Annotated in this window: 87 protein-coding genes; 34 read left to right on the forward strand and 53 right to left on the reverse strand. The window is 67.7% G+C overall.

All coding sequences use genetic code 11. From position 1 onward, the window contains the following. Positions 1-683 precede the first annotated feature (683 nt). Positions 684-1,262 (forward strand): GNAT family N-acetyltransferase, encoded by a 579-nt coding sequence (locus BM199_RS08005; protein WP_091671658.1) that lies wholly within the window; start codon positions 684-686, stop codon positions 1,260-1,262. 26 nt (positions 1,263-1,288) lie between these two features. On the opposite strand, the gene BM199_RS08010 is transcribed toward BM199_RS08005, so the two are convergent. From BM199_RS08010 to BM199_RS08055, 10 genes are all read right to left on the reverse strand, one after another. Continuing rightward, positions 1,289-2,173 carry an oxygenase MpaB family protein gene (locus tag BM199_RS08010; RefSeq protein ID WP_177242517.1) on the reverse strand — a complete coding sequence of 295 codons (885 nt, stop codon included), beginning with the start codon at positions 2,171-2,173 and terminating at the stop codon, positions 1,289-1,291. Positions 2,174-2,178: 5 nt separating this feature from the next. Then, positions 2,179-3,111, reverse strand: coding sequence for an alpha/beta hydrolase (locus BM199_RS08015; protein ID WP_091671661.1), 933 nt, complete (start codon positions 3,109-3,111; stop codon positions 2,179-2,181). Next, positions 3,108-3,443: a hypothetical protein gene (locus BM199_RS33790; protein ID WP_091671663.1), complete on the reverse strand. Its 336-nt coding sequence runs from the start codon at positions 3,441-3,443 to the stop codon at positions 3,108-3,110. The genes BM199_RS08015 and BM199_RS33790 overlap by 4 nt, the downstream gene beginning before the upstream one ends. Next, positions 3,440-4,804, reverse strand: a complete 1,365-nt coding sequence (locus tag BM199_RS08025; RefSeq protein ID WP_091671664.1) for a hypothetical protein — start codon at positions 4,802-4,804, stop codon at positions 3,440-3,442. Before BM199_RS08025 ends, BM199_RS33790 begins: the two co-directional genes overlap by 4 nt. Further along, positions 4,801-5,871, reverse strand: a complete 1,071-nt coding sequence (locus BM199_RS08030) for a UbiA family prenyltransferase (RefSeq protein WP_091671666.1) — start codon at positions 5,869-5,871, stop codon at positions 4,801-4,803. The genes BM199_RS08025 and BM199_RS08030 overlap by 4 nt, the downstream gene beginning before the upstream one ends. Continuing rightward, positions 5,868-6,287: a hypothetical protein gene (locus tag BM199_RS08035; RefSeq protein ID WP_091671668.1), complete on the reverse strand. Its 420-nt coding sequence runs from the start codon at positions 6,285-6,287 to the stop codon at positions 5,868-5,870. The genes BM199_RS08030 and BM199_RS08035 overlap by 4 nt, the downstream gene beginning before the upstream one ends. Continuing rightward, entirely contained in the window at positions 6,280-7,188 is a 909-nt protein-coding gene (locus BM199_RS08040; RefSeq protein WP_091671670.1) for a hypothetical protein, read from the reverse strand. Before BM199_RS08040 ends, BM199_RS08035 begins: the two co-directional genes overlap by 8 nt. Then, a complete protein-coding gene (locus BM199_RS08045) occupies positions 7,172-7,390 on the reverse strand; it encodes a hypothetical protein (RefSeq protein ID WP_091671672.1) in 219 nt (72 codons plus the stop codon). Before BM199_RS08045 ends, BM199_RS08040 begins: the two co-directional genes overlap by 17 nt. Further along, positions 7,377-9,482 (reverse strand): nitroreductase family protein, encoded by a 2,106-nt coding sequence (locus BM199_RS08050; protein WP_091671674.1) that lies wholly within the window; start codon positions 9,480-9,482, stop codon positions 7,377-7,379. The genes BM199_RS08045 and BM199_RS08050 overlap by 14 nt, the downstream gene beginning before the upstream one ends. Positions 9,483-9,606: 124 nt before the next feature. After that, complete coding sequence (locus BM199_RS08055) at positions 9,607-9,816, reverse strand: hypothetical protein (protein WP_091671675.1); 210 nt, start codon at positions 9,814-9,816, stop codon at positions 9,607-9,609. A 302-nt stretch (positions 9,817-10,118) separates the two neighbouring features. Between BM199_RS08055 and BM199_RS08060 the strand changes: the two genes are divergently transcribed. Further along, the gene (locus BM199_RS08060) at positions 10,119-10,958 is read left to right on the forward strand and encodes a class I SAM-dependent methyltransferase (RefSeq protein WP_218160308.1); all 840 of its coding nucleotides are present in this window, start codon (positions 10,119-10,121) and stop codon (positions 10,956-10,958) included. Between the two features lie 45 nt (positions 10,959-11,003). Here the strand turns inward: BM199_RS08060 and metH are convergent, their stop codons facing one another. The 3 genes from metH to BM199_RS08075 all read right to left on the reverse strand — a co-directional run bounded on the left by metH (position 11,004) and on the right by BM199_RS08075 (position 16,823). Then, positions 11,004-14,615: a methionine synthase gene (gene metH, locus BM199_RS08065; protein ID WP_091671677.1), complete on the reverse strand. Its 3,612-nt coding sequence runs from the start codon at positions 14,613-14,615 to the stop codon at positions 11,004-11,006. A 354-nt stretch (positions 14,616-14,969) separates the two neighbouring features. Further along, complete coding sequence (locus BM199_RS08070) at positions 14,970-16,010, reverse strand: TauD/TfdA family dioxygenase (protein ID WP_218160309.1); 1,041 nt, start codon at positions 16,008-16,010, stop codon at positions 14,970-14,972. Between the two features lie 18 nt (positions 16,011-16,028). After that, positions 16,029-16,823 (reverse strand): alpha/beta fold hydrolase, encoded by a 795-nt coding sequence (locus tag BM199_RS08075; protein WP_091671680.1) that lies wholly within the window; start codon positions 16,821-16,823, stop codon positions 16,029-16,031. Positions 16,824-16,998: 175 nt separating this feature from the next. On the opposite strand from BM199_RS08075, the gene BM199_RS08080 reads away from it, so the two are divergent. The 5 genes from BM199_RS08080 to BM199_RS08100 all read left to right on the forward strand — a co-directional run bounded on the left by BM199_RS08080 (position 16,999) and on the right by BM199_RS08100 (position 23,615). Beyond that, entirely contained in the window at positions 16,999-17,709 is a 711-nt protein-coding gene (locus tag BM199_RS08080; RefSeq protein ID WP_218160310.1) for a thioesterase II family protein, read from the forward strand. Then, complete coding sequence (locus BM199_RS08085) at positions 17,706-18,530, forward strand: SDR family oxidoreductase (RefSeq protein ID WP_091671684.1); 825 nt, start codon at positions 17,706-17,708, stop codon at positions 18,528-18,530. The genes BM199_RS08080 and BM199_RS08085 overlap by 4 nt, the downstream gene beginning before the upstream one ends. A gap of 24 nt (positions 18,531-18,554) precedes the next feature. After that, the gene (locus tag BM199_RS08090; protein ID WP_091671686.1) at positions 18,555-21,212 is read left to right on the forward strand and encodes an amino acid adenylation domain-containing protein; all 2,658 of its coding nucleotides are present in this window, start codon (positions 18,555-18,557) and stop codon (positions 21,210-21,212) included. Positions 21,213-21,400: 188 nt separating this feature from the next. Next, positions 21,401-22,408: a class I SAM-dependent methyltransferase gene (locus BM199_RS08095; protein WP_091671688.1), complete on the forward strand. Its 1,008-nt coding sequence runs from the start codon at positions 21,401-21,403 to the stop codon at positions 22,406-22,408. Between the two features lie 4 nt (positions 22,409-22,412). Then, positions 22,413-23,615 (forward strand): cytochrome P450, encoded by a 1,203-nt coding sequence (locus BM199_RS08100; protein WP_091671689.1) that lies wholly within the window; start codon positions 22,413-22,415, stop codon positions 23,613-23,615. A gap of 70 nt (positions 23,616-23,685) precedes the next feature. Here the strand turns inward: BM199_RS08100 and BM199_RS08105 are convergent, their stop codons facing one another. The 13 genes from BM199_RS08105 to BM199_RS08165 all read right to left on the reverse strand — a co-directional run bounded on the left by BM199_RS08105 (position 23,686) and on the right by BM199_RS08165 (position 58,363). Continuing rightward, a complete protein-coding gene (locus BM199_RS08105; RefSeq protein ID WP_177242519.1) occupies positions 23,686-24,945 on the reverse strand; it encodes an MFS transporter in 1,260 nt (419 codons plus the stop codon). Next, positions 24,923-36,727, reverse strand: coding sequence for a non-ribosomal peptide synthetase (locus tag BM199_RS08110; RefSeq protein WP_091671692.1), 11,805 nt, complete (start codon positions 36,725-36,727; stop codon positions 24,923-24,925). Before BM199_RS08110 ends, BM199_RS08105 begins: the two co-directional genes overlap by 23 nt. A gap of 5 nt (positions 36,728-36,732) precedes the next feature. Further along, positions 36,733-46,089 carry a non-ribosomal peptide synthetase gene (locus BM199_RS08115; RefSeq protein ID WP_091671694.1) on the reverse strand — a complete coding sequence of 3,119 codons (9,357 nt, stop codon included), beginning with the start codon at positions 46,087-46,089 and terminating at the stop codon, positions 36,733-36,735. A gap of 20 nt (positions 46,090-46,109) precedes the next feature. Beyond that, positions 46,110-47,312 carry a cytochrome P450 gene (locus BM199_RS08120; RefSeq protein WP_091671696.1) on the reverse strand — a complete coding sequence of 401 codons (1,203 nt, stop codon included), beginning with the start codon at positions 47,310-47,312 and terminating at the stop codon, positions 46,110-46,112. Further along, entirely contained in the window at positions 47,309-48,337 is a 1,029-nt protein-coding gene (locus tag BM199_RS08125; RefSeq protein ID WP_091671698.1) for an isocitrate/isopropylmalate dehydrogenase family protein, read from the reverse strand. Before BM199_RS08125 ends, BM199_RS08120 begins: the two co-directional genes overlap by 4 nt. Next, complete coding sequence (locus BM199_RS08130) at positions 48,334-49,491, reverse strand: pyridoxal phosphate-dependent aminotransferase (protein WP_091671700.1); 1,158 nt, start codon at positions 49,489-49,491, stop codon at positions 48,334-48,336. Before BM199_RS08130 ends, BM199_RS08125 begins: the two co-directional genes overlap by 4 nt. Further along, positions 49,488-50,126 carry a 3-isopropylmalate dehydratase small subunit gene (leuD, locus tag BM199_RS08135; RefSeq protein WP_091671702.1) on the reverse strand — a complete coding sequence of 213 codons (639 nt, stop codon included), beginning with the start codon at positions 50,124-50,126 and terminating at the stop codon, positions 49,488-49,490. The genes BM199_RS08130 and leuD overlap by 4 nt, the downstream gene beginning before the upstream one ends. Positions 50,127-50,147: 21 nt before the next feature. Further along, a complete protein-coding gene (gene leuC, locus BM199_RS08140; RefSeq protein ID WP_091671704.1) occupies positions 50,148-51,548 on the reverse strand; it encodes a 3-isopropylmalate dehydratase large subunit in 1,401 nt (466 codons plus the stop codon). After that, positions 51,545-52,738: a LeuA family protein gene (locus tag BM199_RS08145; RefSeq protein ID WP_091671706.1), complete on the reverse strand. Its 1,194-nt coding sequence runs from the start codon at positions 52,736-52,738 to the stop codon at positions 51,545-51,547. Before BM199_RS08145 ends, leuC begins: the two co-directional genes overlap by 4 nt. A 146-nt stretch (positions 52,739-52,884) precedes the next feature. Beyond that, on the reverse strand, positions 52,885-53,754 hold the full coding sequence (locus BM199_RS08150) for an ArsR/SmtB family transcription factor (protein WP_091671707.1): 870 nt from the start codon (positions 53,752-53,754) through the stop codon (positions 52,885-52,887). 32 nt (positions 53,755-53,786) lie between these two features. Then, complete coding sequence (locus BM199_RS08155) at positions 53,787-55,082, reverse strand: serine hydrolase domain-containing protein (RefSeq protein WP_281245679.1); 1,296 nt, start codon at positions 55,080-55,082, stop codon at positions 53,787-53,789. Between the two features lie 688 nt (positions 55,083-55,770). Continuing rightward, positions 55,771-57,624 (reverse strand): FtsX-like permease family protein, encoded by a 1,854-nt coding sequence (locus BM199_RS08160; RefSeq protein WP_177242520.1) that lies wholly within the window; start codon positions 57,622-57,624, stop codon positions 55,771-55,773. Between the two features lies 1 nt (position 57,625). Then, the gene (locus BM199_RS08165) at positions 57,626-58,363 is read right to left on the reverse strand and encodes an ABC transporter ATP-binding protein (protein WP_091671712.1); all 738 of its coding nucleotides are present in this window, start codon (positions 58,361-58,363) and stop codon (positions 57,626-57,628) included. Between the two features lie 134 nt (positions 58,364-58,497). Here BM199_RS08165 and BM199_RS08170 point away from each other — a divergent pair, with 134 nt between their 5' ends. Further along, positions 58,498-59,769: a sensor histidine kinase gene (locus BM199_RS08170; protein WP_091671714.1), complete on the forward strand. Its 1,272-nt coding sequence runs from the start codon at positions 58,498-58,500 to the stop codon at positions 59,767-59,769. Next, on the forward strand, positions 59,745-60,425 hold the full coding sequence (locus tag BM199_RS08175) for a response regulator (protein ID WP_091671716.1): 681 nt from the start codon (positions 59,745-59,747) through the stop codon (positions 60,423-60,425). Before BM199_RS08170 ends, BM199_RS08175 begins: the two co-directional genes overlap by 25 nt. On the opposite strand, the gene BM199_RS08180 is transcribed toward BM199_RS08175, so the two are convergent. After that, positions 60,407-61,630 carry an alpha/beta hydrolase gene (locus BM199_RS08180; protein ID WP_177242521.1) on the reverse strand — a complete coding sequence of 408 codons (1,224 nt, stop codon included), beginning with the start codon at positions 61,628-61,630 and terminating at the stop codon, positions 60,407-60,409. The two genes, BM199_RS08175 and BM199_RS08180, sit on opposite strands and share 19 nt — an antisense overlap. 451 nt (positions 61,631-62,081) lie before the next feature. On the opposite strand from BM199_RS08180, the gene BM199_RS08185 reads away from it, so the two are divergent. The 5 genes from BM199_RS08185 (at position 62,082) to BM199_RS08205 (ending at position 68,757) form a co-directional block, all read left to right on the forward strand. Beyond that, positions 62,082-62,747, forward strand: coding sequence for a response regulator (locus BM199_RS08185; protein WP_091672079.1), 666 nt, complete (start codon positions 62,082-62,084; stop codon positions 62,745-62,747). Between the two features lie 214 nt (positions 62,748-62,961). Beyond that, positions 62,962-63,714 carry an FkbM family methyltransferase gene (locus BM199_RS08190; protein ID WP_143101796.1) on the forward strand — a complete coding sequence of 251 codons (753 nt, stop codon included), beginning with the start codon at positions 62,962-62,964 and terminating at the stop codon, positions 63,712-63,714. Between the two features lie 225 nt (positions 63,715-63,939). Continuing rightward, positions 63,940-66,921 (forward strand): AfsR/SARP family transcriptional regulator, encoded by a 2,982-nt coding sequence (locus BM199_RS08195; protein ID WP_177242522.1) that lies wholly within the window; start codon positions 63,940-63,942, stop codon positions 66,919-66,921. A 105-nt stretch (positions 66,922-67,026) separates the two neighbouring features. Further along, on the forward strand, positions 67,027-67,662 hold the full coding sequence (locus BM199_RS08200; RefSeq protein WP_218160311.1) for a hypothetical protein: 636 nt from the start codon (positions 67,027-67,029) through the stop codon (positions 67,660-67,662). A 204-nt stretch (positions 67,663-67,866) separates the two neighbouring features. Then, positions 67,867-68,757, forward strand: coding sequence for a hypothetical protein (locus tag BM199_RS08205; protein ID WP_091671723.1), 891 nt, complete (start codon positions 67,867-67,869; stop codon positions 68,755-68,757). Positions 68,758-68,814: 57 nt separating this feature from the next. On the opposite strand, the gene BM199_RS33795 is transcribed toward BM199_RS08205, so the two are convergent. From BM199_RS33795 to BM199_RS08260, 12 genes are all read right to left on the reverse strand, one after another. Beyond that, a complete protein-coding gene (locus BM199_RS33795) occupies positions 68,815-68,958 on the reverse strand; it encodes a hypothetical protein (protein ID WP_177242523.1) in 144 nt (47 codons plus the stop codon). A 257-nt stretch (positions 68,959-69,215) separates the two neighbouring features. Further along, positions 69,216-69,674, reverse strand: a complete 459-nt coding sequence (locus tag BM199_RS08210) for a nuclear transport factor 2 family protein (RefSeq protein WP_091671725.1) — start codon at positions 69,672-69,674, stop codon at positions 69,216-69,218. 89 nt (positions 69,675-69,763) lie between these two features. Then, a complete protein-coding gene (locus BM199_RS08215; protein ID WP_091671726.1) occupies positions 69,764-72,640 on the reverse strand; it encodes an FAD-binding and (Fe-S)-binding domain-containing protein in 2,877 nt (958 codons plus the stop codon). 141 nt (positions 72,641-72,781) lie between these two features. Further along, entirely contained in the window at positions 72,782-73,432 is a 651-nt protein-coding gene (locus tag BM199_RS08220; protein ID WP_245788226.1) for a GntR family transcriptional regulator, read from the reverse strand. A gap of 23 nt (positions 73,433-73,455) precedes the next feature. Then, positions 73,456-74,490: a D-2-hydroxyacid dehydrogenase gene (locus BM199_RS08225; protein ID WP_091671730.1), complete on the reverse strand. Its 1,035-nt coding sequence runs from the start codon at positions 74,488-74,490 to the stop codon at positions 73,456-73,458. A gap of 2 nt (positions 74,491-74,492) precedes the next feature. Next, entirely contained in the window at positions 74,493-75,164 is a 672-nt protein-coding gene (locus BM199_RS08230; protein ID WP_091671732.1) for a haloacid dehalogenase type II, read from the reverse strand. 57 nt (positions 75,165-75,221) lie between these two features. Beyond that, a complete protein-coding gene (locus tag BM199_RS08235) occupies positions 75,222-76,316 on the reverse strand; it encodes an ABC transporter ATP-binding protein (protein ID WP_091671733.1) in 1,095 nt (364 codons plus the stop codon). Then, positions 76,313-77,101: an ABC transporter permease gene (locus tag BM199_RS08240; RefSeq protein ID WP_177242524.1), complete on the reverse strand. Its 789-nt coding sequence runs from the start codon at positions 77,099-77,101 to the stop codon at positions 76,313-76,315. Before BM199_RS08240 ends, BM199_RS08235 begins: the two co-directional genes overlap by 4 nt. Continuing rightward, on the reverse strand, positions 77,101-77,961 hold the full coding sequence (locus BM199_RS08245) for an ABC transporter permease (RefSeq protein WP_091671737.1): 861 nt from the start codon (positions 77,959-77,961) through the stop codon (positions 77,101-77,103). Before BM199_RS08245 ends, BM199_RS08240 begins: the two co-directional genes overlap by 1 nt. Next, positions 77,937-79,037, reverse strand: a complete 1,101-nt coding sequence (locus BM199_RS08250) for an ABC transporter substrate-binding protein (RefSeq protein WP_177242525.1) — start codon at positions 79,035-79,037, stop codon at positions 77,937-77,939. The genes BM199_RS08245 and BM199_RS08250 overlap by 25 nt, the downstream gene beginning before the upstream one ends. Before the next feature lie 85 nt (positions 79,038-79,122). Next, positions 79,123-80,310: an N-methyl-L-tryptophan oxidase gene (gene solA, locus BM199_RS08255; RefSeq protein WP_091671740.1), complete on the reverse strand. Its 1,188-nt coding sequence runs from the start codon at positions 80,308-80,310 to the stop codon at positions 79,123-79,125. A 154-nt stretch (positions 80,311-80,464) separates the two neighbouring features. Then, complete coding sequence (locus tag BM199_RS08260; RefSeq protein ID WP_091671742.1) at positions 80,465-81,619, reverse strand: GyrI-like domain-containing protein; 1,155 nt, start codon at positions 81,617-81,619, stop codon at positions 80,465-80,467. 135 nt (positions 81,620-81,754) lie between these two features. On the opposite strand from BM199_RS08260, the gene BM199_RS08265 reads away from it, so the two are divergent. Continuing rightward, positions 81,755-82,195, forward strand: coding sequence for a MarR family winged helix-turn-helix transcriptional regulator (locus tag BM199_RS08265; protein ID WP_091672083.1), 441 nt, complete (start codon positions 81,755-81,757; stop codon positions 82,193-82,195). A 38-nt stretch (positions 82,196-82,233) separates the two neighbouring features. Here BM199_RS08265 and BM199_RS08270 read toward each other — a convergent pair whose 3' ends face one another. Both BM199_RS08270 and BM199_RS08275 read right to left on the reverse strand, forming a co-directional pair. Then, positions 82,234-82,593: a hypothetical protein gene (locus BM199_RS08270; protein ID WP_091671743.1), complete on the reverse strand. Its 360-nt coding sequence runs from the start codon at positions 82,591-82,593 to the stop codon at positions 82,234-82,236. 7 nt (positions 82,594-82,600) lie between these two features. After that, positions 82,601-83,032: a hypothetical protein gene (locus tag BM199_RS08275; RefSeq protein WP_091672085.1), complete on the reverse strand. Its 432-nt coding sequence runs from the start codon at positions 83,030-83,032 to the stop codon at positions 82,601-82,603. Positions 83,033-83,115: 83 nt separating this feature from the next. Between BM199_RS08275 and BM199_RS08280 the strand changes: the two genes are divergently transcribed. The 4 genes from BM199_RS08280 to lexA all read left to right on the forward strand — a co-directional run bounded on the left by BM199_RS08280 (position 83,116) and on the right by lexA (position 86,231). Further along, on the forward strand, positions 83,116-83,559 hold the full coding sequence (locus tag BM199_RS08280) for a MarR family winged helix-turn-helix transcriptional regulator (protein ID WP_177242526.1): 444 nt from the start codon (positions 83,116-83,118) through the stop codon (positions 83,557-83,559). 81 nt (positions 83,560-83,640) lie between these two features. Further along, complete coding sequence (locus BM199_RS08285; protein ID WP_091671746.1) at positions 83,641-84,588, forward strand: AraC family transcriptional regulator; 948 nt, start codon at positions 83,641-83,643, stop codon at positions 84,586-84,588. Positions 84,589-84,675: 87 nt separating this feature from the next. Next, positions 84,676-85,425 carry an enoyl-CoA hydratase/isomerase family protein gene (locus BM199_RS08290; RefSeq protein ID WP_091671748.1) on the forward strand — a complete coding sequence of 250 codons (750 nt, stop codon included), beginning with the start codon at positions 84,676-84,678 and terminating at the stop codon, positions 85,423-85,425. 146 nt (positions 85,426-85,571) lie between these two features. Further along, positions 85,572-86,231 carry a transcriptional repressor LexA gene (gene lexA, locus BM199_RS08295; protein WP_091672087.1) on the forward strand — a complete coding sequence of 220 codons (660 nt, stop codon included), beginning with the start codon at positions 85,572-85,574 and terminating at the stop codon, positions 86,229-86,231. 60 nt (positions 86,232-86,291) lie between these two features. Here the strand turns inward: lexA and BM199_RS08300 are convergent, their stop codons facing one another. Both BM199_RS08300 and BM199_RS08305 read right to left on the reverse strand, forming a co-directional pair. Then, complete coding sequence (locus tag BM199_RS08300; RefSeq protein ID WP_091671749.1) at positions 86,292-87,293, reverse strand: Gfo/Idh/MocA family protein; 1,002 nt, start codon at positions 87,291-87,293, stop codon at positions 86,292-86,294. 67 nt (positions 87,294-87,360) lie between these two features. Then, positions 87,361-88,359 (reverse strand): LacI family DNA-binding transcriptional regulator, encoded by a 999-nt coding sequence (locus BM199_RS08305; protein WP_091672089.1) that lies wholly within the window; start codon positions 88,357-88,359, stop codon positions 87,361-87,363. 112 nt (positions 88,360-88,471) lie between these two features. On the opposite strand from BM199_RS08305, the gene BM199_RS08310 reads away from it, so the two are divergent. The 9 genes from BM199_RS08310 to BM199_RS08350 all read left to right on the forward strand — a co-directional run bounded on the left by BM199_RS08310 (position 88,472) and on the right by BM199_RS08350 (position 97,452). Then, positions 88,472-89,362: a sugar phosphate isomerase/epimerase family protein gene (locus BM199_RS08310; RefSeq protein WP_091671751.1), complete on the forward strand. Its 891-nt coding sequence runs from the start codon at positions 88,472-88,474 to the stop codon at positions 89,360-89,362. 25 nt (positions 89,363-89,387) lie between these two features. Next, entirely contained in the window at positions 89,388-90,413 is a 1,026-nt protein-coding gene (locus tag BM199_RS08315; RefSeq protein ID WP_091671752.1) for a sugar ABC transporter substrate-binding protein, read from the forward strand. Continuing rightward, positions 90,410-91,453: an ABC transporter permease gene (locus BM199_RS08320; RefSeq protein WP_091671754.1), complete on the forward strand. Its 1,044-nt coding sequence runs from the start codon at positions 90,410-90,412 to the stop codon at positions 91,451-91,453. The genes BM199_RS08315 and BM199_RS08320 overlap by 4 nt, the downstream gene beginning before the upstream one ends. Further along, positions 91,450-92,235: an ATP-binding cassette domain-containing protein gene (locus BM199_RS08325; RefSeq protein ID WP_091671756.1), complete on the forward strand. Its 786-nt coding sequence runs from the start codon at positions 91,450-91,452 to the stop codon at positions 92,233-92,235. The genes BM199_RS08320 and BM199_RS08325 overlap by 4 nt, the downstream gene beginning before the upstream one ends. Further along, a complete protein-coding gene (gene iolC / locus BM199_RS08330) occupies positions 92,232-93,167 on the forward strand; it encodes a 5-dehydro-2-deoxygluconokinase (RefSeq protein ID WP_091671758.1) in 936 nt (311 codons plus the stop codon). Before BM199_RS08325 ends, iolC begins: the two co-directional genes overlap by 4 nt. Then, positions 93,164-94,057, forward strand: coding sequence for a Cgl0159 family (beta/alpha)8-fold protein (locus BM199_RS08335; RefSeq protein ID WP_091671759.1), 894 nt, complete (start codon positions 93,164-93,166; stop codon positions 94,055-94,057). The genes iolC and BM199_RS08335 overlap by 4 nt, the downstream gene beginning before the upstream one ends. Continuing rightward, the gene (iolB, locus tag BM199_RS08340) at positions 94,050-94,919 is read left to right on the forward strand and encodes a 5-deoxy-glucuronate isomerase (RefSeq protein WP_091671761.1); all 870 of its coding nucleotides are present in this window, start codon (positions 94,050-94,052) and stop codon (positions 94,917-94,919) included. The genes BM199_RS08335 and iolB overlap by 8 nt, the downstream gene beginning before the upstream one ends. Then, on the forward strand, positions 94,916-96,754 hold the full coding sequence (gene iolD, locus BM199_RS08345; protein WP_091672090.1) for a 3D-(3,5/4)-trihydroxycyclohexane-1,2-dione acylhydrolase (decyclizing): 1,839 nt from the start codon (positions 94,916-94,918) through the stop codon (positions 96,752-96,754). The genes iolB and iolD overlap by 4 nt, the downstream gene beginning before the upstream one ends. 83 nt (positions 96,755-96,837) lie before the next feature. Then, positions 96,838-97,452: a TetR/AcrR family transcriptional regulator gene (locus BM199_RS08350; protein ID WP_091671762.1), complete on the forward strand. Its 615-nt coding sequence runs from the start codon at positions 96,838-96,840 to the stop codon at positions 97,450-97,452. Positions 97,453-97,461: 9 nt separating this feature from the next. Here BM199_RS08350 and BM199_RS08355 read toward each other — a convergent pair whose 3' ends face one another. The 4 genes from BM199_RS08355 to mdlC form a co-directional block, all read right to left on the reverse strand. After that, positions 97,462-98,097, reverse strand: a complete 636-nt coding sequence (locus tag BM199_RS08355; protein ID WP_091671764.1) for a LysE family translocator — start codon at positions 98,095-98,097, stop codon at positions 97,462-97,464. 67 nt (positions 98,098-98,164) lie between these two features. After that, positions 98,165-99,625 (reverse strand): aldehyde dehydrogenase family protein, encoded by a 1,461-nt coding sequence (locus tag BM199_RS08360; protein WP_091671766.1) that lies wholly within the window; start codon positions 99,623-99,625, stop codon positions 98,165-98,167. A 28-nt stretch (positions 99,626-99,653) separates the two neighbouring features. Beyond that, positions 99,654-100,991, reverse strand: a complete 1,338-nt coding sequence (locus BM199_RS08365; protein WP_091671768.1) for an MFS transporter — start codon at positions 100,989-100,991, stop codon at positions 99,654-99,656. Between the two features lie 15 nt (positions 100,992-101,006). Continuing rightward, positions 101,007-102,593 (reverse strand): benzoylformate decarboxylase, encoded by a 1,587-nt coding sequence (gene mdlC / locus BM199_RS08370; RefSeq protein ID WP_091671770.1) that lies wholly within the window; start codon positions 102,591-102,593, stop codon positions 101,007-101,009. A 114-nt stretch (positions 102,594-102,707) separates the two neighbouring features. Here mdlC and BM199_RS08375 point away from each other — a divergent pair, with 114 nt between their 5' ends. From BM199_RS08375 to BM199_RS08385, 4 genes are all read left to right on the forward strand, one after another. After that, on the forward strand, positions 102,708-103,613 hold the full coding sequence (locus BM199_RS08375) for a LysR family transcriptional regulator (RefSeq protein WP_091671772.1): 906 nt from the start codon (positions 102,708-102,710) through the stop codon (positions 103,611-103,613). Positions 103,614-103,709: 96 nt separating this feature from the next. Next, positions 103,710-103,970, forward strand: a complete 261-nt coding sequence (locus BM199_RS33225; RefSeq protein ID WP_143101797.1) for a hypothetical protein — start codon at positions 103,710-103,712, stop codon at positions 103,968-103,970. A gap of 225 nt (positions 103,971-104,195) precedes the next feature. Next, a complete protein-coding gene (locus BM199_RS08380; RefSeq protein ID WP_091671773.1) occupies positions 104,196-104,573 on the forward strand; it encodes a DUF4282 domain-containing protein in 378 nt (125 codons plus the stop codon). A 114-nt stretch (positions 104,574-104,687) separates the two neighbouring features. Further along, positions 104,688-105,314 (forward strand): TetR/AcrR family transcriptional regulator, encoded by a 627-nt coding sequence (locus BM199_RS08385; protein ID WP_091671775.1) that lies wholly within the window; start codon positions 104,688-104,690, stop codon positions 105,312-105,314. Between the two features lie 335 nt (positions 105,315-105,649). On the opposite strand, the gene BM199_RS08390 is transcribed toward BM199_RS08385, so the two are convergent. The 5 genes from BM199_RS08390 to BM199_RS08410 all read right to left on the reverse strand — a co-directional run bounded on the left by BM199_RS08390 (position 105,650) and on the right by BM199_RS08410 (position 111,420). Further along, on the reverse strand, positions 105,650-106,660 hold the full coding sequence (locus BM199_RS08390) for a hypothetical protein (RefSeq protein ID WP_091671776.1): 1,011 nt from the start codon (positions 106,658-106,660) through the stop codon (positions 105,650-105,652). A gap of 60 nt (positions 106,661-106,720) precedes the next feature. After that, a complete protein-coding gene (locus BM199_RS08395) occupies positions 106,721-109,432 on the reverse strand; it encodes a glycosyl hydrolase 2 galactose-binding domain-containing protein (protein WP_177242527.1) in 2,712 nt (903 codons plus the stop codon). A 162-nt stretch (positions 109,433-109,594) separates the two neighbouring features. After that, complete coding sequence (locus tag BM199_RS08400) at positions 109,595-110,167, reverse strand: DUF4232 domain-containing protein (RefSeq protein ID WP_091671779.1); 573 nt, start codon at positions 110,165-110,167, stop codon at positions 109,595-109,597. Positions 110,168-110,207: 40 nt separating this feature from the next. Next, positions 110,208-110,813 carry a DedA family protein gene (locus tag BM199_RS08405; RefSeq protein WP_091671781.1) on the reverse strand — a complete coding sequence of 202 codons (606 nt, stop codon included), beginning with the start codon at positions 110,811-110,813 and terminating at the stop codon, positions 110,208-110,210. Beyond that, the gene (locus BM199_RS08410; RefSeq protein WP_342741697.1) at positions 110,806-111,420 is read right to left on the reverse strand and encodes a class I SAM-dependent methyltransferase; all 615 of its coding nucleotides are present in this window, start codon (positions 111,418-111,420) and stop codon (positions 110,806-110,808) included. Before BM199_RS08410 ends, BM199_RS08405 begins: the two co-directional genes overlap by 8 nt. A 130-nt stretch (positions 111,421-111,550) precedes the next feature. Between BM199_RS08410 and BM199_RS08415 the strand changes: the two genes are divergently transcribed. Both BM199_RS08415 and BM199_RS08420 read left to right on the forward strand, forming a co-directional pair. After that, complete coding sequence (locus BM199_RS08415; RefSeq protein ID WP_177242528.1) at positions 111,551-112,744, forward strand: sensor histidine kinase; 1,194 nt, start codon at positions 111,551-111,553, stop codon at positions 112,742-112,744. Further along, complete coding sequence (locus BM199_RS08420; protein ID WP_091671785.1) at positions 112,741-113,379, forward strand: response regulator; 639 nt, start codon at positions 112,741-112,743, stop codon at positions 113,377-113,379. Before BM199_RS08415 ends, BM199_RS08420 begins: the two co-directional genes overlap by 4 nt. Before the next feature lie 197 nt (positions 113,380-113,576). Here the strand turns inward: BM199_RS08420 and BM199_RS34235 are convergent, their stop codons facing one another. Continuing rightward, entirely contained in the window at positions 113,577-114,584 is a 1,008-nt protein-coding gene (locus BM199_RS34235) for a DUF6801 domain-containing protein (protein WP_218160313.1), read from the reverse strand. Positions 114,585-115,343 lie beyond the last annotated feature (759 nt).

A 115,343-nucleotide genomic window follows, 5' to 3' on the forward strand; every position in this document is an offset into this window, starting at 1 on the left:
CGCCACCTGGTACCGCTGCGCCTTCTCAGCGAACCCCCGCGCCCAGCTGTCGACACGGGCCATCGCCTCATCCGGATCACCACTGAGCGCGCCGAAACCCCCTGGCATGCTCACGATTTCACCCCCACAGTGCGAAGCGGCACAACACGCGCCTCGTCAACATCCGATACGCCGCCGTGGCGCGCATATTGTCAGCAGTCACCCCAACACTACCGAGCGTGCACTCGGCCCGATGCGCCATACCGCTCCCCGTCCGAAGACCGCATCGCGCTCGTTTGCGCTACTACAGCCGTTGGGCGTACTGCGTTTACACCAGGAACTTGCCGACAATGGGCGCGTTGTTCTGTGCTCTTGACGGTGCGACGCACCGATGTTCGCGTACGGCCAGCCGGGGGATCGGACTCTAGCACGGGATAAGCGCTCGATGATCTCGTCCTCCCCGTGGGGATTCTCGTTCCGTGCGACGTCGGACAGATTGGCTCAACCACATAGGCCATCCGCTCGTAAGAGCGGCATGGCCGATCGGCGGACGCAACTGCTGGTGTCCGAGATGCAGGGGTGATCCTGAACCTGACCCCGGCCGGGTGAGTCGGCGGGCTTCTCCTCAAACAGCGTCTGGACGTACTCTCCGAGCAAGCTTTCCGGCGCAACTGCAGCACACGGCCGAGGAGACCGACTGACGGGTGGAACGAGTGCGCCTGCGGACCGAGGACGAGGGATCGACGCGGTGGATGATCCGTCCCGCGCGGGAGGCCGACGCCGAGGCGCTGGCCCAGGTCAACGTGCGAGCGTGGCGCCGAGCCTACCGCGGCATCATGGACGAGGGATACCTCGCCGCGATGGACCCGCGACAGCGGGCCGAGCGCTGGCGCGAACGGCTGCGCCAGCCGGACCCGGCCGATCTCGTCCTCGCCGCCGAGGGGACCGACGGCCGACCGGGCGTTGTGGGCTACTGCCTGGTCCGCGCCCCGGCGGGTCTGCCCGAGCCGCCTCGGGTCGGCGCCGTCGTGGCCCTCTACGTCGACCCGAGCCGGTGGGGTGACGGCGCCGGTGGGCAGTTGCACCGCGCCGCTCTCCGGCACCTGGAAATCCGCGAATGCGTCGAGGCCATCCTGTGGGTCGCCACGGCCAACGTGCGTTCGCGGGCCTTCTACGAGCGCCACCGGTGGCTGGACGACAGCGAGTCGACTGGCGGCCGGGGCTCGCACCGAGTGGGTGGGATGGCTATACCGGTGGTTCGGTATCGCCGCCCCGTTTCCTGAGCGCCGTAACGGCAGCCGGCCCTGGGTCAGGCGCCGAGTGACTTGGTGAACCGGTCGGCCATGCTCTCGTTCCCGTCGGATCGTCCGGGCTCGACGGACTCGTCCACCGCGCCCCGCGCGTCCGGAGCGATCCGGATGGTTTCCGGCAAAACGGGGCGCACCGACCGGATCGTGCGGCTCAGCACGGTCAGCAGAGTTGAACGGATCGGGCGGGGCATCCGATCGAGGCCGTACTCCGCGCGGATGCGTGGCGGGAGCAGGCTGACCGCGGTGAACCGGTGCACCGCCAACAGCGGTCTGTACACCATCGGGGCCGGGAACTCCAGGACCGCCGGGGGTATCCAGCGCCGCGCGGCATCGGTGACGTGGAGCCGGTCGCCGTCGAGCATGTCGCGCCGGTAGTCGTGGAAGTCGGCGATCGTATCCGGCAGGTCCGTTCGACGCAGACCGAACAGGAGTCCGATCCGCTTCCAGTCGTCCCAGAACGCCTGCTGCTCGGCCGGTTCGAGCGGGCGCACGAACAACGTGTGCGCCAGCATCGCCGAGTCCGCCATGGTGAAGAGCACCCACAGCTGGAGCTCGGGGGCCAGCGCGCCGTACCGGGTCCCTTCGGGAAAGCGCCCGGCGTCCCGGTCCAGGTTGCCGCGGACCTTCGCGTGCATTCCGTGAATGGTGCGCAGCAGTTCATCGGCACGCCTCCGCGATCCGAAGCCGATCACTTCCATGATCCGTGCCGTCCGGATGAGCCGGGCCCGGAACTTGTCCAGATCGTCGGAATGACCGACCAGACCCGCCATGACGAGCGGATGTGCTCCCTGCAGCAGCACCGCACGGGGACCGCCGAAGGCGACGAACCGCTCCCGGTGCACCCTGCGGAACGCCGAGGTGTCGGTGAAGTAGGAGTCAGCCACGGAAATCACTCCACGGTGCCGGGGATCGGCCGGCAGGTTCCCGCCGGTACGGAACCGACAAAGACCCAGAACAGCCCACGCATGAGCGCGTCCGGGACGGCAGTCAGGTGGTGGTGGCCCGCCAGGGTCAGCTGGCGCAGCCGCAACCCGGGGTAGCCGCGCGCTGCCAACCGGCCGGCCAACGTCTCGACCGTGCTGACGATGTGGGCCCGCCTCAACTCCTCGGCGGTGGCCATACTCGGTGGCCAGTAGCGCTCCGGATCCTCCTCCAGTTCGCCCACCCCGACGAAGACGCGGGCGGGAAGGTCGTCGTGCCGTTCGGCCCACGCCCGTTCGTAGCGCAGCACCAACCCGTCGTCCCACCACGTCGCCGGGCTGGACAGGACGTAACCGGCGAAGGCACGAGGCCGGTGGAACAGGGTGTAGAGGCCGAACAGGCCACCGAGCGAGGCACCGAACAGCGTGCGCCGCATGGGATCGACGGGGTATTCGGCCTCCACCCACGGAATGACGTCGCCGGTGAGGAAGTCGAGGAACCGCGCCGCCCCACCGGACTCGGTCGACCCCTGTCTCCGGGGATTGGGTTGCCGCCACACCGTGGGGGTCAGATCGCGGCCGCGGATCCGCATGGCGGCGCCGAAGTCATCGGTAGCGGGTCCCACTCCCACCACGCAGACCTGGGGACAGTCCGGCAGGGTGCCGAAGCTGCCTAGCAGCCGGGCCGCACCGACGGCCGTCTCGAGAAAGGCGTGCGCGTCGAGCACGTACAGCACGGGTGTCGCGGGCCTCCACTGTCGCGGGGGCACCACGGTGACCCGGTAGTCCTCCCGCAGGCCGCTCGAGAACATGTGGTGCACCGTGCTCCCGGCGATCGACGCCGCACCGGGTGGGTGGGCGGGAGGCGGTCCGGGATGGCGTTGGGCTGTCGTCACGTTCATGCCCTCCTTTGAGGTCGAACCGTCGCGTCGTGGGAGCCGTCGGCCGGAGCCGACCGACGACAGATTCCGAACACCACCAGCCCCGCGAGGCAGGTTCGGGCGAGCCCGAAGACATCGCCCCACCGCCCGCCGAGCAGGAGCAGTCCCCCGAACGCCACGGTGTACGCGTTCACCACCCCGGTCAGCGCCCCCCGCGCGGCACCGAGTTCGGTAGCGATCGGTGCCAACGCGAGGTTGACCAAGGTCATGTCCAGCACGAGCACGAACTGGCAGGCCGCCAGCACGGTCAGCAGACCCCAACGGCCACGCCACGGCCCGGTGGCGGCACTCACCATTCCGCCGGCGCCCCATGCCGTACGAACGACCGGGCACGCGCGGTGAGCTCCGCCGGCGGGAACCGCAGCGGGAACCTCCGGTGCAGCGCGGACTCGGTGTATGCCGTTCCGAGGGCGGCGACGACCGTGGGGTAGCAGAAGCACCTGTCGGGCCACAGCCCGCGCAGCACGGCGTCGCCGTCGGGGGCGTCGCGGATCTCCTGCCGCCGCCTATAGAGCTGCTCGTACCGGCCGAACACGTGGTCGAGGAACGCGTCCAGTATCGCCGGCGGCAGGGCGGCGGCACCGAAGTAGCCGTCGAGCAGCCGCTGGAAGTGTCCGGTCGCGGCCAGCTCGTCGGGTGGGAACCGCTCGGCGATCGAGGGCTCGAAGAAGATCAGCCCGAGGCTGAACACGGCACCCGCGACATCGCGAAGGATCTCCATGGCCCGGCGCGGCTCCGGGAACTCGGCCAGCGGCAGTGAGGAGTCGAGGTCCAGCAGGCAGATGCGCCGGGTCCTCGGGTCCAACAGGTAGTTGGTCGGGTAGCCGTTGTGGCGGAACAGTCCGGCTTCGTGGAACTGGCGCAGGGTGCGGCCGACCTCGAACGCCACCGCACGGAGGGCGCTACCCCGGTCGGGGCCCCAGAGCCGGAGTATCTCCGCGCACGCCCTTCCGTAGATCGTCGGATCGCCGGGGTCGGCGACCATCAGCCCGCACGCCCGCAGCGGCTCTTCGGTGGGCCCTCCGGAGACGACGACGCCGAGCGGCCGGCCCGGCTGCCAGGGGCACTCCAACGACTCGTATCGGAACAGGGCGACCGGAACCGTGCTCGGGCAGCCGGCCCGCTGGAGGAGCGCGGCGTTGTCGTACTCCATCCGGGCGCGGTCCAGGAACATCCCGCCGAGCGGGGCGCGCTCCGAGTAGCGGAGGCAGAAGTCGCCGTCGTCGGTGATGCCGACGTGGGCGTGGCGGAGGGCGTCGTTGTACGGCTCGGCGGCCGGCTGGGTGGGGCCTCCGGTGGTGCCGAGACCGATGCCTTTGAGCTTGAGCGACCGGATGGGCGAGGCCGGACCGGACCGGACCGGGACGGGGGGATCGACCGGGACCCAGGCGCTGCGTTCGCGGGGGTCCAGTGGCGGTAGCCGGTTCCACCGGACGAGGTCGGCGGCCACCCGGCGCAACTCGGCCGCGCCGTCCCCCGGGATCGGGCCGGTTGCGACGAGTTCGGCCGGGAGCTGTGACCACCGCTCCGGGTCGGTCTGCCACGTATCGGCGCGGGCACGCAGCTCGGCAGTGGCCACCGCCCACAGGCTGCTCGCCTTCTTGGGGGCGGCGGAGGTGGCGGCCGCGGGGTCGGGCTCGGAAACGCTCGTCATCGGCTCTCCCCGGTTCGGATCATCGGTGCGGTTGGCGACGCGGTCGCCGTGCGGGCCAGTTCGCCTCGCACGATCCGGCGCGCGTAAACGGAGTCAAGGCGGGACAGCGGCCAGATCGCGGCCGCGACGGCGACCGCGAGAGGGACCGACAGCACCGCGTACAGGGCGAGCTGGGTGGCGATCCTGGACAGCGACGCGTTCTTCAGGCTCGTCAACCGCTCGGCGCGGTCCTGGCCGTGCCGGGTCGCCAGGGGCAGCACGCGGGTCAGCGCGACCACGCGCCACCCGACGGCACCGGCGACCAGCGGCAGAACAATCCACAAAGGACTATTCAGTGCCACGGCGAGGACCACGACGAGGACGAGGCACAGGAGGTCCACCGCGGCGACGAGGAGCAGGGTGGGGCCGGGCCCACACAGCACCGCGACCGTCCGCTCGGTCGCGCCACCCTGGTCCACGTCGCGGAGCCCCGAGTTCAGGTTGCCTGCCATTCCGAACAGGAAGGTGGTCGCGAGCACCGCCGCGGCGAGGTGGGGTCGGCCGGCACCGGCGCACAGCCAACAGCCCGCCGACAGCACCGTGGTCATCGCCGCATGGGTGACCGGGCCGAGCACCGGGCGCTTCTTCAGCCGCGAGTAGGCCACCAACATGCCGGTCACGGCCAGTAGCGCGCCGGTCCCGCCGACGAACCGGAGCGGCGATGTGCTGGCCAGGGCGACACCGATGAGGGCGACCGCACCGGCGACCGCGGCGACCGCTCCTGCCTGCCGCACACTGACCAGCCGGGCCGGCAGTGGCAGGTAGGCCGCTGTGACAGCGTCGTCGGTTCGGTCGAGCAGGTCGTTGACGACCTGAACGAACCCACCGAACGCGGCGACCGCGACCACAAGTGCGAGCAGATGCGGTGTCCCGGGCGGCGTCGCGGCGATCAGCCAGGGCGGCACCGCCAGTACCGCGAGCATGAACGAGCTCGACCGGAACAACCAGAGGGCCGCCTCGAGCCGGTGCCGTGTGGACAGCGGAACGACCGGTGGCGGTGCCGCCGCGAGCGGGCCGGCGTCGCTCATGGTTCACCAAGCTCCGGCAGCGCCCGGCCGAGCGCCGTTTCGCCGGACCAGGCCGGCAGCGGAACCAACCCGTGGACCGCGAGAACCCGCGACGACGGGAAGGACAGGACCGCGCGCTCGCGCTCTTCCAGCGGGCGCACCTGGACGTAGAGGTACCAGGCCAGGAGCCAGTCGGCGTTCTGGTCGGTGACCGACCGGGAGCGGACGTAGTCGACCAGGGGGAAGGACGCGATCAGCGGCCAGTCCCTCGCCGGCTCCGGCTTGACCGCCGGATAGTCGCGGACGTGTCGCTGGCGCACCCACCACCAGAGTTCACGGCGGCGCGGCTCGTCGAGTGCGGGCACGATCTCCGCACGCAGGTGGATGTCGCGATCCGGCGTGAGCGGTTCGAGCGACCAGGACACGGCCTCAACCATGAGCGGTCACCTCCGCCGGCATGGCCAAACCGGTCCCGGCACCCATTCCGACCAGCGTCCCCGCCACGGTCCGCAACGCCTCGTACCCGGAGTAGCGCACGACGACGGCGTCCACCGAACGCGCCAGCTCCAGCAGCGTCACCAACCCCTCGTGGGCCGAGACGCCCACGGCGAACTGGTGCGGCAGCATCAGGCAGAAGGCGTCGGACGGCGAGACGGCCTCGACACGCACCCCGGCAATGTCCGGCGCGGGCAGGAGGAAGACCAGCCGGGAGAGCAGGACCGGCTGCTCGGCCACCGCACGGCACACCTGGTCGGCGGGGCGGTGGCGCTTCACCGGCCGGCCACGGTCGTAACGGTCGGCCACCCCCACCGCACGGGGGAACGGTTCGGCGATGCGGGTCCGCCGGTGCACGAAGGTCGCTTCGTCGGTGAGCAACGCGCAACCGTGGTCGTTCACCAGGTCCACAGTGGTCGTGGTCTTACCGGCGCCCTTGTCCCCGACGACGCACAGTCCCGCGCCCTCCGGGGTGCGGACCGTGCCGGCGTGCAGTCCGACGAACCGGTCGCGGAAAGGGGGCACGGACATCGGTGGCAGGGGCGCGTCCCTGCTCGGCCATTCCGTGCCCGCCAGCTGCTGGTACGCGTGCACCCAGACGCCGGCCAGCACCGGGTCGGGATGGTCGTCAGGGCGGGCCCGGAACAGGTAGCGGTCGGCGGTCCGCCAGGTGCAGTCCACGACGACATCGGGCGTCCGCCAGGGTTGTTCCTCAACGGCGGACGAGAAGTACTCGGCGATCCCGTCGCGGCAGTCGGCGAACTGGCAGCGCACCAGCACGTGAGCGCCCAACATGCGGATTGTGAGCCGGTGGGGCAGCGAGTCGTCACCGGGTGCGGGCACGGTTCACCACCTCCCGGAGCGACTCGTCCCGCAGCGGTCCGGCATCCTGCGCGCGTGCGGCGAGCTCGGCAGGAACAAACGCGAGCCAGTCCCGCTGTCCGTCCCACGCGACGACCCGCGGTTCTCCCGCAGCGAGCTGTGCGAGCACGACGCCGTCGACCACGAAGCCGGGGGGCGTGCCGGTGAAGTCAACGGTCGCCACGGCGGTTCCCCATTCCAAGCGCGTAGGTCAGAGTTCGCTCCCCGTCGGGGATCCGCAGCTTGGCGAACGTCGCGGCGTCGCACACGGCGGGCGTCATGAACACCCCAAGGCCACGATCGGTCGCCAGGATGCACATCCGCTGCCCCAGCCGGCCGAGGCTCAGCAGGGTGAGCTCGTAGCCTGCCGGTCGGTCGAGCGGTACCCGGGCCATGAACCAGGTCACCACCGCCGCTGTCGACATCGGCTCCTGCCCTATGGTCAGGGCCCTGGCTACGTCCCGGCCGACGGTGATGTCCAGCGGGTCCAGCGTCCCCCGCTCGACATTCCACTCGTGGACGGCGCCGGTGGGCAGGCCCGCCACGGCCAGCGGTGCCACGACGACCCGCAGGGCGGCGCCGAGGGGGATGAGCTCCTCGGCCGCACCCCTGGTTGTCTCGCCGAGCACGGACTCGACGTCCTCCCTGGCGACCGGGACAGAGGAGAACGCGCGACAGGTACGGCGGGCGAGCAGGCTGTCCACCAGCCGCTCGGGAGCCAGCCCGGTCAGCCGGACAGGTCGGGACTGGCTGGCCAACTCCCGCCCCGACTGGCGGTGGCCGGCCCGGATGTCGAGGTGAGCGAGCAGAGACAGGTACCAGCCGTACTTCGCCCAAAGCCCGACCCCGCGGTCGAGCCGGTGGCCCACCTCACGGGGCAGCAGCGTTTGCCGTGTGCGCAGGTGCTCCAGCCGTTCGGGCGGCACCTCCGGCACGGCCGCGCGGACACCTGTAGGCGAGGTGTCCCGGTCACCGTGGCGGGAGGGCAGGCAGTGGCCCAGCACCTGCAGCTCCGACAGGGAAACGCGAGTGCTGGTCCGCTCCGGCCAGCCCACATGTGCCGTGAGGCCACCCCGGTCGAATGTGAGGTGGAGGGTCGGGTTGGTGCAGAACGCGCCGTCGTCGGCCGGCGCCGGCGCCGGCGGCGTGGAGGTGGCGTGACCGGACACGACGAGCAGCGCCAGGGCGGGCTCGGTGACGGCGTCGTGGTCGACGGGCTCGGCGCACAGCGGGGGGCCGACGGTGACCTCGTGGCCGAGTTGTCCGAGTAACAGGGCCAGGGTCTCCACGACGTGGCCGGCGTCGATCGAGATCGGGCGGAAGGACCGGATCTCGCGGTACCGCCACATCGCCCGCTCGACGTGCGAGATCACCAGCAGGCCGCACGGCCCGGCGATGGTGTTCAGCTGGTCGGCGTAGGCAGGTGCCGGGGTCAGCGCGTGTCGCCCGCTGTCGTAGTGGTACGCGCCGGGAGGCACATGGCCGAGCGCTCGGGAGAGCAGCACCACCACCTCAGTGGGATGACGTCCACCGCCGGACGGGCTGGTCCGGTGGGCCAGCGGGCCAACGACCGGAGCGGTCCGCCAGCCCGTCGGAGCCAGGGCCAGGTGGAGCACGGCGGCCAGCGTGCGCGGCGTGAGGTCCCCACCCGGGGGGTGGGAAACCGCGTCGTGCGGGCTGACCTCCGGCAGCGCGATCGGCTCACCTGCCCGCTCCGTCAGCGGTGGCGGTGGGGCCCACGCCGACTGATACTCCGCCATGGTGGCGACGTCTTTGGCGTGCCACTCCTTGTCGTAGTAGTCGTGGAACGGGTAGTCGAACACCGCCCGGTGGTAGCGCTCCAGGTAGCTGGTGGGAGCACGCTCCACCGTCCCGGTGCGGAGGAGGCCAGCTGCGAGGAGCCGGTCGAGGTGGCCGTGGTCCTCGACGTTCGCGGCGGCCAGCAGTTCAGCGGTGGCTACCGGGCCGTCACTGGCGGCAGCCAGGACGCGCAGCACGTCGGAGACGACGTCCTGGTGCCGGCGCCCCTGCATCCAAGTTGGCCAAGTACTGCCGCCACCGCCGATGTTCGACACGCCGTCCGTGTCGGCGGTCCCGGTGTGTCGCCGACCGCCGACCGCCACGAACGCCCGTCGCGTGGTCGGATCCACGATGATCCACCGTCCAGACGCCTGGTAGTGCGGGTCGTAAAGACGTCGTTGCACCACGATGAGGTGGGGATTTGTGTGCACGGGAAGGGTGCGGGACGCGAGTGGTTGCGCGGAAAGTGCCGTCATACGAATGAACTCCGAAGCTGGCCGCTCGACTGTCGGAAGTCGGCGGGAAGGGCGGGTTCGGCAGTGGCGCCGACGAGCCTCGGGACGACGGTGCATCGCCCCGAGGTCCGTCGCGGTGCTTCGGTCAGCTACCGGTCTGCAGCATGGCTCGCCGCATGGTGGGAAGCTCCTCGATGACGTCGTCGCCAGGGAGAACAAGAGTCGTGACGCCAGAGCTCGGCTGGACCTCGCCCTCCACCGCGAACTCCTCCAGCCGCTCAGCGGGCACCCGGTAGGCACGCCCGGTGGCTGGGTCCTGAATAAGTACGCCACTACTGGTGGACAATGCGCTCACCTCCTTCCTTTCCGTTCGTCGAATGACTCAGGAAGATTAGCGAAATGAATGCAAACAATGCAAGATCGACTTATTGATGTGTCATTTTTATAGGATAATTTTTGGTCGGGTTTGAAAATTTTTATGAATGCGGTTTGCTGCGCACTGCCTTGCACTCGTCTCGATCTTGAATGAGGCCAAGTGGCACCCCCGCAAACCACCTCCTACCTGCGGCTTCCACGATTGAAGGTCGTAAAGCGACAGGGCACTCACATACACTGACCGTCGCAGTTACCGCTACGGTGGCGACAGAAGGAGCTCGGGTGGACTTCGACAGCGCAACCGAGAAGCAGATGCAGGTGAACCAGGCCAACTGGGATGCTCGGACACCGATACACGTAGCCAGCCGCTTCTACGGGTTGGACGGGCGCCGGTCGCCGGAAAGCTGGTTCGGCCCGTTCGAGTGGGACGATCTCGGCGAACTACGTGACCGGGACCTCATACACCTGCAATGCCACCTCGGAACCGAAACCATCGCCTTCGCCCGACGAGGAGCACGGACAACGGGACTCGACTTCTCCGGCGAATCCATCACTCAGGCACGACGGATCGCGCAGCGCGAAGGTGTCGACATCGACTACGTGCACGCCAACGTCTACGACTCGGTCAATGCCCTGGGTGAACACCGTTTCGACATCGTCTACACGGGCAAAGGCGCCCTCTGCTACCTACCGGACCTCTCGCGCTGGGCGTCAGTCATCGCAGACTTGCTCCGGACCGGCGGACTGATCTACGTAGTGGAGTTCCACCCGGTACTCCAGTCACTCGCACCCAAACCCGCACCCGGCGAGGGCCCCGAACTCCTGCTGCGCCACGACTATCTTGGCGGACGCGGAGCCATCGAGCACACAGCCACGTCGACCTACACGGACGGCCCGGCACTCGATACCGCGACGTGTGCGTACGAATGGATGCACGGCCTCGGCGAGGTCATTACGGCACTCGTCGAAGCCGGCCTGCGAATCGAGCACCTTCGTGAAACTGACCTACTGCCCTGGCCCCGATGGGACCGCATGGTGCGCGACGAGTGCGGCTGGTGGCGCCTGCCGCCGAACGAGCCGCGCATCCCACTGCTCTACTCCCTGCGGGCGCGTAAACCCTGATGCGCGTGATCGGCGCCCGCCGGGCACGGTCACCTGGTCGGCGCACTACTCCGGGTCGTAGGCCAGGTTCGGCCGCAGCCAACGCTCCACCTCGGACAGGCCGAGGCCGCGTCGGGCCGAGTAGTCCTCGATCTGGTCGCGATTCACCCGGCCGACGGTGAAGTACCGGGACTTCGGGTGGGCGAAGATCAGGCCGCTGACGCTCGCCGCCGGGGTCATCGCAAAGGACTCGGTCAGTTCGAGATCGAGCTCCTTGGCCCGCAGCAGGTCGAACAGCAGCTCCTTCTCGCTGTGGTCCGGGCTCGCCGGGTAGCCGAGCGCAGGCCGGATGCCACGGAACCGCTCCGCGTGCAGGTCCGCGAGGTCCGGCTGCGCGTCCGGCTCGAACCACGCCCGCCGCGCCTCCAGGTGGATGTACTCCGCGAACGCCTCCGCCAGCCGGTCGGCCAGCGCCTTCACCATGATCGAGCGGTAGTCGTCGTTCTGCGCCTCGTAGCCGGCGGCCAGTTCCTCGGCGCCGTGGATCGCCACCGCGAAGCCGCCGAGATGGTCGCCCTCCGGCGCGACGTAGTCCGCGAGGCAGCGGTTCGGCCTGCCCGTCGGCTTCTGCGTCTGCTGGCGCAGCATGGCGAATCGGGTGCCGTCCTCCAGCACGATGTCGTCGCCCTCGCTGTGCGCCGGCCAGAAGCCGAACACGCCGTGGGCCGCGAAACTCTCGTTGGCCACGATCTCGTCGAGCATCGTGTTCGCGTCGTCGAACAGCTCGCGGGCCACCGGCTGGTCGAGGATCGCCGGATACTTGCCGCGCAGCTGCCACGCCAGGAACAGGAACTGCCAGTCGATCATCCCGCGCAGCCGCGACAGCGACGGCGTGACCGTGCGCAGCCCGGTGAACTCCGGGGTCGGAAGGTCCGAGAAGGACACCTGCTCGCGATTCGCCCGCGCCTGCTCGACGGTCAGCAGCGGGCGGCGCTGCTTGCGCTCGTGCGCCTCGCGAAGCTCCGCCTGCTCGGCCCGGTTGGACACCGCCAGCTCCGCGGCTCGGTCGCTGTCCAGCAGGTTCGACACCACCCCGACGACCCGCGACGCGTCGAGCACGTGCACCGTGGTGTTGTCGTAGGCGGGCGCGATCCGCACGGCCGTGTGCTGGCGGGAGGTCGTCGCGCCCCCGATCAGTAGCGGCAGCTTCAGCCCGCGCCGCTGCATCTCGGTCGCGACCGTCACCATTTCGTCGAGCGACGGCGTGATCAGCCCGGAAAGTCCGACGACGTCCGCACCCTCGGCTACCGCCGTGTCCAGGACGACCGACGCCGGCACCATCACGCCGAGGTCGATCACCTTGTAGTTGTTGCAGCCGAGCACCACGCCGACGATGTTCTTGCCGATGTCGTGCACGTCGCCCTTGACCGTCGCCAGCACGACCTTTCCCTGCTCGCGCACGGAAGCCGCGTTGCCGGCCGCCCGCGCGGCCTCCTTCGCCGCCTCCATGAACGGCTCCAGGTAGGCGACCGAGCGCTTCATCACCCGCGCGCTCTTCACCACCTGCGGCAGGAACATCTTGCCCGCGCCGAACAGGTCGCCGACGATCTTCATACCGTCCATCAGCGGGCCCTCGATGACCTCGAGCGGCTGCGGGTACTGAAGGCGGGCCTCCTCGGTGTCGTCCTCGACGAAGTCCACGATCCCGTGCACCAGCGCGTGGGAGAGCCGCTCCTGAACCGTCCCCTCGCGCCAGGTCAGGTCGACGATCCGCTTCGTGCCGGAGCCCTTCACGTTCTCCGCGAACGAGACCAGCCGGTCGGTCGCGTCCTCCCGCCGGTCGAACAGCACGTCCTCGACCAGTTCGAGCAGGTCCTTCGGGATGTCCTCGTAAACCGCGAGCTGACCGGCGTTGACGATGCCCATGTCCAGGCCGGCACGCACCGCGTGGAACAGGAACGCCGAGTGGATCGCCTCGCGCACCACATTGTTGCCGCGGAAGGAGAACGACAGGTTCGAGATGCCGCCGGAGATGTGCACGCCGGGGCAGCGTTCCTTGATCCGCGGTAGTGCGTCGATGAACGCCTTCGCGTACCCGTTGTGCTCGGACATGCCGGTGGCGACCGCGAGTACGTTCGGGTCGAAGATGATGTCCTCTGCGGGGAAGCCGATCTGCTGGGTCAGCAGGTCATAGGCGCGGGCGCAGATCTCCACCTTGCGCTCGGCCGTGTCGGCCTGGCCCTGCTCGTCGAAGGCCATCACGACGACACCCGCACCGTAGTCGCGGACAGTGCGCGCCTGGGCGAGGAACTGGTCCTCACCCTCCTTCAGGCTGATCGAGTTGACCACCCCTTTGCCCTGCACGCACTTCAGCCCGGCCCTGAGGACCGTCCACTTGGAACTGTCGATCATGATCGGGATGCGGGCGACCTCGGGCTCGGTCGCGACCAGGTTCAGGAACGTGGTCATCGCCTGTTCGCTGTCGAGCAGGTCGGCGTCCATGTTGACGTCCAGCAGGTTTGCGCCGCCGCGCACCTGCTCCAGCGCGACGTCGAGCGCGGCCTGATGGTCGCCGGCCTCGATGAGCCTGCGGAACTTCGCCGAGCCGGTCACGTTGGTCCGCTCACCGATCATGACGAACCCGGTGTCGGCGCCGATCTCGAACGGCTCCAGTCCGGAGAAGCGAGTCGCCTGCTCCGGCGCGGGCACCGGGCGCGGCGACAGGCCCCGCACCGCCTCGGCGATCCTCGCGATGTGCGCCGGAGTGGTGCCACAGCAGCCGCCGACGATATTGACCATGTTCGCGTCGGCGAAGTCGCCGAGTAGCGCGCCGGTCTCCTCGGGCGTCTGGTCGTAGCCGCCGAACGCGTTGGGCAACCCTGCGTTGGGGTAACAGGCGATGTAGGTGTCGGCCTGGCGCGCCAGTTCGGCGACGTGGGGGCGCATCTCCTCGGCGCCGAGGGAACAGTTCACGCCGACGACCATCGGCTCGGCGTGCGCGATCGAACGCCAGAACGCCTCGACCGTCTGCCCGGACAGCGTCCGGCCGGACAGGTCGACGATGGTCACCGAGATCCACAGCGGCAGGTCGGGCGCCACGTCGCGGGCCGCGGCGATGGCGGCCTTCGCGTTCAGCGTGTCGAAGATCGTCTCGACCAGCAGCAGGTCGACGCCCCCTTCGGCCAGCGCGCTGATCTGCTCGGCGTAGGCGTCCCGGACCTGGTCGAACGACACCGCGCGGTAAGCGGGGTCCTCCACCTTCGGCGACAGCGACAACGTCACGTTCAGCGGGCCTATCGAGCCGGCGACGTACCTGCCGCCGATCTCGTCGGCTGCCTGTCGGGCCAGCCGCGCGCCCTCCACGTTCATCTCGCGCACGAGGCTCTGCAGCCCGTAGTCGGATTGGCCGATCGAGGTCGCGGTGAACGTGTTGGTCGTCGTGATGTCCGCGCCTGCCTCGAGGTACTGGCGGTGGACATCGAGGATGACGTCCGGGCGCGTGAGGTTCAGCAGGTCGGGGTCGCCGGTGACGTCGTGGGTGTGGTTCGCGAACCGGTCGCCGCGGTAGTCCTCGGACGTGAGTCCCGCCCCCTGGAGCATCGTGCCCCAGGCTCCATCGACCACGCCGATCCGCCGGTCAAGCAGTTCCCGCAGAGTCTGGTGACGATCGCTGTCCATGCGGTACCTCCCAAGAGTCACATCTGGGAGGCGCCCTTACAGCCGTGGTAGAACTCGGATCGAGCGTGGCGAACCTCTGAAGTCCGTTGCAGCGCCTCTCGATCCACCCTGAAGGATATCGGAACGCGACAGGTCGCGGTCACGGTGCTCACATTCCGGGACAGTGTCACATTTTCGCTGGTCGGAGCGGTGGACGGGGAGAGGCACAGCGGAATCGAGCACATTTGCCGGGCTCGGAGCCCGACGAAGACCAGGATCATCGCGATCCTCGGCGAGCCGCTTGGCCGGGCCGCCGACAGCTTCCGGTGACCGGTTCGCGGCTCGCCGTCAGCGGCGCGGTATGCAACGGTGCGGTCAGCCAAGGATTATGCGGGACCGGCTTGCGCTCATCGTGTAGATGCGCCGGACATCCCTGATCAGATTCACCCGCTTGAGCCACCGGTCCGTGCCGTCGAAGCGGGCGGTAAAGGGCTCCCTGCCGTGCACCACGCGGTAGTTGTCGATGAAAACCGCGTCTCCCGGAGAGAGCACCACTCGCTCGACGCGCGAGGCCATCTGCCGTTGCACCTCGCGCATCGCCTCGGCCGCATCGCCTTCCGCTTCCATGAAGTCGATGTCGAAACGGAAGTAGGGGCGTTCCTTTGGTCCGAAAAGGACGGTTCCGGTCGTCGAAGGGCGCACCGGGGTGGCGCTGTTGTCGCCGTCCAGGGCATTGAGGGTCATGCCCACATGGGAGTCGTCGGGGTAGAACGTGAACACCTCCTTCGACAACAGCTCGCGCATGTCCGGGCTGAACGGCAGCGAGGCGCCGCGCACGAACGTCGTGCCTATCGCGTCCGGATTACGCAGGCAGTACAGCGATACGTAGTCGCCTCGGCAGGCGTGAAACACGTCCTCCGTGTGCAGGGAGAGGCCTGCGGAGCTGCTCGCACTCGTCAGTGACTGCTCCATGCCCGGGACGGGGACGACGTCGTGCACCAATCGGCCGTCCTGCTGATTGCACCAACCGAAGGGCTCGCCGAGGATCGACCCGCACAGCAGCAGCACCAACTCCTCCCGGGAGCCGGCTCCGGTCTTCGCCGCCGCGTCCCAGCCGATGGGGGTCGGGGCGAGATCCTCGTCGACCGGCAGGTTGGACACCACGGTGACGTCCACTTCGTTCACCCGAGCCTCGACGAGGAAACGCCGCAAACGGGCCGGCAGTTCCTGCGCCAGCGGGACCGAATCGTCGACGAACGCCAGCGGATCCCACGAGTCGCAGCGGCCCAGCACCCCGTTCACCAGCTCTGCGACCTCGGCGCGCTCGCCAGCCGTCAACACACATCTATCAACCATACCGCTCCGTCCATCACCCCGCCGCAAATCACCTGACAATTCCAATTCTTCGCGGCGCATCGTCGAGCGGCAATGCTTTTAATCGTGCGTCGAAACTCCGAGATAATCCACGACCAGCTTGTTCACTTCTTCCGGGCGTTCCAAATACCCGAAGTGACCACAGTCGGGCACTTCGTGATATTCCGCGTTACGAATCGCCGCCGCCACTTCCCGGGTGAGATTCGGCGGGGTCACCACGTCGTCACCGAATCCCACCACCAGGCACGGCACACCGATCGCGGCATACGCGGGCAGCCGGTCCGCCAGTAGCTCCTCCAGCGCCACCTGCTCGTGCAGTCCTGGTGGCGCGACGTCGGCCGTCAGCTCGAACAGCTCCAGCCAGTCCCTCGCCGCCCGCTCGTCCCGCAGTGTTCTCGGCGAGAGATTCTGCATGGCGCGCACTACGGCATCGAACTCCGGCGTAGTGGTCCTGCCAGTCTGCTCCGCGGTCACCATCGCCCTCGTCCACCTGTCTACCCGTCCCCTGGTGGCCAGCAACACGGCCCGCACCACCAGGTCGGGGCGGCTCAGCAGAAGTTCCTGCACGATGCGGGCGCCAAGCGAGAACCCGACGAGACGGCACGGTGCCAGCCCCAACCTCTCGATCAGGGCGACCGTGTCGGACACCAGCGAGGAGAGACCGAAAAATCCGCCCGGTCCACCAGCCCGGTTGTCGAACGTGATCACCCGGTAGCCGGCCGACACCAGTGCGGGCACCTGGTGCAGGTGCCACACGCGGCCCCGGCTTCCGGTCCCGGCTACCAGCACCACCGGCGCCCCGGCCCCGTTGTCGTCATAGTGCAGCGGGTAACCGTCAACCATGAGTTCCGGCACGACGATGCTCCCATTCTGGCCGGTTGGCGACCATATCCTGCTTTGATCTACCAGCCCGCCCCGCCGGCAGGCAATTTGTTTCAGGGAGAAATGAAACATCTACCGCACTCCCCGACTCGTGGTCAATTCGTTGATAAGTTCGACCGGTCAATTCCTGTATATGGGGGAGAGTGTCTTGCCCACTGCCGCTGTCCTGTGTTTTCCACCGGCCGGTGCCGGGGCTACTTTCTATCGCACATGGCAGGTGTCCGACGCCCTGCGCGTACTACCGGTGGACCTGCCTGGGCGGGAGAAGCGGTACGCCGATCCGGTACCGCCCGATGTCGGCACCCTGGCTCGCGATTTGGCACCGGACCTGGTCAAAGCCGTTACGGACGTCCGCAAGGTCGCCGTCTTCGGGCACAGCTTCGGTGCCATCGTCGCTTACGAGGCCGTGCGCGCCATGCTCGACCTCTCCCCCGGGCTCGACGCGGTTCTGGTGGTGAGCGGGTCCCCTGGACCGAAAACGTTGCGTGGCACCCGGATATCCGGCCGTGACGACGACGGATTCGTCGCGGCCGTCCAGGCCATCGCCGGCTACCGGCATCCCGCGCTGGACGACCCCGAACTGCGCGAACTCTTCCTGCCTACCCTCCGGGCAGACGTGCTCATGCACGAGAACTACCAACCGGGTCACCGGCAGCCACTGTCCATCCCGGTGGTCTCCATGCGGGGGACCGCGGACGACGTCGTGCCCAGCGTCAACGCCAGTGAGTGGCGGGACGTCACCACCGCCGGGTTCCGCCTGGTCGAGGTTCCCGGCGGGCACATGTACCTGACCGACTCGCCTGCGGCCGTCCTGGACACGGTCGGCGAAGTGCTGCACTCGACGGAAACCGGGAAATGACCGGTCGACTGAACGGCAAGGTCGCACTCGTCACCGGTGCCGCCCGGGGCATCGGCCGGGCCTGTGCCGTCGCGTTTGCCCAGGAGGGCGCCGACCTCGTACTGACCGACATCGCCTCGGATGTCGACGGGGTGCCGTATCCGATGGGCTCACGCAGCCAGCTGGACCACACCGCGCGGCTGTGCCGTGAGCAGGACGTCGCCGTGCTCACAACCGTGGCTGACGTGCGGGACATGACATCCGTACGTGCCGTGGCCGCGGACGCGGTGGACCGCTTCGACCGCATCGACGTGCTGGTCAACAATGCGGGAATCGCCGCACCTGCCGGGAAGATCGTGCACCGGATCACCGAGGACGAGTGGCAGCTGATGATCGACGTAGATCTCAACGGCGCATGGCGGATGACGGCGGCGGTCGCCGAGCCGATGATGAAACGCAGGTCCGGCAGCATCATCAACATCGCTTCCACCGCGGGCACCGTCGGCTACCGCAACTTCGCGGCCTATGTGGCGGCGAAACACGGCATCATCGGCCTGAGCAAGGCCTCTGCCCTCGACTACGCCCCGCACGGAATGCGGGTCAACGCACTGTGTCCCGGCTCGGTACGCGATTCCGCAGAGTTGGAGGGGCGCATGCTGGCCGAGATCGCGCGCGCGCTCGAAGTAGCCGACCACGAGAACGAGTTCATCCGGCAGCAGCCAACCAACACTCTGGTCGAGGCGCCAGACGTCGCCATGGCCGCGGTGTGGCTGGCATCGGACGAGTCACGGCACGCGACAGGATCGGTGGTCACAGTGGACGGTGCGTTCAGCGCCCGCTGAGCGTCGTTTGAACAAGGGGGCTCCATGTCGCAGGAGGTCAGCTGTCATGTCGCGGTGTACCGGGGGGTAGGTGCCGCTGACCTTGACACCTATCAGCGCCGTCTCCGCGAAGGCGCCGATCTGCTCGGTGGCCGGGTACACCGGCTCTGGCGCGAACCAGTCGCCGGGCCGTCGACCGGGTCGTCCGCAGCCTCACTCCGGGACCGGGAATCTCGCCGGAATCTGAGCTCCATATTGCGGTTCGTCCTCCTGGAATACGAGGACAACCTGCACGACCTGGTGATAACCGCGGATCGGTCCGCGGTGGACCGGAGCGGGCTCGACGCGATCGCCCGTATGGTCCTCACCGGTAACGCCGGCGAGCGAGCGCTGGTCCACCCGGCACCGTCGTCGCCGGCGAGCGAGCGAGCGAACGGCGGCCGGTTGTTCCTGCCGTGGCAGCTCGCCCATCGTCTTGCCGTACCGGACCTCGTGGTGGTGATCGGCCTGGCGTACGCGTGGGAGGCACGCCTGAGCGAGGTCGTCGTCGAGGTGTCCGAGGACGACCACGAACCGAAACTGTGCGTGGTCGACGTGACCGCTACCGCGGCCGAGTGCCGTGGTTCCGTGCGGGATCAACTTTCCGAACCGCCAGGTGAGCTGGCCTCGAAAGTCCATATCGGACTCGCTGTCTGCGGGCGAGCACCCCACCCTGGTCTCGTCGACTACCGGCCCGCACCCGATCTCCGGCACCCGCTGTCCGTCCACGCGTCGAGCCACGGAGACGACATGCTCGTCCTGGATTACTGGCGGGACGAGCATTCCGCCGAGTTCGCCGACAACGTGTACCGGATCGGCCATGTCCTGCTCGACGGACCGCAGCACCAGACGCTGACCCGCATCGAGCGGCTCGACCACGCGGAGTACCGGCGGGTCCGCGCGCTGGGACACAGCCCGCGAACCGACACCTCCACTGCTGACTGCGTACACGAGCTGGTGCGCAAGGTGATGCTGAACCGGCCGGACGCGACCGCGTTGATCGACGGGGAGACCGTGATCACCTACGGCCAACTCGTGGACCGGGCGACCCGGACGGCGCACTCGCTGCACGCTCTCGGTGTCCGGCGAGGCGAGCGCGTTGGTGTGTGCCTGAACCGGTCGGCTGACCTCGTGGTCGTGCTGCTCGCGATCCTCTCCGCCGGGGCAACGTATGTACCGATGGATCCAGCCTATCCGGCCGAGCGGCTGCGGCTGCTGGCTGAGGACGCCGGACTCGCCGTCATCGTGACCGAGCAGAGCTTCGAGGCCGTACGGACCGTGTCCCTCGCCGAACTGACCGCGCTCGCCATGGACGAGTCGCCAGAGCCACCGGAAGCCGGCGTGACTCCCGACGACCCCGCGTACGTGATCTACACATCCGGATCGACCGGTAAGCCCAAGGGCGTCGTCATTCCGCATCGCAACGTGGCACGGCTCCTTTCGGCCACGAAGACCGAACTGGGATTCGGCCCCGAAGACACCTGGACGTGGTTCCACTCGGTCGCTTTCGACTTCTCGGTCTGGGAGATCTGGGGCTGCCTGACCACTGGTGGCCGCCTCGTCGTCGTGCCGAGATGGACCAGTCGCTCTCCTGAGGACTTCCATGCTCTACTTGTCGCCAACAGGGTGACCGTGCTGAACCAGACCCCGTCCGCGTTCACGCAATTGCTCGACGTCGACCGGGCCGGGCTGACGGTACGGCTGGTGATCTTCGGCGGCGAGCCGCTGCATCCCCGAATGCTCACCGGGTGGTTCGATCGGTACCCGGAAACAGAATGCCGGCTGGTCAACATGTTCGGCATCACCGAGACCACCGTGCACGTCACCTGGCACACCGTGACCCGCGCGGACGCGTTGACCGCGTCGAAGTCGGTCGGCAGGCCGATTCCCGGCTGGTCGGTTCACGTTGTCGACGAGCATCGCCGCCTGCTGCCCCCTGGCGAGGTGGGCGAGATCGCGGTCGGTGGCGACGGTTTGGCCCTGCGCTACCTCGGCCGAGAAGAGCTCACGGCAGCCAGGTTCGTGACGGAGCAAGGCGAACGGCTGTATCTGAGCGGCGACAAGGGACGGATGCGCCCGGACGGTCAGCTGGAACACCTCGGCAGACTGGACAATCAGATCCAACTGCGCGGTCATCGGGTCGAGCCGGACGAGATCCGTGCGGTCCTGCTGGCCGACAGCGCGGTGGTCACCGCGGCTGTCGTACATACGCAGGAGGACCCGGACGACTCAGCCACAGCGCGGCTGGACGCCTATGTCGTACTGCACGAGGGTGCCGCGGACGGCATACGCCAGCGAATCAGCAGACATCTTCCCGACTACATGGTACCGAGCTCGGTGACCGCGCTGAGCGCGCTTCCGTTGACGGAGAACGGAAAGCTCGATATCAGCCAGTTGCCCGCACCCAGCGCGGTGGAGCCGGTCGTCCTGGAAACGGACCCGGACGCGAGCGCGCTCGACACCGTACTCCGCGTGTGGCGCGCGGTATTCCGCAGCGAAGTGTCCCCCTCCGACGACTTCTTCACCCTCGGCGGCAACTCGCTGCTCGCCGTGCGTATCGCGCGTGCCCTGCGTGATCACGGACATCGCGTGGACGCCTGGGTCATGTACCAGTGCCCGAACCCCATCGAATTGGCCAGAACATTGGACGGAGCGTCTGCGTGAACAATTTCTTCGCATTGCCCGATGCCACTATCCACAACTTTCAGCATCGACTAAAAAGCGTGGCGCTCATCGGTTCGAACGACGATCCTCAGGTATGAATGCAGAACTATGCACCCCGCCTGATCGACCTGACTGGGGCGGTCGGTCCCGCAACCTGACATAAATACCTTCTGCGGAGGTAGAATAAAATGACACAGCAAATAGTGAGCGACCAGGCCCGACGGGCGACCGCGGACATGTTCAACTCCGCGGTCGCCGCGTGGGCGATCGCCGCGGCGTGGGAAGTCGGTGCGCTCGACGAGCTTCGCGAGCACGGCAAACTCTCGGCCGAGGACTTCGCACGACGCAACGACCTGCACCCGCCATCGACGAAAGGCATGTTCACCGCACTGGCCTCAGTGCAGGTGGTGGAGCGTGCCGACAACACAGTGCTGGTCGGCCCCTTGTTCGACGAGGTGTACCGCACCAAGTCCTTCTTCCACTGGCTCAGCCGTGGCTGCTCGGAATTGTTCACCCAGATGCCGAACGTGATTCGCAACGAGAACCGCGTCGGGGACGACTTCTATCGGCGTGATGCCGCGGCGATCAGCTTCGCCTGCCGGGACATCAACGCCGAGTGCTTCGATCCGGCGTTCTGGAACGCCATGAACGGCCTCGACTTCTCCTTCACGGTCGCGGCCGACCTCGGCTGCGGCAGCGGCGAGCGGTTGATGCAGATCCTCGACCGTTATCCGGGTACGCGGGGGCTTGGCATCGACATCGCTCCGGCCGCGATCGAGGTCGCGAAGGCCGACGCCACCACCGCGGGGCTGGTCGACCGGCTGTCGTTCAGCCTCGGTGACGTGCGGGCGCTGGAACCGAAGCCGGAGTTCCATGACGTCGAACTGCTCACCTGCTTCATGATGGGCCATGACTTCTGGCCTCGGAAAGAATGTGTGAAGTCCTTGCGACGAATCCGCGAGCTGTTTCCGAACGTTCGCCGGTTCCTGCTCGGTGACGCAACCAGGACCGCAGATATCCCGGACCACCGTATTCCGGTGTTCACTCTCGGATTTGAACTCGGTCACGACATGATGGGAGTCTACTTGCCCACGATTACCGAATGGGACAGCGTGTTCGAGGAGGCGGGCTGGCGTTGCCTGAACACTCATCCCGTCAACGGGCTGACCGCGTCAGTCGTGTTTGAGCTGGCGTGATCCGATGACCGACAACCTGCTTGCCGGACAGCCGCCCACCACCGCCGACGGTGGCACACAGTTGCTGGCGTGGCTGCGGGAGATGCGCCGGAACCAGCCGATCTGGCAGGAGCCCAGCGGCGCGGTGCACCTGTTCCGCCATGCGGACGTCACGGCCGTCCTTGCCGACCCGGCGACGTTCTCCTCAGATGTCAGCCAGGCCGCCCCGGACGACGTGCCGAACTTCGTGGAAGGCAGCCTGGCCGCGACCGATCCGCCGCGGCACCGCAAGCTGCGCCGGATCGTCAGCGAGGCCTTCACGCCCAAGACCGTGGCCAGCTTGGAGCCACGGATCGTCGAGCTGACCAATGAGCTGCTGGACGCCGTGGCGGACCGCGACGAATGGGAATTCGTGGACGCCCTTTCGAATCCCCTGCCGGTGACGGTGATCGCGGAACTGCTCGGCATTCCCGTCGCGGACCAGCCGAAGTTCCGCCGATGGGCGGAAGCGGCGATCACCGCGACGAACGACGCACAGGTCGGCGAGGCGGAGTTCCACATCAGCGACTGGGTGGCCGAGCAGCTGCGGGAGATGCAGGAATACCTGCTGGCACACGCCAAGCGCAGGCTCGAGGAGCCGACCGGCGACTTGATGACCCGGTTGGCGACCGCCGAGGTGGACGGCGTGAAGCTGACCGACAACGAACTGTTCAGCTTCGCGGCGGACCTGCTGTTCGCCGGACACATCACCACCACCATGCTGCTGGGCAACAGCCTGGTCTCGTTGCATGAGCATCCAGACGTTGCGGCCGAGGTCCGGGCCGACCGGACACTGGTGCCGAGCTTCATCGAAGAGGTCCTGCGCGTCCGCCCGCCGATCACCTTGACGAACAGGCTGGTACGCAAGGACACCCATCTTGGCGGCGTCGACGTGCCCACCGGTGGCATGGTGGTCGCCTGGATGCTCTCGGCCAACTACGACGAGGACAAGATCCCCGCACCCGAGGCGTTCGATGTGCACCGCGATCCCAACCCGCACCTGGCATTCGGGCACGGGATCCACTTCTGCATCGGGGCCCCGCTCGGGCGCCTGGAGACGCGGATCGCCCTGAACATCCTGCTTAACAGGTACCAGGGGATTCGCCCCAGCGGCGATGGTCCCACCTACCACGATGCCGGTGGTTTGTTCGGCGTGGCCAAGCTTCCGCTGGTTGTCACTCCGGCCTGAGAGAAGCAGCGAAAGGCCCTTGTCCGACACGGTACGGACAAGGGCCTTTCGCTGCTTTCGCAGCAGATTCTCAGTTGCCGTCGAGTTCCCGCGCGGCCAGCACCTTCGGCAGGTCACGCAGGCTGGGGCTCACGGTGACGGAGGTCGCTATCACCAACATGATCGCGGCACAGGCCAGGACCGCCAACGTCGGATCCACCGCCACGACCAGACCTCCGGCCAGCGGCCCGAGAGACTGGCCGACGCCACCGAAAAGGTGCGCGGTGCCACTGAGCCTGCCGCGCAACTCGTCCGGCGTGGACAACATCTGGTACGACTGCACGCTGCTGGTCGCCGTGGGCGTCAGGAAAGCCATCACCCCGAGCAGAACGCCGTACCAGTACCCGGCAGGCACCACCGCGATCAACGGGATCAGCACGCCCGACAGCCAGGTGAGCGCCACGATCGACCGGTACGGACCGAGCTTGGCCTGCAACGGGGACGCCACGAACGCCCCGGCGAGCCCGCCGACTCCGAGCATTGTCGCGATCAGGCCGACCTCGCCGGCGGGCACGCCCTTGGCATTCGCCACGACGATGACGACGAAGAACAGGGCCGCGAAAACGAAACTGATCCCGACCTGCGAGAAGAAGGTCGCGCGGATCTTCGGCTGTTTCCAGACCCACGCGAGCCCCACGCGTGTCTCCGGGAGGATCGAGCGGAGCGGCTTCTTGGTCTTCTCCCGAGGCGGAACACGGATGAACAGCACGGCGACAGTGGACACCACATACGAGATCGCGTCCGCGACGAACGGAAAAATCCGGTTGATTCCGAACAGGAAACCGCCCAGCGCCGGGCCCACCGTCGCGCCGAGATACGCGCGTGCGGCAATACCGGCGACAGCTGGCGGCAACTGTTGCTCGGACACCAGTCTGGGCAGGGTGGCTTCCTCCGCGGGCGCGAACAACGTGGCGAACATACCCTCGATCAGGGCGACAAAAAGGATCACCGGCACCGACGCGTGGTCGGTGGCGATCGCGATCACCAGGCCGATGAACGCGATCGCCCTGGAGACCTCGCAGGTCACCAGAACCTTCTTGCGGTCCCAGCGATCGACGAGCGCTCCCGCGAGAACGCCGGTGGCGAATCTGGCCGCCCCATTGGCGAACCCGACCAGGCCGGCGGCAACGGCCGATCCGCTGATCGCCAGCACCAGCAGTGGAAAGGCTATGATCGAGGCCGACGCGCCCAGCTCAGAGAGAGTTTGGCTGCTCCACAGCAGGATGTAGTTGCGGTTTCGGGATAGCGGCGGATAGCTGCTCGGCGTCTCAGCGGTGGTCGTCGTCCCCATACACGTTCCCATTTCTCAGGAGGAGGCCGGCATCGCCACGGTCGTCGGCGATCCGGTGCAGCACACCGATCAGGCTGTCCGCAAGCCACCGCACTGTGGTCTCCCGGTGCACTGATGTCGAATAGGTCCACAAGAACCGCAGCCTGCCGTTCTCGACGCTGCTCACCACGTCCAGTACGAACGGCCGGTTCTCGTCCGGGCTGTCGTCGCGTCCGATTCCGAAGATCCGCTTGCGCGCGGGGCCCGAGCCCGCATCGTCGATCCACTCCTCACCCAGGTAATTGAAGAGCAGTTGTGGCGTGCGCCCTGCCACGGTTCCGGTGAGGTACCGCAGCACGCCATAGCCCAGCCCCCGCTGCGGCACTGCCCGCAGCTGCCGTTTGGTGGCACGGATCAACGCGGTCACGTCCGCGTCCTTCGGCATCGTGAGTTCGACCGGGTAGATCGTGGTGAACCAGCCGACGGTCCTGGACAGGTCGACGTCTTCGAAGATGTCCTCGCGCCCGTGGCCTTCCATCCCGAGCACCACGCGTTCCCGGCCGCTCCATTCGGACAGCACCAGGCCGAGCGCGGCGACGAGGACGTCGTCGATCCTGGCCCGGTGCCTGCCGGGGATCCGCCGCAGCAAGGCATCCGTTGCCTGCTCGTCCAGCCCGGCGGTCACACTCGCGGCCGAGGCCCCGGTGTTCTGGCCGGTCAGATCGGCCGGCAGAGGTGCGTCCGCGATCCCGGACCAGTACTGCTGTTCGTGGTTCCACCCGCCCGCCTTGGCCTGCTCCAGCAGTCGTGCGGCCCACTGCTGGAACGAGGTCGACTTCGGGCCCAGGTCCACCGGTTTGCCCGCGCGTGCCTGGCTGTAGCCCTGGTCGAGGTCGTCGAGCAGGACCTGCCAGGAGACCGCGTCCACCACAAGGTGATGAGCGGTGAGCAGCAGATGGGATGGCTCGCCCTGGCGGACGAGCAGCACCGGCTGGAACAACGGGCCGCCCAGCTGGATGGATTCCTGGGTACGCCCGGCGATCCTGTCGATTTCGTCGGTGCCGTCGGCCTCGACCCGCGGCACCGCCACCTCGGGCTCGGGCGGTTGGATGTGCTGGTGCCACTCGCCGCCCGCCTGCCGGAACGTCGCCCGCAAGGTGTCGTGCTGGTGCAGCAGGGCAACGAGTGCCGCCCGCAGCGCCGTCTCGTCCACGTCCGGGACGAGTTCGAGGAGCACCGACATGGTGAAGTGGCCGGGGTCGACCGGGTGGGTGTCGAAGAACCAGTGCTGGATGGGCGTGAGCTCCACCGCGCCGGTGACGTGTTCGGTCTCGGCGGGTGACGTCGGCGCGGACTCGGTTTCCACCACCGGCGCCAGCGCCGCGATCGTCTGGCGCAGCATGAGGTCGCGAGCCGTGATCCGCCAGCCCTCGGCCCTGACCCGGGACACGACCTGCATGATCTTGACCGACTCGCCGCCGATATCGAAGAAGTTGTCGTGGACACCGACCCGCTCGACACCGAGAACGGCCGACCAGATCTCCGCCAGCTTGCGTTCCACCTCGGTCCGCGGCGCGACATGTTCGTCGTCCACTCCGAGCTCGGCCGGGACCTCCCGCAGCGCCGCGATGTCGACCCGGCCATCGGTCGCCTGCGGGAGCACGTCGACGACCCGGAACTCGGCCGGGATCAGGTACGCCGGAACGCGTCCCACGAGGTACTCGGTGAGATCGTCGGGAGCCGAGCCCGTCGCGGGGACCACGAACGCCACCAGATGGTCGTCCCAGGCGATCACCGCGGCCTCGTCCACATTCGCGTGGCGGCACAGCACGGCCTCCACTGCGCGCGGGTCGACCTGGAAGCCCCGCACCCTCGTCACCGAACCGAGGTCCTCGATCATGCCGTCCGGCAGGTACCTGGCGCGGACCCCGACGCGCACGCCGTCCACGTGCAGATCCCCGGGAACCCCCACGGGGGCCCGGTTCTGCCACTCGTCCAGCACCCGGACGGTGCGATTGGGCAGTGGCGTTCCGAGCAGGATCCGATCGCCGGCGGCCGCCTCGCGATACAGCGCACCGCCCGCCGTATGTGGGCTGGACCAGATCGACACCGTCGGGACATCCCACGGCACCGCCTGCGCCGTGCCATAGACCAGCATCAGGCGCAGGTCGCTCGGCGGTTGGAAACCAGCGCGGGCCAGGGCGCGGAGCTCGGTCGGCGTCAGGCCGAGGATCGTGACCTCGTCCGGAATCTCCCCGATTACCACTCGTCCGCCGGAAACCAGCGGTGCCCACAACTCCCACAGGGAGGTGTCGGTCGACGGCGAGTGCCAGTACGACCAGGCGTCCTGCGCGGTGCAGCCGAATCGGGCGCTGGCACCGGCCAGCGAACCGGCCAGCGCGTCGTGACTCACCGGAACGGACCCGTCCAGCACGCAGGCCGTGCCTTCCGGCGCGACCTCCCCGGCCGGCTGGACCCCGCCGGAGTCGGCCCGGGCAACGTCGGTCTCGACAACTCGGTAGGCACCGCCAGCCTTGAGCACGGCCAGCATCGCCACGATCTGCTCCACGCCGCGCGCCAGGCGCACCTCGACGATCGCCCCAGGCCGCAGCCCGGACACGGCCAACCCCTGAGCCAGCCGGTCGGCCCTCCCGTCCAGTTCGGCATACGTCACGACGGAATCGGCCTGGACGATCGCCACGCCGTCCGGCTGCCGCAGGGCTTGTTCGTGCACGAGGTCGTGCACCCGGCCCGCCGCCGGAACCCGTTCCGCATCGCCCCATTCGCCGATCTGCCGCTTCCGCGCATCATCAAGCATGCTGAGGTGGGCGATCGGGCGATCGGCATCGTTCACGATCTGGCCGAGCAACGTCGTCAGCTGTTCGAGCAGGTGCTCGACAGTCTCGCCGTCGAACAGGTCCGGGTTGTACTCGATCAGCACGTCGAGTCCGCCGTCCCGCTCGGCGCAGTCGATGTTCAGGTCGAACTGTGCGGCCACGGACGGTGGCGGGAACTCGGTGACCCGGACCCCGGGCAGGTCCGGTGGCTCGATGGGCGCGTTCTGCAGCACCAACATCGCCTGGATCAGCGGCGTCCGGCTCGGGTCCCGGGCCACGTCGACCTCGTCCACCAGGCGTTCGAACGACACGTTCTGATGGTCGAACGCACGGGACACCGTGTCGCGGACCTGAGCCATCAGGTCGACGAACGAGTCCGAGCCGTCGACGCGGCTGCGCAGCACGACCGTGTTGACGAAGAAGCCCACGACCTCGGTCAGCTCGGCGCGGTCCCGGCCCGAGGTGACCGTGCCCACCGTGACGTCCGGCGATCCGGACCAGCGCGAGAGCAACACCTGGGTCGCGGCCGCCAGGGCGACGAACAGCGTGAGCCCGTTGCTCGCGCACAGGGAATCCAGCAGCGTCACTACGTCCTGGGGAACGTGTGCCGAGCACAGCGCGCCCGAATGGGTCTTCATCGGTCGCCGCATCCGGTCCGTCGGCAGGTCGGTCGGCGTGAGGTCGGCAAGTTCCTCTCGCCAGAACGCGAGGTCCCGCCTCAGCACCTGCTCACCCAGCGCGGACCGTTGCCACACCGCGAAGTCGCTGTACTGCAGGACCGGTTCGGGCAAGGATTCACCGCGATAGAGGGAGGCCAGTTCACGGGTCAGCACGCCCATGGACCACCCGTCGGTGGCGATGTGGTGCATGCTCAGCACGAGCACGTGATCGTCCTCGGCAACGCGGAGCAACAATGCCCGCATGACCGCCTGGGTGGCCAGGTCGAACGGCCGGGACGCCGCCTCGGCGACGCGGCGCCTCAGTTCGTCCTCCGTGGACACGCTCAGCACGGTGAACTCCGGCCGTTCTGACGAACGCACCATCTGTCCTCCGACGCCGTCGGAGGAGACGTAGATCGTCCGCAGGATGTCGTGCCGGGTGGCGAGTGTGGTCACCGCCGCGCGCAGGGCGGGCACGTCCAGACGGCCGGTCAGGCGCAAGCCGGCGGAGACGTTGTACTCCGGGCTCTCCGGTTCCAGGTTGTACAGGAACCACAGGCGCTGCTGCGCGAAGGACAGTGGCAGCAGACCATTTCTTGGCCCGACCGGGATGGTGTCCATCGGGGTCCCGGCGCGCCCGGCGATGACCTGTGCCATGGCGGCCACCGTCGGCGCGTCGAACACGTCCCGCGGAAAGACCCGGACGTCGAACTCCTTCCCGGTCCGCGCGGCCACACTGATCGACCGGATGGAGTCGCCGCCCAGCGTGAAGAAGTTGTCGTGGATGCCGACCGCCTCGATGCCGAGTGTGTCCGCCCAGACCCGCACGAGCCGTTCCTCGACCGCATCCCGAGGGGCAACCTCCGAGCGAGGCGACACAACGGGTTCGGGAAGCGCGCGACGGTTGATCTTTCCGCTGGACGTCAGCGGAAGCTCGGCCAGCGTCACGAACAACGGCGGAACCATGTACTCCGGCAGCCGGTCCGCCAGGTGAGCACGCACGGTACCGACGTCGACGTACTCGGGCGCCAGGTAGCCGACGAGCCGGGTCCGGTCGGCGCTGAGCACCACGGCCGCGGACGACACGCTCGGGTGTTCGGTGAGCACGGACTCGATTTCACCGAGCTCGATCCGGAAACCACGAATCTTGACCTGGTCGTCGACCCGGCCGAGGTACTCCAGCACGCCGTCGGTGCGCCATCGCGCCACGTCGCCGGTCCGGTAGAGCCGGGAAGACTCACTCCCGATGAACCTCTCCCTGGTCAGCTCCGATCGGTTGAGATAGCCGCGCGCGATCTGAGCGCCACCGAGGTACAGCTCGCCCTTGGCACCCAAGGGCAGCGGGCGCCGCTGGGCGTCCAGAACGTGAACCTGGGTGTTCCACACCGGACGTCCGATAGGGACGGTGCCGTTCACGTCGTCGGCGGCACACCGGTGGTACGTCACGTCGACGGACGCTTCGGTCGGCCCGTACAGGTTGTACAGCGGCGCGTCCAGCACCTCCCGGAAACTCCGCCACAGCTCGGCGGGCAACGCCTCACCACTGCAGATCACCCGGCGCAGGCTCGTACAGTGCCCGCTCGCCGGCTCGGCCACGAACGCGCGCAGCATGCTCGGGACGAAGTGGACAGTGGTGACCTGTTCCCGCTGGATCAGGGACGCCAGGTACCCCGGATCGCGATGACCATCCGGGCGCGCGACGACGAGCGCGGCCCCGACCTGCAACGGCCAGAAGAACTCCCACACCGACACATCGAACCCGGCCGGCGTCTTCTGGAGCACCCGGTCATCCGCATCGATTCCAAATTCGGCCTGCATCCACACCAGGCGGTTGACGATTCCGCTGTGCGGGACCACCACGCCCTTGGGCCTTCCGGTCGAGCCGGACGTGTAGATGACGTACGCGGGCGCGGCCGGGTCCAGCGGAGTGTGCGGACGCTCGCCGGAGTACTCCGCGAAGTCCTGGGCGTGGACGACGGGTTGCTCGCAGGCCAGCGGTCGATCGGTGATCACGACGGCGGGTTCGGCGTCCGCGAGCATGAAGGAGACCCGGTCTTGCGGGTGGTCCTGGTCGACTGGCAGATAAGCCCCGCCTGCCTTGTGAATCGCGTACAACGCCACCACGAGGTCGATCCCGCGGGGCAGTAGTACCGCGGCGATCCGCTCCGGGCCGACACCGCGTTCGGCCAGTGCCCGCGCCATTCGATTGGCTCGAGTGTCGAGTTCGCGGTAGGTCAGTACGGTGTCCTCGAAAATCACCGCGGCCGCCTCCGGTGTCCGGTCGACCTGCCTCTCGAACAGGTCGACCAGGGTGGCCGCCTCGACTGGATGGCCGGTGGCGTTCCATACCGCGAACTGGTCGAGTTCCCGCCGCGTCGCCGTGGGCAGGTCGCGGACTCCACGGCCGGCCGTCCGCGGCATCGCACCCAGCACGAGCGCGAGGTGCTCGGCGAGGCGGTCGACCGTCGAGGCTTCGAACAGGCTGGGATCGTAGGTGATCATCATGGCCAGGTCTTCACCCGGATACGCCAGCAGGTTCAACGGGTAGCTCGTGCTCTCGACACCCTGCACCTCGTCTAGCCGCAGTCCGCCGTCGGCCGCGGCCGCGGTGTCGGCGGGGAAGTTCTCGAACACCACGATGCTGTCGAACAGCGCGCTGCCGTTGGGCAGATCGCTCCACGTCGTGAGGTCGGCGAGCGAGACGAACTCGTGCTCGCGGGAAGCGACCTGGTCCGCCTGGAGGTCACGCAGCCAGCCGACCAGATCCCGGTTCCCGTCGACCCCGACGCGGACCGGCAGGGTGTTGATGAACATGCCGACGATGTCGTCCGAACCGGGCAGCTCACCCGGGCGCCCGGACACGGTGGCTCCGAAGCAGACTTCCTGCTCTCCCGAGTACCGCGACAGCAGCAATGCCCACGCCCCCTGCACGATCGTGTTGACGGTCAGGCGGTGCGCCTTGGCGAAGTCGGTCAGCCTGGCCAGCTCACCGCCCGGGAGGGTCACCCTGACCGAGGCGGTCGCCGCCGCGGCGTGCGACTTCGCCGGCGGTCGGTCCCATGGCAGTGGAGTCTTGGTGTCCAGGCCGGACAGTATGTTCCGCCAGTGTCGCTCGGTCGCGGTGCGATCGCGTTCCGCCAGCCAGGCCACGTAGTCGCGGAAGGGCGGGCGTGCGGACGGCGCGGTAGCACGTTTCCCGCGCAGGAACGAATGCTGACCGACCAGATCGCTCAGTACGTGGAATGTGCTCCAGCCGTCGAGCAGCAGGTGATGCGAGGTGCGGAAGACGCGCACACTCGTGGGTGAGATGCGGGCGATTGCCAGGCGCAGCAAGGGCGCCTGGCTCAAGTCCAGGCCGCGCGCCCTGTCCTCGGAAAGGTACCGCTGTGCCTCGGCCTCCTGCTCATCGGCGGAAAGGCCGGTCCAGTCGAAGTAGACAGCCGGGACGCGGACGTCCCGGTGCACTACCTGGAGCGGCTCCGGCACGCCTTCCCACAGCATGGCGCTGCGCAGCACCGGCGTGCCGTCGACGACGGCCTGCCACGCGGCGGCCACCGCCGCCGGGTCGTCGGCTTCGTCGAGGACGAAGGACATCTGGTCGACGTACACGCCGGAGTCGGAGTTCATCAACGAGTGGAACAGCATTCCCGCCTGGGTCGGCGTGAGCGGGTACACGTCGTCGACGTTGTCCCCGATGCGATCCACCGCTGCCTGGTCGAGCCGCGCCAACGGGAAGTCGGACGGTGTGCGCCCACCCGCCTGCGGCGAGACGCAGTGCTCGACGAGCTCCTGCAGCGTCGTTACGAGCTCGTCGGCCAGCCCCCGGATCGTCGACTCGTGGTGGATCTCGCTGGAGAACAGCCAGACGAACTCCAGCGCGCCCTGCTCCACACTGCATGCGACATCGAGCAGGTACTGCCTGTGGTCGACCTTGCTGTGGTCGTCGCCGATGCCGACGTGCCTGCCCCGGAACAGGTCGCCGGCGATACCGGTGTCCCACTGACCGAGGTAGTTGAAGCTGATCTGCGGTTGTTCCTGCGTGGCCAGCACGTGTCCCTGTTCGGTCAGGTACCGCAGGGCGTCGTACCCTATTCCGCGCCGGGGAACCGCGCGCAGTTGCTCCTTGATCGACTTGATCAGTTCGGACGGATCGTCGTCAGGAGGGACGCTCAGCGGCACCGGGAAGTGGGTCGTGAACCAGCCGACCGTGCGCGACAGATCGACATCCGGAAAGAGATCCTCGCGGCCGTGGCCCTCCATGCCGATCAGCAGCCGGTTCCGGCCCGTCCACCGCGCCAGCACCGTCGCGAGCGCACTGATCAGCAGATCGTTGACCTGAGTGTGGTAGGCGCTGGGCGCCGCGTGCAGCAGGGTGTCGGTCGTCTCGGCTCCGAGCCGAGCCGAAACGGTACGCACACCCGCGGCCCGGTTCGGGCCGTCCGCGTCCACCGGCAAGCGCGGATCGAAGTCGTCGAGTCGCCGCCAGTACGGCAGTTCGTCATCGAATCCGCCCGTACGCACGTGCTCGGCAAGGCGGTCCGCCCAGCGCTGGAACGAGGTGGTCTTGACCTGCGGATCGGCTTGTCCACAGGCGACGATCTGCTGGTACGCCGTGTCCAGATCGGACAGCAGGATTCGCCAGGAGACACCATCGACGACCAGATGGTAGACGGTGAGGAACAACTGCTCCCGGCCGGTGCCGAACCGGAACAGCACCGCTCGGACCAGCGGACCCTTGGTGAGATCGAGGGTCGACTGGGCCCGGATGGCCGTCGCCGCCAGATCCTGGCGGTCTGCGTCGACGACCTCGAACGTCGCCGAGCGCTCACCGGAGCACCACTGGCGCCAGCCATCGCCGGTGCGCTCGTAGCGCATCTCCAGCGCGTCGTGGTGGGCCACGACGGCGTCGACCGCCTGACGCAATGCCGTCTCGTCCGCGCCTTCGGCGACGTCCAGGAGGATTGACATGTTGTAGTGCCAGGGAGCCACCGTGTTCGTCTCGAAGAACCACCGTTGCACCGGCGTCAGCACGACCGGGCCGAGCACCGCTCCCTCGTCGACCGGGACCGCTTCGGGTGCACCGGAGCGCACGAACGTGGCGAGCGACCGGATTGTCTGCCGGACGAACAGGTCCTTCGACGACAGCACCAAACCGGCCCGCCGGGCCAGCGACACCACCTGGATGCTCAGGATGGAGTCGCCGCCGAGCTCGAAGAAGTTGTCCATCACCCCCACCCGTGGAACCCCGAGCACGGACGCCCAGATCGACGCCAGCTCCTCCTCGACCGGCGAACTCGGCGCCACATAGGATCCGGTGGCCTCGCCTGCCTCCGGCGCAGGCAGGGCTCGCCGGTCGACCTTGCCACCCGGAGTCAGCGGAAGCCGGTCGAGCACGACGAAGACGGCCGGAACCATGTAGTCCGGCAGACGGCCACCCAGGAAACCGCGCACCTCGGCGATGTCGGGGTCCTCGGCGACGACATATGCCACGAGACGGCGGCGTCCAGTGGACTCGTCCGCGACGACGACACACTCGCGCACCAATTCGTGGGTCAGTAACACGGACTCGATCTCACCGGGCTCGACCCGGAAACCACGGATCTTCACCTGCTCGTCGACCCGGCCGAGGAACTCCAGCTCACCGCCGGCCAGCCAGCGAGCGCGGTCACCCGTGCGGTACAGCCGCTCACCCGGGTCGAAGGGCGCGGGCAGGAACCGCTCCGCGGTCAGCTCGGGCCGGTTCAGGTAGCCCCGTGCGATGCCGTCGCCCGCGATGCACAGTTCACCCGGGACACCGACCGGAACCGGCAGGAGGTTCTCGTCGACGACGTACACCCTCGTGTTCGCCAGCGGGCGCCCGACCGGCACGACCGAGAAACCGGCGAGGTTCTCCGGCGAAGGCACGAAGACGGTCGAGTCGACCGTGGCCTCGGTTCCGCCGTACGCGTTGACGACCCGCGTACGGGTGTCGAGTACCTCCAGCAGTTCCTGGCAGTCCGCGGCTCGCCAACCTTCCGACCCGACCGACAGGATCGCCAACGGCGGGAAGGCGGTGCCGCGCGCGCGCACCTCCTGCACCAGTGTCCGCAACAGCGACGGCACGAGTTCGAGTCCGGTCGCGCCGGTCCGCTCGATCAGGTCCAGCAACGCGGGCGGTTCGGTGACCACGTCCTGCGGGCAGATCAGGAAAGTGCCACCGAAGAACATCGACCGGAGCATGTCGGCGAAGAACAGGTCGACCGAAAGGCTGGACACCGACATGAACCGGGGCCGCGCCTCGGTCAACCCGTACAGCGCGTCCCAGGCGTGCGCGATGTACCCGAGGTTGCGGTGTTCGATCAGCACGCCTTTCGGCGTACCGGTCGAACCGGAGGTGTAGATGGCGTACGCCAGGTCGCCCGGGCCGACGGTGTTGGTCGGCCGGTGCGCAGGCCGACTTTCCCAGTCCTCGTCCAGCAGGACGAACTCGGCGTCGTCGAACGGGAACCGCTCGGTCAGCTGACGTTGCGCCAGCACGATCGGCACCGCGCTGTCGCTCAGTATGTACGAAAGGCGTTCCGCCGGGTAGCCCGGATCCAGCGGGACGTACGCGCCACCGGCCTTCAGCACCGCGAGTATCGCCACGACCGCATCCACCCCGCGTTCGGCGAGAACACCCACCAGGACATCCGGACCGATACCGCGTTCGATCAGCCGGTGGGCCAGCCGGTTCGCCCGTTCATCGAGGTCCCGGTAGGACAGTGCGGCATCACCGCACCGCACCGCGATCTCATCCGGCCGCCTGTCGACCTGGGCCTCGAACAGAGCATGGATCGGACCATCGGCGGGCCGGGCGACCGCGGTGTCGTTCCATCCGGCCAGCAGCGACCGATCCGCCGCGGTGACGACGGGCAGCGATTCGACCGCTGCTTCCGGGGCTGCGACGATTCCGGTAAGCAGCAGCGAGAGCCCACCTGCGATCCGCTCGATCGTCCCCGGGTCGAACAGGTCACTGTTGTACTCGATGGTCAGTTCGATCTCGCCGTCCCGCTCGGCGAAGTCGAAGGTGATATCGAAGGCCGCCGCCAGACAGGGCAGGGGGAACTCGCTGACCTCCAGCCCGTGCAGCCGGGGCAGCTCCATCCCGGTGTTCTGCAGGACGAGAAGGGCCTGCACGAGCGGAGTACGACTCGGGTCACGTTCCGGCGCGAGCTGCTCGACCAGCTGTTCGAAAGGCACATCCTGGTGTGCGAACGCGTTCAGCACCGTCTGCTTTACCTCGGCGAGGTAGTCGTCGAACGCGTCTTCCGCGGTGGACCGGACCACGAGTGTGTTGGTGAAGTCCCCGACCACGTTCTCGAGCTCCGCCCGGCCACGCCCGGTGGAGACCGCGCCGATCGCGATGTCCGTGGTTCCCGTCCACCGGGACAGCAACGCGCTGGTGGCGGCAACGACCAGCATGAACAGGGTCGTCCCCCGAGCCCGGCACAGCTGCGACAGCCCAGCGGTGACGTCGGCCGGGATCCGGGAAACGTGCAGCGTTCCGTTCGTAGTCCGGATCGTCGGCCGTGGCCGATCCGTCGGCAGTTCCAGAGGGGTGATCCCGGCCAACTGCTCGCGCCAGTAGGCCAGGTCTCCGGCCAGCGCCGACTCGGTGAACCGGTTCCGTTGCCACACCGCGAAATCAGCGGGCTGCACCGGCAGCGGTGGAAGTTCCGGCGACGCACCGCCCACGGCCGCGTCGTACAGGAAGGTAAGGTCCCGCAGCAGCACCCCCATCGACCATCCGTCGGTGACGATGTGGTGCACGCTCAGTACGAGGACATGCTCCACATCGGACAGTCGCCACACCTGGAACCGGGCCAACGGACCGGTCCGCAGATCGAACGGCTCGGCGACTTCGATACGAGCGAGCCGATCCAGCTCAGCGGACTGGTCGGGGACGGAGGAGAGATCCGTCAGCGGCATCGGCACGCGCGTGGGCGGGCCGATGCGCTGCACGCCCACCCCGTCCACGGTGTCGAACGTCGTTCGCAGCGCCTCGTGCCGGGCGACCAAGCCGTCGACGGCGGTCCGCAGGGCGTCGAGGTCGAGCATTCCGGCAAGCCGCAGGCCGACCGACGCGTTGTACTCGATGCCCTCCGGGTCGTACTGGTGCAGGAACCACAGCCGCTGCTGGGCGAACGAGAGCGGCAGCGTGTCTTCCCTCGGCACCGTGGGAATCCGGTCCACTGTCGTCTTCGCGGAGCGGCCCGCGAGCCGCTTGTCGAGCATCTTTCGTACATGCTCGGGAAGCGCCGCGATCCGGTCCTCGCGTGATGAAGACATGTCCGTCACTCCCCCGGTGCCAGCTGCTCGAGTTCGGCCAGCACCCGTTCCTCGATGATTTCCGCGAGACCACTGACGGTCGGGTGGTCGAACAGGTCTCGCGGCGACAAGTCGACACCGAACGCGTCCCGCACCCTGGACACCGCCCGGATCGACAGGATCGAGTCACCGCCGAGAGCGAAGAAGCTGCTGTGCGCGCCGACCGCGTCGACGTTCAGTAGCTCCGACCAGATGGCCGCCAACGTCTCCTCGGCCGGCGTCCGTGGTGCCTCGTACGGCTCGGTCGGCTCCACTTGGCCGGTCGGGTCCGGCAACGCCCGTCGGTCGACCTTTCCGTTGGGAGTCAACGGGAGCTGGCCGAGCACCAAGAATGTCGACGGCACCATGTGCTCGGGCAACGTTCGCCGCGTGTGCTCGCGCAGGTCCGCGGTGCTCGGCTCGGGTCCGTCGGCCACGACATACGCGGTAAGTCGCCGGATTCCCGTGCCGTCGTCATGCGCGACCACGACGGCCTCGCCCACCTGCGGATGCAGCCGCAGCGACGCCTCGATCTCGCCGGGCTCGATGCGGAAACCGCGGATCTTGACCTGGGTGTCGACCCGGCCGAGGAAGTCGAGGGTGCCATCCGGCAACCAGCGCGCCCGGTCGCCCGTGCGGTACAGCATGTCATCGGGCACGAACGGGTTCGGCACGAAACGCTCCGCATTGAGGTCCGGCCGATTGATGTAGCCGGCACCCACACCGTCCCCGCCGATGTAGATCTCTCCCGGTGCCCCGACCGGAACCAGCGCCTGGTTGTCGTCAAGCACGTAGACCGTCGTGTTGGCAATCGGACGGCCGATGGGCAGCTTGACGTCCGGCGCGGGGTTGCTGTCCACGAGGTGGACCGTGGTGATGGACGTGCACTCGGTCGGCCCGTACACGTTGATCACCTGCAGGTCGGGCATCCGCTCGGTGAGCTTCGCGCAGTGCACCGGGGACAGCACGTCTCCGCCGACGACAAGCTGCCGTACGCCACTGAACGCGTCCGCGTCCGCGTCGACGAGTTCGTGGAACATCCCGGTCGCCAGTACCAGATTGGTCACCCCGTGACGGGAGTTGAACTCGCGAATTCTGTCGACGGTAAGCATCTCGGGCGGGCGGATCGCCAGGCACGCACCGTTGAGCAGGCCGTTCCAGACCTCGAACGTCGAGGCGTCGAACGAGATCGAGGCGCAGTGCGCGACCACGTCACCACTACCCACCGGGCAGTAGTCGCCGGGCTTCACCAGCCGGACCACGCCCCGGTGCTTGACCCGCGCGCCACGTGGCTTTCCGGTGGAGCCCGACGTGTACATCGCGTAGACCAGGTCGTCCGGCGTGACACCGGTGTCCGGCGGCCCGCTCGGGCTCTCCGGCAACTCCTCGTTCAGGCGCACCAGCTTCGCACCGGTGTCGGGCAAGCGGCCCACGAACCTGTCCAGCGTCAGCACGACCGGAACCGCGCTGTCGGTGAGCATGAACGACAACCGGTCGGCCGGGTATCCCGGGTCGAGCGGCACGTATGCGGCGCCTGCCTTGAGAACACCGAGAATTCCCACGATCAGCTCGACACCACGCTCGACACACAGGCCGACGAGGGTTCCCCGAACGACCCCCAGGCTGATCAAGTGGTGCGCCAGCCGGTTGGCTCGATCGTCGAGTTGCCGATAGGTCAGCACCGTGTCGCCGAACACGACAGCCGGTGCGTCCGGATCGCGCCGGACCTCGGCTTCGAACACCTGGTGCACACACAGGTCGCGCGGATAGCTGACCGCGGTTTTGTTCCACTCCACCGTGATCTTGTTGCGCTCCGCGGCATCCACGGCGGGCAGCTCGGCGATCCGCCGGTCCCCGCAGGCCACGATGCCGTCGAGCACGGTCCGCAGGTGCTTGCCAAGACGTTCGATGGTCGACACGTCGAAAAGATCGTCGTCGTACACCAGCGTGCACGACAGCTCGTCACCCGCGTATGCGATGAGGTTCAACGGATAGGTGCCCACCTCGACGGTTGTCAGGTCCCGCAACCGCAGGCCGTGCTCGGCGGCGGCATTGTCGTCGACCGGATAGTTCTCGAAGACCACGATGCTGTCGAACAGGCTTGTGCCGGCGGGCATGTCGCTCCAGGTCTGCATGTCGGCGAGCGCGACGAACTCGTACTCGCGGCCTTCGACCTGCCTGGCCTGTATGTCCCGCAACCAGTCCACCACCGGACGGTCGACGTCGACGCCGACGCGCACCGGGAGCGTGTTGATGAAGATGCCGATGATCGACTCGGCACCGGGCAGGCCGGCAGGCCTGCCGGCGACGGTGGTACCGAAGCAGACGTCCCGCTCGCCCGAGTACCGGGAGAGAAGCAACGCCCACGCTCCCTGTACGACCGTGTTGACGGTCAGGTGGTGCCCGCGGGCGAATGCCGCCAGCTTCATCGTGTCCTCAGTGGTCAACACCAGCTCGGACCTGGCGTTGGCCTTGGAGCGGTGGGATTCCGCGGGTGCCCGGTCGAACGGCAGCGGCGTCGGGCTCTCCAGGCCGGCGAGGACGTCACGCCAGTGGGCCTCCGCCTGGACGCGATCCTGCTCGGCGAGCCAGCCGACGTAGTACCGGAACGACTGCCGCGCGGCCAGCTCGGTCACGGGAATGCCGGCGTGCACGGCGAAGGTCTCGACAAGGACCTGGAACAGGCTCCACCCGTCCAGCAACAGGTGATGGGAGGCGCAGTACACCCAGACGGAGTTTCCGGACAGCCGCGCGATGGTCAGCCGGGTCAGTGGCGCCTTGGACAGATTCATTCCGGTGGCCCGGTCCGCCGCCATGTACTGCTCGGCGGCATGCCCGAGGGCCTCCTCGGACAGCCCGGTCCAGTCCAGGTAGGTCACCGGTAGCTCGACCTGGTTGTGCACGACCTGCAACGGCTCGGCCAACCCTTCCCACACCAGGGAGGTGCGCAGGATCGGCGTCCGGTCGATCACGGCCTGCCAGGCGCGGCCGAGGCGCTCCGGGCCGGTGACGCCGTCCAGCGTGAAGGCCATCTGGCCGAGGTAGGCGTCGGGGTTGATCAGCCAGTGGAACAGCATCCCGGACTGGATTGGCGTGAGCGGGTAGATCTCCTCGACCGTTCGCCCGTTGCCCGCCACCATGTCCACTGCCGACTGGTCCAGTTTGGCCAACGGGAAGTCCGACGGCGTGCAGCCGCCCGCGCCGGGCCTTCCGCAGTACTCGATGATCAGGCGCAGTTCGGCGGCCAGCTCGTCACCCAGCCGCCGTACGGTGTCCTCATTGTGGATGTCGGCCGAGTAGATCCAGACGAACTCGAGCTGGTCCCGTTCGACCATGCCGACCACATCCAGCAGGAACTGCCTGGGGTTGCCCGGGCCGCGATCCGTCCCGATGTTCCAGGTCCGGCCCCGAATGAGGGAGTCCGATCCGGAGTTCCACCGGCCGAGGTAGTTGAAGCTGATCTGCGGCGGGACGGTGGTGGGCGGGGTGCCGGTGAGGTGACGCAGCGCGCCGTGACCGATGCCGCGCCGGGGGACGTCCCGCAGCTGCTGTTTGACCGACTTGATCGACTCACCGACATCCTGCCCGGTGGGGACGGTCAACGCGACCGGATACACGGTCGTGAACCAGCCGACGGTGCGGGAAAGGTCGGTGCCGGCGAACAGGTCTTCGCGACCGTGGCCTTCCATTCCGATCAGCACGCGCTCGTTTCCGGCCCACCGCGCCAGCACCCGGCCCAGCGCGGCCATCAGCAGGTCGTTGACCTGCGTGCGGTACACCCCGGGCACCTTGTGCAGCAACGCGTCGGTGTCCTCGGCGCTGAGCCGGACCGAAACCTGGCGCGCCGAGGACTCCAGGTTCCCTCCGGTCGAGTCGCGAGGCAGATCCGGCACCGGCCCGATGGAGTCCCAGTAGTCGCGTTCGTCGTCGAAACCACCGGATCGGGCGTGCTCGGCCAGCAGCCCCGCCCAGCGCCGGAACGAGGTCGTGCGGACGCCGAGGTCGACCTGGCGACCGGCCACCACCTGTTCGTACGCCGTGGTCAGATCCGAAAGGAGCACCCGCCACGCCACACCGTCGACGACGAGGTGATGGATTGTGAGGAACAACTGGTCGTGACCCACCAGCACGGCACGGACCAGCGGCCCGTCCGCCAGGTCGAGGCCGGCCTGCACCCGCTCCGGGTCCAGCGTCTCCGCCGACTCGATCACCACCGACCGTTCGCCGGAGCTGTGCTGCCGCCAGCCGTCCTCGGTCCGCTCGAACCGCATCTCCAGCGCGTCGTGCCAGGACACGACGGCCTCGATCGCCGAACGAAGTGCCGCGACGTCGACCCCGTCGGCCAGATCCAGCAGCACGGACATGTTGTAGTGCGATGGCGTCACCGTGCACATCTCGAAGAACGACCGCTGGACCGGGGTCAGCTCGACCGGCCCGACCGCCACATCGGTATCCGGACCGTCGAAATCCCCGGTGCGGACGACGGGTGCCAGTGCGGCGATGGTCTGGCGAAGGAACATGTCCTTGGAGGACAGCACCAGCCCGGTCCGGCGTGCTCTGGAGACCACCTGGATGCTGAGGATGGAGTCGCCACCGAGTTCGAAGAAGTTGTCCATCACGCCGACGCGGTCGACGCCGAGCACCTCCGCCCAGATCTCCGCCAACTGCCGCTCGATCCGGCTCCGCGCCGCGACATAGGCCGACTCCGCGGACAGCGGCCCGGACATCGCCGACAGCGCGCGCCGGTCCACTTTGCCACTTGACGTGTGCGGGAACTCATCCAGCACGCGGACGGCCGCGGGCACCATGTACTCAGGCAGCCGGGAACGCACGAAGTCCCGCACCTCGACCGGATCCGGTGCACCTGCACCGGCACCGGCCGAGACGACATAGCCGAGCAGCCTGCGCACCGCGCCGTCCACCCGGGGCACCACCACGGCGTCGGCCACGCCGGGATGTGCGGCGATGGCCGCCTCGACCTCGCCCGGCTCCACCCGGAAGCCACGGATCTTCACCTGCTCGTCCGCGCGGCCGAGGAACTCGAGGACACCGTCGGCGGTCCAGCGCGCCCGGTCCCCGGTCCGGTAGAGCCGCTCGGCGGTGTCGAACGGGGCCTGGACGAAGCGCTCCTCGGTCAGCTCGGGCCGACCCACGTAGCCACGGGCCAGCCCGTCGCCCGCGATACACAGCTCGCCTGCGACACCGATCGGAACCGGTGCCAACTGGTTGTCCAGGACGTACACGCGGGTGTTGGCGACCGGGCGTCCTATCGGAACGGTCGACAGCTCGTCCGTGATGATCTCGTGACAGGTCGCCACGATCATGCTCTCCACCGGGCCGTAGCCATTGACCAGTCGCAGCGTCGGGTTGATCCGCCGGGCCTTCGCCAGGTGGCTGCCGGAGGCCGCGTCACCGCCGACGATCACCTGCCGGACGCGTTTCACCGTTTCCGGGAACTCGTCGACCAGGACGTTGAACAGGCTCTGCGGCAGGCACAGCGTGGTCGCACCGTGGCGGACGATCAACTCGGCGAGCCGCTCGACCTCGGTCTGCTCTCCGGGGTACAGCACGGACGTGCCGCCGTGCAGCAACGCGCCCCACAGTTCGAGCGACATGCCGTCCCAGGACATCGACATGCACTGCGGAATCACGTGGTCCGGGCCGAAGTCCAGGAAGTCGGTGCCGAAGAAGGTGCGCACGGTGGCCCGGTGCGGCAGGGCGACACCCTTCGGCGTACCGGTCGACCCGGACGTGTACAGCACACAGGCGAGGTCGTCTGCCGCGACCGCGGTCTTGGGGTCCACACCGGAGTGCTCGGCCGCAAGCGCCTCACTCAGATTCACAATGGTGTAGCCGTCCGGCAGCAAGTCGGTCAGGTTCTCTTCGGTCAGGACGAAGTTGGCACCGGCATCGGCGAGTACGAACGCCAGCCGTTCAGTCGGATACGCCGGGTCCAGCGGCAGGTACGCGGCACCGGCCTTGAGGATGCCCAGCAGCGCCACGACCAACTCCGGGGTACGCCGCAGGCACAGCCCGACCGGGCGTTCCTGCCCCGCGCCCAGCGAGATCAGGTGGTGTGCCAGTTGATTGGCCCGGTCATCTATGTCCCGGTAGGACAGTTCCTCGTCCTGGTACACCACGGCCGTGCGGTCCGGGTACTTGGCGGCCTGGTCGGCGAACAGTTCGTGAATGCACTTGTCCGCCGGGTAGGACACGGTCGTGTCATTCCATTCCCGGGTCACCTGGCGGTACTCGGCCTCGCCGAGCAGCGGCAACGCCGACACCGGAGTCCGCGGAGCGGCGGCGATGCCCTTGAGCAGGGTCGCCAGGTGCCCGGCCATGCGCCGGATCGTGGTGCTGTCGAACAGGTCCACGTTGTAGCCAACCCAGCCGAGCAGTCGGCCGTCACGTTCGGCGTACTCGACCGTGATGTCGAACATCGTCGTCAACCGGGGCAACGCGTACTCGGTCAGTCGCAGACCGGACGGCAGCGCGGTGTCCTGCATCCACGCGTTGTGCAGCACCATCATCGCTTGCACCAACGGGGTCCGGCCTGCGTCCCGCTCCGGGGCGAGCTCGTCCACCACGGCGTCGAACGGCACGTTCTGGTGCGCGAACGCCTGGAGCACGGTCTCCTTCACCGAGCCGACGAATTCCGTGAAGGACTGAAGTTCGTCGATCCGGGATCGCAGCACGACGGTGTTGACGAAAAACCCGACCAGGTCCTCCAGCTCGGACCTGTCCCGGCCGGACGTCACCGTGCCCAGTGCGATGTCGTTCGATCCGGACCAGCGTGCCAGCAGCACCTGGGTCGCCGCGGCCAGTGTCATGAACAGCGTGACACCGGCGTCGCCGCAGAGTTCCTTCAGCCGGTCCAGGTCCTCGGCCGGGAGCGCGAAACTCTCGGCGCCACCATGCCAGGTCCGCACCGCGGGCCGCGGCCGGTCGGTCGGCAGTTCGAGTGGGTCGACTCCGGCCAGTTGTTCCCGCCAGTAGGTCAGGTCGCCGGCGAGCGCGTCGTCGGTCCACTGGTCTCGCTGCCACACCGCGTAGTCCACGTAGTGCACGGGCAGTTCCGGCAGATCGGCCGCCGCGTTCTCGGCCGTGTCCTGATACAGCGTGATCAGCTCGCGGGTGAGCACGTTCATGGACCAGCGGTCGGTCACGATGTGGTGCAGCGTCAGCACGAGAACGTGATCCTGCTCGGCAGCCCGGATGAGCATCGCCCGCACGAGCGGTCCGACTCGCAGGTCGAACGGGCGTTGCATCTCGGCCTGCACCAAACCGGTCAACGACGTCTCGAGGTCCTCGGCCGCGGACAGATCGACCACGGCCCAGGCAGGCTCGCCGGAAGCATGGACGAACTGGACGCCGACGCCGTCGACCGAGCCGAACGTCGTACGCAGAATCTCGTGCCGGGCGACGAGGGCATCCAGCGCCGATCGCAACGCCTCGGTGTCCAGCGGCCCGGTCAGCCGGAGCCCGGCCGAAACGTTGTACTCGGCGCTGCCCGGCTCGAACTCGTCCATGAACCACAACCGCTGCTGCGCGAACGACAGTGGCATCGATGCCTGCCGTGGCGCGACCAGGATCGTCGACCGGGAATCCGGTTCGGGCTCGATCTGGAGGGTCGAGGCCAGCGCGGCCACGGTCGGGTTGTCGAACACCGCACGCGGCGACACATCGACGCCGAGGGCGGTACGCATCCGGGACACCGCCTGGATGTTCAGCAGCGAGTCGCCACCGATCTCGAAGAAGTTGTCCTCGATACCCACCCGGTCGAGCCGCAGCACCTCCTGCCAGATCCCGGCGATCACCTGCTCGGGGTCGTTGCGCGGTGCCACGTAACCGGCCGACGCGGCCGCATCCGGGTCCGGGAGCGCGTCGCGATCCACCTTTCCACTGGAGCTCAACGGCAACGCGTCGACCACAACGAACCGGGACGGCACCATGTGCTCGGGAAGCCTGCGGGACAACGCCCGCTGCAGTTCCGAGCCACGGGTCGCGGTCTTCGTCGGCACGACGTAGGCCACGAGCCTGCTGTCCCGGACGACGACCACGGACTGGGCCACGCCGGGGTGCAGGCTCAATGCGGCCTCGATCTCCCCTGGTTCGATCCGGAAGCCACGGACCTTGACCTGGTCGTCGATCCGGCCATGGAAATCCAGCAACCCATCCGCTCGCTCGGAGACGAGGTCGCCGGTCCGGTAAAGCCGCTCAGCCGGATCGAACGGCGCCTGGACGAAACGTTCCGCGGTCAGCTCCGGCCGGTTCAGGTAGCCCTTCGCCAGTCCGGCGCCGGCGACGTACAGCTCCCCCTGCTCTCCTGGCGAGACCGGGCCAAGCTCGTCGTCGAGCACGTAGACGCGAGCGCCGTTGATGGCCGATCCGATCGGCACGTCCCCGGCACCGGACAGCGGCGGGCTCATCGTGGCGCATACCGTTGTCTCGGTCGGGCCGTAGGCGTTGATGAGCGTGCGGCCACGGGACCACTGCCCGGCCAGACCGGGCGTGACCGCCTCACCGGCGACCACGAGCACCCGGACCTGCTCCAGCCCGCCGCTGGGCACCACCGCCAGCGCCGACGGCGGCAGGGTCAGATGGGTGACGTCGTGCCGCGCCACCAGGTCCACCAGCGGTGCACCCGGCTGCACCTCGTCAGCGGACGCGACGACCAGAGTCGCCCCGGTCAGCAGCCCCATGCACAGTTCCCACACCGAGGCGTCGAAGCTCAGCGGGGCGAACTGGAGCACACGGCAGCCTGGCCCGGCGCCGAGTCGCTCGACCTGGCTGCGCACCAGGCTCGCGATGCCCGAGTTGGTGACGAGTACACCCTTGGGGGTGCCGGAGGAGCCGGAGGTGTAGATGACGTACGCGACCCCGGACAGTTCCCGGCCGATCTCCGGGTCCGCGGTGTCCCGCGATTCGAGCAAGGTATCCGGGTGGTCCAGCAGGATCCGTTTCCCGCCACGCGGCAGCCTGCCCGCCACGTCGGTGGCCGTGACGACTCGCGCCGGCTTGGCGTCCTTGAGCATGAACGTGATCCGGTCGGCCGGGTAGTTCGGGTCGACCGGCAGGAACGCAGCGCCGGTCTTGGCCACGGCCAGTGTCGCCACGACGGCGTCTACCGACTTCGGCAGCACCAGTGCGACGATGTCGGACCGGTTGACGCCCTGCTCGATCAACAGGTCCGCCAACTGGTTGGCACGCGCGTTGAGCTCCGCGTAACTGAGAGCGTCGTCGCCGCTCAGCACCGCGGTCGCGTTCGGTGTCTGGGTTACCTGGCTTTCGAAGAGATCGGCAAAGCAGCCGAGCTGATTGTCGCCAGCGGTCGATTCCCGCATCGTTCTTCAAACCCCCAAGTTCACCATTCGGACGATGTCCGCCAGTCGACGTCCACCAGCAACTTCCGGTAGCCCTGCACGAGGTTGGACCGCTGGGGCAGAGGTGGCGCGGCCAGCGTCACACCACTGGCCCGCCCTGCCAGTACTTCCAGCAGAGCGCAGATCTCCAGGCGGGCGAGCGCCGCGCCGAGACAGTGGTGCGGCCCGTAGCCGAACCCGAGATGCTTGTTTGGCCGCCGGTCCGGGATGAAGCTGTCCGGATCGCCGAACACCCGAGGGTCCCGATTGGCCGCGGGAAGCCATGCCACGACCGGCATTCCCTTGGGGATCAGCTGACCCCTGACCGTCACGTCCTCGGTGGCCGTTCGCAGCACGTGCATCGCCGGCGAGGTCCAGCGAATCACTTCCTCGGCGGCGATGTGCGCCCGCCCGGGGTCGGTGCGCAACTCGTCGAGAAAATCCGGCCGGGTGCTGAGGGCGTGGAACATTCCGGCGATCGAGTGCCGGGTGGTCTCGTTGCCACCGATCAGCACATTGTCGCAGTTGATCAGGACCTCGCTAGCGTCCATCCGCGCGTCGCGCAACATGACGCTGACCAGGTCGTCACCGGGATCGGCGCGTCGTCGCTCGATCAGCCCGTGGCAGTAGAACAGGATCTCCGAGTGCGCCTCGTCCGGCGACATCTTGTCGAACGCACTGTCCGCGCCGCCGAATGCGTGGTTGGTCAGCTCGATCAGCCGCTGCCTGTCCTCGACCGGTACGCCGAGGATCTCGCACACCACACTCGCCGGCAACGCGGGCGCCAGGTGCGCGGCCACGTCCGAACCGCGGTCGACGACGGTCTCCAGCAGGGTGGTGATCTCCTTGCGGGCAAACGACTCCAGCTCGCTCGCCTTCTGCCTGGACAGGAACGGGCCGATGATCTTGCGCAGGTGCGCGTGCCAGTCGCCGTCAGTGACCACGACCATGCGCCCACCGGCTCGATCCGGGTGCCATGCGTCAAAGCCGATCATCATTCCGTACTCGGAGCTGAACGGCGCCGTCGGTGCGAGCACCTGCTGGCAGTCCTCGTAGGAGAACACCGACCAGAATCCGCTCGGCGCCGTGCCGGGTTCACTCCACACGATCGCGTCCCGGCCGGCCCACTCCCGCCACATGTCGAAGCGGGCCTCCGTCAGGTAGAGGTCCGCATCGCCGAGATCGATGTTCTGCTTCTCCGTCATTGAACCTCCGCCGCGATCGCTGCGCCTGCGTCTTCGGTGCCCAGCTGCCCGCCCAGATCCGGAGTGCATCGCCTGGCCGAGACCGCCTTGCGTACCGCGCCACGGAGGGCGTCTCCCTCGGCGCCGCGGCCGAGGTGGTCCAGCATTAGTGCGGCGGAAAGCACCGCACCCACCGGATTCGCGATGCCCTGGCCCGCGATGTCGGGCGCGCTTCCGTGCACCGGTTCGAAGAGGCCGACGCCTTGCTCCGGATTGAGGTTGGCCGACGCCGCCGTGCCAAGGCCGCCGGCCAGTTGCGAGGTCACGTCGCTGAGGATGTCGCCGTACGAGTTGTTGGTGACGATGACGTCGAACGCGGTCGGGTCCTGAATGAGTTTCATCGCCGCGGCGTCGACATAGAGGTGAGAGGACGCGAGCCCGGGATGTGCGGACCTGGCGTCGGCCCAGCATTGCTGCCAGAGTCCACCCCCGAACGGCACGGCGTTCGATTTGTCCACCATGCACACGGATCGGCGGGCGACCGAGAACGCATAACCCAGCACCCTGGACACGCCGTGTCGCGTGCTGATGTCGTTGTCGATGGCGATCTCCTGCGGTGTGCCGGAACGCAGCACTCCCCCGGAACCGATATACGCTCCCTCGGTGTTCTCCCGGACGACGACACAGTCGATCGACCGCCGCGCCGGGTCGCGCAAGGGGCTCAACCGGTCGTCCAGCAAAACCGCGGGCCGGTGATTGACGTACAGGTCGAGCTCGAACCGCAGGCGCAGCAGAACGTTTCGCGCGTAGCCAGTCTGCTGAACGCGCGGGTCGCCGATCGCGCCGAGCAGAACGCGGCGGGCAGAGCTGATCCGCACCATCTCCTCATGGCTCATCGCCACCCCGGTTCGCCGGAACCGCTCGGCGTTGATCTGGTCGAGCACATCGAAACTCAGTCCGAGCCCCAACGAGTCGAGCACCCGCAGGGCCTGGTCGATGACCTCGGGCCCCACACCGTCTCCGGGCACTACCGCGACAGTGGTCATTCCACCCCCTGACCGAACCGCGTCAACCGGCGTTCGGCTTCGTCGAGGGTGTCATCAGGACGGTTGAACGCGATCCGGATGAAGTCATCGCCACCAACTCCGGCGCCGAAGAAGAACTGGCCAGGAGCGACCACGACACCTCCGTGCACTAGCAGGCGGTGCGCGAACTTGTCCGAGGTCTGGTCGGTGAACGGGCGGATATCGGCCATGACGTAACAGCCGCCTTCCGGTACCGAGCACCGCAGTCCTAGCCGCGAGAACATCGCCACGACCCGGTCCCGGTTACGTTGCATCTGCGCGGCCGGATTCCAATCGCCGGACCGGAGCACCCCGGCCTCGGCCACTGCCCGCTGGAGCGGCCCCGCTCCGCCTGCGGTCGTCGCGATGTGGACTTGGCGCAGGACCTCGGTGATGGCCGCGTTGGCCCGTAGGAAACCCATCCGCCAGCCACTGATCGCGTGGCTCTTGGAGAGACTGCCGATCACGATGCTGCGGGCGCGCAAGGCCGGGTCATCCGCTACCGAGATATGCTCGCGGCCGTCGAAGACGTACGTCGAGTAGACCTCGTCGCTGATCACGGTGGTGTCCCAGCGTTCGCACAGCCGGGCCACCACACCCAGTTCCTCGCGGCTCAGCACGTGGCCGGTCGGATTGTTCGGCGTGTTGAGCACGATCGCCCTGGTCCGGGAACCGAATGCGGCTGCCAGCACATCCGGGTCGATCCGCCAGTCCGCACCGACCCGGACGTACCGGGGTCGCCCACCGGCGAGTGCGATGCCGCCGAGGAAGTTCTCGTAGCTCGGCTCCAGCACGATCACCTCGTCGCCAGGGTCGACGACGGACAGGAAGGCCACGCAGAGTCCCTCACTGCCACCGACCGTGATGGTCAGCTCGGTCGCGGGATCGGCCGGGTCACCCGCGTCGGCCAGCACGCCGGCCAGTTGCTCGCGCAGTTCCAGATTGCCAGCCGGATTCTCGTACTGGTTGTTCCCGGTGCGCAGCGCGACGCAGGCCTGTTCGATGAGGTCGGGGGCCGGCACCGGCCAACCGGGCGTACCGACGGCCAGGTCGACCGCCCCGTACTCGCGCCCGGCCCCGAGCAGCGCAGCCAAGCCACCGGCGGGCAGATACCGCGTCCGGTCCGCAGGGATCATGAGGAGACTGACCCGGTGACCACTCGCCGGTCGGCGGCGGGCTCCCCGACCATGCGGGGCAGCCAGTACGGTCGGCGGCTCTCGTGCGCGGCGACCTCCGCGGCGTCGCGCAACGTCATCTCGATGCCGTCGTATCCGTGCAGCAACAGATACCGGGCGCGCTTCTCGATCTCGAAATCCCAGCTGGAACTGGCAGAGCTCACCCGGCAGTCGACCAGGTCGACCGTCACCTTGCGCCCGGGGTCTGCTTCGGCCGCCGCCATCAGCTCATCGACGACGTCGAGTGGCAACCGGACCACGAGCAAACCGTTCTTCAAGGCGTTGCGCGTGAAGATGTCGCCGAAGCTCGGTGCGATCACGACCGAGAATCCCCACTCCTGCAGCGCCCACACGGCGTGCTCGCGCGAACTGCCCGTGCCGAACCTCGGACCGGCCAGCAGCACCGTTGCGTCCAAGACGGACGGGTCGTTGAGGACGAAGCCGGGATCGGCCGCCCGCCACCTGGCGAACAGGCCCTTGGCGAACCCGGTACGGCCGGGCAACCGGCAGTAATCGGCCGGGATGATCTGATCGGTGTCCACGTCGCTTCGACGTAGCACGACAGTCCGTCCGCTGTGGACGGTTATCGGATCCATTCGACGTTCCTCCAAGCGGTGTTACGTCAGTTCGGCAGGCGACGCGAGCCGCCCGGTCACCGCTGTCGCGGCCGCGACGGCCGGCGACACCAGGTGGGTACGAGCGGTCGGCCCTTGCCGGCCTTGATAGTTCCGGTTGGATGTGGATGCGCAGCGTTCGTTGCCGCGTAGACGATCGGAGTTCATGCCGAGACACATCGAGCAGCCCGGTAACCGCCACTGGGCCCCGGCCCCGTTGAACACCTCGGCCAGCCCCTCTGCCTCGGCCTGTTCACGCACGGCCATCGATCCGGGTACGACCAGCATCTGCACACCTGCGGCGACCCGCCGACCGCGCAGTACCTCGGCGGCCGCACGCAGGTCCTGGATCCGGCCGTTGGTGCAGGACCCGACGAACACCACGTCTATGTCAAGGTCCCGCATCGGGGTTCCCGGCGCCAGTCCCATGTAGTCGAGCGAACGCCGAGCCGCTGCCTCGCGTTCCGGGTCGGTCATCGTCTCCGGGTCGGGCACCACTCCGCTCAGCGGCACGGCCTCGCTCGGGTTCGTCCCCCAGGTGACGAATGGCGCCAGCTCACTGACATCCACGGTGACCACCCGGTCGAACACCGCGTTCTCGTCGGTGCGCAGCGTCTTCCAGTACTCGACCGCGTCCTGCCACCCGGACCCGACGGGCGCGTGCTCCCTCCCCTCGAGGTAGGCCATGGTGACCTCGTCCGGCGCGATCAACCCGGCGCGGGCACCCGCTTCGACGCTCATGTTGCACAACGTCATCCGGGCTTCCATCGACAGGGCACTGACTGCCGGCCCGCGGTACTCGATGACGTGGCCCTGCCCGCCGCTGGTTCCGATCTGCGCGATCATCGCCAGCGCCAGGTCCTTGGCGCCGACCCCGGCGGGCAGCTCACCGACGAACTCCACGAGCATCGTGCCGAACTGGCTGATCTCCAGTGTCTGCGTGGCCAGCACGTGCTCGACATCGCTGGTACCGACGCCGAACGCGAGTGCGCCGAAGGCTCCGTGTGTCGAGGTGTGGCTATCTCCACACAGGACGGTCATGCCCGGCTGTACGGCCCCGATCTCTGGCCCGACGACGTGCACGATGCCTTGCTGCGGCTCGCCGTGCTGGAACAGGCGGATGCCGTGGTCGGCACAATTTCGACGCAGCATGCCCACCTGCATGTTGCTCACCGGGTCCCGGATGGTCAGCGAGTCCGTCGGCACGTTGTGGTCCTCGACCGCCAGTGTCAGATCGGGACGACGCACCCGGCGCGAAGCGGTCCGGATACCGTCGAACGCCTGTGACGACGTGGCTTCGTGCACCAGATGCAGGTCGACGTAGAGCAGGTCGGGTTGGTCTTCGCCACGTTGGATGACGTGGCTCTCCCAGAGTTTCTCCGCGAGCGTCAGCGCACCGGTCACCGTAGCGCCGCCGCTTCGTCCTTGCCTTCCAGCCGTTCGCGCATCAGTGCTTTCACCGTGTCCAGGTCGTAGCACTCACCGCCTTCGCGGCCCGACACGTACTCCTCGTACATCTGGTCGACCAGCGCGCCCTCGTCCGAGGCGCCAAGTTGGTCGAGCAGGTACCGGATGATCGCCCGGCCCGAGTGCCTGCCGACCATCAGCTGCCGTTGACGACCGAACACCTCGGGCTCGAGGTACTCGTATGTGGCGGGGTTCCGCAGGATTCCCGCCTGGTGGATCCCGGCCTGCGTGGCGAACGAGTTCACACCGACCACGGCCTTGTTCCGCAACGGTGGCAGCCCGATCGCCTCGGCCAGCACCTGGTATGCGGGGTACAGCAGATCCGGCCGGACAGTCGTGTACACCCCCAGCGACTTTCCCTTGTATATCAGCGCCGCGACGATCTCTTCGAGAGATGCGTTGCCCGCCCGTTCGCCGATCCCGCCAAGGGTGGCCTGCACCTCATCGGCCCCGGCCATCACCCCGGCCAGTGAGTTGGCCACAGCGAGTCCGAGGTCGTCGTGGCAGTGGGTGGCTACCACGGTCGGGCGGGGAGCCCACTCGCGAACCTTCGCGATGAGCGCGCCGAACTCGTCCGGGAGCAGGCAGCCACACGTGTCGCCGATGGCGATCGTCGTCGCGCCGGCTTCCAGCACGGTGTCGATGAGACTGTGCAGCAGATCGTCCGCACCGCGCGTGGCGTCCTCGACGGCGACCGAGATGTCCGTGACACCGAGGCTGCGCGCGAACTTGATGGTATCGGCCATCTCGTGCTCGCCATCCGCACGCGAGACGCCGCGCTTGTGCTCCAGATGGATGTCGCTGCCGGTCGCCAGCACCTGAATCTGGTGTTTCTCGACACCGCCCGCCTGCACAGCGGCATCCACATCCGCGCGGACCGCCCGGACGAACGTGGCGAACCGTGCGTTGGTCAACTGGTGCGACAGCGCCTGGGTCGCCTTGTAGTCACTCGGCGACGAGGCCGGGAAGCCGGTCTCCACGATGTCCACTCCCAGCCCGTCGACAAGCATCCCGAGCCGCAATTTCTGATCCGGAAGCATTCCGTTTCCCGGGGCCTGCTCGCCGTCACGCAACGTGGTGTCAAAAATAGAAATTCGACGTAGGCCAGGCGTTTCGATCTCCGCCATATCTGTCGCCACCTCCCTGCCGATAGTCGAACGATTCAGCGTCCTTCGATCGAGTAGTGCGATTATCAGCTTGTCTCTCCGCGGTGATCGACGCCACTCCTTTTAGTCGTCGTCGAAACACGCGTTTCGCGAAAGCCACACAAGCATCAGCTCGCCATTGACGACAATCTGCCGGCCAGTAACGCAGAGCCAAGCGGCGTCACAGTATGCAGTACCGCATTGCGATTTCGCCGGGTGGTGATCAAGCCGGCTTCTCGTAGAACGGCGGCGTGCTGACTGGCCCCGGCCACCGAAATTCCCAGCCGGTTCGCCAACTCACCCGTGGTGCACGCATCCGTGAGCGCCTGGAGCCCGGCGGCTCTCGTCCGGCCGACCAGCGCGGCCAGCGCTTGGTCGTTTGCCTGCGGCATCCCCCACAGCAGCGCGCCCGCGGCCCGGTCCAGCGGCGCGGCGAAGACCAGCACCGAACGACCTGACTCGCGCTCGGGTTCGATCAGCACGACACCGCGATCGGCCACGAACAGGGACGGCGCCAACAGCAGACCACGACCGTTGAGGTACACGTCGCCCGAGAGTTCGCTGGCGATCTCCAGCACTGGTGCACGCCACCGCGCCTTGGGGCCCAACGTGCTGAACAGCAATTCGACGCCCCCGGTTGCCACGATCCGGCTCCGCGCATCCCGTTCCGCGTCCAGCAGGCCCTGCATACGTTGCCAGTACGGCGCGATGGCGACCTGGAAGAAGTCCTGGACCAGATCCGCACCCTCGCCGACGGCGTTCGAGCGCTTCAACATCCAGACCAGATCGGGTAACCGAGTCGTCCGTGACGCTTCCAGCTTCGCCATGGTCGGCGATCTTCGCAACTGATTACGAACTTGACTGCGCCACGTACTGAATGACGTCGTTCTAGCCTGATCGAACAGGCTGATCGCAAATATGGTCTCCGCTACAGCGCCAAGTGAATTCCCTACTTGTACCCTTGCCAGGTCCTCGATCGAAAAATGAATACGCTGCATGCCGCCCCCAGATCAAGTTATACGCCGTCGCTCTATCCTGCCAACTGGCGGATTTTGGGGCGCACAGCCAACCGCCCGCTGAACTGCAGCGCAGTTACCCCTCCCCATTCATCTCGCAGGAACCTGCACAGTTGCGTAGGCATTTCGGCGGACGAGCAGTGCACGGTGAACACGTCCTTGTGTGATGGCAGGAGCCTGGCCGTGAACCCGCTGTCGTCACGCAAGCGCAGTTCACCGAAACCTCCCCGGTGTACTTCGAAGCGCGTGCCGCCGTTGCGGTAGTCGTTCGCCAGATACGCGGACAAGTCGGGGACCACTCGTCGCCTGATCGGTGCTGGCTCGGTCACAGCGGCCGGCCGCAGCCGGGCCCACAAGTCCTCCCACAGAGCGGTACCGCTGCTGGCATTCGTTGTCAGGGCCACGATCGCCCCGGTCTCCGGGTGAAACCGGAGGTTGGCGGAAACTCCGTCCAGGTTGCCGTCGTGCCCGACCCAGCCGTCGCCGTACAGCGCGAGCCCGGCCCCCCAGCCCTCGGCCAGGCCGAACGGTTCCAGCCCTGGGACGCCTTGGCGCATCTCGGTCGCGACACGGGTGTCCAGCACTCCTGTGGGCGCCCCATCGTCCATGAGCAACCGCGCCAACGCGGCCAGGTCGAGCGCGGATCCCGCGATTCCACCCGCAGGTAGCCAACCCGCAGGCAGTTCGGCTTCCAATGGGACAGCGTCGTCTCCCTCGACCGCGTGCGCACGGACCGAGGTCCAGCCGACAAGATCATCCGCATAGGACAGACGCAGGCCGAGCGGACCCGCGAGAAAGGACTCCACCGCTTCACGCCAGCAGTAGCCGGTCACCGACTCGATCAGGTGACCAAGCACAACGTAGCCGGCGTTGGAGTAGGAGAAGGCAGTCCCGGGCGTCGTCAGCGGCGGTTCACGGATACAACTGAGCACGTAGCGACGTGGCGAGACGGATCTGCTCGCCACCTCGTGGTCGGCCACCAGGCCCGCGCTGTGACTGAGTAACTGCCGCGCGGTCGCGCTACGCCAGGCCACCGTGCCCAGTTCCGGCAGGTACCCGGCGAGCGGGGCATCAAGATCGATATCACCGTCGGCCGACAATTGCATGATGACCGTGGCGGTGAAGAGCTTCGTGAGCGAACCGAAGGGGAATCTCGAGTGGGCGGAGACCGTCCGAGTGGTACCCACCTCTTCCACTCCGGTCTCCGCTGTGAGAGCTTCGCCCATTCGCCGCACAACCAGTTGGGCGCCAGTTACCCCATATGTACGAGCCAAAACGTCTAAATGGCCCGCACTTCCGCGATGCCGCACGTCAATATACCCCCAAGTTCGCAAATTCGGTAAGACTCAGTGCGTTGACGGCATGTGGTACCTATACCAGTCAGGTAGAAACAATCACACTGGTCCAGATCTTGTCGACTCGCTTCAACCGTGGGCAACAGGTTTCACCTAGGCATGAAAGTCGCAGCTGATCCGGATCTTTGCGTGGGTGATGCGCCGGCCCGAGCGGCGGCAGACGAGTGGCAGCTGCTCCTTTCGCCGCAGCACAGCGGTTTGTTGGTGCTCCGCGGTGGGTTGACCGCAGCGGCACCGTACCGATCGTGCTGACCGGCCCAATCCGGCAGCGGAGAACAAGTCCGTCGATTCCCGGCGGCGGCCGCTGGTTCCGTGTACGGTGGGGACCACATCCAGGTGGTGAGTCTCTGTTGCGCGACATACAATTTCGTTCAAGACCGGTTGCATCGATGCGTACTTCCCGTCGACCAGTCAGCCGAACTACAACGGCAGCTGGACTAATGCGTCGTACGGTACTTCGCGTTCGGCAACGGTTTTGCCGCCCGCGTCATCTGGATCACCACATGGTCGTCAAAGGTTCAGCTGATGTTCCCGCGTGGAACGGTAGAACAATGAGTCAATGAACCGCCGGGGCAGGTCCCGCACCGCCGCAGAACGCGACGACGGAACGACCGATCACCTGAACGTCGGTTTCACGGCGGCCTCAAATTCTACGGACGGCCGCGATCGAAACAGCGGTCAGCATCCCGAGGCAGCAGACGACCAGCACAAGAACCTCCAGGACCGGCAGCACCAGTGGCGTACCGGGCACACTCGTTCGCAACGCGAACCATGCCGCCAGGGACGTACCAAAGGCGATCCCGCCGCCCAGCACGGCTCCCGCCAGGCCGAGTGCGAGCGACTCGCCGCGCACCATCTCCCGCAGTTGACCGGAACTCGCACCGACAAGGCGCAGGGAGGTGAACTCGTGGCGGCGCGACCGAAAGGCGATCGCGGTCGTGTTGGCGATCGCCAGCAGCGTGTAGATCAACGCAAAACCGGCGAGCAGCCACGATCCTGCCCGCATTCCCCCGCTTTGGTCCTTGATCAGCGGTTCGACCCAGTCCTCAGTGGCTGTCACGGTCGATCCCGGCAACCGTTCGGCCACGTGTTCTCGCGCCTGGGTTGTCTCCCCCGACGCCGACACGTGAACCGTCGCGGTTTCGGCCGGAAGGAAATTCCTTGGCACCAGCAGTGACTGGATCAGCGCGTTGTCCTGGTAAGTGGCAACGACGCGAACCTGCTCAGAGCCACCACCTGGTATCCGCATCGAGTACTCGCCGCCCAGCTCCCAACCCATGGACCCGGCCAGGCTCCGGCCGATCATCACCGCGGCGCCGTGCAACCGATCGGGCGAACCGGAGATGCCGGTCAGCCGAAGGGCGGTCTGCATGGATTCAGGATCGACCACAGTGGCCTCCACCGGCTGATCCCATGCGCCGCCCGCGGCCACGGTGCGAACCCGGGCCTCGCCGATCGTGGTCACGCCGTCCGCCCCCGGCGCCTGACGAGCCGTGGACTCCGCATCGTCCACGTTCCCGGTGATCACGAAATCACTGGTATACAACTCACGAATGCTGGTCTCGGTCGCAGCGGACATCACCAGCGACACGCCGAGCAACGAGCCGCAGATGCCGATGGCGAGCACGACCGGTGCGGACGTCGAGGACGCCCGGCGAACACCGGTGCGCAGGTTCGCTCGTGCCAGCATGCCGATCGCCGAGGCTTTACTCGTGAACAACGAGCAAAGCCTGCCGACAAACAGGGGTGACAGCAACACGGCCGCGATGACGAAGGGCTCGGCCAGGAACACCGCGATCGGGATCTGCACGTCGCCGTCGAGGCTCGGCAGGATGACGATCCCGGCGAGGCCAACACCGAGGAACAGCAAGCCCATGAACCAGCGCCTGCCGGTCATCACCCGCGTATCGACGTCGGCTTCACGCAGCGCGGCCAGCGGCCTGATTTTGCTCGCTCGCCGTGCCGCCGATCCGGCACCGAACCAGGTAACCAGCAATCCGGTCACGAAGGCCACCGGCAGCGCGACGTATATTGTCGGCCCGGAAAGCTGCAGCTCGAACCCCTCCGGCGCCACACCGGCCAGTACCAGCAGGCCTGCGAGTCCGGCCCCGAGCAGCAGTCCAAGCAGGCACCCGACGAGGGCACCGAGAAAACCGACCAGCAGGGCCTCGGTCCGGACCAATCGGCGCACCTGTCGCGGCGTGGCGCCGACCATTCGCAGCAGCGCCAACTCCCTAGCCCGGGTGGCGACGGCGAACGCGAACGTGCTTGCCACGATAAAGATCGAAAGGAACGCGGCGAGTCCAGCCACGAAGCCGAGGATGGAGGAGACGGCGTCCAGCGCTTCCCGGTCCGTACCTGTGAGCTCGATCGAGCCTGCCGACGTGATGACCGAAACCGCACCCATCAGCATCGCCGAGCCCAGCACGAGCGCGACGAAGGAGCCGAAGAACGCGGACGTGCGGCTCCGCAACGTCTGGCCGGCCAGCACCAGCATGTCAGGACGCCCCGGCTTCCAATTGGGCCATACGCGCAGCTGCCGCCTCGGCGGTGGGCAGGTCCAGGACATCGACAATCTGCCCGTCGGCGAGGAACAGCACGCGGTCAGTGACCGCGGCGACGACCGGGTCGTGCGTCACCATCACGATGGTGCTGTGCTGCTCGTCGACCATCCACCGGAGCAGCTGTAGCAACTCGCGCCCCGAATTCGAGTCCAACGCGCCGGTCGGTTCATCAGCGAACAGGACTTCCGGCTCGGTCACCAGCGCCCGCGCGATCGCCACCCGCTGCTGCTGACCACCGGACATCTCCGACGGCCTTCGATGGCGCAGGCTCTCCAGCCCTACCCAGGACAGCACACGGGAAATGTCACCCTTGCTGGGTTTGCGCCCACCGAGCCATTGGGGCAGCCCGATGTTCTGCTCCGTCGTCAGCGCGGGAATAAGGTTGTAGTCCTGGAATACGAACCCGATTCGTGTCCGCCGAAGTTCGGTGAGCTCCAACTCGGACAACGTGGTCAGGTCGACATCGTCCAGCAGGACGGATCCTGAGGTGGGGCGATCCAGGCCCGAGGCACAGTGCAGAAGAGTCGACTTACCCGAGCCGGACGGTCCCATGACGGCGACGAAGGAGCCTCGGGGAATATCAAGGTTGACGTCACGCAACGCGTGCACCTTGGTTTCCTGCTTCCCGTAAGAGCGGGAAAGCGACTCCAACCGCAACACCCGGTCAGCCATGTGTAGATCGAACCTTGTCGCCTCGACGATGGCAATAGCCTACGGTGGAGTTTCAGAGGTATACCCTGCTCTACCTTCATGGAACACCGGACACAGTTGGGCCTGCAGAATGTACTGGCCGTAACATAGCAACAATGAGTGCTCCGGTAACCGGATGGGGAGCGATGTTGCGGTCGCCGTGGCGGGTGCTGCTCTCCCGGTGGCCGTGGCGTTCTGTTCGCTATCTGCTCACTGGCACGATTTTCGGATTCACCTGGATGCTCGTGGTCCTGGTCATGTTCACGTCCGGCGTGCTACTCAGTCCGGTGGTCGTCGGGGTCGGTCTGCTGGCCGCGACCGTGGGGCTTGGACCTCGGTTCGTGGCGCAGGATCGGGCTCGACTGCGACTCGACACGCCGAAGACGGGTCGGCGGAGGCGGTCGCGGTGGTGGGCATTTCTGCGTGAGCGTGAAACCTGGCGCGGGTTCGGGTACATGCTGCTGATCGTCCTTCTGGTGTGGGTCGTGGAGGCGGTGGTCGCGTTGGCACCACTGCTGACCATCGGAGCGCTGATCGCCGCACCGATTCTCGTTCTGCTACTCGGAGACCAGCTTGTCGTCGGCGGCCCACCGTTGCACTCTTTCGCCATCTGGCCGTTCCTGCCACTTTTCGGTGTCCTGCTTCTTGTCCCCGCCAGCTACCTGTGGATCGCCGCCGCCACCGCGCGGGCCGCTCTTGTTCGGGCCATATCCACGGCAGGCAAGGCCGAACTTGGTGCGCAACTGGTGGAGCTGGGCCGGTCGAGAGCTCGGCTACTCGACGCGTTCGAGGTGGAACGAAAACGGATCGAACGCGACCTGCACGACGGCGCGCAGCAACGGCTGGTGTCACTGGCGATGACGTTGGGAATCGCCCGAATAGAGCTCGAGGACAGTGGAGAGGCCAAGACCGCGACAAAACTGGTAGCCGACGCCCACCAGGAAGCAAGACTGGCGCTGACCGAACTACGTGGCTTGATTCGCGGTATTCACCCGCAGGTGCTCACCGATCGCGGGCTCGTCGCGGCGGTCGACGAACTCGCCGATCGGGCGCCTGTGACCGTGCATACGGACTTCGATCTGCCAGGCAGGCCCGCGGAGCGAGCGGAGTCCACAGTGTACTTCGCGGTGAGCGAGGCACTGAGCAACGCCACCAAGCACGGCAACGCTGGTCGTGTCGATATCACCGGCACCTGTATCGACAACACTCTGGTCGTGACGATCAAGGATGACGGACACGGTGGCGCTGACCCCGCAAAGGGCACGGGGCTGCAAGGGCTGGTCGACCGTGTCGCCGCGGCAGGTGGCAAACTGCTGCTGGCAAGCCCAGTCGGAGGACCGACCGAACTGCGATTGGAGATTCCATGGGCCGCGACCGCCTCCCACTGAATGTTGTCATCGCGGAAGACTCCGCGTTGTTGCGCGACGGACTGGTCAACCTGCTGAGCCGCTACGGACATCGGGTCGTCGCGGAGGTCGCAGACGCCGACAGCTTGATGAGCGCGGTGGCGGAGCACAATCCGGACGTCCTGATCACCGACGTAAGAATGCCTCCCGATCACCGGGACGAAGGGCTTCGAGCGGCGCTTGCCCTGCGGGAACTCCGCCCGAAACTGCCGATTCTGGTACTGAGCCAGGTTGTCGAGAAGACATATGCCTCCGAACTCCTGGGCAGCAGCGAGTCTGCCACCGGTTATCTACTGAAAGACCGGGTCGGCGACGTGCGCGACTTCGTGCAAACCGTGGAGGACATCGCGGCCGGAGCGATCGTGGTGGACCCGGAAGTGGTGCGCGCGCTGCTGTCACGCCATCGTTCGGAGTCACCGGTGTCCAGGCTGAGCAACCGGGAGCGCGAAGTACTCACTTTGATGGCACAGGGACGAAGCAACCCGGCCATCGCCGACGACCTTTCCATCAGCCAGGCCGCCGTCGCCAAACACATCGGCAACATTCTGGCCAAGCTGGAACTCCCACGGGGAGAGCAGGGGCACCGGCGCGTGCTCGCGGTCCTCGCCTACCTGCAACATCACGGCACTTCGGCGTGACTACTGGCGCACCGCAGACGGGCTGCGGAGGCGCCGCTGCCCGCCTTGCCGGATCCGGGCGTCACGATGCGGGCAAGGTTAGCCAGCGAATCTGTGCCCGGGCTCAGGTAGTGGTCATGGTCGGGCACGTCCACCGTGCCGAACGTGCAGGCACCGAAGTCCGGATCAGTGGGCTTGGTGCCATGTCCGATTCCGAACAGCCGAACTCCCGGGACCCAGCGGATCCAATCTCCGCCGGACTGCCCGGCCCAGACCCGCGCCGTGGTGCCGAGCTCCCTCACGCTGTCCACGCCCATCCCTGGGCTGCCGAAGACCGCGATATCGGTCACCTGCCAGGGCAACCTGGAAGCTGCCAGACCGACAACAACGCCCCCGTAGCTGTGCCCGAGCAACATGATAGTCGCTTGTGGACGGATAGCGGTCAGCCCCGCCACCAGCTGTTCCAACTCGTTGGCGCCCGCCTGCGCCAGATCCCTCCGAGCCGCCGCGATACCGACCCCGCCCGGGGCGTCGTAGCCGAGCCAGGCGATGACCGCCACACGGTCGCCAGACCTGCCGTGCCGAACCGCCGCCCGATAAAGATCAGCCGCCTGCACTGCCGGTGATCGATACGACCGGCCACCCAAGCCGGTCAAGAAGTTGTCGCCTCGATTACCGACACCGGGCACCAGCACGGCAATCCGGTCGGCCGTCGACAGGTCGCCGAACACCTGTGCCACGCGGCCACTGCCGCGCTGGTCGAACAGCAGGAAGTTCCCGGCCCAGTCCTGATAGGGCGCGCCGGCCAGTGTCATCGCCGACCGGTTCGCCAGGTACCGCAACTCGGGCGGGGCACCGTTCAACGCCCCCACAACTCCGGGGTACCGGACAACCAGCTCGCGCCGCTCGGCCGGGTCCATCGCGGCCAGGAAACTGGCCACCGCATCAGGATCAGTCCGGGCGGGATCGGGCAGGTTTCGACTGTCGGAAAGCCAAGCGCCGATGCCCACCGGCGGTGCCGAGCGCGCCGTACCGGCGGGCACCAGCCGGGTGGAAACGACGGTGGTCAGCGCAATCGCCAAAGCGGTCAGCACGGCGACGAGCTTGCCGCCCCGGCCTCCCCCTCGGCCGGACGCGGACATCGGCCCGCTGCCCGCACTGATGTCCGGTGTCAGCGCATTGACCCTGTGCCAACGTCTTTTCGCCAGGTCATTGACCACCGCCATGCAGCTAACCGTGCCGGTTTCCGAACACCACGACATCGGCCCGGCGAGCACATCATCGAGGCGGAGGGGGTCCCGCAGGCTTACGCCTCCGGGACTAGGCTCGGTCTTTCGCGATGTTGATCTGCTGGCCTTGCGAGCCGCTCCTGACCTTCATGCTGTCCTGGTGGGGAGCGTGATCGTTCCGCTCGAGGCCAGCGCGACGAGTCGTTGTGGACGGCGACCGCTGTGCCACGCCACATGGAACGGGAAGTAGCGCGGACGGTTGTCATTGTTCGGAAACAGGCACTCCGCAGCGTACGAGGTGGCTAGGATGGTCGCATGGCCAGCCCACAGCGTCGTCGCCCGCGGTGAATATGCCAGTGGATGACAAACGCGGCGTACTCACCATCCGGCCCCGTTCCGAGAAGGAGTTTCGCATCACCGCCCGTACCCCCGTTCGGTGGAGTATCCGGTGACGATTCGAGTCGTACTTGCCGACGATCATCCGCTGATCCGCGCTGGTCTGCGTCTCCTTATCGCGAACACGGAGGACATAGTCGTGGTCGGGGAGGCCGGAACGGGGACAAAGGCAGTCCAACTCGCCAAGGACACCCGCCCGGACGTGATCGTGATGGACATCAGGATGCCGGACATGGACGGCATCGAGGCCACTCGCCAGGCCGTCGCCGGGACTGAGGCACCGCGCGTCCTCGTGCTCACCATGTTCGACGAGGATGAACATGTGTACGCGGCGCTCCGCGCCGGCGCCAGCGGATTCCTGATCAAGGACATGGCGCTCGAAGAAACCATCACCGCCATCCGCGTAATCGCGGCGGGTCAGTCGCTCACCTCACCGAGTGTCACGCGCCGGCTGATTGCGAATTTCGTAAGCCGACCGCAACGGGCGTCAAAGCCTCGCGAGGTCAAGGGCATCACGCAGCGGGAGCGGGAAGTGCTGGGCCTGGTCGGCCTCGGGATGTCCAACAACGAGATCGCGACACGGCTGAACATCAGCGCGGCCACAGCAAAGGCGCACGTTGCGCGGTTGTTCACCAAACTCGACGCCCGCGACCGCGTTCACCTCGTGATTATCGCCTACGAGGCGGGCCTGGTCACGCCGTCTCATCCGACGAGTTGAACACCTCCGATCGTCCGGCGCTTCCCGTGGGGCGCCGGAGCGGAAGCAGCGCAACGCGTCGGCTTGCGGAAGTACCCCGCGCACGGGGAACCCAACACCGGTAGTGCTCCAACCGGCCGATGCCTCATCACCCCGGAAGCGGCATTGTTGGCATTGCCAAACGAAGCAATCCGTGCGCGACACAATCGTCAACCGAGCAGTTGGAGACCTCTCGATGCCTAGTCTCGACCGACCGACCCTGACCGCCGCGACGACGAACTTCCTGGCCCGTTGGACGCATTACCTGGACACCGAACTGCACACGCTGAGCGGGCTGGTCATGCCCGGAGACGTATGCGTGGATGTGGGTTCGGCGGCAGGTTTGTACAGCCAGGCACTGTCTCACCTGGTCGGGCCGACGGGGCAGGTTCACAGCATCGAGCCGTTGTCCTTCTCCCACCCGTTCTGGACTCGCGTACTGGGCGCGCGGGAGCGGCAGAACACCATCTCCTATGCCATGGCGCTGGGCGCCGAACCGGGCCGGGCGACGATGCGAGTGCCATTCGGGCCCTACAGTGCGGCCACCAGTCGAGCATTCCTCGCCTGGAAGAGCCATTCTCTTGGCTCCACAGCGGAGTTTCATCACCACGTCGACATGCTCGTCGACGTGGACACTCTCGATGGCCTCCGGCTGCGCGCCGACCTGAATCGGGTCGACTTCGTCAAAATCGACGTGGAAGGCGGGGAACTCCACGTTCTGCAAGGGGGACAGCAGACCATCGAGATGTTCCAACCGACGATGCTGATCGAGATCGAGGCGCGGCACACCGATCGATACGAGTACTCACCGGACGACATCGTGGAGTGGATCATCAGTCGCGGCTACCGCATGTACGCCTGGCAAGGCAGCTGGCAGCCGGTCGACCGAGTGTGTATTCACGCCAACAACTACCTTTTCCGGCCCACAGGCGCGGGCGCGTCAAGCTGAGCGGGATCAAGCGTGCCGGCGCCGATTTCGTCGGCGAGCTTCAGCTCTTTCCATGGCGGTGTCCACGAGTCCCAGCCCGTCCTGGCCAAGTTACCGCCGCCCGTCCCGCACGTTGCTGTTCACCGGACCGACAACAACGTCGAGTCGTCACGTGGCGGCTTTGCCTCCGTCTGCCGGGGAGCGAGCGGCGCCCGTTACAGTTGCGCCGAATGCAGGAGGGACGGCGTGGACTTCGGAGTACTGGGCCCGCTGGCTGTGTGGCAGGCGGGCGTGCCACTGAACCTGGGCACGCCGAAAGGCCAAGTGCTCCTGGCCGTGTTGCTGTGCAGGCTGGGCCGGCCGGTCGCAGGTGATGCGCTCGCGGAGGCGATCTGGGGTGCGGAGCAGCCGAAGAGCGCCGTCAAGAACGTGCAGACGTACGTCCATCGGCTCCGGCAGCACCTGGGGGATTCGGAGCGGATCACCAGGAAGGGCTCCGGCTACCTGTTGCGTGTCGGCCGTGACGAGCTCGACGCGGCGCGTTTCGAGGATCTGGCGGGCGTAGCCCGCGCGACGCTGGCGGCCGGTGATCTCGATCAGGCACGCCGCCACTTCGACAAGGCGCTGAAGCTCTGGCGGGGACCAGCATTCGACGGGCTCGCCGACGTACCCTCGCTGGCGTCGGAGGCCGCCCGGCTCGACGAGCTACGGCTCGGCGTCCTTGAAGAGCGGATCGACGTCGACCTTCGACTGGGTCGGCACAGCGAGCTGCTTGGCGAGCTGACCGCGCTGACACTGGAACACCCGTTCCGCGAGCGAATGTGGGCCCAGTTCATGCTCGCGCTGTACCGCTGTGGCCGACGGGCGGACGCGCTGCTGGCCTACCTCCAGGTCCGTGACCTCCTGGCCGAGCAGACCGGTATGGAGCCTGGTCAGACGTTGCGGGACCTGCACCAGACCATCCTCGGCGAGGATCCCGCGCTGGCCCCGGCGGTCGCGGCCGACGCACGGGAACCCCAGAACGCCGGCGGTGCTCGCATGCTGCCTCCGGCACTCGGCGACTTCACCGGGCAGCGGGGAGAGCTGACGGAGATCGCGGCCGTGCTCGGCAAGGACCGGGCTGCCGACGAACCAGCCGCGGTGGTGACGATCTCGGGCCCCGGCGGTATCGGCAAGACCGCGCTCGTGGTGCAGGCCGCGCACCGATTGAGGTCCACCTACCCCGACGGGCAACTGTTCGCGACGCTGGCCGGGACGCGCGCCCAGCCGGTCGACCCGGCCGCCGTACTCGGCCGCTTCCTCCGTGCGCTGGGGGTGCCCGCCACCGCGATGCCGGACGATCCGGAGGAACGCACGGATCTCTACCGGGGCATGCTCGACGAACGCCGGATCCTGATAGTGCTCGACGACGCCCTCGACGAGGAGCAGGTGGCTCCCCTGATGCCGGCGAGCGGGACGTGCGGAGTCATCGTCACCGGGCGCGTGCGGCTGGGCGGTGTCGGTGGCGCGCACCGGGTCGAACTCGGCGCGATGTCCGAAGCGGACAGTCTGGCCATGCTGCGCAACATCGCGGGCAACCAACTGACCACGGCGACCAGCTCGGATCTGGCCGATCTGGTGAGGCTGTGCGCGCGTTTGCCGCTCGCGCTGCGGATCGTCGGCTCGCTCCTGTTGTCGCGCCCGCATTGGCACCCAACGGACCTTTTGTCACGCCTGGCGGACGAACAGCACCGGCTGGACGCGCTCCGCTACCGCGATCTCGAGGTACGGGCCAGTTTCGGGCTGAGCTACACGGGACTCCGTCCCGAGGCGCGGCGGCTGTTCCGGCTCCTCGGACTCCTGGAGGCACCCGACTTCCCGCTCTGGGCGGCGGCCGCCACACTCGATACCGAACTGAGCCCGGCCCAGGAGCTGCTCGACGAACTGGTCGACGTCCACCTGCTCGATGTCACCGGGGCACCGAACGGCCAGGCGCGGTACGGCTTTCACGACTTGATCCGCACGTATGCGAAGGAACGCGCGGAGATGGAGGAGCCGGTGGAAGTGCGACATGCGGCCGTAGTTCGTGTGCTGAGCGCTCTTCTCGCCCTCGCCGACATCGCCGACCGCGACCATATGGGGCAGAACATGTTCCAGCGGGACGCTGTCCGCTGGCAGCCGGACCGGGTGAGGGCAAGTCTGCCGCGGTCTGTTCCGCCGATGGCACTGCTGGATTCCGAGCGGCTCGCATTGGTGGCGGGCGTGCGACAGGCCGCTGAGCTGGCCAGGGACGAGCTCTGCTGGGAACTGGCCGTTGGCGGCCATGCACTGTTCGAGACGGAGCGGTACTTCGACGACTGGCAGGAGTGCTATGACACGGCGATGCCCCTGGCCAAGGACGCCAGGAACTTGCGCGGGCAGGCCAGGCTGCTCATCTCGATGGCCGGACTGCGTTACACCCGGCGCCAGTACCGCCAAGCCGAGGAATCCAACACCGAGGCGATGCGTCTGTTCGAGCGAATCAGCGACCGGCGGGGCTATCTCGAGGCACTGAGCAACGCGCCGTTCTTCCTCGTCCCCAACGGGCATCTGACGGAGGCGATCGCGGCGGGCTTCGAGGCCTACGAGCGGCTCAACGCCGCCGGGCAGGTTGCGGCGGCCTTGCACGCGTACTCCCAGGTCGGCCTCGCTCACCTGCAGGCGGGAAGGCCAGAAGTCGCGGTGGAGGTGCTCTCGGAGATCGTCGCCGGGGCGAGGCAGCAGGGAATCCTGACCCTGATCGCGCGGGACACCTACTGGCTCGGTCAAGCGCACCTCGCACTCGGTCATCATGCGCAGGCGGAGGAGACGTTCACCGAACTGACCGCGTATGCCGGGGACATCGGATCATCGGGCGTGTTTTACACGGCCCACGCCTGGGGCTGTTTCCAGCTGGCCCGGGGTGAGTACGCCGACGCGCGCCGGCGTCTCCTCGACGGCGTGGCCGTCGCCCGTGCGATGCACGACCCCATGTTCGAGACCCGCGCTCTCGTCGACCTGCTTGATCCCCGCCTGTACGGCCGCCATGAGTTGCCGGTCGCGATCGGCCAGGGCGAACACGCGGTCGAGGTGGCCCGCGGTATCGACTACCCGTACCTGCTGGCGGGTGTGCTGGAGGGAGTCGCCGGGCTGAAGGCCGCGGCGGGAGACGACGAGGCCGCGGACCACCTGTTCGCCGAGGCCGCTGCCGTGCGCGCCAAGATCCACTGAGCCTTCCACCGACCTCGTATTCCCGGCGTGTACCCGCCGTATTCCAGGATGTGCAACTGTGCGCGACATCGGGAAATTCCCGATGGGATTCTCAGTGAGGTAGTAGTGCACAAACGACACATCGTGTTCGCGGCTGTTCTGGCCACCATCGGGCTCGGGCTCTCCGCCTGCGGCAGCGACGACGAGAAGCCGATGGCGCAGGACCTGCCGTCGGCCCCGGCTTCTCCCGCGCCGACCAGCGAGTCCACAGCCGACGACAGCGGCGATGACAGCACCGGCGCGCCCGAGGGTGACACCGCCGCGCCGGGCACGGAACTCAAGGTCGGCGACACGGCCGTCCTGCCGTTCGAGTACACGAGCGAGAAGACGGGCACGATCGCCGTGACGGTCACGGCGATCGAAAAGGGCACCGAGGCGGACATGGCCGCCTTCGGCGACAAGGCAAAGGGAATGACGCCTTACTTCATCAAGATGAAGGTGGAGAACGTCGGCGGTACCGACCTGTCGTACGCGTCGCTGAAGCTGAACGGCGCCCTGGAAGGTGGCGCCGGCACTGGAGTTGTGCTGATGGGCGACATCCCCGGCAAGTGTGACAACGAGACCGCGCCCACCGAGTTCACCACCAAGGGTGCGTCGTACGAGACCTGCTCGCTCAGCGCCACCAGTGGCAAGCCAGTCATCGCCGCGACGTTCGACGAGGGCGACGAGTACCGCGACGACCCGGTCGTCTGGACCAGCTGACCCCGTTGCCACGCGTCGATGTGCGAGCGGGGGCGCACCGTCGACGCGTGGTTCGCCGCTGGCACGGTGCGCAGGACCAGCGCCGGAGCGCCACGTAGGGCACAAGTTCGCGCTGATGCGCTTGTCGCCCCACGGGCAGGGCTCGCGAGCAGGCCGTGAAAGAGTCTTCGCCGGCCCGCCTGCTCAGCCACGGAAAGGACCGCCATGGGCAAGCCCAACCCCGCGAACGAGATCGGGTACAGAGTCCTCGGCGAGGACGGCAAACTCGGGGGCGGCACGGGGCGCCCCACCGTCTACTGGTGGCTCGGCTTCGCCCTGTGTGTGCTCTTCTTCCTGGCCACACTGTTCCCCGGTGTACTCACTCTCGCGTCCGAGCACACCGACGGGGAGCAGATCGGCGTCTCGGGCACGCTCCTCGGCGTGCTCAACAACCCCTATGTGTTTTCCTGGATCGGGATGATCCTGCTGTGCGTCATGTGGATGCTGGAATACACCCGGCGGGGATCGATCCACGTGGCGAAACAGGAGCGGGGCAAGCAGGCCCCGACCGGGAGTTTCGAGGCGGAGATCCGGCTGTTGCCCACGCCGTTGCACGTGGCGTGGTTCTTCGGGCTCGCCGTGACGAGCGTCGCGTTGCTCGTCCTGCCATGGACCATTGACTGGGACCTCGACATCTTCTTCGTGTGGTTCCTGTGGGGTGCGCTCCTCGCGCCGGTGAGCGGCGCCGTCCTCGGCTCACTCGTGAAGAAGACCGCCTACGCCCGCTGGTACCGGCGGCAGGCGGCCAAGAACCCGCACGGGCGTGTCATGCGTAAGGCTCACCCGTTCTGGCGTTCGTTCTCCTACTGGTGGCGGTTCGACCTGTGGATCTGCGGCGCGGCGATGCTCATGATCGTGGTGGGAGCGCTCATCTGGTGGAACCTGGCATACCTCCCGCCCGGCGAATTCGGTGATGCCGAGGACGTCCAGGAAGCCACGGGCGTCACAATCGTGCTGCTGTCGATCGGCATACTGGCGATGGCGTTCGGCCTGTGGGCCTGCACGCAGTTCTGGCGCAGCGGCGAGGACATCAGGACGGGCGAGTCGGCCTCGTGACCGCGGCGGCGGGCCTGAGGACGGCTGCGGGTGCCGACACGGCCCTGCCACTCGAGGTCAGCGCTTCTGCCAGCCCACGCTGTGGATCTGGTAGCTCTTCTTCGGCCCCCAGACCTCCGACAGATTCCCGACCTTCGCCCACGGGCCGGTCTTGGAGGTTGTCGGACCGCCGCTACTGCCCGCGGGCTTGAGGTACACCACGACGCGGTGCTCCTTGGCACCCGAGGCGGATGTGCACAGCGACCATGCGTAGAGACTTTCCTTCAGACCGCTGTTGCAGTGCGGGTTAGGCGGAGGATCGGCCAACACAGGCGTGGCGGAACCACTGCGGATGGATTCTTCTGGAACTGTGTGACTTGCACAGCTCGGCCAACCCTATTGATGTCGGGGCCGTCCCATTGTCAGGTGAACGCCTGACAAATGGGTAACCGAACCGGCCCACGCGCCCCCACCACGGGTCATCTGGCCGAAGTACGCACATGCAGACTGGTATCACCCAGCAGGTCCGGTGCCATCTCCATCGTCTTCCACCACCATCGCCCATCCAGTCGTTCGAATGTCCCGTTGAGAGTTGCGTAGATGATCGGTTGCAGCGGAAGGTTCGGAAGTGCCTGCCATATGCTGGCGTAGCTGCTGAAAGTAGCGGTTCCTGCCTCGTCGTCGACGTCGATCACAGTGTTCGTGAGCTGGTGTTTGGTGTGCGTCTTTCCGTCGTACAAGATCACATGGTCATCGAGCCAGCGGCGCATAGGCGCTGATCCCGGCTTGTCCGCAAAGGGCCACTTTCCATGCTTCCAGAGCTGCGCTACCGCATCGAAGTCGGCGGTGTCGATACCCGCACAGTAAGCGCAAAGAGTACGCCAGATCTCCTTCTCCGAGGCATAGGAAGGACGGCCATGTACCTGTGGGATCTCCATCGGCCCCGGCTCCCTTCCTTACCCGCGAAGCCTCGCTCCCGGTGACTTCTGCTCCCAGCGATCTCGGTACGGCGTGAGCCGTCGCCAGATCACCTGTTCCTGGGCTGGGCAGCCGGGGGCTCCTCATCGAGGCCCGCGGCCAGCAGCTCGGCGAGGTGCGCCGCGTTGCGCGTCGTGCCCTGCTCGATTTGGGTGCGGCAGCTGAATCCGTCGGCCACCACCGCGGTGCTGGACGCCGCGGCACGCACGGCCGGAAGGATGACCCGCTCCCCCACGGCCTGCGACAGCTCGTAGTGCCCCTGTTCGAACCCGAAGTTGCCGGCCAGCCCACAACACCCCGAGTCGGGGACCTGCACCCGGACACCGGCGGCCTCCATGAGGGCCTTGTCGGCATCGAAGCCCATGACAGCGTGCTGGTGGCAGTGCACCTGGACGAGAGCGTCGCCGCCGACCTGCGGCGGCTCCCAGTCCGGCGCCCGGTCGGCCAGCAGCTCGGCAAGAGTCATCGTCGACGAGCGCGCCTGCCGCGCAAGGGGATCCGACCCAAGCAGGTCGGCCGCATCGTGTCGCAGCATCGCCGTGCAGCTGGGCTCGAGGCCGACGATCGGCGTTCCCCGTGCCAACTCCGGGGCCAACACCCGCAGCGACCGGCGGAGGACCTTTCGGGCGATGCCGAGCTGTCCGGTGGAGACCCAGGTCAGCCCGCAGCACACCGCTCCCTGGGGCAGGACCGGCTCGAATCCGGCCGCGGCGAGGACACGTGCCGCCGCGACTCCCGCATCCGGCGACAGGAAGGAGGTGAAGGTGTCCGGCCAGAGCACTACCCGCCCACGGGTGGGTTCGGACGGCTGCGGCATCGTGCGCAGCTGGCGCCGCAGTGGCACCGGCGCGAAACTCGGGATGGACCGCTCCGGCGCGATGCCCCCAGCCCGTTTGAGCAGCGAAGCCAGCCGGGATCCGGTTATGGCGTTGGTCAACCGCGGCTGCAGCGAGGCAAGTCTGGCCATGGCGGGCAGCCAGCCCATCGACCAGTGGGAGCGGGGCCTGGCCCACGGCCGCCCCGCGTAGTGGTGATGGGTGAACTCCGCTTTGTAGGTGGCCATGTCGACGTTGACCGGGCAGTCGCCGAGGCAGCCTTTACAGGACAGGCACAGGTCGAGAGCGTCGCGTACCTCCTCGGAGCGCCACCCTCCCTTGACGACGTCGCCTTCGAGCATTTCCCAGAGCAGGTGCGCCCTCCCCCTCGTCGAGTGCTTCTCCTCGCGGGTCACCTGGAAGCTCGGGCACATCACGCCTCCCGAGGACTGGCGGCATTTCCCCACCCCGACACAGCGACGCTGGGCCTGGGCGAAACTGCCTGCGTCGCCCGGATAACTGAACATCGTGTCGACCTGTACGAGTTGAGCGGTCCCGCGGTGGCGCAGCGCCTGGTCCACGGGCAGCGGGTCGACGATCACGTGCGGGTTGAGGTGGCCGGTCGGGTCCCAGGCCGTCTTCACCTGTTCGAACAGCTCGTAACACTCAGGGCCGTACATGCGGCGCACGAGCTCCGAGCGGGCCCGCCCGTCGCCGTGCTCGCCGGAGACCGATCCGCCCAGTGTGGTCACCAGGTCGGTAGCCTCCTCCACGAAGGAGCGGTAGACCGACACGCCGGGCTCGGTGAGCAGGTCGAAGTCGATCCGCATGTGCATGCAACCGTCACCGAAGTGACCGTAGGACGCTCCCGAGAGGCCATAGCGGCCCAGCAGGTCGTCCAGGCCGCGCAGGTAGTCCCCGAGCCGGGCGGGCGGCACGGCCGCGTCCTCCCAGCCGGCCCATGCCTCGGCGCCATCGGCACGCCTGGTCGCCAGCCCCGTGCCGTCGCGGCGGCACCGCCACAACACCGCCTGGGCGGCAGGTTCGGTCACCACCGAGGCAGTAGCCCCCAGACCGGCGTCCTTGACCGCATCGGCCACCGCCGACGCGCTCGCCAGCGCATCCGCACTGTCCTCGCCGCCCATCTCGACGAGCAGCCAGACGCTGCCCTTGGGCAGGCCCGCGGCGACGGCCGCGCGGCGCACGTCGTCCGGCAGCCGGTCCACCAGTGTGGCGTTGATCGACTCCATGGTGAGGGGATTGTGGGGCAACACGACGGGCACACAGTCGGCGGCGGCGGTGCTGTTCGGGAATCCAAGGGCCAGCAGCACCCGAGCCTGCGGCAGGCGGACCAGGCCGACAGTCGCTTGAAGCGTGGTGGCCAGGGTTCCCTCGCTGCCGCAGAGCAGGCGCGGCAGGTCAACGCGCCCCGGCAGAAGGTGCTGGAGGGCGTAACCGGAGATCTGCCGGCCGAACGTGCCGAACCTGCGCTGGAGCAGCAGCTCGTGCTGCTCACCGAGCGCCGCCATCCGGCGTTCGAGGTCGCTGTTCGCAGGTGCGCCGCCATCTCGGGCGGGCAGGGAGAGCCGCTCACCCGTCCCCGCCACGACCTCCAAGGCCCGTAGGTTGTCGGCCGTGGTGCCCCATGCGACCGAGTGTGCTCCGCAGGCGTTGTTGGCGATCATCCCGCCGAGGGTGGCCCGGCTCGCCGAAGAGGGGTCGGCGCCGAATGTCAGACCGTGCGGCCGCGCGGCAGCCATGAGATCGGTGAGGACCACGCCGGGCTCGACGACCGCGGTCTGGGCCACGGGGTCGATATCCAGGATGGCGTCGAGATGCCGGGACGTGTCGATGACGACACCGCCGATCGCGTTGCCCGCCATGGAGGTTCCGGCGCCCCGCAACGCCACCGGCGCCCCTGCCGCACGGCACACGGCCAACGCGGTCTCGAGGTCCGCGCAGGTCCGTGGCAACAGCACCAGGTCGGGGACGACCCGGTAGTTGGACGCGTCGGTCGCGTACAACGCCCGGCTCCCGGGATCCCCGTGCACTTCCCCGCGCAGGTTCCTGCGCAGTTCGCCGGCCAACGCCGTGACGTCGTAGTCGGACATGCGGTTCCTCTCGTCCGCTCGCGGGGAGCACCACTCTCGCAAAAGCACAACTGGGCGCGGTGCAGTGTCGCAGGTCCGGCAGCGCGTGCCGTCCGCGGACCTGGTGCGGTGCGTCCGACCGCCGCCGTACTTGGCGCGCGACTAGATCGTCGCGGCGCCGTGTGCCTGGGTCAGCCGGATCACGGAGTTCCTGAGGTGCCAGTCGATCTCGTCCATGTAGGCGTCCACGTCGCCGCTGCGGAGCAGGTCCGCCAACCGCTGGTGCTGGTCGATGATCTCCCCCGGCGGGTCGAAGATCCGCTCGAACCGGTGCATGCACAACAGGGTCTCCGCGACCAGGGTGGAGAACATCCGGCTGAGCCGGTCACTACCGGCGGCATCGACGATCGTCTGATGGAAGGACAGGTCGGTCCGCGCCACCTCGGCCCACGTCTTCCTGGCAAGGGAATCGCTCATCGCGCCGACCACCTCGTCCAGGGCGTCGGCGACATCTTCGCGGCCTCGGCCGAGAACGACCCTGGCGGCCTCCCGCTCGATGGCCAGCCGCCCCTGGTAGACGTCGGCGATGTCATCCGGCCCCAACTGGACGACCGAGGTACTGCGGTTGCGGACCGCGACGAGTAGTCCCTCCTGGACAAGCCGCTGCACAGCCTCGCGCACAGGCCCGCGGCTGACCTGCAGCCGCGCGGCAAGATGAACCTCGTTGATCTGCTCCCCCGACGCGAACGTGCCGTCGAGTATCCGGGCCCGGATCTCGTTGGCGATGAGATCGGCGGTACCCTGCGACCGCATCGGCGACATACTGTCCAGCCCGTTCATGAAACCCCCTGTGTTCTGCTCGTTCCGAAGGCCGGAGTGACCGGTCCAGGCTGTGTCGCAACGTATCCCAGCGACATGTCAACGACGTTGAGCAACGGCGCGCCGTTCTGGAACCGCCGCAGATTTTCGAGGAACAGGTCGAGCACCACCTCGCGCCAGCCCACGGCGTCACCGGCCATGTGTGGCGAGATGATCGTGCCCGGGCAGTTCCAGAGCGGGTGGTCCGCCGGCAGCGGCTCGTGGTTCACCACGTCGAGTGCGGCACCGGCAAGGTTCCCGCCCTGCAACGCCTCCACCAGAGCCTGCTCGTCCACCAGCGGTCCCCTGCCGACGTTGATGAGTCGTGCGCCCGGCCGCATCTTCGCGAGGACGGTCGCATCGATCAGACCGCGGGTCTCCCGCGTGAGTGGCGCCGTGAGGACGACGAGGTCGTAGCGGGACACCACGGCGGCGAGGTCTGCCGACCCATGGACGCACCCGAACGGCTCACCGTCCGCCACGGCCCGCTCGGACCGCCCCGCGGCATCGACGTGGACGCCGACCGCCGCCAGGAGCAGGCCGACGGCCCGGCCGATGGAGCCCGGCCCCACGACGAGGGCGGCCGTCCCGGCAAGCCGCAGCGTGGGGCGATGCTCCCACCGCTGCCGGGTCTGGCGCAGCACCGTGCCGGGCAGATCCTTGACCATCGCCAGGGCCAGCCCGAGGACGTACTCGGCGATCGCGGCGTCGAGGACCCCGCGCGAGTTGGTCATGACGACCTCGCTGCCCGCGACCGCCGCCGTGAGGACCCGGTCGACGCCGGCACTGCCCAGGTGCACCCACTCCAGCGTGGTCGCGGCCGGCCACGCGTCAACCAGACCGGTCGCCGAGAAGTCCCAGAGGAGAAGCGCGTTGGCGCCGTCGAGAGCCTCGCGCAGTCCGGATCCCACGGCAAACCGTGTGCTCACGCCCTCGATCGCCGGGATCTGCGGCCGGTGCTCGCCGACCAGCACCGCGAGGTTCACCTCACGGTGCGCTGCACCTGCTGGCACACTCACACCCCGAGCAGGTCCGGCAGGCCGGAGAGGTCAGGGATCTCGTCGTACGGCTGGTAGTAGTCACTACCCTTGCGGCCGTAGCGATTGATCCACACACGACGGATGTCGTAGCGCTTCGTCGGCATGATGTCGTACTCCCATCCCTGTGCCACATGCGTGATCTGGTCCCGGCTCTGCGGCAAGACCGAGAACAGATGCTCGAACGCCCGTGGACGTGGCTTGTACGCGCCGGCCTGCTCCGCGGTGACGACGTGGTCGAAGTCGACCCCGATCGCGGCGACGTGGTGTGGGATGAGGTCGTCGTCGCTGTTGGTGAGGATGGCGATCTGGTAGCCGCCTGCCTTGAGCCTGCGCAGCGCGTCCGGCACCTCCGGGAAGGCGGGGAACTTCCTGGCCTCATCGATGAGTTGCTCGAAATCCTCGTCCCGGTAAGGGATTCCGTGCAGCAGCATGCAGTTCTCGAGAGTGTCCCTGACGATGTCCGCATAGCGGCGGTAGGGCTGGACGACGCCCTGGAACCGCATGACCCGCAGGTTGTCGAGGAACTCCTCGTGGTTCACGCCGACCTCGTCGAGCCGGTCCCGAACGATGGGCAGGGTCGCCCGGTTGAGGTCGAAGTCGACCAGGGTGCGATAGCAGTCGAAGGTGACGATGGGTGGAGTGCTCACGGGAAATACCTTTCGTATGCCGTGTGGTTCTTTCGCGAGTTTGGTGGTGGCTGTGGATCAGGGGTCGGGGACGAGCACGGCGTCGGCGGGATCCCACGCCACAATCGCCTCGCGGCCGGTGCCGAGTTCGGAGATGTCGTGGCCTGCGGCCACCCGCGCGGTGACGGTGGCGCCCTGCTTGTCACGGAGCAGGCACTTGCGGGCCACACCGAGGTAGACCCAGTCGACGACCGTGGTGCGCAGCGTGCTGAAGCCCTCTGGCACCTGCCCGGCCGCCGAAGCCGGGAAGACGCGCAGGTTCTCGGGGCGCAACACCAGGGCGGCACGTCCGGAGGCGGACACCGCTGCCTCCGGCGCAGCGGCGGCCAAGGTCTCGTCGCCGTAGTGCAGGCAGCCATTGGACCGCGTGCCACGCAACACTGTGGACTCCCCCACGAAGTCGGCGACGAACAGCGAGTTCGGCCGCCGGTAGAGTTCTTCGGCGGTGCCGATCTGCTCGATCCGACCGTGGTTGTAGATGGCGATGTGGTCGCTCATCGCCAGTGCCTCCTCCTGGTCGTGGGTCACGTAGATGACCGTGGCACCGAGTTCGCGGCAGATCCGGGAAATCTCGATCTGCAGGGTCTCGCGAAGCTTCTTGTCCAGCGCGCCCAACGGCTCGTCCATCAGCAGGAGGCGCGGCTGGAACACGAACGACCGAGCCAGTGCCACGCGCTGCTGCTGGCCGCCCGACAGAGCGGTCGGCCTGCGGTCGGCATACTCCTCCAGCTGTACCATCGCCAGCGCCTGCGAGACCAGTCGGCGCTGCTCTGCCCCTTTGATGCCTCGGACCCGGAGCGGATACGCGACGTTGTCGGCCGCGCTCATGTGCGGGAACAGTGCGTAGTTCTGGAACACCATGCCGAGCCCCCGCTTGTGCGGCGGGACACCGGACAGTTCGCGGCCGTCCAGGGTGATCGAGCCCTCGTCCGCGTCGAGGAATCCGGCGATGAGGTTGAGCGTGGTGGTCTTTCCCGAACCCGACGGTCCGAGCATGGTGAGGAACTCGCCGGACTTGACGTCGAGATCCACGCGTTCCACACCACGTTGCCCTGAATAGGTCTTGCGGACGTCGTGGAGGCGCAGCTCGCCTCCGACCAAGGCGTCGTTCATGGCCTGACCGCCTTTCTGCGGGTGCCGATCCAGGCCGCGAGCAGGATCAGCGCGATGGTGGTGGCCATGACCAGGGTCGCGGCCACCGCGAGTGTCGGCGAGAGTTCGGTCTGCACCTGCTGCCACATGACGACCGGCAGCGTCTTGACCGTGGGGCTGGACAGGAAGATGGACAGGATCAGCTCGTCCCAGCTGACCGTGAAGGCAAACAGCGCACCGGTCACCACGCCTGGCGCGATGAGCGGCAACGTCACCGTCCGGAACACCCGCCACCGGCCGGCGCCCAGGCCGGCAGCGGCCCGCTCGATCGCGGGATCGACGCCGCTGAGACTTGCCGAGACCGCGATGTAGACCAACGGGTAGGCGACGACCGAGTGGGCGAGGACGAGCCCGGCCATACTGCCGACGATGTGCCAGTCGCTGTAGACGAAGAACAGGCCGACGGCGAGAACCACCAGGGGCATGATCATCGGGCTGAGGATCAGCACCTGTACCGCACCCTTGCCGCGGAACGTCCCGCGCACCAGCGCCAGCGCGGTCATCATGCCCAGCACCACCGCGACCACAGCGGTCGAGACCGCGACCTGCAGGCTCTGTCCCACCGCGTGCATCCATACCGGGTCGGCGAAGAACGTCCGGTACCAGCTGAGGGACAGGCCGCGTGGCGGGAAGGTGAGAAAGCTGGTCGAGGAGAACGACATCGGGATGACGACCAGCGTGGGCAGCACGAGCAGGACACCCACGGCTACGCCGAACACCCGGAGCCCGAGAGAGGTCTTCATCATCATCGTCCTCCTGCCACGACGTCGCGGAACCGGACCAGGCGCGTACCGAGGAAGAGCACTGCGAGCGTCATGATGAGCAACACCATTCCCAGTGCTGAGCCGAGCCCGAACTCGAGTTGCTGCTCGACCTGGTTGACGACGTGCTCGGAGAGCATCGCGTTCTGCGGGGAGCCGAGCAGGGCGGGCGTGACGTAGTAGCCGAGCGACATCACGAACACGATCAGGCTGCCGGAGACGATGCCCGTTGTGGTGAGGGGGACGAACACCGTCCGGAACGCGTACCTGCCTGGCGCTCCCAGGCTCACGGCCGCCGGCATCAGGTTGGACGGGACCCGCCGCATCGAGGCGTAGATCGGGAACACCATGAACGGCAGCAACGAATGCGTCATCCCGATCGTGACCCCGAGGGTGTTTCGCATCAGCGCGAGGGGCGTGTCGATGACACCGAGGCTCAGCAGCGCGGAGTTGACGATTCCGGTCTGCTGCAGCCAGACCGTCCAGGCGTAGGTGCGGACGAGCAGACTGGTGAAGAACGGCAACAGGACGAGCAGCATGAGCAAACCTGTGGCCCACGGCCGGGAGCGGTACATGAGGTACGCGTAGGGATAGGCCAGTGCCAGCGCGACGAGCGTGACCAGCAACGCGGTGGCGAAGGTCGTGACCAGTGACCGCAGGTAGACCGGGTCCTGCGCGAACGCCGCGTAGTTGCCCGGCCCCGGATCGGTGAGCGAGCGAATCGCGGTCTGGACGAACGGCAGCAGGAACAACGCGGCCATGAAGGCCAGCCCGGGCCAGATCAGCAGGTTCCATGAATGGGCGGCGGAGACGCGGGCGGTCATGACGACACCCAGTTCTGCCATCGAGAGTCGACCTCGGCGCGATGCGCGTTCAGCCACACGTTGTCGAAGTTGATGCCGATGTCGAGATAACTCGTCGGAAGATGATCGATCATGTCGGGATGGACCCGGTCAAGTGCCTCCACATTGGTGGGGCCGTAGGGGATGTATCGGGTCAGTTCAGCGTTGTGCTCCGCCGAGAGACAGAACGCTGCCAACTGCATCGCGTACTCCACATTGGCCCCACGGGGGACGACCATGGAGTCCGCCTGGATGAAGTGCTCGTTCCACTGAATGGCGATGGGGGCACCTGCCTTCTGAAGGGGATAGACGCGGCCGTTCCAGACCTGGGTCATGCTCACCTCGCCGTCCGAGATCAGCTGCGCCGACTGCGCCCCGGACGTCCAGAACACCGTGTGGTCCTTGATCGTGTCGAGCTTGGCGAAAGCGCGGTCGAAGTCGATCGGATACAGGTTCTCCGGGGCGACGCCGTCCGCGATCAGCGCGATCTCCAGAACCGCCCCGGCGGCGAAGTTCCGCAACCCGCGGCGCCCGGGAAACTTGTCGAGGTCGAAGAAGTCCGCCCAGCCTTCGGGCTTGCGGCCACCGAGCTTGTCCGTCCGATAGGCCAGCACATTGGAGAAGATGGTGTGGCCCACGATCGACTCGTGGGTGTACTCCGGGATGAGCTGGTCCAACGGCAGTTCATGACCGGCGAAGTCGACGAGGAACTCCCGGTCCTCGCCATAGCCGAAGTCGCCCGTCGCGGTCATCAGGTCCCACATGACGTTCTCGCTGCTGACCATCGTCTTGAGCCGGGCGTAGCTTTTCGGCACGTCCTCGACCACTCGCAGATCGGGGTGCGCCTGCTGGAACGGCGTGAGCCAGGCGTTCCTCTGGGCCTTCTGGTAGCTGCCACCGTCGGAGACGTACACGACCGCGTTCTCCCGCTGCCTGCCGAAGGTCGAACAGCCACCAGTTAGCAGACCCGCGCCTGCCACTCCCGCCAGACCAGCTCGGCGCAGGAAAGAGCGCCGGCCCAGCACCGCGCCCAGGCCACCGGCCGGGACGAGGGGATGTGGTCCCGTGCGCGCGTTCACGTCGACGCTCCTCGACGTGTCGGGCCGAGCGGTCGCGAGGCCAGGAGGGGCGGGAGGTATGGCCAGTTTGCTGAGGTCATCTGAGTCACCTGCCAGGAGTGGTGGGCTTGACCGGATACGCGGACGCCGCGCCGCGCGCAACCGCGTCCTGTGTTGGTGGCGTTCCGCCTCGAAGGAAGCCGATGTCGAGCGTCGTCGCGCCGTCAATCGCGAGTTCGGCACCGATCTCGCCGATCGCGGGACACATCTTGAAGCCGTGTCCGGAGAAGCCGGCCAGCGCGATGACGCCCGGCAACTCACGGAGTTCACCGATCCACTCGTGGCGGTCCTCGGTGTAGGTCTCTATGTAGGTCTCGGTGCGCATCGGATGCCGCTGCAGGCCGGGGAGGTAGCGCTCGACCATGGCGGTGAACGGTGCGAGTTCCTCGGGACGGAGGACCCGTGGGACCGTGTCCGGGTCGTCAACGGCAAGGTGGTTCTCGAACCCGAGGCCCACCTTCATCGCGGTCCGATCAGGAACCGGAAGGCCGTAGCAGTACGTGGGCACGGTCCGGATGAACGGCACGATACTGTCGAGGTAGTCCGGTTTTCGGCCGAAGTACCAGGCCGACGTCAGCCGCCTTACCATCAGCGTTGGCGCCAGCGCGGGAATGAGACCGGGTGTCCAGCCACCTGCCGCCACAACGACCCGGTCGAAGACTTGCTCCCCTGACTCGGTGACCACCACGACGCGTCCCCGCCGAGACTCGATTCCCTGCACCCGTGCATCTGTGTGCACTGTCGCGCCGCGGCGCCGCGCCATGTCGGCAGCGGCCGCGACGGTCAGCTCCGGGCGAATCGCTCCCCCGCGTGGATCCCAGAGGCCGATGTCACCAGGGTCCACATCGAACTCCGGGTGGCGACGAGCGAGCTCGTCCTCGTCGTAGACGACATAGGGCAGGCCGGACATCTCGGCGGACCGCAGCGCGGTCCGCATCTGACGGTGGCCCGGCGAACCCATGACGAGGACACCGGTCTTGGTACGCAGCGGTCGCCCGGACTCGCGCTGCAGGATCTCCCAAAGCTCGTCGGCCCGCCGGACCACCGGCGCATACCCGAGATCGTCGAGTTCGAAGTTCCGGAAAAGCCTGGTCTCACCGCCGGCCGCACCACGAGCGTGGCCTGGGGCGTAGGTCTCGAAGCCGGTGGCCCGCACGCCACGAAGGGCCAGCTGCCACAGGACCTGCGCACCCATCGTGCCCAGTCCCACGACTCCTACGGTCGGCCGGCTCATGCATGCCCCTCGGGTTGGCTTCAACGTTCTTGCTGCCAATCCATGAGACGTCACTGCCGAACAAGTGTCAACAGTTCACAGTTGTCGGTTTTGGCCGTGACCTCCCGTCACGAAACGAAGACGCTGAGCGACAGCGCCGCAGGTCTCCAGCTCGCTACCGCGCCCTGATCGGCTGCCGCAAGATCGTTTTGAGCTTGGCCGGCGGGGTTCGGCGCGGGTCGCTGAGGTAGATCTCGTGATGATCGCCGTTGAAGGTGAGACCGTTCTCGGGCAAATAGTGGTCGTGCAGGCGTTCGAGGGTGGGAGTTTCGTCGTCGTATGAGCCGATGTGCAGAATCTGGACGCAGGTCCCTTCGACCAGGGTGCGCAGCCTGACATCGTCGAGTGCGGGATTGGCCTTCTTCTTCGAGACGTTGTCGATCGCGGCCTGGACCATGTCTTCGGTGACCCAGTCCGGCTGACTGATCAACATGGTCCACTCCCATTCCTCCTTGCGGCGCGCGCGGAACACGGCCGGATCGTCTGCCCGCCACAGTCCCTCCAACGGGCCGACCACGAAGTCCCGGCCGAGGGTGTTCTTGCTGGCGAACTTCAGCGTGTATGCCACCCCGTACAGAGCTTCGACCGCGTTCGCATACGCGGGCGAGGTGTTCGGATCACCTCGCCCGTCGGCCGCGATGTACCGGAACTCGGGCACGTCGACGACGGTGAAATCTCGCGAGGGCGGAGAGTAGAGCTTCTTGTGGGCCTTCTTGATGTCGTACTTTTCCACTGCGGTCTCCCTTGCCAGTGCGTCCAGTGTGGATTCGGTCCAGGTGACATCAGCCCTGAGCATGGTCTCGCTGTAGTCGAAGATCGCGGAGGCGGCGGCAGGTAATGGTTCCTGCCCGGAACGAGTCGCCTGGACGTCCACGAGCTGTTGCCGCAGCGCGTCCAGACGGCGGGTCAGCCCGGTCACCACGTCCGCATCCGGCAAGCCGGGACTGTTGGCCATCGCGATCAGCACTCGCGCGCGCACCGGTGTCAGCGCGGCCAGCGCGTCCCGCGTGGCGGCAGCACACTGTTCCCGCCCCAAGACGGTGGCACGGAAGGTGACACGCGACTTTCCGGACGACGCGGCACCGGCCGCCTCGATCAGGCCGCGCCTGGCCAGCTTGTCGAGCACGTAGTAGATGGAGGAGAAGCCGAGGGCCGTCCAGGTGCGCACCCCTCGCTCCTCGATGACCCGCTCCAGGTCGTAGCCGTGCCGGGGCTGTTCGACGAGCAACCCGAGCACCGTCAACTCGCCATCGGTCAATCCGGAAGTCACAGGTTATTCTAGCACTAGAATAGATGGTGCGGACGGGTTCCTGGCCGTCCAGGCGGACCTGGTCCGCCCTCGTCGGCCGGTCGACGTCCCGCCGCACAAGTTCATTGGCCGGGCCAACGAGGTATGGTGGCTGCCGTGGCAGAGACACCCGCACGTCTGACCGCGAAACCGAGTTGGCTGCTCAACCAGGTAGCTGTGTATGCCCATCGGTTGGCGTCCGACAGCTTCAGCGAGGTGGGCGCGCGCGGCTACCACTACCGGATCCTGGCCGCGCTGGACGAGTTCGGGGTGGCCAGCCAGGCCGACCTCGGCCGCCGGTGCAACATGGATCGCAGCGACGTCGTGGCGGCGATCAACGAACTGGCCGAGCAGGGCTTCGTCGAACGGACACCGGACCCGGATGACCGAAGGCGCAACATGGTCACCCTCACCAAGAAGGGTGACCGGCAACTGCGACGCATGGACCGAGCGCTGGACAAGGTTCAGGAGGATCTACTCGGTCCACTTTCCGCCGAGGACCGGCAAACCCTGACCTGGCTGCTCACCCAACTGCTCGAACATCACCAACGGACGTAGGGCGCCCGAACAAGCCGCAGCAGAGCACACTGTCCCGATCACGGGGCAGGTACGGACAAACCCGAACGTTCCTCACGCCCATGCCAGACAAGAAGTACTCCCATCACAAGGCAGACGAGGGCAATCAACGCCGTGAAGATGTTGAAGGAACCACGGGCGACATAGGACGACACCGCGGTGCCGATCACCCCGCCGGCGAAAGCGAACCCGAAGCCGAGCACCGGGACCGCCTGTCTCGCCGGCAGGAAGGCGCCGACGATGAGCACCACACAGAGGACGAGATCCGGCACGAGAAACAGGTTGTCGCTGCGGAACCGATCGTTGGGGAAGAGGTAAAGGAATGTTGGGACGCTGACGGCCACCGCGGCGACGCGACCGGCAATGAGCAACCTGTTCACGTTCCCCTCACCCGATGCTCTGCGGAACGAGCGGAATGCGGCGAGCCCGCAGAGCCCGCAGTTCGCGAACGGCCACCACCGACAGTGTGACGATGCAGAACAGGTCGAAAGCCGTACTGAAGAGCGCGAGATCGGAACGAATCGACGGGTCCGACAGGATCAGCAACAAGAACGTGGCCTTGCCGACCACCGCTGCCGCGGCGGCGGCCAGCCGGCCGGGCCGGAAGAACGCCGCCCATACCAACGCCGCGCCCAGTAGAAGTTGCAGCATGCCACGGTGTTGCAGCAAGGCCAGCGTCATCGAATCAGGATCCGTGACACCGTACGTCCACTCCAACGCGTAGGCATTGACCAGGGCGAGTGCGGGAGTCGCGGTGACAACCCCTGTCACCAGCAGCAAGGTTCGCAGCAACTGCTCCCCACGGGGCGTGCGGATCATGTCCATCCACCAATCTGTCAGTTCAACTGATGATCAGCGTAGTTGATTATCGCCTTGTTTGGCAAAGTTGTAGATTGGTCAGCATGAGCACCACGCACCCGACGCACCTGGTCACCTCGTCGACCGGTTACCTGATGCTGCGACTGGCAGACGTCATCCACCAGCGGATCGAGTCATTACTGGGCCAGTGGAACCTCACGGGACGTGACCTCAGAGTGCTGAGCTTCGCCTACGCGCAACCGCTGTCGCAGCGGGAGCTGTGTCAACTCGCCGGCCTGGATCGAACCACGATGGTCGCCGTTGTCGACAAACTGGAGGACCTCGGGCTCGCGTGCCGCGAGCGCGGCAGCGACCGGCGGAAGTACATCGTCACGCTCACCAGCCACGGCCGAGCCATAGCCGAGGACGCCATCGAACAACTCGCCACCGCGGAAGCCGAGTTCCTCCAGCCGATCAGCCGCGCCGAACAACAGCAGTTCCACGCCTTGCTCACCAGCCTCTTCCAGGCACACGACCCCACGTGCTAGACGCCGCGCGCAGCGACGGGCGGGGTAACATCTCGGCGAGAAGCGGCAGCGGACCGGCGACTGCGATGGGAGCTGATTGCCGTGAACGACGGCGCGATTGTCGTCGAGACGTCGACAACCAAAGCGGTACGGCCACCGGAGCGAGCCGACTACTGGAGCGAGTTGATCAACTCGTTCCACTGCCCCATGACCGCCGAGTTCGACCACCGCCGGGATTTCCACGGTGAGGTGGCGTGTCGCCGCACGGACAGCTATCAGCTCGTGGAATGGACGGCGGACGAGGCCAGATATCGCCGCACGATCGCGCAGATCCGGCGGAACACCGATGAGGACTACCGGCTCGTCCTGCCCGTGGCAGGGCAGATCGCGCTACGGCAATACGACCTCGGGTCCAGGCTGCCTCCCGGCACCGCGGGACTGATGACCATGAGTGAGCCGTTCGAATTCACCCAGTATGGCGGGACGCACGCATATGTCATGACCATCCCGCGCCGAGAAGTCGATCACCGGCTGCACAGGTCCGCACCGGTGGCGGGTCGGTTCGATCTGAGCACCGGCCTGGGGCGCGTGGTGGCCGGACTGGCACTCGGCCTTTTCCAGGAGTCGGAAACCCTCACGCTCCGGCAGTTCGATGCCGTGGCCGACCGCCTCGTCGAACTGCTGTGCATGCTGATCATCGGAGACGTGCGGCTCACCGCACCCACCCATCTCACCGAACTCGAAGCCGCCGTCCGGTTCTACGTGCGCGAGCATGCCGCGGACGCCCATCTCAACGGCCGGACGGTCGCGCACGCGCTCGGCTGGTCCCTGCGGCAGGTGCAGCTAGCACTGCAGCATGCCGGAACCACACCTCGGGAACTGATCAGGGAAGAGCGCCTGCAACTGGCCCGCGAACGGCTGCGGAACCCGGCCTACCACCATTGGACCGTTACCGAAGTGGCACGCAGGTCGGGGTTCTCCTCGCTCAGCGCCTTCAGCAACTCGTTCCGGCAACGTTTCGGCGTCCGCCCCAGGCAGGCACGGGACTGACGGCAGGCCACGCCGCTCGACCACGGGCCGCGGCCTGCTCGTGGTCGAGCTGTTGGCATCCTGGCAGTGCACGGGCAGGATATCCGGATGATCGAGACAGCCGAGCACGACGGGATCGCCGTCCTCACTCTCCAGCATGGTCCGGTGAACGCGCTGGACCTGGAGTTGCTCACCGCCGTTCCCGAGACCCTGGCCGCCGTCGCTGACGCCCGCGCCGTCGTGCTCACCGGCAGCGGCCGGTCCTTTTCGGCAGGCGTGGACCTGAAGCGGATAGTCGACGGCGGCCCGCGGTATGTCGAGAAGTTCCTGCCCGCCCTGAGCCTCGCCGCACTGTCCTTGTTCGAGCATCCGAAGCCGGTCGTCGCCGCCGTGAACGGCCACGCACTCGCCGGCGGGTGCGTACTGGCGGCCGCATGCGACATCCGGCTGATGTCGAGTGGCTCCATCGGGCTGACCGAGCTCGCTGTGGGCGTGCCGTTCCCCACGGTGCCGCTGGAGATCATGCGTCATGCCGTCGGCCCTGCGCTGGATGCGATGGTGCTGGAACCCGGCAGGCTGACTCCCGATGAGGCCGTCTCGATCGGCCTTGTGCACGAGACCGTCCCGCCGGACCGGCTGCGCACGGCGGCACTGCGACGAGCGGATGTGCTCTGCGGAGCCCCATCCGATGTGTACGCCCTCGCCAAGACCCAGCTCCGTCGACCAGCTCGTGAACGCATCGATGCCGCCCGGCAGGCAGACGATCCCCGGGTACTGGACATCTGGAGCGCCGAACGAAGCAACCGAGCCCTGCGCGAATACCTCGCTTCCCTGCGCCGAGGTCAGCTCGACCGGTAGCGATTCCAGGGCAGGTTTACCGGATTCGCGTCGGTTCGTTGAGCGTGACCGGAGCTGGGGGTCCTTTTTGGAGGTGACCGTGCCACGCGTCCGTCGAACAACCGGTGCGTGCGCGGCACCGACACGGTGCCTCTACTATGCAGCGGGTGGCCACCTACGACGATCTCGACGCCTTCGAGCACCTGGACACCTCCATCCTGCCGCTACGTCAGCAGCGGATTCTGGTCACGATCCGGGATTGGGTGACCCGGTACGGCTACCCCCCGAGCACCCGGCAGATCGGCGACGCGGTCGGCCTGCGGTCTTCGTCCTCTGTGTCCAAGCATCTGGCCAGTCTGGAGGAGAGGGGATTTCTCCGGCGGAGTGCCACGATGTCGCGGCCGATCGACGTGCGCGCGTTCCTGCGGCAGCCGACGCCGGAGCAGGACACCGACTCGGTGTCCGTTCCCGTGGTCGGTGACATCGCCGCGGGCACACCCATCTCGGCCGAGGAGCATGTCGACGACATGCTGACATTGCCCCGCGGACTCATCGGACGTGGCACCGTCTTCGGCCTGCGGGTGCGCGGCGACTCGATGATCGACGCCGCGATCTGTGACGGCGACATCGTCGTGGTACGCCAGCAGTCCGAGGCCCACTCGGGCCAGATCGTGGCCGCGATGATCGACGGCGAGGCCACCGTCAAGGTGTACCGCCGCCGCAACGGCCACGTCTACCTCGAGCCGCGCAACCCGGACTACGACGTCATCGACGGAGACACGGCCACTGTGCTGGGCAACGTCGTCTCGGTTCTGCGCAGCGTGTAGGACGAGCAACGCTCGGGGAGGCCGGACTGTCGGTAACGCCCACCGCTGTCTCGCCCGGGTCTACTGCCGCACCTCGGCCAGGGGCACAGGACGGTGCTCGCGGCGGGACAGCTCGCACGCCTCGGCGACATAGCCGGCCTCCAGCGCGTCCGCCACGGTGCACGCTTGCGTGGGCGCACCCCGCACCGAATCGACGAAAGCCCGCAACTCCGCCACGTAGGCCGGTTGGAAGCGTTCGATGAACGTCGCGTAGGCGGGCCCGGAAGGCCAGCCCACCCCCGCCTCCGCCGAGCGCAGCGGCATCCGCTCGTCCAGGCCGACCGCGATACTCCGCCGCGACCCCATGATCTCCAGGCGCACGTCGTAGCCCGCGGCGTTGTACCTGGTGGCCGAGACAAGCGCGATGGTGTTGTCGGCCATGGTCAGCACCGCCCCCAGCGTGTCGACGTCGCCCGCCGCGCGGATGAAGTCCTCGCCACGGTTGGTGCCCACCGCGTAGACCTCGGCCACCTCCTGCCCGCTCACCCAGCGAACGATGTCGAAGTCGTGCACACTGCAGTCCCGGAACAGACCGCCGGAGGTGGGAATGTAGGCCGCGGGCGGCGGAGCGGGATCGAGCGTGGTGGCGCGCAGGGTGTGCACCCAACCGAGCTCGCCGGAGATCACGGCGGCACGCGCGGCCGCATAGCCGGGATCGAAGCGCCGCTGGAAGCCGACGTGCACCGGCACACCGCACTCGGCCACCCTGCTCAGTACCCGCACGGTCTCCCCGACGCTCCCGGCCACCGGCTTCTCACAGAACACCGGAATACCGGCCTCGACCGCTCTGAGGATCAGCATGGGGTGCGCGTCGGTGGCGGCGGCGATGACCAAGCCGTCCAGCCCTGCCGTCAGCAGCGAGTCGATGTCATCGATCTGCGTGACACCGAGCTTGGCCGCGACCTCCCTGGCCCGCTGTGGGTTCGTGTCGCCGATGACGAGTTCGTCCACCTCGTCCAGGCCGCGCAGGATCTCCGCGTGCATGGCACCGATTCGGCCCGCGCCTGCGAGTCCCAATCTCATTCTTGTTCTCCTAGGGTCACGCGATCCGCAGGCGTTGTTTTCCGCGGAACGCTACGACTGCGGGGTTCTACGACCGCAGAGACACGGTGGTCGCCCTGACCACCAGCGACGGGTGCAGCAGGTGCCGCACCGGTTCGGCGCGGACGCCGCGAACGCGCTCCAGCAGTGCCTCGACGGCCAGCCGTCCCATTTCGGTGCGCGGTTGGTCCACCGTGGTCAGGGACACGTGCTTGAGCGCGGCGAGTGAGGTGTTGTCGTAACCGACCACCGATACGTCCTCGGGGACGCGCAGTCCGGCCTCTTCGAAGGCGGAGATGGCGCCGACAGCATTGAAGTCGTTGCCCGCGAACACCGCGGTGGGCAGCGGTACCCCTGCGGCGAGCAGCTCGCGCACGGCCTTCTCCCCCGCGGTGTCGGTGTGCTCGCTGCGGATGACCAGCGGCTCGAGCCCGTGACGGGCCATCGCGGCTCGGTAGCCCCTGCGGCGGGCCGCGGACGTGGCAGCCCCGTCTCCGTCGAAATGCGCGATTCGCCGGTGGCCCAAGCCGACAAGGTGGTCGATCGCCAACGTCGCGCCGGCCTCGGCGTCGTCGTTCACGGTGTCCACGGTCGGCAGTCGCGAGGTGCGGGAGACCAGGACCACGGGACACTGCCGGGCGGCTTCCTCGATGGCCGCCGCGGGCAGCACCGGGGAGAGGAGCACGACGCCCGCGGGACGAAACGACAGCAGGCTCAGCAACGCGGACCGCTCCCGGCTCGGCCTCCTGCCACCGGTGTTGAGCACCAGATGGAACCCGGCGGCGCTGGCCGCGGCGTCGAGCCCTTCCACCACCTCGGCGAAGAAGGCGTTGCGCAGGTCCGACACCATCACACCGAGCACGGTGGAGGTTCGGCTGGCCAGCGAACTGGCCAGCACATGTGGCTGGTAGCCCAGTTCCGCGGCGGCCTCGAGCACCGCGGCCCTGCGCTGATCACTCACCTTGGGTGAACCACGCATGACCAGCGACACCAGCGCACGGGACACTCCTGCCCGCGCGGCCACATCCTCCATGGTCGGTCGGACCACCATGCCTCCCCGCCGGAAATCCTCCCTTGACACTGCTGTGACGCAGGCTACATCCTTGGAGCGCTCTAATCAATAGAGCGCTCCAACGCTCGGCTCGCGGGAGAGGCCTCTGATGACAACGTCCACGACGTCCGACATCCGCATCGCCGCCGCCCCGATCTCCTGGGGTGTGTGCGAAGTGCCCGGCTGGGGCCGGGTGCTCGACGCGCCAACGGTACTCCGCCAGATGTCCGAACTCGGCGTTCGGGCCACCGAACTCGGACCGCCCGGCTACCTGCCCCGGGACCCGGCCGAACTGCGGGCGCTGCTGGAGACCCATCGGCTGAGCCTGGTCGGTGGCTTTCTCGCCGTGCCACTGCACGAACGACCCGAGGACGCCGTGCGCGCCGCGGCCGACTCGGCCGCGTTGTTCGCCGCGTGTGGCGCCGACGTCCTCGTGCTGGCCGCCGCGACCGGCCTGGCCGGTTATGACGATCGGCCCGCGCTGACCGAGCAGCAGTGGCAGACGCTCGTCAGGGCCGCGGGAGAGGTGGCAGACAAGGCCGCACGGCACGGCCTGCGCACGGTGCTGCATCCGCACATCGGCACGCATGTCGAGACCCTCGTCGAGGTGGAGCGTTTCCTCGCCGACTCGGATCTGTCGCTGTGCCTGGACACCGGTCATCTGATGATCGGCGGCACCGACCCGGTGGACCTGGCCAAACGCCATCCCGACAGGGTGGCTCACCTGCATCTGAAGGACGTGCGAGCCGACCTCGCCGACCGGGTGCGCAGCGGTGAGATCGGCTATCAGGCCGCGGTTGCCGAAGGCCTGTACGCCCCGCTCGGTGACGGTGACGTCGACATCGAAGCCATGGTCAGGTTCGTGCACGAGGCTGGTTACGACGGGTGGTATGTGCTGGAGCAGGACACGGCTCTCGCCGAGGACGGCCCACTCGACCGGCCACAGCGCGACACAGCACGAAGCCTGGCACGACTTGCCCGGATACTCGACCGACTCTGAGGTTCCCGTCGAAACAGGAGTGACAATGGCGTCAACGAAATCTGTCCTGTCCCGATCCAGCCGTCCCACTCGGTTCCCCCGGCTGACCCGATTGCTGGCACTGGCCGCGGGCGGGCTGTTGCTCGCCGCGTGCAGCGGGCCCGGCGGCGAACAGAAAGGTGAGGAAGCAGCGCAGAACCAACCCGCGGACGGCGCCCTGCGCGTGGCGGTGATCTCGCACGGCACCGCGGGTGACGCGTTCTGGAACGTGGTGAAGAACGGCGCCGAGGCCGCCGGCAGGGACCTCGGCGTACAGGTCGAGTACAACTCCGACGGTGACCCCGGCAACCAGGCCAAACTGATCGACAATGCCGTTGCCCAGGATGTCGGCGGCCTGGTGGTCTCGATGGCCAATCCGACGGCGCTACGCACCTCCATCCAGAACGCGGTGAACGCGGGGATCCCGGTGATCACCATCAACTCCGGCGACGAGCAGAGCGCCGAGTTCGGCGCGCTCACCCACGTCGGGCAGAACGAGACCATCGCAGGTGAGAACGCGGGGAGCAAATTCAAGGAACTGGGTAAGTCCAAGCTGCTCTGCGTGATCCACGAGGCGGGCAACATCGGCCAGAACCAGCGCTGTGACGGCGCCCGCGAGGGCTTCGGGAGCGACGTGCAGACCCTGCAGGTCGACATCAACAACCCGGCCGACGTGGAGTCGCGGATCAGGGGTGCGGTACAGACCGATCCGGCGATCGACGCCGTCCTCGCGCTGAACTCCCAGGTGGCTGCCCGCGCGGTGACCGCGATCCAGGCCGCCGGGTCGGCGGCGGAGGTCGCGACGTTCGACCTGAACTCCGACGTGGTGGCCGCGATAAAGTCGGGAGACGTGCTGTTCGCCGTGGACCAGCAACAGTACCTGCAGGGCTACCTGCCGGTCTCCCTGCTCAAGCTGTACCGGGACAACGCGAACGTCGTCGGTGGCGGTAAGCCCGTACTGACCGGCCCCGACCTGGTCGAGAAGGACGACGTCGACCGGATCGGACAGTTCGTGGAGCGGGGTACCCGATGACGGTGACCGCGCCGCCGCCCGTCGACGAGCGCATGGCCACCCCGCGGTTGCTGGACCGGCTCATCGTCCGGCCGGAGATCGGCGCGTTGCTCGGCGCCGTGGTGGTGTTCGTGTTCTTCTCCGTGGTCACCGACCAGTTCCTCAGCCCGAGCGGGGTGGCGACCTGGCTGGACGACTCGTCCACGCTGGGCATCATGGCCGTTGGCGTGGCCATGCTGATGATCGGCGGCGAGTTCGACCTTTCCGCGGGCGTGATGACGGCCTCCACCGCTCTGGTAACCGCGACACTGGCCACACAGGCAGGCTGGAACGTCTGGCTCGCACTGCTGGCGTCGCTGGTGTTCGCGCTCGGCGTGGGTGCGTTCAACGGCTGGCTGGTGATGCGCACCGGCCTGCACAGCTTCATCGTTACCCTCGGCACGTTCCTCGCCCTGCAAGGACTCAACCTGGGCGTCACCCGACTCGTGACCGGCACCGTGCAGGTGTCCGGCATGCGGGCGACCGAAGGCTACGAAACCGCGGGACTGGTTTTCGCCTCCACAGTGGACTTCGCAGGCACGTCGTTCCAGATCTCGATTCTGTGGTGGATCGGCTTCGCTGCTCTCGCCGCGCTGATCCTGGTGCGTACCCGGTTCGGCAACTGGATCTTCGCCGTCGGCGGCGCGCCGCTGAGTGCCCGTGCGGTCGGGGTTCCGCTGGTACGTACCAAGATCATGCTGTTCATGACCACCGCGCTGGCTGCCTGGCTGGTCGGTTCGATCAACGTGCTGCGCTTCGCCAGTGTGCAGGCCAACCAGGGCATCGGGCTGGAACTGCAGTTCATCGTCGCCGCCGTGGTCGGCGGCTGCCTGCTCACCGGCGGATTCGGCTCGGCTATCGGCGCCGCGATCGGTGCGCTGATCTTCGGCATGGCCCGGCAGGGCATCGTGTTCGCCCGCTGGGACAGCGACTGGTTCATGCTCTTCCTCGGCGTGATGCTGCTGGCCGCGGTGCTGGTGAACAACACGTTCCGGCGCAGAGCGGAGAGGATACGACGATGAGCGAGCCACTGATCGAGGTCAGCGGGATCGGCAAGACGTATGGCAGCGTCATCGCGCTGCGTGACGTGTCCACAGTGGTCCGCCCAGGCGAGGTCACCTGCGTGCTCGGTGACAACGGGGCGGGCAAGTCGACGCTGATCAAGATTCTCGCCGGAGTGCACCAGCACGACGCGGGTGAGTTCCGGGTGGAAGGCGAGCCGGTTCGGTTCGCCTCGCCGCGGGATGCGCTCGACCGCGGCATCGCGACCGTCTACCAGGATCTGGCGGTCGTGCCGCTGATGAGTGTCTGGCGCAACTTCTTCCTCGGCTCGGAACCCACCAGGAGGGTCGGTCCGTTCCGGCTGCTCGACCGCCGCAAGGGCAAGGCGACCACCAAGCAGGCACTGGCGGATATGGGCATCGACCTGCGCGACGTCGAGCAGACGGTGGGCACGCTCTCCGGGGGCGAGCGGCAGTGCGTCGCGATCGCCAGGGCGGTGCACTTCGGCGCCAAGGTGCTCATCCTCGACGAGCCCACCGCGGCACTGGGGGTCAAACAGGCGGGCGTGGTGCTGCGGTATGTGGCGCAGGCCCGCGACCGCGGCCTCGGCGTCGTGCTGATCACGCACAACCCGCACCACGCCTACCCGGTGGGCGACCGGTTCCTGCTGCTCAAGCGCGGTGCACCGCTGGGCAGCTACGAGAAGTCGGCGATCGACCTCGCCGAGCTGACGCGGCAGATGGCCGGTGGCGCGGAGCTGGCGGCGCTGGAGCACGAGCTGCGTTCCATGGAGGCGGGATGACACTGGAGGCGCTGACGATAGGCAGGGTCGGGGTGGACCTCTACCCCGAGCAGAGCGGCGTTCCGCTGGCCGAGGTGCGCTCGTTCGCCAAGTCGCTGGGCGGAACGGCGACCAACGTCGCGGTGGCGGCCGCGCGACTCGGCAGGCGCAGCGCCGTGCTGACCAAGGTGGGTCAGGACGGCTTCGGCGACTACGTGCGCTCCGCGCTGCGGGAGTTCGGCGTCCGCGCCGATCACGTCGGCACCGCCGAACACCTGCACACCCCGGTCGTGTTCTGCGCACTGGACCCGCCGGAGGACCCACCACTGCTGTTCTACCGTTCCCCGATCGCACCCGACCTCACACTCGGCGAGGATGACGTGCCATGGGAAGTGGTGCGCCAGGTACCGCTGCTCTGGGTCACCGGCACCGGGGTGTGCACCGAACCCGCGCGTAGCACCCAGCGCAAGATTCTGGAGCACCGCGCGCGCCGTGCGGAGACCGTACTGGACCTGGACTACCGCCCCATGTTCTGGCCCGACCGGGCCACCGCTCGCCGGGAGATCGGGGCGCTGCTCGACCATGTGACGGTGGCCGTGGGCAACCGCACCGAGGCCGAGGTCGCCGTGGGCAGCGCGGATCCGGACGAGGCGGCGCGCCGGATGCTCGAACGCGGGGTGCGGTTGGCCATCATCAAGATGGGCGGAGACGGCGTGCTGGTGTCCACTCCGGATGGTTCGTGGAGGGTGGCGCCGCGACCCGTGCCGGTCGTGTGTGGACTTGGCGCGGGCGATGGATTCGGCGGTGCGCTGGTACACGGCCTGCTGTCCGGCTGGGATCCGGTTCGCATCGCCCACTACGCCAACGCCGCGGGTGCGCTGGTCGCCTCCCGGCTCGCCTGTGCCGACGCCATGCCCACAGGGCAGGAGATCGAGGAGTTGCTGAGCCGATGATTTCCGAAGCACGCTGGCGGGAACTGCTGCGAACACGTGCGACCGACCCGTCCGCGGTAGCCCGCGCCTACGCCGCCCGGCGCAGGCGTCCTTCCCTGCTGTCCGGCAACGGCACGCTGTTCCTCGTCGCGGCCGACCATCCGGCGCGCGGTGCGCTCGGCGTCGGTGACGACCCGTTGGCGATGGCCGATCGGCGCTCGCTACTGGAGCGGCTGCTCGTCGCGCTCGCGCATCCCGCGGTCGACGGCCTGCTCGGCACCCCCGACATCGTCGAGGAGTTGCTGCTGCTGGACGCGCTGCACGACAAGGTGGTGATCGGCTCGATGAACCGGGGCGGGCTGGCCGGCGCCGACTGGGAGATCGACGACCGGTTCACCGGCTACACCGCGCGGGCGATCGCCGAGCGCGGGCTGGACGGCGGAAAGATGCTGCTGCGGCTGGTGGACTCCGACCCAGGGACGGTGCCGACCCTGCATTCGTGCGCGCTGGCGGTGTCCGAGCTCGCCGCGCGCGGATTGCTGGCGATGGTCGAACCCCTCCCCTACGAGGCACAGCCCGGCGGGGCGCTGCGACTGCGTCGCGATGCCGCCGGACTGGCCAGGGCGGTCACCGTCGCGTCCGGACTCGGCGAGACCTCGGCGCACACATGGCTCAAGCTGCCCGCGCCCGAGGACGATGTGGCGTTGAACGCGACGACACTGCCGATGGTCGTGCTCGGCGGGGTGCCCTCGGCCGATGCGGCTGCTGATCTCAGGTCCTGGGGCAGGGCGCTGCGGCACCCCGGGGTAAGGGGCCTCGTGGTGGGCCGCGCCTTGCTCTATCCGCCCGATGGTGATGTGGGTGCCGCGGTGGACGCGGCGGCGAAAGTACTGGAGGCGGCTGATGAGTGAACTCCACCATCCATCAGGGACACTGCGGGACACGGACGACCCGGTGCTGCTGACGCCGGAGCAGGCGGGCTGGCGCTACACCGGGCTGCGGGTGCTACGGCTGGCTCCCGGTGTTCCGCGGACCATCGAGACCGGCGAGTTCGAGGCCTTCGTCCTGCCGCTGTCCGGGGGCTGCACGGTCAGCGTCGACGGACACCGGTTCGTGCTGCGAGGCCGGGACTCGGTGTTCAGCAGGGTCACCGACTTCGGCTACGTGCCGCGGGATGCGGTGGTCGAGTTGTTCGCCGCGGACGGCGCCGAGGTGGCTCTGCCGATGGCTCGCTGCACCCGCAGGCTCGCGCCCCGCTACGGCCCCGCGGAGGGAGTCCCGGTCGAGGTGCGCGGCGCGGGAAGGGCCACTCGGCAGGTGACGAACTTCGGTGTCCCCGGGGTGTGGGACCACGCGGACAAGCTGAACGCCTGCGAACTGATCACCCCGGACGGCAACTGGTCGTCCTATCCCCCGCACAAGCACGACGAGGCGAGCGAATGCGAGGTGGTCAACGAGGAGGTTTACTACTTCCGGATCTCCGGCGCGGGTGGTTTCGGGTTGCACCGGACCTATACGGCCGATGGTGAGCTGGACGAGAACGTGGCCGTCCGCGACGGCGACGTTTTCCTGATCCCCAGGGGCTATCACGGGCCGTGTGTCGCGGCGCCGGGCTACCCGATGTACTACCTGAACGTGCTGGCCGGGCCGGCCGAGGAGCGCTCGATGGCGTTCTGCGACGACCCGGCGCACAGCTGGGTCCGCGACACCTGGCGGCAGCAGGAACCGGACCAACGGTGCCCGGTGACGAGCACGGAAGGGGTGGCCCGATGAGACTCACCACGGCGCAGGCGCTGGTGCGCTGGATGCTGGCGCAGCGTTCGGAGCTGCTGGACGGCACCCTTGTGCCGCTTTTTCCCGGGGTTTTCGCGATCTTCGGGCACGGCAACGTGCTCGGCCTCGGCAGCGCGCTGGCGGAACACCGGCAGGAGCTGCCGGTTTGGCGCGGGCACAGCGAACAGGGGATGGCGCTGGCCGCGGTGGGGTACGCGCGGGCCACGCAACGCCGTCAGGTGGCCGTGGTGACCTCCTCCATCGGACCCGGTGCGCTGAACATGGTCACGGCGGCGGGCGTGGCGCACGCCAACCGCCTGCCGGTGCTGCTGTTGCCCGGTGACACCTTCGCGGGCCGCGCACCGGATCCGGTGCTGCAGCAGGTGGAGCATTTCGGTGACCCGACGGCGACGGTGAACGACGCGTTCCGGTCGGTGAGCCGCTACTTCGACCGGATTCTTCGGCCCGAACAGCTGATCGCGACGTTGCCACAGGTGGCCAGGGTGCTCACCGACCCCGCCGACTGTGGCCCGGTCACCCTGGCACTGCCGCAGGACGTGCAGGCCGAGACGTTCGACTTCCCGGATGCGCTGTTCGCGCCACGGCTGCACCGGGTACCACGACCGCGACCGGACCAGCGTTCACTGGCCGATGCGGCGGACGTACTCCGGACAGCGCGACGGCCACTGCTGGTGCTGGGCGGCGGGGTCCGCTACTCGGGCGCTGCGGGCCGGGCACTGCGGTTCGCCGAGCAGCACGGAGTTCCGGTCACCGAGACCACGGCGGGCCGCACCCTGGTGCCGCACGAACATCCGCTGCACGCGGGACCGCTGGGCATCACCGGGTCGGCCTCGGCGAACACGCTGGCCGCCGAGGCCGATGTCGTGCTGGCGGTGGGCACCCGGCTACAGGACTTCACCACCGCGTCCTGGACGGTGTTCTCCCCCGGCGTCCGGCTGGTGGCACTCAACACCGCCCGGTTCGACGCCGTGAAGCACGGCGCGATCGCCGTGGTCGGTGACGCCGACGCGAGTCTTGCGGAGCTGACCGGGCTGCTGGCGCAGTGGCGCACCGAAGAGGACTGGTCGGCGCGCGCGGCCGTCGAGCGAACCCGGTGGGACACGCACATCGACGTACTGCGTGCGGCAACTGGTGACCTGCCCACGTACGCACAGGTCGTGGGGGTGGTCAACGATCATTCCGGGCCCGGAGACTACGTGATGACAGCGTCCGGCGGGCTGCCAGGAGAGCTGATCGGCGGCTGGCGGGCCACCGGAGTGTCCACTATGGATGTCGAGTACGGATTCTCCTGTATGGGCTACGAGCTGGCCGGAGCCTGGGGCGCGGCGATGGCCCTGCCCGATGCCGTGGTGACCACCCTCGTCGGCGACGGTTCGTACCTGATGCTCAACTCCGAGTTGTTCTCCGCGGCGTTCGCCGGCCATCCTTTCGTGGCGGTGGTGTGCGACAACGACGGGTACGCGGTGATCGCCCGACTGCAGGAGGCGCAGGGCGGCCGTCCCTTCAACAACCTGTACGCCGACTGCCGCAGCGAACACCCGGACCCGCCGCGCGCCGACTTCGCCGCGCACGCACGCGCACTGGGCTGCGTGGTGTTCTCCGCCGAGTCGACCGAGGACCTCGCCACTGCCTATCGCAAGGCGCGGGAGGCTGCGCTGGAGCGGCGGCGGCCCGCTGTCGTCGTGATCCGTACCCATCCGGCGGCCTGGACCGAGGCGGGCGCATGGTGGGAGGTGGGTGTGCCGGAGCACCTGTCCGGCCACGCCGATCTCACCGCCCGCAAGGCCACGCAGTTGCGCCATCTGCCCCCGTGAGGCGGGCCTGCTCAGCCACCGGAGTGTGCTCCCATCGAGGATGACGAGGCGTTCGAACTCCTGGACTTGCTAATCTTGACAAGATGTCCGAGCTAACGCCGCCGCGTCGCAGACGCAGACGAACCGATGCCGACCGCAGTGCCGCCGCGATTCTGCGAGCGGCCACGGAGGCCTTCGCCACGCAACCGAACGCGAGCGTCGAGGACATCGCCACGGCGGCAGGGGTCAGCAGGCAAACCGTCTACGCCCACTTCAAGACTCGCGAGATGCTCGTGCACGCCGTGATCGACGACGTCGCCGCCACGGCGGTGGCGGAAATGGCCGACGCGAACCTGGACGAGGGCCCAGCCGCCGACGCCCTGCTCCGCCTGCTCGACGCGAGCTGGCGGACACTGCAACCCTACCCACTGCTGCTCACTCTCGCCACCAGCACGGTCGGCAGCGAAGCCGACGGCAACCGGCACGCAGCGGTGTTCGACCATCTCGGCCGAGTACTCGCCAGAGGTCAGGAGTCCGGCGAGTTCAGCCGCGAGGTGTCGGCCGCATGGCTCGCGACCGCGATCGTCGCACTCGGCCATGCCGCGGGCAACGAGGTGGCGGCGGGACGGATGACACTCCCGGACGCCACCGCCGAACTGGCCGGCAGCGTGCTACGCCTCTGCGGCGTCGACCCGCGGACCGTCCCCGGCAGGCGGTAAACCGTCCACTCAGGTCTGATCCGCGACGAGCCGCACGGCGAGCGCGCCGAATATCGCCGCGGAAACGCGATCCAGCCAGCGTCGCACGGAAGGACGCCGGAGCAGCAGCGCCGCCAGTGCGCCGGTGGTCAGCCCCACCGTGCCGTCCACCGCGAGGCCGACGGCGATGAACACCGCGCCGAGCACCAGGAACTGCGCCCACGCGGGCAATCCGCCCTCGGTCACCAGGAACTGCGGGAAGAACGCCAGGAAGAAGAGGACCACCTTGGGGTTGGCCAGGTTGGTGAGCACCGCCATCAGGTAGGTCCGCCGCAACGACCGCTCCCCCGCGTGCGGATCCGCGGACCGCTCCTGTGCCTCCGCCGACGACCGCAGGGTGCTCACCGCCAGGTAGACGAGAAACACCGCTCCGGCGATACGTACCACGTCGAGCACGGCCGGAGCCGCCTGCAACAACGTACCCAGCCCGAGCGCCGCGGCCACCGTGTGCACGGCCAGTCCCGTGGACATGCCCAGCGCGGCCACCACCCCGGCCCTGCGGCCCTTGGCGAGGCCGTTCGCGACGATGAACATCATGTCTGGGCCGGGTACGACGCTGATGACGACGGCGACGACCACGAAGGCCATGAGCACGGAGAAGTCCACGCCTCATCCCAGCACACCGAGCCCACTCCGGTGAAACGACTTCCCGGGCACATGGCGGCTTTCGCCCTCAGAAGGGGTAGCGCTGGATCGGCCCTTGGATCGTGGCCCACTGCGTCTCGGTGAATGCCTCGAGGTTCGCGACAGCGCCGCCGACACGACCACCGTTGCCGGAGGCCCCGACGCCGCCGAACGGGACGTGCGCACTGTCGCCCACGGTCTGATCATTGATGTGCACCAGCCCGCTCGGTATCCGCCTGGCCACGTCCCAAGCGGCCATCGCGTCGGCGCTCAGCACACTCAGCGACAGTCCGTACTCGGAATCGCACGCCAGATCGATGGCCTCCTCCACCGAGCCGTAGCGCAGCACCGGCGCCACCGGCCCGAACACCTCCTGGCAGTACGCGGCGGTGTCGCGGCGCACGTTGTCGAGCACGGTGGGCCGGTAGTACAGCCCCTCGTAGGTACCGCCCTCCACGAGGGTGGCTCCCTCCTCGACGCTCGCGGTCACCAGGCGGTGCACGGTGTCGCGCTGGCCGGTGTCGATGATCGGGCCGAGCGCGACCTGCTGGGTGAACGGATCACCGACCGCGAGCGCCCGCGCCTTCTCGGCCAGTACCCGCACGTAATCGTCGGCGATGGACTCATGCACCAGGTGCCTGCCCGCCGCCATACAGATCTGCCCTTGGTGGAGGTAGGAACCCCACGCCCCTGCCGCCGCCGCTGCTTCGACGTCCGCGTCCGGAAGCACGATCACCGCACTGTTGCCGCCCAGTTCGAGGTGCGCACGCTTGAGTCGGCTAGCCGCGGCCACCCCGACCTTGCGACCCGCCGCGGTCGAGCCGGTGAAGGCGATCACCCGCGTGTACCGGTTCTCGACCAGTGCGGCACCGGCGTCGGCCGCCCCCGGCAGCACGTGGAGCACATCCTCCGGCACGCCCGCCTCGGCGAACACCGCGGCGAGCGCGACACCGCCACACACAGCGGTGCGGGTGTCCGGCTTGAGCACCACCGAATTGCCCAGCGCGAGCGCGGGCGCCACCGCGCGGATCGAGAGGACCAGTGGGAAGTTGAAGGGTGCGATGACACCGACCACTCCAGCGGCAACGCGACGGCTGAGGCTCAGCCTGCCGTCCGCCGACGGCAGCACCTCACCACTGGGGTGCGCGGCCAGTGCAGCGGCGGCGTAGCACTCCTGCGCGGCCATACGCGTCTCGATTTCCGCCTTGGCACGAACGGAGCCGGCCTCGCGGACGATCCAGGTGCCGATCTCCTCCGCGTGTTCCTCGAACAGCTGTCCCGCACGGCGCAATATCGCGGCACGATCCTCAAAGGACCTGTCCTCCCAGGCCCGCTGGGCGGTCGCCGCACGGGCACAGGCCGCGTCGATGTCCGCCGGACTCGCGGTTCCGACATGCCCGAGAACGGTGCCGGTGGCAGGCTCCAGCACCTCGGCGACCGAACCGTTCGCGCTTGCCCAGCCACCGAGGAACACCTTCTTCTCCCAGGTAGCGATGTCGAGGAGTGTCATGGAATCGACCTTTCATTCATCAGGGAGCTCAGGCCGGCACGGGTGACGTCGTGACCGCATCAGGCCGAGCGGTTCTGAACCTGCGCTTCGCGACGATCGCCACCGCCACGGCGCCGATGACACCGGGAACGGCGACGGCGATGAAGTTCTGCTGAAACGGCAGCTGCAGCGCCAGCAGCGCACCGCCGAGCGTGGGACCGCCGATCGCCCCGATCCGGCCGATGCCTGCCGCCCAGCCAACGCCGGTGGACCTGACCTCCGTCGGGTAGAACTCCACGGCGAACGCATGGACGATGGCGAGTGCACCGATGGTGGCCGCGCCCGCGACGAACAGCAAGGTGTTGAGCAGGACCGTGGTCGGGTTGAACGAGAGCCCCACCAGCGACACCGCCGCCATCGCGAAATACAGCACGAGCGTGCCGCGATAGGTCCATCTGTCGGCCAGCCAGCCGCCGAAGACCGCACCGACCATGCCGCCGATGTTCAGCATCACCAACGTCCAGAGCGCCGAACTCAGGGCGTAACCTGCGGTCTGCATCAGCTTCGGCAACCACGTGTTCAGGCCGTAACTGAGCAGCATGCACATCGCGAAGAACGTCCAGATCAGCACGCTGTTCAGCGCATTGCCGTTGGACACCAACTGCTTCACCCGCGCCCTGCGGATCTCGGGACGCGCGGTGGCCACCACGTCCGAGAGATCCCGTCGCGGATCCACCTTGCTCAGCACCGCGATCAACTTCCCCTGCTGGCCGTTCAGCGCGAGGAACTCCGGTGACTCGGGCAGGAACCTGACCAGCACCGGCACCAGCAGCAGCGGCAGACCGGCGACATAGAACACACCGCGCCACCCCCACACCGGTTCGATGTTGATCGCGAAGACAGCCGCACCGATCCCGCCGACGGAGTAGAACGACGACACGAATGTGACCAGCAGTGCCTTCGAGGCACGGGGCGCGAACTCAGCCGTCAGCGCGAGAAAATTGGGCACGAGCGCGCCGAGCGCGGCACCCACGACGAACCGCAGCACCCCCAGCTGCTGCGGGCCGGTCGTGAACGCGCACGAGAACGACGCCACGCTTGCCACGGTCACACAGGACAGCATCAGCGGACGCCTGCCGTATCTGTCCGCGAGCGGCGCGATGAACATGCCGCCGACCAGCATGCCGACCAGCGCCAGCGACCCCAACACCCCCGCGGTCACCGGATCCATCTGCCATTCGTCCATCAGCCGAACGACAACCGTGCCGTAGGACACCATGTCGTAGCCGTCGACGATCATCAGCGCCGCGCACATGGCGATGACGCCGACGTGGAAACGGGTCAGCCGCGCATCGGAAACCACCGACGTCACTGTCGTGTGGGGCATGGGGTTCCTCCCGGTTCAGGGTTCGGTGAGTTCGGTCTCGACCTCGATGACAGCCGGCGCGCCGCTGCCGAGAGCCGTTTTGAAGGCGCGGACGAACTCGTCGCCGGTGCGCACCGCCGTCGCCGTGACGCCGTAGCCAGTCGCGAGTGCCACGAAGTCGATCCCTGGCACATCCATTCCCGGCGTCTCGCCCGCACCGAGCACTCCCGAAAACCAACGCAACGCGCCGTACGTGCCGTTCTTGAGGATCACGATGATCACCGGGATCTCGTACTGCGCGGCGGTCCACAAGGCGGTGATGCCGTAGTTCGCCGAGCCGTCGCCGATGAGTGCGACGACCTGGCGTTCGGGTCTGGCGAGCTGGGCGCCCACGGCCGCGGGCAGTCCGAAACCGAGACCGCCGGACGCGGGAAAGAGGTAACTGCACGGGCGGGACAGGTCCATCAGCGACCAGAACGCAGCGGTCGTCGAGGTCGACTCCTTGACGTACATCGCGTCGTCCGGAGCGGTGCCGCGCACGAGTTCGAACAGTTCCTCGGGATGCACTCGGTCAGCCGAGGTGCGTGCGGGCGGGAAAGCGGGAAGTGGTGGGAGCGCGGTCCGCAGGCCAGGTGTCACCGCACCGGCGAGGCGGGACAGGGCATCACGAACTCCGCCCACCAGTGCCTCGCCCATCGGAGCACGGGCCGCCTCGCCCGCATCGCCGGTGAGGTGGATGAGGCGGGCGTCGGCGGGCAGGTACTGACCGGGCACGAACTGGTGGTATCGGAACACGGGTGCACCGACGACCAGGATGAGGTCGTGCCCGGACAGTGAGTCGCTGACTCCCCGCACCGCGGCAGGCAGCACGCCGCGGAAGCTGCGGTGCCGAGTCGGGAAAGGACAGCGCGATGGTGACGGCGCGATCCACACCGGTGCGGCCAGCGCCTCCGCGAGCCGCACCGCGTCGTCGTTCGCGGCCTCGGCATCCACTTCTGGGCCCAGCACCAGTACTGGCGACCGGGCGCTGTCGAGTGCGCCGGCCAGGTCGTCGAGCTGCGCGGCGCTCAGCGAGGCCGCGGCCGCGGTGCTGCGGCCCAGCAAATGCTGTGCCTCCGCTGGAGCCTCCTGTGCCCAGTCGTCGTACGGCACGGAGACGTACACCGGACCCTTGGCCGGCAGGTTCGCGGTGTGGATCGCCTGACTGATCGACCTCGGCACGTCCTCCGCGCAGGCAGGCTCACAACTCCACTTGACCAACGGCTTGGGCAGCGACGCCGCGTCAACGTTGGCGAGCATCACCTCCTGGCCGATGGTGGAACGGACCTGTTGTCCCGCGGTGATCACCAGTGGCGTGTGTGAGTAGACCGAGTTCGTCAACGCGCCCATCGCGTTCCCGCTGCCCGCGGCGGCATGCAGATTCACGAATGCCGGCCCGCCGCGGGCTTGCGCATATCCGTCGGCCATCGCCAGGACCGCGCCCTCGTGCAGGCCGAGGACGTACCGGAAATCCTCCGGCATCCCAGCCAGGAAAGGCAGCTCGTTGGAGCCAGGATTGCCGAAAATCGTGGTCAGGCCGTGCACCCGCAACAGCTCGTAGGTCGCCTCGCTCACGGTGGCCATCGAATTCTCCAGCGTCCTGTGGGGGATGTGACCTGACACACGCTAGAAACCTCGACGGCATAGGTCCAATGACTGTTGTCAATAAACCTATAGACAGCATCTATATTGTCCCGTATGGCCGAGGTCGACCTGAACCTGCTGAAGACGTTCGTGCTGCTGTACGAGACGCGCAGCGTCACGCGAACCGCCGAGTCGCTGTTCATCACCCAGCCCTCGGTGAGCCACGCGCTGCGCCGGCTTCGCAGGCAGTTCAACGACGAACTGTTCCTCCGCTCCGCGAACGGACTGGTGGCGACCGAAACCGCGGCTGGAATCTATCCGCGACTGAATCAGGCGCTGGAGGTGATCAACGAGACCGTGCGCGGCGTGGGCCAGTTCGACCCCACCACCTCGGAACGCACCTTCCGGCTACTGGCAACGGACCTCGGGGAGATCGCGCTGCTGCCCGACGTCCTCGCGACCATCGGAAATCTCGCGCCGCACTCCACAGTGCAGGTCATTCCACTCGATTTCTCCACCGCGGCGGAGGAACTCAGGCAGGGACACGCCGACGCCGTCATCTGCACCCCGCGTATCGACTCGGCCGACCTGCAACGCGACCCGCTGTTCCGGGGAAACTATCTCGGGCTCTGCGCACGCACACACCCGCGGATCCGCAGTCGCCCGACACTCGAGGAGTACCTGGCGGAGCGGCACATTCTGGTCGATGCCGCGGCCGGACACGTGGACGCGGACCGGATCCTGACCCGGCTCGGCCACCGGCGGGACGTCGCGGCCCGGGTTCCGCATTTCGCTGTCCTGCCCGAACTCGTCGCCAGGACCGGATACCTCGGCGTGGTACCGAGTGGTGTGGCGGACCTGTTCACCCAGCGGTCCGACGTCCGTACGTTCGCCCTGCCCTTCGAGGTTCCCGAAGTCGAGGTCGCGCTGTACACGTACCGCCGGGCCCTGCCCTCGCCCGGTATCGAGTGGCTGCGCGGGACCGTCGCGTCGGTGCTGCGTCAGGACGAACCGGCCTGACCGATCAGCTCCCGCGCGGCCGGGACGACGTCCGGTCAGCGGTAGACGACATGCGGAGCCGGAAGGAACGTGCCGCGGACGCGGCTGTCGAGACTCATGCCCGAGCTGGAAGCGGCCAACCGCCGGTTCATCGATCGCACAGCGGAGGGAAATGCGGGCAGCCCGCGTGGCGAACCCCCAGCAGGCAGCCCGGCTTTTGGTGGCGCAATGGACGGGCTCCGCTACGACGCGCTTGTCCGGCCCTGTCCAGGAGGGCATGACAGAGCGGCACTGCGGAACGGGATCGACGCCATCGTGCGCGGCATCCTCGCCACGCACGAGGCGTCGACACCCAACACACGCGCGGGACCTCGGTGATGTCCCGACGTCGCGGCACGTTCGCGTGCGATCACCCGTAGCTCGTCCGCACCCAACCAGCGGGCGGGCCCCGAACGCAGCGCTGAGCTGCGGTGCGGACCAGAGTGGACGGTCATGAGAAGCCCACCTTTCTGTCAGGGGTGACGACGACGCTGAGCCCGCACGCGCAGGAGCCCCGACCAGTCCTGCGCGCCGTTCAGCTGACCAAAAACCAAAGGGAGCACCGTGCTCAGCCTGTTCGATCTCACGTTCAAGAAGTTCGTCACACCGACAGTTGCGAAAATCGTCTACATCCTCGCGATGATCTTCATTGCGGTCTCGTACATCGGTTTCACCGTCGCCGCCTTCAATGTCGACTCCGCGCTGGGCGTGCTGGTACTCCTCGTCCTCGGACCGCTGGGGTCGCTACTCTACCTGTGCCTGTTCCGCGTGGTGCTCGAGTCGCTACTCTCCATGATCCTGACGGCGCAGAACACGGCCGAACTGGTGCGCCTGCAACAGGCCTCGTCCTCGCAGACGCAACCCGTACCGGGTTCCCCGTTCTCCGGCCCACAAGGTCAGCAGGGGCCGCAGGGTCCATACGGCTACCCGAACCAGCAGTAGCCGGACAGCCGCCGTGAGTGCGCAACCTCGAACGCGCTCACGGCGGTCAGCCTCCACTGAAACTTGCCAGTCCGGAATTTTTGCCCTTTCGGCAATTTTTGCTATGGTTGCCGTATGGCAGCTGACGACGAGGACACCGGCCTGCGCGAGCGCAAGAAGCGGGAAACGCGTATCGCGCTGAGCCGGGCGGCGATCCGCCTGAGTATCGAGCGCGGCTGGGACAGCGTCACCGTGGACGACATCGCCGCCGCGGCGAACGTCTCCCCGCGCACCTTCCGCAACTACTTCGCCAGCAAGGCCGAGGCGATCGCCTCCGGCCATCTCGAGCGCACCTCGCGGATCGCGGAGGAACTACGTGCACGACCGGCGTCGGAGCCCTTGTGGGAAGCCATTCTCAATGCCGCGTCGAGCCAGTTCGACCTGAAGCGCGATTCCGGCGGCACGGCGCAGACCGACCAGCGCTGGATGGATGGGCTCCGGGTCATCGTCGCAGAACCGGCGGTCCAGAGCGAGGTTCTCAAGGCGAACGTCGCCGCGCAGGAAGAACTCGCCACGGCGATCGCCGACCGCACCGGAACGGTTGCCGCACAGGATCTCTACCCACAGCTTGCCGCTGCGGTCGCGAGCGCGGGAATCGCCACGGCCGTGCAGTACTGGGTGCGTGCCGATCCCGGCGGCTCCGCCGTCCCGCTGCTGCGCGAGGTGTTCACCAGGATAGCGGCCGGCCTGCCGTCCCCTTGAGCGACCGAACGCCCAGTCGGAACTACTTCCACCCTGCAGGAAAGGAGCAACTGGATGATCACCGATGTCGTCGTCGCCGGGGGCGGCCCCAACGCGGTGGACGCGGTCTCTTACGGAAAGCCGGGCCGTTCATCGCCAACGTGTGGTCATCCACGGACCCCACCGGCAGTCGGCAGCCACGACCATCCTCCGGGCGGCCCCGGCTGCCGACTTGTGAACAACCCTCAGTGGCACACCAGATCCAGCCGCCTTCACAAGGACGTGCGAGTGGCTGGGCAGCGCAGGGGGCCGGGGGCCGGGGCACGCCCACGAGGAGCGATCCCTTCTCCGCCACCTCAGAACCGGCTGATCTGAAAGACACCGATGTCGTCGGCGGAACGGCCTTCACTCGGAGAACTCTGGTTGAATGAGGCTTCGACCGCTACCCATCCATGGAAACCGCCGTCGCTGTCGATGATCTGCATCATCGGCTTCACGTGCGAGTTGCCGGTGTAGCAGTGCTCACCCCGGTTGTCGGCGAGCGCCGTACGCCAGTGCCACAACGTGTTGCGCCTGTCGGTGGAACTGGCGTTGGCCGTAGCCAGATAGTACTGCGTGGCCGTGGTCGTACCACCGAGACAGCGCGCGCTGTCACACCGCCGCCAGTCGCGCATCCAGAAGGGGCTGCCCGAACCCTCGTCCAGATAGGGCTTGCCGGAGTTGGTCTTCCACAGGTGGAAATCGTGCCGGAACTTGCTGTGGTCGGCCGCGGCGATCGTGGCCATGGACGCACGATCATTCCACTGCGCGTTGCTTCCGTATCCGTAGCCGTGCGTCGCGCCGAACGAGCTGCGCTTGAATCCCAGTTTCGCGAGTTTTCCCTCGATCGGCTGGCTGACGGTCCACTCCTCCCAGCCGTTGCCGTCCCACTGGATACGCAGAACTGATCCGCTGACGGTGTAGGTTCCCGTCAGCTTCTGCGGTGGCGAGCTCGCCTGGAAACCCGTGGCCGTCTGCACCTGACAGGCGCGGGCACGACACCCCACGCCCCGCACACCGGTGTAGCTGCGTTTGCCGGGTGAACGCTGGGACCAGTGAAAGTGGGACTCGTAGGCCTTGCCGTCGGCGGTCAGTGAGTAGTTGGCCAGGCGCACCCAGTTCTGCCGCGACCCCGTGTCCATCTTGCCGATCGCCACGACGAACCGGTGCATGCCTGCCGGAGCACCAGCGGCGACCGCGGGCTGGGCGACAGCGGGCAGCAATGCCGCGGCGAAGACGGTGGCCAGCGCGGCCGCGAGTATCGAGCGCAACAATCGCCGGGTACGCGGGGCAAGGTCGGTGAACTGTGGCTTCCGGTGAATCCCCATGTTGTCTCCAAAATCGGCCGGTGGAACGGCTGTCCGGACATGTATCTTCTCGTGGCCTCGCTAACGCAGCGGGGCCACCACCTCCTGCTGCTGCACGTTCCAGCCGGAAAGCTGGACGTGCGGCACGGCCGCACCGAGGTCGGCCACGTCGTACTCGGCCCGCAAGGTCAGCTTCTCCCCCGGCCAGAGGGTCACATAGTTGTCGCTCCAGGTCGCGGGCGTGAGTTGGGTCCCGTTTGCTCCCTTGCGCAGGCTGGCCCGCAGGAAGAAGCCGACAGTCGGCTCGGCCGAGGTGTTGCGCACGGTCACCTCCGTAACCGCCTTTCCGCCGCGCACCGAGGTCCTGGCATTCTCGGCGACCACTCGCGCGCCGGGAAGATCCTGCAACTCGGTCATATCCGCGTACTCGACCGTCGGGGAATGCCACCAGGTCGCCTTGCTGTGGTCGACCACGTCGTCCTTCGTCGACAGCCAGTAGACGTTTCGGTCCACCTGCTTGCTACGTGCGTCCTCCAGCACCAGTCGGAGGAAGTACGCGCCGTCCACATCGGCTGGTTTCGGCATCGCAAGGGCACGCTGGGACGAACCGGATCCGACCTGCACAGGAGCGCTGTTCTCGGCCAGCACTCGGCCGTCCACATCGAACTGTGTGGCCCGAACGGTCAGCCCGGAAACCTCGTCCGGTCCGGTGTTCACGACGGCCACCGACGAGTCGTCGTAGGAGTACTGGACGTGCACCGGGCGCAGTGCGGTCTTCGCGCCGTAGTAGGAGCCGTTGGTTCCCATGGTGTGATCGAAGAGGTGCCAGTACAGCGTCGGCCACGGGTTGTTCAGCATCCAGTAGATGACCCCTGTGGCCGGGTCCCGCGGATCGCCGAAGTCTCGGCCGTACGCCTCGAACTGTGCCCTGTTGCCCTCGTAGTTGGAGAGCTGGGCCTTGCGCAGGAAGTCCTCGAGGTCGCGGATCGGGCCATACCGATGCTCGAGGGCCCTGGTGAGGTCGGTGAGGGTCGAGAAGACCTCCTTCTTCGCCAGGTGGTAGTGCGGCTGGTCCGGATTGCGCCAGAGATCGGTGATCTCGTCCTCGGTGAGGAACTTCCGCAGGCTGTCCAGCTCCGGGATCATCGGCCCTGATCCGACCTCGGAGGCGAAACCGTAGTTGCCGCCGAGGCGCGTGCCGTACCAGTAGTTCGGCGGTACCCACCAGTACGGGCCATCCATCTTCATTCCCGCCTCACCCAGCAATGGTGGCGGGGGTACGGTGCTCGGCCTGCGCGCGGCCGACGGCAATACCGGCACCCGGAAGTCGACCTCGGCGAAGGCGTCGAGATAGAGCTTCTCGATCTCCGCCGTCGCGTAGTTGTCGCTGCCAATGAAGAACCCGAGGATGCTCGGGCTGTTCACCATTCTTCTCGCCTCGGCGAGCCCGGACTCCGCCGCCACCCGGGAGTCTTCCTCGGTCCACGGATGTGTGGCGTTCTTCTTCGCCCACGCCTCCCATTTGGTGCAGCATTCCCACCCCGGCATCAGCATGATGCCCATTTGGTCGGCATGCTCCAGCAGTTCGTGGTCCTCCTGCTTGCCTTCCAGCCGAATCGTGTTGAGGCCGAGATCGCGAACGTACTCCAGCTGATCGGCCAGCCGCTCCGGTTGGGTGCGGAGGAACAGGTCAGAGGACCAACCGCCGCCGCGGGCACCGAACGGCTTGCCGTTGACGAAGAACTCCCGGTATCCCTGCGGGGTCAGCTCGGAGCGTACGTCCCGGATCCCGAACTTGCGCTCGGCCCGGTCGGCACTGGTGCCACCGACCTCGGCACTCATCGACAGCCGGTACCTCGGTTGCCCACCGAGCTGGGCGGGCCACCAGACCTTGGGGTCGCGCAGGTTGAGTTGCGCGAACTCGGCCGGTGTGAACTCCACGGTGCGGGTCTGTTCAGGTTCGAGGGACACCCGCTTCGCGACATCGATCTTGTCGATCCGGCCACGAACCGTCGCGGCGACCCGGCGGGTGGTGTTGTTGCGCACCTCGGCCTTCACCGTCACGGCGGCTTTGTCCAGTGCGGGTACCTCGAGTTCGGGCAGCGCCCTCGGATCGAGCAGGGAGACCGGACCGGTGCTCACCAGTTCGACATCCCGCCAGATGCCCATGTTGTTGTCCGGCGCGGGCGGGCTCCAGTCGAGAAAGCTGACCGTCAGATCCCGGAACGGATCGGCGGGCATGGCCTTGACCGCGATCGCGTTACGCCCCGGACGGAGCAGGTGGGTGACGTCGAACTCGTGCATCGGGTAGGCGCCGACCATCTCGTCGGTGCCGGCCAGTTTGGTCCCGTTGAACCAGACCTCACCGCGCGAGATGACACCACCGTTGAACCGGAGAAAGGTGTGCGTTCCCGGTTTTGGCACGGCCAGCAGTTCTCGCCGGTACCACCACGGCACGGCGAAGTCCGCCGGGTCCACCGCGTCGCGCAGATTTGTCGAGTATTTCAGGTCGGGATAACGGCCTGCCGCGACCAGTCCGGCGAGCACAGTGGACCTGGCCGGTACACGCAGCCACTCGCGGTCCGCGAAACCGGGCCGGGAGATCGTGTCGCCTTCCGCAGCTGTCGCCGAGGAGGAAGCGAGCCGCCAGTCCGGCACCCGCACGCTCTGCCCGGGTTTGTGTGGTGCGAGGAAGCCGCCCGGCCCGCTCCCCGCCGCGGCCTGTTCGTCGTCCTGCTGCCCGAATGCGGCCGGGCCTGCGCCGGCGAGCAGGGTGACTGCGAGGACCGCCACCAGTAATCGAAGTCGCGACCTGGACCAAAGCCTGTTGCGCCGGATCATGTCAGCACAATGGCCGAGGTGACATATTTTCAGCAAGGTACCCGATCGAGCCAACATATTCCCAACACGGTCCCGGCGTCGTTCAGCACGTTCGGCGGACGCGTGACCTCGCGCTCACTGAGCGAGTTCCACGTCCCACGCGGTCAGCTCGACCTTGCCGGTGGTACCGAGATCGGTCTCCACCGCGAGCGTCTGCGGCTTCTCCCCCGGCAGAGTCGAGACCGTGAGCGCGGCGCCCGTCTCCAGCTCGCCGTGGGTGACCGTCGCCGACCAGGCGACGACCGACAGCAGCTCCGCCCCTGGCTCCAGCTTCCTGGTCTTCGGACCGGGATCCCGTGCCATGTAGGACGAATCGTGCCGCACCTCGATGTCGAGGGGCACACCGGCGTTGTTCAGGACCGCGATCGCCGGATAGCCGGAGACCGTACGAGGATCTGAGCCGCAGTTGCGCATCGTCAACACCACGGCGCGATGGCCCAGCGCTGCCTCGACCGGCCCCGCCTCGTACCGGACACCGGACGCAGGGCACACCCCGGGCTCCAAGGTCTCGGGGCCGGGCTTCCAGACCGTGCTCGGCCCGGCGCTGATCGGCAATGTGGGCTGCGCCGGGGCAACGGGCCTGACGCCGCACGCGCCCACCAGTAGCAGGGACAGCGCAGTGAGCGCGATCTTCGTCCCGTCCCCCATGACAACGATCCTAGAGGATCCGGCTGGGACCCCTGCCTGCTCACCGTGTCTCGCGATCCAGGACGGCGGATGCGGCGAGCACCACTTCCGTTCGCGGCTTCCGTCGGTGCCGGGGCATCAGCAGCACCAGCCCCACCAGGATCAACCCGGCGAGTGCGAGGCCGATACCCACCCGCTCGAACGCCTGCCCCGCCACGTGTCCGATCAACACCCAGCCCGCGCCCCACAGGGCCGCGGCGGGCAGGTTCCAGCGGACGAACTTCCGGTACGGCATACCGGACACGCCCGCGAGCCGTGGTGTCAGCGTCCGGGTCACCACCACGAACTGACCGGCCGCGAGCGCAGGCCCGCCGTAGCGGTCCAACAGACCGCAGGCACCCCGCCACCCTTGCCCACAGGACCTGCCCGCTCCGCGCCACCTCCCGGTCAGGTAGGCGAGTTGCGGGCCGAGCGGGGCGACGATGGCCATCGCGACCATCGCCGCGGGCAGGGAAACGACCTGCACGGAGGTGAGAAAACCCAGTGTCAGCAGCCCACTCGCCCCAGGAAGCAGCACACCGATCAGCAGGCCTGCCTCCGCCACCACCAGTCCGCCGACCACCAGCAGCACCGGCACCGCCGAAAGCCCGGTTAGCAGTTCAACCACTGCGCACGGCCCTGCGGCAGACGTAGACGCGTGCCGGCGGCACGTTCGCCCACACCGTCCGGCCCACAATCACCTCGTCGAACGCGTCCCGCACCAGGTGATGGAACCGGCGAGCACCTGCCAGAGCGCGTGCATGGAGGTAGGCGAAGGTGGTGAACGCGGCCCCGGGAGCGAGCACGATGCCGATCTGGTCGAGGATGCGCCGCTGTACCGGCAACGGGAAGAGTGTCCACGGCAGACCGGACACCACGGCGTCCACGCGGCACAGCCCCTGTCCGGCGAGTAGCGGAATGAGGTCGCCGGCGTCGCCGTGCACCACTTCGACCGCTGGCTGCGTCTCTCGCACGTGCTCGGCCAGATTCCGGTTGGCTTCAATCGCGATGTGCCGTGCACCGGCAGGCAGACGTCGCTGAATGGCGGCGCTCACGGAGCCGGTGCCTGGTCCGAGTTCCACCACCACTGGCTGACCTGTGCTCGGCACCACGGAGGCAAGTGTGCGCGCGAGTGTGGTGGAACTCGGAGCGACAGCGCCGATCGCTGCCGGCTCCCGAAACGCGGCGGCCAGGAACGTCCGGTAGTCCTGTGACCTCGGTGAAGACATCATCATGACCCCCACGTTCGTGCACGGGGCCGAGGTGCGACTCAGCCTGCGAGCCGTGATCCACGGCCTCCGGGAGGAACACGCCTCCTCCCACGGCAGGAGGCGCTTCCCTTCGGGGTCGCCTACGGTCGCTACCGTGAACACCGTCCGGTACCCCTCGCCGCTGGGGGTCAGGCTCACCCCGATCCGCCTCGCACCACTCGTGGTCGTTCCCGCGGTGCTGACGCTGCTGACCTCGCACCACCTCCCGCTGACCACGATGGACTGGATTCTGTCGATGTCCTCCGCGGTCCTGTTCGCCTTCGGCGGCCGGTGGCCGGTGACCATCGCGGTCGCGCAGTCTGCGCTGGCAGCCGCCGTCCCGTTCGCGATGGCGCCGAACTCGTTCATGACCCCCGTCTTCGCCGGTGCGGCACTCGTCGAGGCGGCGATGCGCAGCAGGGGCAGGCAACCGGCCCTCATCGCGGCGAGCGCGTGGACAGTGGCCATGGCGCTCACCGTCGGGGCGGCACCGGGCATGATGTTCTCACCCGCGAACCTGTTGCGGCTGATACTGCTCGTGGCGGGGCCGGTCCTGCTGGGCCTGCATCTCCGCTCGCTCCGCGAACTCGTCGAGCGCTACCACCGGCAAACCATCGAGGCGGAGCGCAGACGAGCCACCGACGCGCGCGAGGCACGCACGGAGGAGCGCATGGCGATCGCCCGAGAACTGCACGACCTCGTGGCTCACCACATCGCCTCAATGGTGTTGCGTGTTGGAGTCGCCCGGCACGTCGTGTCCGGAATGGACAAGCGAGTGGCGCAGGTGTTCGACGACGTGCACGACACCGGAACCTCGGCGCTGGCCGACCTGCGCCGCCTGGTCGGTGTGCTGCGTGATCCGTCCTCCGTGGAAGTTCCACTGGTGGAACCGGGCGATGTGGTCACCGCGCTCGACGAGGTATCCGAGCGCGTGCGGAAGGCTGGTCACCCGCTGACGGCGACCATCGACCCCGACGTGTCCGGCCTCGACGCGGTATGTCGGCTGGCCGTGCTGCGAGTGGTTCAGGAGGGCCTGACGAACGTGCTCAAGCATGCAGGACCGGCTGCTCGGGTCCGTCTCGCCGTGCGGATGGACGCCGCGGAAACCGTGTGGGTGGAGATCGAGGACGACGGGGCGGGGCGGACCCACGACACCACTCCTGAAGCGGCCGACCGGCGGGGGCACGGGCTGATCGGTATGCGCGAGCGGGTGGAACTGGTCGGCGGCGAACTGGAGGCGGGCCCCTCGGACCGGGGCTGGCGGGTGCAGGCCGTGCTGCCCGCGACCGCGCGGGAGGCCAACCGGTGATCCGCGTGCTTCTCGTGGACGATCAGCAACTGGTGCGCGCGGGCTTGCGGATGTTGTGTGAATCCACGGACGATCTACTCGTGGTGGGCGAGGCCGCCAATGGTCACGAGGCGGTACGGCTGGCCGAGCGCGACGTGCCGGACGTGGTGCTGATGGACCTGCATATGCCCGGTATGGACGGGATCACCGCGACCGAACGGGTTCTGCGGATCCGTCCGGGTACGCGGGTGCTGGCGCTCACCACGTTCGACGATGACGATCATCTGTATCCGGCACTCGCGGCCGGCGCGTGCGGCTTCCTCGTCAAGGACGCCACACCCGCCGACCTGCTGAACGCTGTGCGCAAGGCGGCGGACGGCGGCAGCCCGTTCAGCCCGCCCGTGCTGCGCCGCCTGGTCGGCCAGGCAGTGCGCTCGCACACTTTCGTCCCGGATCCCCGTCCGCTGCCCGAGCTCACCAACAGGGAGCGGGACGTACTGGCGCTCATCGCGGAGGGACTGTCCAATGGCGAGATCGCCGAACGTCTGCACGTCGGTGTCACGACGGTCAAGACCCATGTCGCGAACCTGATGGCGAAGACCGGCGGCGACAACCGGGTACGGCTCGCCGTGCTCGCCATCCAAGCCGGGCTGTGACCGCGCCGGCTGCTTCGACTCACACCGTCTTCACCGTCACCGACGAACAGCCAATCGCGCCCGGTGTGACCATGACGTTCCTGGAACGAAGACAAGCTCCGGCTCAGCTCCGTGTGTGCGAGGACAACCGAACGGCTCCGGGCGGCGACTGACGGGAATCCCGCTCAGTCGCCGCCCGGAACTCGGCCGTGATCAGCTCACTCGGTGCGTCGACGCTGGTGGGCGAGCAGGACGGCCCCGCCGCCGATCAGCAGCAGTCCGGCCGCGATGGGCAGGCCGACCGAGACCCCGGTACTGGCGAGGCCGCTGTAGTCGTCATTGTTGTTGCCCACTGGGGTGTACGAACCGTCGTAACCGCCGGGCGGCTGCGATCCGCCGGGCGGCGGAACCGTGGTTCCCGGCGAACTCGGGTCGGTCGGACTCGTCGGATCCGTGGGCTCGGTCGGATCCGTCGGGTTGGTGGGCTCCGTCGGGTTGGTCGGCTCGGTGGGTTCCGTGGGCCCGGTGGGTTCCGTGGGTTCCGTGGGCTCGGTGGGTTCCGTGGGTTCCGTGGGCTCGGTCGGTTCCGTGGGCTCGGTCGGGGTCGTGGTGCCGCCGCCCTCACCGGTGATGTCGATCTCGGCCAGCACCGGGTTCTGCCCGGGATCCTGCGTGCAGGCCGAGTCGAACGTCCCCAGGCCCGTCTCGGAACCGTCTGCCGTCCGTGGCGTCAGCGTCAGCAGCAAGTCACCCACGGAGATTGTCGCGGGCCCCGGCTGGGTGAACGTCAACGATGGTGCCGATCCGGTCGCTACCACCTCGAACGGCCCGGAGGCGGGAACCGGGGTTTTGGCCACGGTTGTCGGAACCTGGACGTCCAGCGAGCCCTGCGGTGCGTCCACGGTCGAATCCGCCAGTGCCGAGCCCTCCACCGTCTTCGCCCCGACCAGTGTCAGTCCCTGTGTCGCGGTGTCCGGCACAGTGGAAACCGCCTCGATGTCGAACGCAGGCGTCGGCACACCCACCTCGGCGGTGGTCGGTAGATCCGCCGAGATCACGACCTTGATCGGCTGCACGCCGATCAGCGGGAACGGGCACTTGTAGGTCAGTTCCAAGCTCACCGGCTCGGCGGCACTCGTCCCGGCTCCCAGCAGCAGGCCGGCTGCCGCGACGGTCGTGGCCGCCGCGGCGAACCCGGCACCGAACTTCCGCGATCTCGTCAACACGTCAGTTGTTCCTCTTCCGTCATGTCTGGTCTCTTCGTGGATCCGCTCCCAGGAAAGCGGCTTGGGCGAAAAGGGAACGCGTCACATGCACAGGCGGTTTCCTGGTGCTACAGCGGGGAAAACTACCCCCGACGCACCACGACAACAAGGAGTCCGGCCAAGTAAGGAACAATTCTCACGCCAACCGTCAAGCACGTGACAATTCCGTCCCCGGCAACGCTCAACCACGCACAGTTCTGGTTCACCGCTGTTACAGACCGAAGGAAGACCACCAGAAGCCATGACCACAGTCGTAGAGCCCCCGGCTGCGTGGCACCGACCCGGGGATGGTGCGTCTGCAAGTACCCCCAAGCAAGATCATCGGCATCGCCAACTACCCCCATCTTCAGTCCACTCACGACACTTTCTCCGTAAAGTGGTTGTTGTGTGGGAAAGAGGTGGTTCCCGCGTGGCAGCTCTCCGAGGGGGAGCTGCTGGGCGGGCTGCTCGAGTCCGAAAAAGTGTTCCGTCAGCAGTACGGGCGAATTCTGGAACTGGTGGCGGAGACCGAGAAGCGGGGCGCGGCCGCCGCGCAGGGGTATGCGGGCACGGTGTCGCCGCTGATTATGGCCCTGCACCTGGCCCGGGGCGAGGCCAAAGCCCGCCTCGCGCACACGGCGACCCCGATGCCGCTGGCGGAGGAAGCGTTGCGGGCGGGGGAGATCGGTGCGGGGCACTTCCGGCTACACCAGCATCAGCCATGCTTCGCATCCGCCACGG

This window comes from Amycolatopsis marina (genome assembly GCF_900111885.1).
In the GTDB taxonomy this organism is placed as follows: Bacteria; Actinomycetota; Actinomycetes; order Mycobacteriales; family Pseudonocardiaceae; genus Amycolatopsis; species Amycolatopsis marina.

Bases quoted from the DNA above. Each gene is read 5' to 3' on its own strand.
- BM199_RS08015 (WP_091671661.1), bottom strand. From the start codon at position 3,111: ATGAACGTGACGACAGCCCAACGCCATCCCGGACCGCCTCCCGCCCAC.
- BM199_RS08025 (WP_091671664.1), bottom strand. From the start codon at position 4,804: ATGACGAGCGTTTCCGAGCCCGACCCCGCGGCCGCCACCTCCGCCGCC.
- BM199_RS08030 (WP_091671666.1), bottom strand. From the start codon at position 5,871: ATGAGCGACGCCGGCCCGCTCGCGGCGGCACCGCCACCGGTCGTTCCG.
- BM199_RS08035 (WP_091671668.1), bottom strand. From the start codon at position 6,287: ATGGTTGAGGCCGTGTCCTGGTCGCTCGAACCGCTCACGCCGGATCGC.
- BM199_RS08050 (WP_091671674.1), bottom strand. From the start codon at position 9,482: ATGACGGCACTTTCCGCGCAACCACTCGCGTCCCGCACCCTTCCCGTG.
- metH (WP_091671677.1), bottom strand. From the start codon at position 14,615: ATGGACAGCGATCGTCACCAGACTCTGCGGGAACTGCTTGACCGGCGG.
- BM199_RS08070 (WP_218160309.1), bottom strand. From the start codon at position 16,010: ATGCGCCGCGAAGAATTGGAATTGTCAGGTGATTTGCGGCGGGGTGAT.
- BM199_RS08085 (WP_091671684.1), top strand. From the start codon at position 17,706: ATGACCGGTCGACTGAACGGCAAGGTCGCACTCGTCACCGGTGCCGCC.
- BM199_RS08090 (WP_091671686.1), top strand. From the start codon at position 18,555: ATGTCGCAGGAGGTCAGCTGTCATGTCGCGGTGTACCGGGGGGTAGGT.
- BM199_RS08095 (WP_091671688.1), top strand. From the start codon at position 21,401: ATGACACAGCAAATAGTGAGCGACCAGGCCCGACGGGCGACCGCGGAC.
- BM199_RS08100 (WP_091671689.1), top strand. From the start codon at position 22,413: ATGACCGACAACCTGCTTGCCGGACAGCCGCCCACCACCGCCGACGGT.
- BM199_RS08105 (WP_177242519.1), bottom strand. From the start codon at position 24,945: ATGGGGACGACGACCACCGCTGAGACGCCGAGCAGCTATCCGCCGCTA.
- BM199_RS08110 (WP_091671692.1), bottom strand. From the start codon at position 36,727: ATGTCTTCATCACGCGAGGACCGGATCGCGGCGCTTCCCGAGCATGTA.
- BM199_RS08115 (WP_091671694.1), bottom strand. From the start codon at position 46,089: ATGCGGGAATCGACCGCTGGCGACAATCAGCTCGGCTGCTTTGCCGAT.
- BM199_RS08120 (WP_091671696.1), bottom strand. From the start codon at position 47,312: ATGACGGAGAAGCAGAACATCGATCTCGGCGATGCGGACCTCTACCTG.
- BM199_RS08125 (WP_091671698.1), bottom strand. From the start codon at position 48,337: ATGACCACTGTCGCGGTAGTGCCCGGAGACGGTGTGGGGCCCGAGGTC.
- BM199_RS08130 (WP_091671700.1), bottom strand. From the start codon at position 49,491: ATGATCCCTGCGGACCGGACGCGGTATCTGCCCGCCGGTGGCTTGGCT.
- leuD (WP_091671702.1), bottom strand. From the start codon at position 50,126: ATGGATCCGATAACCGTCCACAGCGGACGGACTGTCGTGCTACGTCGA.
- BM199_RS08145 (WP_091671706.1), bottom strand. From the start codon at position 52,738: ATGGCGGAGATCGAAACGCCTGGCCTACGTCGAATTTCTATTTTTGAC.
- BM199_RS08150 (WP_091671707.1), bottom strand. From the start codon at position 53,754: ATGCAGCGTATTCATTTTTCGATCGAGGACCTGGCAAGGGTACAAGTA.
- BM199_RS08160 (WP_177242520.1), bottom strand. From the start codon at position 57,624: ATGCTGGTGCTGGCCGGCCAGACGTTGCGGAGCCGCACGTCCGCGTTC.
- BM199_RS08165 (WP_091671712.1), bottom strand. From the start codon at position 58,363: ATGGCTGACCGGGTGTTGCGGTTGGAGTCGCTTTCCCGCTCTTACGGG.
- BM199_RS08170 (WP_091671714.1), top strand. From the start codon at position 58,498: ATGAGTGCTCCGGTAACCGGATGGGGAGCGATGTTGCGGTCGCCGTGG.
- BM199_RS08175 (WP_091671716.1), top strand. From the start codon at position 59,745: ATGGGCCGCGACCGCCTCCCACTGAATGTTGTCATCGCGGAAGACTCC.
- BM199_RS08180 (WP_177242521.1), bottom strand. From the start codon at position 61,630: ATGGCGGTGGTCAATGACCTGGCGAAAAGACGTTGGCACAGGGTCAAT.
- BM199_RS08190 (WP_143101796.1), top strand. From the start codon at position 62,962: ATGCCTAGTCTCGACCGACCGACCCTGACCGCCGCGACGACGAACTTC.
- BM199_RS08205 (WP_091671723.1), top strand. From the start codon at position 67,867: ATGGGCAAGCCCAACCCCGCGAACGAGATCGGGTACAGAGTCCTCGGC.
- BM199_RS08210 (WP_091671725.1), bottom strand. From the start codon at position 69,674: ATGGAGATCCCACAGGTACATGGCCGTCCTTCCTATGCCTCGGAGAAG.
- BM199_RS08215 (WP_091671726.1), bottom strand. From the start codon at position 72,640: ATGTCCGACTACGACGTCACGGCGTTGGCCGGCGAACTGCGCAGGAAC.
- BM199_RS08220 (WP_245788226.1), bottom strand. From the start codon at position 73,432: ATGCGGTCGCAGGGTACCGCCGATCTCATCGCCAACGAGATCCGGGCC.
- BM199_RS08235 (WP_091671733.1), bottom strand. From the start codon at position 76,316: ATGAACGACGCCTTGGTCGGAGGCGAGCTGCGCCTCCACGACGTCCGC.
- BM199_RS08240 (WP_177242524.1), bottom strand. From the start codon at position 77,101: ATGATGAAGACCTCTCTCGGGCTCCGGGTGTTCGGCGTAGCCGTGGGT.
- BM199_RS08245 (WP_091671737.1), bottom strand. From the start codon at position 77,961: ATGGCAGAACTGGGTGTCGTCATGACCGCCCGCGTCTCCGCCGCCCAT.
- solA (WP_091671740.1), bottom strand. From the start codon at position 80,310: ATGAGCCGGCCGACCGTAGGAGTCGTGGGACTGGGCACGATGGGTGCG.
- BM199_RS08275 (WP_091672085.1), bottom strand. From the start codon at position 83,032: ATGATCCGCACGCCCCGTGGGGAGCAGTTGCTGCGAACCTTGCTGCTG.
- BM199_RS08280 (WP_177242526.1), top strand. From the start codon at position 83,116: ATGAGCACCACGCACCCGACGCACCTGGTCACCTCGTCGACCGGTTAC.
- BM199_RS08290 (WP_091671748.1), top strand. From the start codon at position 84,676: ATGATCGAGACAGCCGAGCACGACGGGATCGCCGTCCTCACTCTCCAG.
- BM199_RS08300 (WP_091671749.1), bottom strand. From the start codon at position 87,293: ATGAGATTGGGACTCGCAGGCGCGGGCCGAATCGGTGCCATGCACGCG.
- BM199_RS08310 (WP_091671751.1), top strand. From the start codon at position 88,472: ATGACAACGTCCACGACGTCCGACATCCGCATCGCCGCCGCCCCGATC.
- BM199_RS08315 (WP_091671752.1), top strand. From the start codon at position 89,388: ATGGCGTCAACGAAATCTGTCCTGTCCCGATCCAGCCGTCCCACTCGG.
- BM199_RS08320 (WP_091671754.1), top strand. From the start codon at position 90,410: ATGACGGTGACCGCGCCGCCGCCCGTCGACGAGCGCATGGCCACCCCG.
- BM199_RS08325 (WP_091671756.1), top strand. From the start codon at position 91,450: ATGAGCGAGCCACTGATCGAGGTCAGCGGGATCGGCAAGACGTATGGC.
- iolC (WP_091671758.1), top strand. From the start codon at position 92,232: ATGACACTGGAGGCGCTGACGATAGGCAGGGTCGGGGTGGACCTCTAC.
- BM199_RS08335 (WP_091671759.1), top strand. From the start codon at position 93,164: ATGATTTCCGAAGCACGCTGGCGGGAACTGCTGCGAACACGTGCGACC.
- iolB (WP_091671761.1), top strand. From the start codon at position 94,050: ATGAGTGAACTCCACCATCCATCAGGGACACTGCGGGACACGGACGAC.
- iolD (WP_091672090.1), top strand. From the start codon at position 94,916: ATGAGACTCACCACGGCGCAGGCGCTGGTGCGCTGGATGCTGGCGCAG.
- BM199_RS08350 (WP_091671762.1), top strand. From the start codon at position 96,838: ATGTCCGAGCTAACGCCGCCGCGTCGCAGACGCAGACGAACCGATGCC.
- BM199_RS08360 (WP_091671766.1), bottom strand. From the start codon at position 99,625: ATGACACTCCTCGACATCGCTACCTGGGAGAAGAAGGTGTTCCTCGGT.
- BM199_RS08365 (WP_091671768.1), bottom strand. From the start codon at position 100,991: ATGCCCCACACGACAGTGACGTCGGTGGTTTCCGATGCGCGGCTGACC.
- mdlC (WP_091671770.1), bottom strand. From the start codon at position 102,593: ATGGCCACCGTGAGCGAGGCGACCTACGAGCTGTTGCGGGTGCACGGC.
- BM199_RS08375 (WP_091671772.1), top strand. From the start codon at position 102,708: ATGGCCGAGGTCGACCTGAACCTGCTGAAGACGTTCGTGCTGCTGTAC.
- BM199_RS33225 (WP_143101797.1), top strand. From the start codon at position 103,710: ATGCCCGAGCTGGAAGCGGCCAACCGCCGGTTCATCGATCGCACAGCG.
- BM199_RS08385 (WP_091671775.1), top strand. From the start codon at position 104,688: ATGGCAGCTGACGACGAGGACACCGGCCTGCGCGAGCGCAAGAAGCGG.
- BM199_RS08390 (WP_091671776.1), bottom strand. From the start codon at position 106,660: ATGGGGATTCACCGGAAGCCACAGTTCACCGACCTTGCCCCGCGTACC.
- BM199_RS08400 (WP_091671779.1), bottom strand. From the start codon at position 110,167: ATGGGGGACGGGACGAAGATCGCGCTCACTGCGCTGTCCCTGCTACTG.
- BM199_RS08410 (WP_342741697.1), bottom strand. From the start codon at position 111,420: ATGATGATGTCTTCACCGAGGTCACAGGACTACCGGACGTTCCTGGCC.